The sequence below is a fragment of the Salinarchaeum sp. Harcht-Bsk1 genome (assembly GCF_000403645.1).
Classification (GTDB): domain Archaea; phylum Halobacteriota; class Halobacteria; order Halobacteriales; family Salinarchaeaceae; genus Salinarchaeum.
Genome location: NC_021313.1, coordinates 2,610,829 through 2,726,171, shown reverse-complemented (window position 1 = coordinate 2,726,171; position 115,343 = coordinate 2,610,829). Strand labels below are relative to the sequence as shown.

Sequence of the window (115,343 nt, the reverse complement as noted above, 5' to 3'; positions counted from 1 at the left end):
CGGCGTCGAGGTCGGCGTCGCCGACACCCCGGACCTGCTCCCGACGATCGCGGTGCTCGGCGCGATCGGCGACGGGACGACCGAGATCGTCGACGCCGAGCACGTCCGCTACAAGGAGACCGATCGCGTGAGCGCGATGGCCGAGGAGCTAGAGAAACTCGGAGCGAGCGTGACCGAACTCGAGGACGAACTCCACGTTCACGGCGGCGAGTCCGACCTCGTCGGCGCGACCGTCGACGGCCGCGGTGACCACCGCGTGATCATGTCGCTGGCGATTGCCGGGCTGGTTGCCGATGGGACGACGGAGATCACTGGCGCCGAGCACGTCGACGTCTCCTTCCCGGGCTTCTTCGACGCGATGTACGACCTCGGCGCCGACGTGACGCGGCTATCCGACTGAGAGGATTTCTAACTGAAGGGCTCCTGGCTGAGGGGTTTCTGACTGAGGAGTTCCTGAGTGAAGGGTCCTGAGTGAGAGATGTCGCTCCGCTCGACCGGACCGTACCGGCGACGGTCAGTCGTCCGCGCCGACAGCAGCCCGGCCGAGCGCGGGTGCCTCGTGTAGCTGGTCGATCAGCACCGTCGCCTGCCCGTCGACGACTGGCTCGTTCTCGTGGTAGACGGTCGTCGAGACGCGGTATCGGTTGCCGCCGAGCGCCTCCGTGATCTCACAGGCCGCCGTGACCGTCGCGCCGATCGGCACGGGTGCGCGAAACCCGAGGTCCTGCGAGAGGTAGATGGTGAGACCCGGGAGCCGGGCGAGTGCGGCGCTGATGACGCCTGCGACCAGCGTGCCGTGGACGATCCGCTCGCCGAATCGCGTGCCGATCGCGAACCCGTCGTCGAGGTGGAGCCGGTTGGTGTCGCCGGTAGCGCGGGCAAAGTCCTCCACGTCGCCCTCGCTGATGCGCTTGGTGAACCGGACGGTGTCGCCGACGTCCGGATCGTCGCCCGTCTGGAGGTCGGCGGCCCACTCCTCGTCGTCGTAGGCCATCTCGGGGCGGGTCGCTGGTCGGGAGCGACCTTCCGGGCGACCGAGTGCGATCTGGGGGAGGACGTACGAGAGGTCGGTGACGGTGACGACGCCGACGAGGTCGCCGTCCTCGACGACGGGGAGACGCTTGACGTCCTCCGTCGAGAGCAGGGTTGCAGCGTCCTCGGCGTCCGCAGTTGGCTCGATCGTGATCGGTGGGCTTCCCATGGAGGCAGCGACGGTGGCCGATGTCGGATCGCCGTCGCTCGCGATGTGTCGGAGTACGTCGGAGTGGGTGAGGATTCCCACGACCTCGTCGTCCTCGACGACCACCAGCGAGCCGACGTCGCGCGCTGCCATGCGGTCCGCTGCCTCGTGGAGCGTCCCGTCCGGCCGGATGGTAGCCACGTCCTCGACCATCACGTCGCGCACCGAGACAGTGAGCATATCAACTCCATCGGCAGCCGGTGGCTTACGTGTGGCGACGATTCGCAGCGGGTGGCGGTCCCGGGCGGGCGCCGACGACCGTCAGAAGGTGCCGCCCTGTCGATCGACCAGCGAGAAGCCGCCGGCCTGCTCGTGGACGGTGATGCCGCCGTCGCCGATCTCCATCGGGAAGATGTCGGTGTCGATGTCCTGCTTTCGCATCTTCGAGACCCAGACGTACCGACTGACACCGCTGTCCGTCGGCGTCTGGATGAGGTAGACGTTGCCGTCGGTGAGGAAGTTCTCGAGGTCGAGGTCGGTCTCGGGGAAGACGGCCTCCTGCTCGCTGATCAGGAGGGAGGTGAGGTCGTTGGCCTTGAGGATGTCCGAGAACTTCAGGAGGTAGACCCGGCGCTCGTGTTCGTCCTCGAAGAACAGTTCGAACATCGTCAGCGAGTCGAGGACGAGGCGGTCGTAGCCGCCCTCCTGGACGATCTCCAGCAGCAGTTCGACGGCCCGGGAGAACTCCTGGTCGCGCAGCATCTCCTTCTTGTCGAGCACGGTGATCGAGCCGTCGTCGACGTACTCGCCCCAGCGGTCGAAGCCGATGGACTCGGCGGCGAGACGCAGGTCTTCGGCGTCTTCCTCGAACGTGACGTAGATGCCGTCCTCGTCGGCGTTCTGCACGCCAGTGTAGAGGTACTGCAGGCCGAGGATCGACTTGCCGGTACCGGGATTGCCGGAAACGAGCACGGTCGAGTGCTCCGTGATTCCCCCGTTGAGGATGGAGTCGAGACCGTCGACGCCAATGGAAACGAGATCGGGCATGCTCGTCCGGACGGAGTGGGACACCAAAAAAGGCCCGTCCGGACAGTCGCTGCAGGCGTCGTTTCTGGCTGCGACGGCGTCGCTGGGCGTTCGGCTCCCGGGCGCGAAGAGAAACAACCGTTTCGACGAGCCGTTAGCGACGGCGCTCGGTCAGCGCCTCGACGGTCTGGCGCTTCTCCTCCTCGATGCGTTCCATGAGTCTGGTACCTGCCGACAGCACCGGGAAGTCGACGTCGAGATCGGCGTAGAGGTAATCACTGACAGCCGTCGGGGACTGGAGCCTCGTTCCCGAGGAGGGCGTGCGATCGCGGAGCTGGGCCTGCCGGCGGGCCAACATCGCCGAACAGTCGTCCTGCAGCCCGTTCAGCCGGTCCCACCGCGCCTGGAGGTCCGGGAACGTCCGATCGACGAGTCCCTCGCCCCCGGTGACTTCGAAGCGCTGGGAGAGATCGGTGAGCCGATCCTCGGCGTCTTCGAGGTCGGAGCGTTCGTCGTCGAGTTGATCCGCGAGGACGCGCCTGTCGTGCGCTGCACTCTTTGCGCTGGCGACGAGCGGATTGCGTATCGCGGGCGTGAACTGCGAGCCCTCAACGACGGCGGAAGCGAGTTCCGGACTCAACTCCGTCGACATGTGCTCTTTCATCGACTCGTCGTAGTCGGTATCGAAGTGTGGAACGTCCATCACCGTGTCGCGGTAGGCGTCCCGGACCTGGACGAGGCCGGAGTCTTCCGGCGCCTTCGAGACCAGTGGCCCCATCGGCCGACCACCGTCGGGCCGGGGTGCGACCGGGATGTTCGCCACGCGATCCGCGAACGCGAGGAACGCCTCGTACTCGTCGAGGAGACGCTCCCGCTCGAAGGAGACGGCGCTCCTGGCCCGGCGGACGCAGCTGAGAAACGCGACGGTCCCGAGCGTGAGGGCGCCGAGAACGACGAGGACGGTGAGCATGGAGTTCGCCTCGCAGGCGATCCCGGAGCAGGTGCTCTCGATGGTTGGCGGATCGATCGCGTGTCGAGAGCCACCGACCTGTGACACTGTGCTAGGCATTGTGACGGAGGGCTATAACAGTTGTTGCTGAGTCGGACAACGTGCCAGGCGTTCATTCGGAACCCCGTACATATTGGTACAGGTTAGTGCGCATTTGTGGGAAGCTGGTAGGAATCCGAGGACGAATTCTCCGCTCCAGCATGGTACTGAACTGTCGATCCGTCCCATCGCCCTGCTTCGAAATCCTTTTGCGTCACTTCGACAGAGTCGGGAGTGCGCGCCGCCTTAGCTCAGACTGGGAGAGCACTCGACTGAAGATCGAGCTGTCCCCGGTTCAAATCCGGGAGGCGGCATGGTGAATTTCCTCGGAGATGATTCGCAAGGAAACTACGCCTTACACCGATTTCCCCGCGATTCTCCGATTTTGATTTGAACATGGTTTCACTCGCGCCTCAACGCCTTCGGGCACTTCAGCCTAGATTTGAAACGGAGCGCGCTTAGACCTTAGCGTACAATAGCCGTGAAGACTCGGACTCTCCTCGAATCAATTTCATTGTCCATGCGCTCGCGCGGGAAAATCCACTGATAGGAGCGAGAGGGGTGCTATCATCGATTCCTCTCCCCAGGGCAACAAGAAAGATGGAATCGAATTCATCGCGCTGAGACTAGCACTGAGGAGCGAAGGTCGAATAGAGAAAGGGATACATCGAAGATCTGTGAATCACTCTAATTCCTTGGAACCCTCTTCCATCAGGCGCTTCAGGACCTTTCTCGCCTGTCTTTTTCCAGGCGGGGTCAGGCTGACAGTTGCTGATGGCCCCCTGCCACTTCTATCGAAATACCGGTCACCATCTCCCTGATACATATTACCCATACCTGAGGAAGATACGTTGGAGAGTTCCAGAGCGTCCTTCAGAGATGAAGATTTGACCCTCGACTCATCATAGCACTCATGCCACACGTACAGCAGTATTAGAGATGCTATGCGCTGCCTATCAGTTTTCCGTTCACTAATATTACTGACTTCATCAAGATACAAGACGGGGAAATCACCCCCATCAGGGTCTACATAGACGAATTCCTCCAATCTGGCTTCTGGGACTCGTAATCGTGATGCAATTTCGCCGAGAGGCCCAGACGTATCTGCTACTTCCTCCGCCTGCTCCCCCCCATCATCACCAAACTCTTCCAGAGACATTGAATCACTCTCGGAGTCAGGCATTCCCGAAGCCTCAATACCACCACCCAAACCTTCTAAGGAATCCTGATTCTCCTCAATGAATTGAATGAGGTCAAGGATTTCTTTCTGGTAATCCTCGTCGTCTAAGGCATGGATCTCTACTTCCAAAGGGCCATATTCTAACTTTGCTGTCTTCTCCATGGCTTGGCCACACCGACAACCGCCCCAAACATAAATTCTTCGCAGAGATACACAGAAACGCTTGAGAGAGAAGAATTGACCCTTCAGAGATTGATTCAGATAGGGCATTCTAAACTTCTGAAACGCCATCAACGGCCTCAAGAGGCACTTATAATGGGAAACTCGAAAACAGCCCCATCCGCCGCGCTTTCGAGATTCTTCTCCGAGGATATTGAGAAAACCCCGAATAGAATGCCTTCTTTCAATCCCCGGAGGGAGAAGGCTTAAGTGGCAAGCGCACAACGACCTATTCAAACGCTGGCAATCCCAGTCTAATACCAGGTAACACGAGAACGGAATTGGTCCACGCACCCTTCCACGGAATCACGTGGACCAGTTGTGTCACCCTCTGAACGCCCCCGCCCGCAGGAACTAGGGGTTCCCTCTGGGCGGAAGACTATGAGGGCTTACTCCATCCTTGGAAGTGCCCTATGAAATAGTTTTCCTTCACCTCAGAGTCGCGGGTCTACACGAATGAGTTCGACCAAGGACTCACCTACCGACGATAGCGACCGAACGCCGTGGGATGAACTCTCCACGGCCCGACAACGAGTAGTACTGACCATCGCCCACGTCCACGGGCCTCAGACGTTCAACCGCCCCGACCTCTGCGACGACGTGGCGGGTGCGGACGACGTCGAGGATGTCATCGACGATAAGGACCGGGTCCTCACTTCGCTGGACTACACCCGGCTCCTGAACGACCTGACTGAGGACGGTTACCTCGTGAAGGAATTCCAGGGAGGGACGAACCCCATCATCCTGGACGTCGAGTACGACTCCGACCGCGACACGCGGAACGCGGCACCTTGGGGGAACGCGAGTGCCCTCCACACTCTGGTTGACCAGGTGTGCGAACGCGAGGGCATAACGCGGGACCTCCTCGATGAGGTCGACAACGAGTACGACTTCAACGAGGTCAAGAACAAGGTGAACGGGGTCGTCGGTCGAACGGTCCTCCAGCCCTACGCCGACCCGAGCAAGTACCGCTTCACTAAGGAGGGGTACTCGCTCGTCTTCGAGAAGGTCGAAGCGGCGCGGGACTTGGACGAGTAGACCCCCAAAGGGGCCTCTCCTTCGGGTTGAGGACTCTAACCAAATTATTACAGAGCCTGGGATAGCTATGGAAATTTGAGAGATGAGCCTCATCCACGCAGAACAATTGGATTGAGACAAGCGGCGTTCACTTCATTGAGTTGGACCTCTCGCTTGGAAGGGATGCTTCCCAGTCACGTTTCGGTGGTTCCGAATGAACGAAATCAACCATAGTAATCATCTGCTCTGCAAGCTCTTCATCGCTTGAATCTGGATTGAGTCCGAGTGCGAGTTTTAGCCGGTACATCTTCCCAGCTAATCGAGCGGTACAAGACTCACAAACAACCAATTCTCCTGATTGAAGCAATTCATCGAGTTCCATCGCTATTTTCCGATCATCAATGTCCGATACCTTCAGCGCGATCTCGTCAGTCGATGCTCCACACCAGCCACAATTTCTTGGCATTCGTGCAGTTACAGACGACTCAGGAACATTAAGGAAGTGTTTCAGATGCTTTAAGTCAGTCTGAAGCCGGTACTTTATGAGATATCAGTCCTCGAAGATAGAGGCTCTTAGATGGCATATTTACGGAGTCATCGGAGGTTTTCGGACTGAATTTTCCCCCTCTCTCCCTCATTGCTCTCAGAATTCGCTCTCGGCTGATTCTGACTTCTCGGGGAGGAATCAATAGCCTACTCTCTCGAATCGCTCTGAACCTGCTCAGATTTCCTCTCAGTTGATTCCCTGGACTCCTCGGACATTGGCTGGCCGCCATCGGTCATCAGTTCCGGCTCTGATTCCTCCTCCGGTTCGGGGACGTACTCCTCACCCTCGAACTTGATTCGATTCGCTTCCGGAGGATCATCTATGGTAGTGGGGTAGATTCGGTAATCCTGTCCGGGCCTGATTTCCGCCCACTTGAGGACTCCCTTCTTATGGAGCTGACCGATGGCGTTATCATAGGTACTTTTGCTCCGTCCATCTATCTCCATTGCCACGTTCACGATGGCCTCTTTCGGAGCATATCGATATCGCGCCGAATCGCGATAGGGAGAGGGATTCGACCCCGCTCCTATCTTATGGAATGATTTAGTCCTCCTAGTATACTCATCAAATACTCCATTAGCGAGATTCTGGATATGTTCCGAGGAAGGGTCATAATCTAACTCGAATAGGTCATGGAGAACGTACTCCGGGTCGAATTCTGTAGAGGTGATGTAGACCAAAGCTCGAATCGTATCGTAGGTGATATTGGAGTAGTCCCCCGTCCAACTCTCGAAATCCTCCTCGTCGAATCCATCTGGATGCTTCCGGCGGAACCATCTGTTCCAGTCCCCCTTGTCGAATATCTCGATGGCGTCATTGAGTTGGTTTACTCTGTAACCCTCTCCCTCGATGATGAATCTCCGCCGCTCCCCATCTTGCTCGCAGGAGCGGTAGTAGTAGATGTAGGCGTTTCTGGCGGCATCTTCTGGCTCATCTCCGATATGGAGCATCGCGCCATAGAGCGTCCAGAGAGCTTGAGCATCTATCTTCTTACCCTGAAAGAGATCATCCTCATGGTAGAGGGAATCGAGACTCCCTATCTCCCCGTTCATCAACGCCATGAGGTCATCGAAGGGGAGTCCGGAATCGCAACTCGATTGAAACTCTCGGAGGCTTGCCTCGATACTTGCAATGATTTCCTCGGAGTAATCGGACTCTCTCCCCTCGGCGCTTCTCCGGGCTCGCGTTTCAACTAATTCGTGCTTTAGACTCCGGCTAAGGACGTCTCCGGCCCTCTGCGCGGCAGAATTCTTATCTGAGTCCGGATTTAATTTGCTCATGGAATTCGGGGTCCTCCCATCCCTCGGGTTCCTCCTCAACAGTCGTTCGGGGGTCCTGGTTGGGTACCTGACCTCCGCTCGTTACTCTATACATTTTCCTACCTACTTGTCAGGATCCAGTTCCTCAACCGCAGACTGCATGAATTCATCCCACGTTTCTTTTCGCTTTGCCTTCACGACTCTTGCTTCATCTCGCGTGGATTCAGTCGCGTAGATTACTGGTTTCGGCGATTCACATTCCGGCATAGTAACGGATATGAACGGGATACAGATAACTCTTTATTAGGGATTTTGTGGCGTAGTGGTGAAATCAGGTGATTTAGTGGGATTAGCGTGTCGAATTCGAGCATCCCCGGAATCCCTTTGGTGCCCGATTTTCTATTGTCAGATGCCGGAGTGATCACCTCTCGGCCGAGAATAGAATCCGATCAATCGACGTATCGTGTCCCGTCAAAAGCGAGCAAGCTCGCTCATGCAAGTGCCTGGTTGATGTTGGAGGGGAGTTGTCCCCTCCCCCTCGCCCGTTACTGGGATGGAATCGAAGGTCTCGACTGGATACCGATTCCTCGATTTCCTTCGTCGCTAAATCCATAAGTGCAAGTTCTCGCGCCAGAGCGCCGCAGAGATTGAATCGAGGGAGTCGGTCAGCGCGAATGGCCAGAAATCTCCGAAAGCTCCTCAGAGTGGCGCTTAGTTCCTCTCAGAGCAAAAACGGTTTATCTGCCACTATACCGAAAATCCGACCATGGCCCACGTTATGGCTCGTTGCTTCGAGTGTCGGAGGTCATTCCCGAACGCCAACGAGATGCAACGCCACCATGACCGAGAGCATTCCCTTTCCGGCCAGCAATGAGAGGGGAGGTATGGCCTTGCCCGTACTGTGAGAAGCGTTTTCTTGAGGAGGATGTCGCTCGCGGGCACTCTACTCACGTCCATAATGATAGGGTCCAGAGGGGAGAAATCGAGCCTGAGCAAATCTGGTCGGATGATGAGGCTCCGGGATCCCTCAGCGTCGCAAAATATCGTCTCAATTCTCAGTCTGTCTCTGATTAGCGTCCTCGAAGTACCGAATTCTCCGTTCTCGGGGCCTGTAAAGTCGATATCCCCATAGGAGTTATGGACTGTAAGAGTCAATATCATGACATGGCTGAATCCAGCCAGGCAATCGAACGAATGCGCGAGCGAGGAAAAAGACTCGAGGCAAAGCTAAACTGCCTCAAGCGGGACTACGATATCACTGATCCCGATAAGGTGAACGTCACTCCGGAGCAAATCGAAATCCTGCAAGACGTTCTCGGGGATTTCATCGAATCGCAAGGAAACGCGACGGTGAAGCAGTTCAAGATATGGGTCCGGCAGAATGACGCTCTGAATCCAGATGAGAAGACTGCCGTCGAGTCGGTTCTGGAGGACCTCCTCAAACAAGCCCCGAGCGACTGGAGAATCGAGGGGGAATTCGCTGACTGGATGGAGCGGAGAATCGAGGAGGTCGAGACGACCAATGTCGATATCCCTGCCGGTGGTCGGACCAATTGGGAAGAAGGAACGAGTGATCCCGTTTCCATTCGAGAGGGGGAACCCGAGACATACACGGAGGAGGTTCCTCTCGAAGCCGGTGATGATCCGGAGACGATGACAGTCGAACGGTCGAATCATGGCCCATCGGTGGAGGACATCATGGGATGGGACGAGCAGCTGAACCAGATACAGGCTGAGATGGAGGAGGAGCGAGTCAATCGCCGTCAAGAAGCCCGAAAGCGTCTGCGAAATGAGGGTGATCGAGAGATCGATGAGGAGCAAGTCCCTGTCGGTGGTCGGAGTAACTGGGAGAACCGTCAGAACCAGCGAGAGGAGTCCGATGATGGAGATACCGATATCCCCGCTGGTGGTCGGAGTAACTGGCAAGCCCGACAGGAGAGGAACGACTGATGAAGGAATCGCTACAGGAGGAGATCGAGGAAAACACGGAGCTCCCCGAGGACGCCGATCTCTCCGAGGAGGTCAAGAAATTCGTCCGGAGGGAACGAAACAAGGTCTATAATCCGGGCATCTCGACCGAGGAAGTCGCCACGGAATTCGGTATCAGTATGGAAACAGCCCATGACGCCCTCGATGAATCTCCCCATCTCGATAGCAAGGAGGTAGGGGACCAGCATATCTGGTGGTAACGATGGGAATCAGTAACCGACGCCTCGAATACGAGAAGGCGAAGGAATGGGGCGATGAGATGGACGTCTTCGTGAAAGAGGAGACCGGCAACTGGCAGGATCCCATCATTTCGACCGCCGAAGTAGCCCAGGAGTTCGAGATGGATGAGGAGGAGGTCATCGAACACCTACAGGACTCGGAACGAGTCATGGGGAGAGAGATAGAGGAAGGTGTCTGGGTCTGGTGGTAGGGATGAGTCTGATAAGAGTTACTGAGGAGCAAGAGATTGAGGGGTTTGGGTATCCCTCCTCGCGTGGAAACCCGTCCATCCCTGTATCCCGGACATCAATCCGATGACTGACGAAAACACCTGTGGACGGTCCAAGCGAGGTGGCTCAGGGGAATCTTGTGGATTGCCAGCGGGATGGGGGACAGATCATCCTGGCGAGGGAGCCTGTAAGCTCCACGGAGGGAACGCCGGAGCGCCCGAGGGGAACAATAACGCCGAGACTCACGCTCTGAATGCAGATCCCTACAACTACTACTCCTCTCTTGACCGCGAACAGAAGGAATTCATCCACCGGGTATCCTCCTCTATCGAGGACCGAATTCGAGAGGATACAGGGGGGATCGATTCGCTGGATGAGAAGCTCGCCATGCGGATCGCGATAGAGCTTCACATCGTCTCGAAGGCCAGCGATTACGTGATGAATGTTTCCGGTCTTACCCAAGTCACCTCGGGGGAGGAAGGCTCTCGGGAATACCAAGCCGCTCTCCTAGGGGAAATCAGAAAGCGCGATAGGGCAATTGTCCAGATGCTCCGGGACCTGGGTGTTCTGAATGACTCAGAGAGTAAGAAGGCAGAATTCCTCGATGAGTGGCGATCCTGGGTTGAGGACGGAGATCGCGGAATCCCTCAAGGCTACTGAGCGCGATACTGAGCCATTCCAGTCAGATTTGATGGGATTCCTCTGCCATCGCGAGAGAAATCGCTCTCAGCGCGAATCAAGAGCGAGAGAATCGCATTCAAATCCTAATGAGTTGATGGGAGATGAATATGAGTAAGGTGGTGAACGCGTCCTGGCTACAGTCCTCTCGGACATGTACCCGTTGAGAGGCTTCTATAGCCATCTAGGGAGTCCTCCCACCTCTCACCATCGCCCTGGGGCAAAGCCTTACCAGGGGGAACCTGGGGACGCGTGGAGGTCTCGCGCATATGATTTGGCATGGCATCACCACCAATCGAGAATAGAGAAGCAGATGGTATGTAGATTACGCCAGTTCAGATATTGTCGAGGTAGCCCCGCCGTTGTTCGACCTTCACCTCCTCATCTCGCTTATCGTAGTGCTTGTCCAGAACGTCTTGCCCTACGTTCATCCGGTCAGATACCACCTTCTCGGGAACGTCCTCGGTCAGAAAGTGGGTTATTGAGCCACGCCGGATATCATGGGGAGATACGTTCACCGGGCACTTGCTGTATCCACCATATTCTGCAGCCTCGCAGTCATCGGGATTCCGTCCCTCTGGGCATTCCGCGGCGTAATAGCAAGGCCGAGTCACCATATAGACTGCATCCCGGATACTCGACCGATTCATCCTCCCGTTTCGGCTCGTGAGGAGAGGATTCCGGTCATAATCATCCCTCACTCTATGGCGATGATTATCCCGCCAGTCCTCGATAGTCCTGCATACTTCGGCGTTCAGAGCGACCATTCGCTCCCCTTCTTTCCCGTTCTTGAGAGGAGTCCCGCTCTTTGGCCGATGATAGATTGCCAGCCGTTCGGCGTTCTCATCGTAGTCATCAATATCCAGGGCGTGTAGGGCTCCGAGTCGAATACCAGTATGCCATAGAATCTCCATGATTACGTGGGAGCGGGAGGCATACTCGAATTTCCGCTGGTACTCGATTAGAGACTCAGCTTGCTCGGTACCGAGGATGCTTTCGCTCTGCTCATCGGTCTTATCGAGACTCGGCATTATCGCCTCGAAATTCTCATGGAGATCCTGTTCGACTGCATCGATAGACCCGCACCAGCGAATGAATATCCGAAGGGCATCGAGTTGGCCCTCAAGGGAGATGGGTTTCAAGTCCCCGTCATCTCTCCGCCAGGTTTTGTATCTCTGCAAGTCCCGTCCGGAGAGGGAATTCATATTCTCGATTCCCTCAACCTCCTTGCACCATCGGATGAAGTGTTTCAGCCGATAGTGATAGCCGTCGAGGGTCGATTGCGATACTTCTCGTTTCCTCGCGTCAAGGTACATTTCCTTCGCCTCAACAGGCGAAATGGGTTCGAGATTGTCCTTCATCATGGGTTTCTCCGAAGTGCCCATGAGGAGGCGCGAGAGCTGTCCCCGGTCCCGCGAGCGGAGCGAGTGGGACCACGGCGAGCTTTGCTCGCCGGAGGTTCAAATCCGGGAGGCGGCATTTCTCCACAGACAACGCGGCGAGCGACAGCGAGGAGACCGTCGGTGGAGAAATGCGACACGAACGGATTTGAATCCTGGAAGTCACAGCCCGCGCAGCCGAGCGTAGCGAGGCGAGCAGGAATGTCTTCCAATGGTTCACAATCCGGGAGGCGGCATACTTCTGCGCGAAACCCTCGCTGAGCGAAAAAGTTTCCCGGCAAAGTTGCCGTAGCGGACGCCGACTGCAAGCGAGATACTGGACCCGCGGTCACATAACGTACATCGGTTCAGTGCTTGAAGCGGGGCGATCAGATTGAACCTCGTCACCGACTCAGTCGCTTGGCAGGGACAATCCGAAAGAGACCGCCACCCTCAGCTCCCGTCCCGAGAACGTACACCGCTCCGTCCTCGTCGCGGCCAAAGGAAAGCGCTCGCGTGAGGAGTTCCTCGTTATCGACCTCGACTGCGACGGTCGACCACAGTTCGTCCCCGTCGTTGGGGCACTCAGCGACGAACAACCGTCCCTCTGGGATGAAATCAGCGAAGACGTACCGTCCGTCCAACGCTGGGATCATCGAGCCACGGTAGACAGCACCGCCGATGACAGAGACGCCGCTGACTGGGCCGCCTTCGTGTGGATACTCGATAATGGGATCGAGTAACCGCTCGCCGTCTCGAACGGTATCGGGTGTCTCGTCCGGACACTCGTCTGCCTTGAAGCAGTGCGTCCCCTCTCTGATATTCCAGCCGTAGTTCCCACCGTTCTCGACGAGGTTCACTTCCTCGTAGCTGCTTTGCCCGACGTCGGCGACGTAGAGATCATTGCCATCGAACGACATTCGCCACGGATTCCTGAACCCCCAGGCGTAGTATTCGTCGAGGCCCTGTTGTCCGACGAGCGGGTTGTCGTCTGGCACGACGTACGCCCGTCCCTCCGCACGATCGTCTACGTCGATACGCAAGATGCTCCCCAGGAGGTTCTTGGTCACGGTTTGGCCATTCTGGGAGTGACCGCTATCCCCGACGGAAACGTGGAGGTAGCCATTGGGACCGAAGGCGAGATCGCCACCGTTGTGGAGCGGCCGCGGCTCGGGGATTTCGAGGATCGTTCGTTCCGAGTCGGTCCGCGCTCGCCGTCCGTCGGCGGTCGCCTCGAACTCCGCGAGGACGAACGCGTGGCTGTAGTCTTCCGGCATTCCGTCACGGAGTGGGGCGCTATAGCGGACGAACAGTCGCCGGTTCTCTGAGAAGTCCGGATGCAATGCCACACCGAGCAGCCCTTGTTCGCCCTCGGTTTGGACCGTATCCCGCAGATCGAGGAAGAGGTCGTCCTGCAGACCGTCCGGCCCGTGGAGTAGAATGCGGCCGTCACGCTCCGCGATGTACCGTCGATCGGCATCGGGTGCGAACGCGACGGCCAACGGGGCGTCCAGTCCGGCGACCGTCGTCTGGAGCCCAACCGCCCCGGGCATCTGGGCCGCCACGTCCGATGCTGTATTCGGACCAGCGGAATCGACCAGTGCCTGTACAGCATCTCCGTTGAGTCCCGCCGTGGCAAAGGCGCCAGCAGTCGCCAGGAACCGTCGTCGAGTCGGTGGGGGGACCATGGACGTTGATACAGCATCGAAGCGGAAATACCCCCATTCGAGTAAGACGATCTGAGTTTGACGAGACGCGTGCATCGAAACGATCACGTCTTGAGTCGGTTCGAATCTGGGAGGTTGCACTACTGCTGCGAACTTCGGCAGCGATCGCAACGAGCGTCTGGGATCAGCAGAACAACGACAGAAGCGATCGCACGGCCGATGCGGGATCTTTTCTGACAACCGAACGATGTGCGAGCTGTGAACTACGACCTCGGGCTCGTTCGGACGGACCGGGGACGACGAATCGAACTCGGGCGTGAGGTCCCCGTCTCGGCTGCGGCTGCGTGGACGGTCCTCTCGGAGGTCGCCTACTGGAACGCGTGGGGGCCACCGGTGACCGACGTCGAGTATCCGGACGAGCGAGTCAGCCCGCAGACGAGTGGCCACGTCCGGGTGTTCGGTCTGTTCTGGGTTCCCTTTCGGATCGAGACGGTCGACGGGATGGAGTGGACCTGGTCCGTTCGGGGCATGACCCCGCCGGCCGACGGCCACGGCGTCGAGGATCTGGGCGACGGCCACAGCCGAGTCTTTCTCCAACTGCCGCTGTGGGCGCCGTGGTACCTGCTCGTGTGTGCGGTTGCACTGCGACGTCTCGGGAAGGTTGCCCGCCAGGAAGGGTCACGGCACTGAGCGGAGCGAACGAGGTCGCCCAGAGACGAGGGATTCGGGAGGCAGTCGCTCCTGCTCCGAATTGCAGTACCTTCAGGAGCCTCGCGGTCGTCGGTGCGGCCATGTCGGGAATCGTGTTCTTCCGGACCGAGCGCCGCTCCGAGGTGACCGCGTTCTACACAGACAGACTCGGGTTCGACCGCTGGCTCGAACAGGACGGCGGGTGCACCATCCTCCAGTACGACAATCTCCTCGTCGGATTCTGCGACTCGGACTCGACGGACACCGAGGGGATCGTCACGGTGGTTCTCGAGGACGAAGCGGCGGTCGACGACCTCTACCGCGAACTCTCCGATATCGCACACGACCCGCCCGAAGCGAACGACGAGTTCGAGATCTACCAGTTCTTCGCGGACGATCCCGACGGGAGAACGGTCGAGGTACAGACGTTTCGCAACCCGGCGCCGCCGACGAATTCGACGCGTTGAAACCGGCTTCGAGACCGGCTACGAGTCAGGTGATCCGGCGTTCCCCCTGGGGCGCATGGAGGATGCATACGAACAGGACACAGCGGTCGCTATCTCCGTGCGCTTGCCGTGCTAGATATCTGTCGAAAGTCGACTCCAGGTCGATCTAGACGGCATCAGTCTGTAGCCCATAACGCGCTGCCGTAGCGAGAACCTTCCGCCGACCCGAAATTGGCTATCAGACTTATACGGCTATACCTGATAGTTACTAGAGTATGGTCGCCTCCTTCGGCAGGAATACTACTTTCTCGAGTCCACCTGGTGACGAGGAGCCGATTTCTATTCTCCACGTCGACGACAACGTCGACTTCGGCGAGATGGCTGCCACGTTCATCGAACGGAATCACGACCGGTTCGACGTCGAAGTGGCAGCCAGTGCTACCGAAGGACTCGAGCGACTCGCTGAAGCGGACGTCGATTGCATCGTCAGCGACTACGAGATGCCCGGCATGAACGGGCTCGAATTTCTAGAAGCCGTGCGCGAAGAGCACCCCGGCCTGCCGTTTATCTTATTTACCGGAAAGGGTAGCGAGGATGTTGCAAGCGAGGCCATCTCGGCAGGCGTCACCGATTACCTCCAGAAGAAGTCCGGCTCCGACCAGTTCACCGTCCTGGCCAACCGTATCGAAAACGCGGTGACCCAGGCCAGAGCGGAACACCGCCTCGAGGAAAGTCAGCGACGCTTCCGGACGCTGCTCAGCAACGTCCCGGGAATGGCCTATCGCTGTCGAAACGAACGGGGCTGGCCGATGCGTTTCGTCAGCGACGGCTGTGCGGAACTCACGGGGTACGAGCGGTCGGACCTCGTCGACGGCGAGGTCAGTTACGGCCGAGACGTCGTGCATCCCGACGACCGCGATCGAGTCTGGGAATCCGTCCAGGACGCAGTAGCGGCGAGAGAGCCGTTCCGCGTCGAATATCGCATCCGGACTGCTGACGGCGCGGAGAAGTGGGTCTGGGAGCAGGGCCAGGGCGTGTTCGAAGACGGCGAACCCGTCGCTGTCGAGGGATTCATCACGGACGTCACGGACCGGAAGGAGTCGCAGGAACGACTCGAGTACCAGTCCTCGCTGCTGGAAGCACAGATGGAGACGACGATCGACGGGCTACTCATCGTCGACGAGGACCGGACTGTCGTCTCCTACAACGACCGGTTCGCCGAAATGTGGGAGATCCCTGAAGAACTGGTCGGCGCAGAATCGGAGGGAGCGTTGCTGGACTGGGCCGTCGAGAACAAGGTTGCGGAGCCGGAGGCGTTTCGAGATCATGTCGAGAAACTCTACGAAGGCACCGAGGAGACGAGTCGCGACGAAGTCCGGCTCACGGACGGCCGGGTCTTCGACCGCTATTCGGCGCCGGTCATCGGCGACGACGGCACCAACTACGGGCGCCTCTGGGTGTTCCGCGATATCACAGAGCGCAAAGAGCACGAGCAGGAACTCGAACGAAAAGAATTCCTGTTCGGTCGGGTCCAGGAAATCGCCGACGTCGGCGTCTGGGAGTTAGATCCAGAGACGGACGACCTCACCTGGTCCGACGGAATCCGTCACATCCACGGGGTCCCTGACGACTACGAACCGAACCTGGAGGACGCAATCGACTTCTATCACCCCGACGACCGCGACGACATCGCCAGTGCGGTCACCCGGGCAATCGAGGACGGAGAGGAGTACGACCTCGAATTGCGTATCGTCCGCCCCGACGGTACTGTCCGGGACATTCGTGCACGGGGCGAAGTGAGCACGGACGAACACGGGGAGACGGACCTCGTTCGGGGGGTCTTCCAGGATATCACCGAACAAAAGGAACGCGAGCGGAAACTCCAGATCTACGAGTACGCGTGCAGGTCCGCACTGAGCGGCATCGCGATCGCGAACTTCGATGGCGAGTTACGATCGGTCAATCCCGCCTTCTGTGAGATGTGGGGATACGAGGAGAAAGCGGACGTCGTCGGGCGATCGGTCACTGACTTCTGGGACGAGTGCAATGCCGCTACGAGCGTCGTCGACGCGGTCAAAGAGACGGGGAGCTGGGAAGGTGAGCTCAAAGCAGTTCGCGACGACGGAACCACCTTCGACGCCTACAGCTCGGCGAGCTACGTGACCAACGACGAGGGAGAATCGATCGCGCTCATGTCGTCGTTCGTCGATGTCACCGACCGAAAGCGACGCGAACGGGAACTCGAAGAGGAGCGCGAGAAATACGCGACGCTGGTGGAACAGAGCCACGACGGCGTCTTGATCATCCAGAACGCGGAGTTCGTCTTCGTCAACTCCCGGCTGGCGGCCATTACGGGCTACAAAGAAGCGGAACTCCGGGGGATGACGTTTGCCGATATTATCGCGCCGGAGGAGCGACGACGCATCCAGGAGCGGTACGAGCGACGACTGGATGGGGATGCTGACTCGCCGCCGTCGCGGTATACCCTGACTTTCGAGACCAAGGAGGGACGCGAGCGAGTCGCCGAAGTCAGTGCCGCTCGCATCCAGTACGAGGGCGCGCCGGCCGATCTCGCGTCGGTCCGGGACGTAACCGATCGAGAGCAGTACGAAGACAGGTTGGAACGGCTCAACGAGAAGTTGCAGGTGCTGAATCGGGTCGTTCGCCACGACATCCGCAACGACATGGCGATCATGCTCGGATGGGGCGAACAACTCGAAGCCCACGTCGACGACGCGGGAGCGGAGCACCTGGAGAAGATCCTCACGAGCGGCGAACATATCGTCGAGCTAACAGAGATTGCCCGTGACTACGTCGAGACGCTGACGAGCGAGGAGGAGGTCGACCTCAAGCCGACGCGATTACAGCAAGTACTCGCGAACGAAATCGCCCTCCGTCGGGAGGCGCACCCGGATGCAGAGATCAGCGTCGACGCACCGGTTCCGGACGTCGCTGTTCGGGCGAACGAGATGCTCTCCTCGGTGTTCCGGAACCTCTTGAACAACGCCGTTCAGCACAACGACGAGGACACCCCGATGGTCGAGATCGGTGCCGAAGAACGGGAAGACGACGTGTCCGTGGCGATCGCCGATAACGGACCGGGGATTCCTGAAGCCCAACGCGAGCGGATATTCGGGAGAGGTGAGATGAGTCTCGAAAGCAGCGGTACCGGCATCGGGCTCTATCTGGTCCAGACGCTCGTCGACCAGTACGGTGGTGATGTCAGGGTCGAAGACAACGAACCGGAAGGTGCAGTTTTCACTGTAACGCTTCCGAAAGTGGACTGACGTGGGTGGCACACTCGTCGACACTGGTTCCACTCGAGAGACCGACTGGGGAGTCTCGGATGGATCTGGTCGCTCGTCGAGAGGATATCCCAACGGGACGCTGCGTCGGCCGCTATTGAACTGGCTCTGTAGTCTGCTTCGGTGACGATTCCGACGGGCGAACGCTCGAGGTGCAGACGTTTTGGCATCCGACCTCGTCCTCGGCGGTCACTGAAAGAACGCCTACAGATCCCGCGAGGTAGCATGGCCGCCTGCGAAGAAGCACGACCGAAGGGTCGGATCCTACTACAGACCTTGGTATTGTGCGGGCAAAACATTTCCGCGTATTCTCGTCGAGAGGGAGCCGTCTGCGTAGCTTTAGGCACCAGCTACCTCCTCTTAAATATGATCACACGTAGAGGCCGACAGCCTCGTGGCGTTGGCCTCGTCGCCACGGCCGAAGTGGCCGGTCGCCCCTGTGAGCCGGTACGTGAACGCCAGGGAGACCGGGAGACCGTCGAGGACGTGATTGGCGGAGACCGTCTTCCCAGTACGGCGCCGTTCGAACTCTGGAGGGCCGCGCGATGGTGACGCTCACTCGCCGTCGACTGCTGATTCAGGGGACGTCGATTGCGGGAGGAGTGGCTCTGGCAGGGTGCATGGGCGACGACGGTGGCTCCGGAGACGGCGGTGCTGGCGGTGACAGCGGGAGTGACGGCGACGACGCGGGTGCAGCGGGGCATCCCTTCGATGTGCAGGCGTTCGAATTCACGAGGCGCCGCGCACGCCATTTCGATGACTACACCCCGCAGCCAGACGCCACGTACCGAGCGCGTGACACCGTCTGGATATACGTCGAAGTATCCAACGTGACGCCGGTGGCGTCAGGGCCCGAACTGGATTCGTCCTGGGAGTTCGTCTCCCCGAGCGGCGAGGTCGTCCTCTCGACGGAACAGCCGTTGAGGTTTCAGGCAGGAACCCTCGGCGAGCTACCAAACGAGGGGTTCGTCACCCAGGGGATCGACCTGACGGCAGCCGACCTTCCGACGTCTGGCGAGTATACGGTGCGAATGACGCTCACCGAACGGGAAAGGGACGACGTCGTCGAAGCGTCCAACACGGTGTCGATCCACATGTTCGAATTCGAAACCGTCGCGTTCACCGATGGCGAGCCCGCCGGCGACGGCTACGATCCGAAGCCGGGTCGAACCTACGCTCGGGGCGAAGACGTGTGGGTGTACACCCAGGTCGGGTACGCGCCAACCGACGACAGTGGACGTGCAGTGCTGCGGTACCAGTTCGACGTCGAGGCTCCGGACGGCGAAACCTGGAACGTGGATGACGCGGTCGAGGAATGGGAGCGCGTGCAGGAGGACGATCTGCTGATCTACGCGAGGGCATTCGTCACGTCGACGGACGACCCTGCCGGCGAGTATACGATGACGATCACGGTATCGGACGTCAATGGTGGAGCCCGCATCGAAACGACGGAGACCTTCGGCCTCGAGTGAGGAGTTCCACCCAGGAAGGGTCCCAGTGGCTCCAGGTCAAACGTCGGACGGTGAGGACCGCTGTGAAGGGAGCACAGGAGGCACCGCCGTCGCTATCTGCAGTCGACTTCCCCGTCGCGGACGTTTCCTGTTCAGGAGCCGCTCTGCCCGGAATTCGCGGCCAGAGAACTCTCCACCGTCGATGCGCCCTGGGACCGTGACGTGATCGAACTCGCGGAACAGTGAAGCGACAGAGCAAACTGAGATCCAGGCGGGTGGCGATCTCTGAACGGGCAATCGGCGAAGCAGTGAGCCAGCGAACGAGTCGATCGAACCCCGGAAGACCGCACTCCGGTAGCCAGCCGCCGCAGTACCTGGGAGACCACGCCATAGATAAGGTCGTGTGTTCCGAAGGGACACGCATGAGTAGCAACCGCATGGACGCCCTTGAAATCGCAGACTTCCTCGACACCCAGCACACCGGCGTCCTCGCAATGGGACGAGACGACGTCGGGTACGGAATCCCGCTCTCGTTTGCCTACGACGAGGACGGTCCATACGTCTACTTCCGACTGGCCTACGCGGACGGGGGACAGAAACGGGAGTTCGTCGAGGCAGCCGATTCGGTGGCGTTCGTGGTGCACGACGATACCGAGGAGGGGTGGAAGAGCGTCGTGGCCGAGGGGCCGATCGAGACGCAGTCGGAGACGACGTTCGACGCCCAGCTTATCGAGGCCACGAAGCAACTCGACATTCCGTACTTCTCCGTTCACGACCGACCTGCCGAGGGCCTCGAGTTCGTCATCGCTCGGATCGACGTCGCGGACCTGACAGGCGTGATCGAGGTCGGTTCGGATCGCTAACCGACGAAGACCGCCTTGAACGTCGGACCTCGTCGCGGTGCTCTGCGGCAGCCACGATCGTCGAAGGAGGCTGCAGCCGATGCAGTGCCGGACGCTCGAAGCGGTGTAGATCGGTGCGTCGAGTCGGTCTGGCCACGAGCGAGCGGGGATCTGACCGCGACTGGCATCGACAGGAACCCTCGCTATCACCCGGGAAAGATGGGCTTTACCCGGACCGCTTTCTCCGCTTCGCTATGGACACCACACCGCTCGGAGCAACCGGCGAGTCGGTCAGCGAACTGTGCCTCGGGCCGATGTACTTCGGCAGCAAGGTCGATCGGGAGACCTCTTTCGCGTTGCTCGACCGCTACTACGAGGCGGGCGGGCGCTTCCTCGACACTGCCAACATCTACGCGACGTGGGTCGACGGCTACGACGAGCCCGAGAGCGAACCGCTCGTCGGCGAGTGGCTCGCCGACCGGGGCGTGCGGGAGGAAATGACGATCGCGACGAAGCTTGGCTTCGGCTACCAGGACGTGCCGACGAGCCTCGATCCCGAACTCATTCACCAGGAGGTCGACCGCAGTCTGGAGCGCCTCGGCATCGACACGATCGATCTACTCTACGCCCACGTCGACGACCCCGACACGCCACAGATCGACGTGATGGAAGCCTTCGGCGAGGCCGTCGACGAAGGCAACGTCCGGCATCTCGGCGCGAGCAACGTCCCGGCCTGGCGCGTCGCGCGAGCGAACCGCATCGCCGCCGAACAGGGCCTTCCCCGGTTCGAGTGCGTCCAGCCTCGCTTCTCGTATCTGATCCCCGACCGGGACGCCGCTTTCGGCGGACAGCTGCCGACGACGGACGAACTCGTCGACTACTGCACACAGCACGACCTGACGCTCCTGCCGTACTCCCCGACGCTGCAGGGGTGTTACGGTCGCGACGACCGACCGATTCCCGACGGCTACGTCCGGTCGGAGAACCGCCAGAAGCTACGCGTGCTCGAGGACATCGCCGAGGAGAAGGGAGTGAATGGCAACACGGTCGCACTCGCCTGGCTGCTCGACCGAGACCAGCCGACCGTGCCTGTCCTCGGCGTCAGCACGCTCGACCAACTCGAGCAGAACCTCGCGGCCGCCGATCTCACCTTCACCGACGCCGAGCGCCACCGTCTGAACGAAATCGAGTCCTACGGCTTCGGCGAGTGGGACCAGCGGGGGTAAGGGCCGGTCGCTGCACCGTTCGCGGTGACGTCGGTCACTGCCCCTCGACGCGTGACTTCACGCCCCGGAGCATGCCGCGGGTCATCACGAACGTAACCGGATCGAGAACGACCTGACTGAGGAGACGAATCAACCGGTTCTCGGGCAGGCTGATTCGCGCCCTGACGAGAAGTCGCGTCCGGTCCTCGACGGACTCGAGTACGAATGCCCAGACCCACCACGGCGGCTGGTCGGGGCTCCGGAGCACGAGCGACCGATTGGGATCGATCGACGCCACCTCGAGTTTCGTCTCGGGGTACCGGTCTTCTCGAGCCAGTCGGACCGTGTCACCGACCGCGATATCCTGGTACTCGGGGACGATTTCGTCGGCGTTCTGGATGCCGAATCCGAGCGCGTTCTCCGCCCACGTGTAGCTGTAGAACCCACCGCGTTCCTGCCCGATCTGGACCAGCCAGGGCCAGACGTCCTCCGGGGGCGCATCGATGCCGATTGCCATCGTCGATTCCCCGTCTGGATCGGGGAGCACGTCGTCGCCTGGGAGGGGGCGGGCGCGTTCCGCTGCGTCCGACCCCCAGTTCATCATCCAGGGGCGGATTCCGAACCAGTAGATCGCCCCGAGGACGACAATAGCCACGAGCGTCCGGATGCGGCGTCCGGGGGTGGGCGACCGTTCCTCCCCCGTTGCAGGAGCGGTGCTTCGACGAGGTGGAGACGGGGGTACGAGTGGACTCATCTCGTCCAAAGAGACGGTTCGAAAACTGATAAAGCAGACTCCTGTCTAGCCGGGGAAGTTGCCGAGCAGGTGCGAGGATGCGACGATCGGGACGGAAGCAAGGCCGGTGGCAAAAATGGCGGTGGAAGGGACGCGTTTCGCGGCGTTCACTGCGGCGCACTGACCACCAGTCATCGGCAAAACCGCCGCCGAAACACAGGTATTACAGACCGATTCGCCAAGCAGGCCCAATCGATGATCGCCGAATCTGGCATCGCGTTCGCACTCGTCGCCGCAGTGGCCTGGGGGCTCGTTCTCTTCGGAAGCAAACGGTACTTCTCGCAGTTTCGCTCCGTGACCTTTCTCTCCGTCGCGTTCGCGTTCGCGGCGCTCTGGTACGCACCCGTGAGCGCTGCTGCGGCGCTGTCGGGCAGTGGGTCGGCGACGCTGTCGACGGAGGTCGTTGCTGTCGTGGTGGGAACGATCGGGCTGCTCACGCTGGCGCAGTACCTCATGTTCAAGGGAATCGAACTGGGCGAGGTCTCCTACGTCTCGCCGATTACGAGGGTCGCGCCCGTGTTCGTCGTCCCACTGGAGGTCGCACTGCTCGGCGAGCACCTGACGCCGCTCCAGCTCGCTGGCGTCGTCGTCGCGACCGGGGCCGTCTACGTCGCGAACTACGAGGGCGGGGACCTCCTCCTTCCGCTTCGGCGAGCCGTCACGTACACGCCCGGCCAGCTAGCGCTGGGCAGTGCACTCGTTCTCGCGGCGCTCAGCGTCTCCCAGCGCTACATGCTGCAGGAACTCGGCGTCGCTTCGACCGTCTGGATCGGCATCAAACTTGCCGGCGCGGCGGTGTTGCTCGCACCGCTCGGCTGGGTTCGCGCCGAGCGAACGGCGATCGTCGCTGCGTTGCCGCAGTTCGTCGTCCTCGGCGGCGTGCTGGCGCTCGCCGAGCACTTCATCGGGCGATCCTTCGCGACCCTCTCCGCCAGCGTCGCCGCACCGATCATCAGCGTGCAATCCATCGTCGCGGTCCTGCTCGGCGGCCTGGTGCTCCGGGAGGCGAACCTCGGCATTCGCCTCGTCGCCGCAGTGACCGCAATCGGTGGGATCACGCTGGTCGCGCTTCCCTGAGCGACGCCGTAGGACCTTCCGGAACGCCCCACAACCGTGGTCCCAGCCCTTCGAACAGCGGTACTCAGTCGACTGACTCGCCGACTGCGCCAGTCGCGTCGATCCGCTCCGGTGCCACCGACTCGTACTGCACGATCGCTTCGAAGTGCTCGATCGGGAACCGATCCCTGCTGGTGATGCCCCGAGCGTCAGGATCACGAAGCTCCCGGTCGACGAACCGTCGCGCGACGAGGGCCATCCGACCGTCGCCGTCGTCGAGCGCGCGGTCGGCTTCTTCGAGCAACAGCGCGGCGGTGAAGACCTCGAACACGTAGTGGGCGAGTCGCTTCGCCGAGAGCTGTGCGTACGCCTCGTCCTCGCTCGCCACCGTCGCGAGCGCCTCGGCGAGGTCGTGGTACTCCGCCTCGACGGTCGCGGCGGCGTCGGCGAGTTCGTCGCTGGACACGGCGTTCAGCCGTCGCTGCATCACGTCGAACAAGGGCTCGTGGGCGTCTTCGCGGTCGAGCGCCCGGAGGACGTCCAGCGAGAGGACGTTCTCGGTGCCCTCCCAGATCGGTAACACCTGGGCGTCGCGGAGCAGTCGGTGGGTGACGAAGTCGTTCACGTAGCCGTTGCCGCCCTGGATCTCCATCGCGTAGGAGGCGGTGTCGATCGCCATCCTCGCGGTGCGGAGCTTTGCGATCGGCGTGAGGAGCCTGAGCAGGCGGTACGCGTGCTGGGCATCGTCCGTGTCACCCTCGCCAGCGCGTTCGGCGCGCTCGCGCTCGGAGAGCAGTCGGCCAGCCTCATGCGTGAACGCCGTCGTCGCCTCGTAGTCCACGGCCATGTCCACGAGATCCTCGCGCATGAGCGGGTACTCGTCGATCGGCTGACCGAACGCCTCGCGATCGGCGGCCCGGATCTTGCTCTCCAGCAGCGATCGGCCCATGACCCCGCAGGCGGCTGCGGCGTTGGAGAGCCGTTCGAGGTTGAGCATCTCCGCCATCTGCTTGAACCCGTTCTCCTCCTCGCCGACGAGGAAGGCCGCGGTGTCGTCGAACTCGACCTCCCCGGTGGGCACCGCGATCGTTCCGAGTTTGTCCTTGAGTCGGCGGTACAGCTGGTCGTTGAGCGCCTCGGGCGGTGGTGCGCCGTCGAAATCGTTCCGGGCACCCTTCGTCAACACGTCGCCCTGCCAGGAAGTGCCACCCGGTCCGCCACCAGCATCAGCGTCCTGATCGGCGTCGATATGGGCTGCCGGGTCGCCGACCGGATCGCCGTGCGGGACGAGGAACATCGAGAGGCCGGCGGTCCCCTCCGGTGCGTCCTCCGTTCGTGCGAGTGCAAGCGTCCCCTCGGCGTCGATGTTCGAGCAGAACCACTTCTCGCCGGCGAGCCGCCAGCAATCCACCTCCTCGTCGTCGCTCGCGGTCGTCTCGATGGCGCCGACGTCGCTGCCGCCCTGCTCCTCGGTGAGGAACATCGCACCCTCGATCAGGTCGTCGTAGTCCCTGCTGACCAGCGCGTCGTAGTACGGCTCGAGTTCGCCGTCGTCGAACTTCTCGAGGACGAGCGCGGCGCCAGCAGTCATCGCGACGGGGCAGCCGAAGCCGCCGCCCTCGGCGTAGGACAGCAGCTGGAGCATCCCGAGGTAGTGCGAGATCGGCATCGGCTCGTCCCGGCCTGGCGGCGCCTCGAACGCGTCGGCGACGATACCGGCCTCGTAGACCGCCTGCTCGTTCTCGAACTGCTCGGCCGGGTACCGAACGAAGTTCTGGACCTCGCCGAACCGGTCGTAGGTATCGAGCTCGGGACCGTGGTCGTCGATGTAATCGGCGTTGTCGGCGACCGTGTGCCCGATCAGGTGGCCGAACTCGGAGAGGCGTGGCTCGGCCCACTCGTATTCGCCTGCGTCGTAGACCCGCCGGAGTTCGCGCTGGAGCGTCCGGTCGTACGTCCAGTAGTTCATGTGCCGGCCGCGGTCGAACTGGCCGTAGTCGAATCCCTCGTCCATGCTAGATTCCTGGGTTACTGTTCCAAAGATGATTATGGTCAACCACTCGCGTGGACGACGGCTCGCAAATCGGGCCGTCCCGCTCGACGCCGACCACCCGATGCCGGCTGGATGACGGCGACCGTCCGATGCCGGCTGGCCGACGGCGACCATCCACCGGCGAACGTACCAGGTGGTTCCAGCTGGCGGCCAGCTACCCCGTCACTGCCGCACGTTTATCGAACGTGGCGTGGTAAACTCCCCCATGGCGAAGGTCCACCGGACGAACGAACTCGCGGCCGCACTGGCGAACGACGACGTGGCGCTCGGCCTCCTCGACAACACGTACAGTCCGACGATCGTCGAGCTGTGTGGCGACCTCGGTCTCGATTTCGTCTGGCTCGACCTCGAACACGGCGGCCCTGATCCGTGGGACGGGCCGACGATAACGAACCTCCTCCGGGCGGCCGAGAGGACTGGTATCGAGCCCCTCGTCCGGCTCCCCGACACCGATCCGACGCTCGTCCGGAAGGCACTGGACCTCGGCGTCAGGAGCCTGTTTCTCCCCCGCGTCGACACTGCGGACGAGGTCCGCGAGGCGGTGAGATCCGCCAGATTTCGCTACCAGGACGGGGCCGGCGATCGTGGGCTGGCGGGACCGCGGGCCAGTCGCTGGGGACTCGCCGAGGACTACGTCGCCGCCGAGGACGACGAGACGCTCGTCGGCGTGACCATCGAGACGCGGGAAGCCGTCGAGAACCTCGAGGAAATCCTCGACGTCCCAGAGCTGGGTTTCGTCTTCGTCGGCCCGTTCGACCTCTCCGTCTCGCTGGGACACCCAGGCGAGCGAGAGCAACCGGACGTACAGGAAGCCGTCGAATCGATTCGCAGTAGGGCGATTTCCGCCGGCGTTCCAGTCGGCGGGCTCGGCTTCGGGATGGAGGACGTCAACGAGAAGGCCGCCGACGGCTACCAGCTGCTGCATCTCGGTAGCACGACCGGCGTCCTGCAGACGGCCGTCGGCGACTGGCTCGACGCCTTCGAGGGGTAATCGGGCGGAGGAGGGGAGGAAGAGGAAGCAGGGAGGAAGAAGCAGGGAGGAGGAAGAGGAAGAAGAGGAAGCAGGGAGGAACAGGCGTCCCTGCGCTGTGTACTATCCCCGCCGGAACAGCTGCCCCACGCTCCCCGAGAGCATTCGTGCCGGTCGCCGGAACAGCCCGGTGCCCCACAGCGCCACCGCGATTGCTCCGACGCTGTTGAAGGTGAGATCCTTCACGATGTCACTGACGCCGTACTGGGCGAGGACTTCGGCGCCAAACAGTCCTGCGCCGATGCCACTCGCGAACTCCAGAATCTCCCACAGAACGCCGACTGCGAGTACGAAGAGAACGATGAACGCGCCCCGAAACCGCGGCGAGAACGATACCTTGTCGGTGTGGAGTTCGATGCCGCGCGCAATGACGTAGCCAACGCCCGCAACGAGGGTCGACGACAGTGCGTGCGTAACCGTGTCGTACCAATCGGTCGTCTGGTATGGGCCGAGTGCCCCGACGGCGTGAAGCGTCGCCGCAAGCGAGATTAGGAGTGCCAGACCGGCGTGCATCGGGTAGCCGTACCGACGGCGAGCCACCACCGGTAGCAGCGTAAGAGCCAGGGGGACGGCGCTGTTGACGAAGAGCGTCGCCTGGACGGTCACGATCGAGTACCCGACGATGGCGACGAGTACGAGTTGGAGCGCCCTGATCGCCCACCGATACTTCGGTGCCTCCGTCACACCATCGGACGGATCGGCCTCCTCGACGACGTCGCTTGGATCGGACTCCTCGGCGGCGTCGGGATCGGACTCGTCGACGTCGCTTGGATCGGACTCGTCTGACGTCGCCGGGTCGGCGGTGTCCTCGGTCTGCCGGTCGGGCACCTCGGGGACGACGCCGACCGTCGGATCGATCCCGTCGTCGAGGTCTGACCCGTCGGCGTCGCCTCCCCCATCCTCCTGCGATCGCACGCGCCGGAAGGGAATCCCAAGTGGGGTCCGTGACAGTGGCGAGTCGCCACCGGTTTCCCGGAAGTAAACGCCGAAGACCACGCCCGCGACCGCACCGACGACCGTCGCGGTCACCAGACTGATATTCAACGCGCGCTGGCCGCCGATGAACTCCGTCCCCAGAAACAGGTCCGCCGCGAACTCGCCCATCGCCCAGATGCCGGCGAAGGCCATCGTCGTGATCACGACGAAGAGGACCGCGAACCGCGGGGCCATCTCGAGTGACGTGAAGGCGTCCAGCAAGAGGACGACCAGTAACGCGAGGCCGGCCAGCGTGACGAAGGGCGTCGCCTGCAGGAACGTGCCGGTGGCCCGGACGACGATCGGAATCGTCACCAGCGCCACGAGCTCCCCCGGGAGCGTCGTCGTGACGTCTCGCGCGAGCAACGGCGACAGGAGGACGACGCCGAGGACGAGGCCGACGAAGACGAGCCAGAGCCACTCCCTGGCTGCGAACAACGTCGCCGAGGCGAGGACCAGCACGACAGTGGAGAGCCACGCGACTGCGGCGTTGACCGACCTGTCGGCGAGAATTGCCCGAAAGTCGACCATATGATACGTACGGGACGAAGGCGGAAAAAGTTGCCACAGGCACCACCTCGACGCCCCCGAGCATCGCTCACTCGGCGACGATCCAACGGAGCGGGGTCGAGCGAGCGACCTCGTCGTACCTTCCCGATCGCCCCTGTACACGACGGTCGGGGAACCTGCCAAGGTCGCCCGGCGGACCTACCGGCGACCGCGTTCCGAGGAGTCGGCACGGGCTTCGAGTGTTCGGCCCGGCAATCCGGGTAAGCGGCGACAAACAGAGTAGCCTGACGAGGGACGTATACCGACCGATCAGCGGTCAATCCGTTCGGACGACCGTTCACCACTTCCATCGCACCACGACGATTCCACCGGGATACCGCTCGATTCAGACCGACCGCGGCACCCCACGCGGAGACGCCCCACAGTACCAATGGACGCGTTCGCCACGAACGACGGCGACAGGCTGCTCTGGATCGCAGTCGGAGTCGTGGTGGCGTTCCTGATCGTCCTCGCCCTGTTCCGGTTCATCGGCACGTTCGTCGCTGCCGTCTTTCTCTACTACGCGACGCGGCCGATCCACCGGCGCATCGACGAGCGCGTCGCCCGTCCCAATCTCGCCGTCGCACTCGCCCTGTTCGTCGTCCTGGTCCCGATGGCACTCGTCGTCGGCTACGCGCTGTTCCTCATCGCAGAGGAGCTCGCGGGCCTCGTCTCGGGGGGTGCATTCAGTTCGCTCGAGCCGTACCTGCAGCCCTACCTTCGCCTCGCGAGGCGCGGGGAGTTCCGGGCCCTCGGTGAAGCGATATCGCAGTCTGGTGGGAGCGGGACGTCGGCCAGTGGAAGGTTGCAAACGCTGGGGGACAGCATCTTCGACGTCGCGTCGCTCGTGTTCGGCGTGATTGCGAAGGTCTTCCTCTTGAGCGCCTTCCTGTTCTACCTGTTGCGAGACGGATCCGACGTCAGGGACTGGTTCTACGAGAGCGTCGACCACGACGAGCGCATCGTCGCATTCACGCAGGCCGTCGACGAGGACCTCGAGATCGTCTTCTTCAACAACTTCGTGCTAGTCGTCCTCACCTCGATCGAGGCGGCGGTGTTCTACTACGCGATGAACCTCCTCGTCCCTGGCGACCCGATCGTCGAGACGCCGGTGTTGCTGGGCGCACTGATCGGGATCGGGACGATCATCCCGGTCGTCGGGATGAAGATCGTCTACCTGCCATACGCAGCCGTCTTATTCGTCCAGGCAGCGACGACCGACACCCCTCTCTGGCACCCGCTCGTGTTCCTCGGCGTCTCGGCGATCGTCATCGACACCATTCCCGACGTCTTCATCCGAACCTACCTCTCCGCACGAAGCTCGATCCACATGGGATTGATCCTTCTCGGGTACGTCCTCGGGTCGATGGCATTCGGCTGGTACGGGCTCTTCCTCGGACCGATCGTCGTCGTGATCTTCTATCACTTCGCGCATACTACGTTTCCGTGGCTCGCAACGGCCTACCTCGAGGGCGACAGCCACTGGTGAGCCGCGACGCAGTAGTGGCAGTCGTAGACGACGCGACGCAGTAGCGGCAGTCGTAGACGACGCGACGCAGTAGCGGCAGTCGTGGAATCGCCAACGGCGGTGGATTGCTGCACCGGTGGCGTGACGCAACTGCGGGATCGCTGACTCGATAGCGGTCGTCTGCCAGTGGCGCACGCCTCGATCCGTGCAGGTGTCGTCGATGCAACGTTTATTCCAGTACATACGGCCGCAACGAACATTTAGGAGCGTCGCGGCCGTCGCTCAGACTCGCCATGGCGGACTACGCCCTCCACGAGCCTGACTACTCCGGAACGACGACCCAGGACTGGGACGCTCCGCAGGAATCCGACTTCGACACCGACGACCTCGGCGACATCGCCGACCACTTCCTGCTCTCGGCGTCGGGGTTCCCGCCCGAGAACTTCACCGACCTCAAGCTTCCCGTGGTCGATCCCGACGGGAAGCTGAACGAGAACGCGCTCCAGAGCGCCCACGGTGGGGCCCACAGCGTCGACGAGATCGACGGAATCGACGACGAGACCGCCGCGGATACCAAAGACGCGATCGAGGACCTGGCCCGGGACGGCTTCCACGAAGACCTCGGATCCTAACGGTGGCCGTCGTCGACGGCGGCAATGCCGCCATCGATCGCCGCCAGCACCGCATCGAGGTGCTCCTCCCGCGATTCGGAGTTGAACAGCTCGTGACCGCCGTCGTAGGCGATTCGGTTCGCCTCTGGCACCGTCCGCTCGATCGTCGGAGCGTCGACGATCGGATCGTCAGGCGTGTAGAACACGGCGTCGCGGTCGTCGTACGGCGGCATCGCTCGCTGGGCCCGGCGCGCCTCGCGGAGGAACGTCGGCGCGGCAAAGGACGGGAGGTCGGCCATTCGCTCGTCGGTGGTGTACTCGCCGAGGTCCTCGCGATCCGAACTCGCGGGGAGGATCGGCCACGGGACGGGGAGCAGGGACAGCCAGCGGACGATCGGATTCTGGAGGTCCTCGTGAAATCCCCACCAGGGGCTGAGGTAGGTGCGGGAAAGCAGTGACTCGTCGGCAGGAATGTACCGCGTGATCAGTCCGCCCGTGCTATGGCTGAGCAGGCGGTAGGTCTCGAGGTCCGCGAGGTGGGCCTCGACCGGGTCGAGGTACTGGCGCTCGAAGTCGCTGATCGTCCGCGGGATCTCGAAGACGTCCAGCGAGTAGCCGGCGTCGATCAGGTGCTCACAGAGCCACTGGACGCCCTCGTGTTCGGGGCGGTTGCCCCAGCCGAGGACGAACACGAGGCGCTCGTCACCGTCGCCGTACTGGACCCGGCGCATACACGGAGGTCGACGGAACGGGAAATAAAGGTCGGGGCGGCTTCGGGCGCGAGCCCGTGGCGATCGGCGCGGGTACGGAGCCGTCGGTGGAACGCTACTCCTCGGCGGCGTACTCCTTCTCGAAGCCGCGGAACTCGGTGCGGTGGGCTTCCTCGTCTGCGAGGATCGTCACCGCGAGGTCCTCGGTGACGGGGTCGTCGGCGTCTTCGGCGGCGTCGATCAGATCGCGGTACGTGTCGATGGCGTCTTCCTCGGCGTCGAGGACGCCGCGGATGACCGAGAGGACGTCCGTCGAATCGTCCGGCGGCTGGAGGGTCTCCTGGTGAGCGACGAAATCGGCCGAACTCGGCGGGCGGGCGTCGAGTTGCTTGAGCCGCTGGCCGAGTTGCTGGGCGTGGCCCAGTTCTTCTTGAATGTCGGCCTGCAGACTCTCCTTGATCTCCTCGGCCCGCACGCCGTCGAGGACGATCGCGTTCGTCTGGTAGTTCATTACGGTCTCCATCTCGTCGCCGTACGCCTTGCGGAGGAGCTCCACGACGCGGTCTGAGGACATGCGTCCAGCAGTACGGTCGCGGTGGTAATGGAAGTTGGGCCGAACGACGACGCTTCAGGATCGGCGACGCCCGTCCGGATCCGGAAAACGCGGGTGTGTCGCCAGCGAGCGAAGCCAGGCTGCTCGCCGTGGCGAGATCAGTGGTAGGACTGCTCGCCGGCCTCGATCGGCACCTCGAGCCAGTTCTCGGTGGGCGGCAGCGGACACTCGTAGTGGTCGGAGTACGCGCAGGTCGGGTTGTACGCCTCGTTGAAGTCGAGGACCCAGCGGCCGCTCTCGAGCAGGTGCTCGTCCGGTTCCAGATCCAGGTACCGGCCTGCGCCGTACGTCGCTTCGCCACTCGTCTCGTCGCGAAACGGGACCCAGAGCCGGTCCTGATCGGGATCGCTCTTGTAGGCCTGGAGCGTCACGTCCTCGCCGTCGACGGCGAACCGGAACTCGCCCCACTCGAGGTAGCGCTGCTCCCCGCCCGTGCTCGTGCCGACCACGACCTCGTCGGGGTCGTCGTATTCGTGGAGTTCGAGTTCGTAGCGTAGCGACTCCTCCGGCGGATAGTAGGATAGTCCGTCGAAGCCCTCGCGTTCCGGCGCGGGGATGGGAGAGTGTGGGTTCGAACCGAAGTACTCGTCCTTCGCGGCACGCTCGGATCGAAGCTCGGCTTTCCAGTCAGTGGCCATAGCTGGGACTACGGGATGGACGAATACAGTCGCTTCGCTGCCAGCCAAGCGTCGGGAATCGATCCATCTTGCCCCGAAGATTACGGGCGTGGACGCCGTTCACCACGACGAGGATGCGCGAACTGGGAAGACTGCGATCGAGTGCCGTGAACGTTGCCGTTCGACGACGGGCCGAGCGCCCGTGATCGTCGAACTCGTTGGGATGCTCGCGGGGCTCGCACTCCTGTTGCTCGGCGCCGATCGCACCGTGCGAGAGGCCGGCGAGCTGGCGTTGTACTACGGCGTCTCCGGATTCTTCGTCGGCGTGACGGTTATCTCGATCGGCACCTCCATCCCGGAGATGACGACGTCGCTGTACGGGGCCTACTACGGTGCGGGCGACCTCGTCGTCGGCAACGTCGTCGGCTCCGAGACGGCGCAGATCACGCTCGCGATCGGCATCGTCGCGATGATCTCGCCGATCGTCGCGGAGCGGCGCAACGTGGTGCTCTACGGCGGCGCGATGGTGCTCGCGATGATCATCATGATCCTCACGCTCGAGGACGGCATCACCCGATCCGAAGGGTTCCTGATGATGCTGGCGTACGCGATCTTCGTTCACGACCTCTACTCGAACGAGGGCGGCAAGGAGATTACCGAGGAGGTCATCGGAGAACAGCGACCGCCCTCGAAGACGGTGCCGTGGATCGTCGCCGGCCTCGGCCTCGTCGTCGCTGGCGGGTACCTGCTGGTGACGAACGCCGCCGACCTCGCGCGGACGCTCGGCGTTCCGGCCTACCTGTTGGGGCTGCTGATCGGCCTGGGGACGACCACGCCGGAGATCGCCGTTGCTGGCGTGGCCGCGAAGCGCGGTGATGGCGGCATCTCGGTCGGGTCCCTCCTGGGGAGCAACATTACCGACCCAGTCTTCTCGCTCGGAATCGGCGCACTGGTCGCGGACGTCACCGTCACCGATCCGGCCGCAGTGTACCTGTCGGCCGGCTACATGCTGGGAGTCTCGGGGCTGGTGCTCGGCCTGCTCTACTGGAGACGGGGGATCACTCGGCGGACAGCGGTCCTCTGCATGCTCGCCTACCTGCCGGCCTTCGTATTCCTCTGAAAGCCTGCCTTACCCGAGCGCGTGCCCCAGACCGCCCGCGCGTGAGACCGACAGGCAGCGACTGGTGAAACCGATCGGGCGCGTAGCAGCCGGTATGGAACGATCGAGACGAGAGCCGGCTGGTACCGACGTCGCGATCCCGGTCGACGGCGTCGAACTCGAGGGTGCGCTGGCGCTACCTACGGACGGGACCGGCGTTGTCGTGTTCGCGCACGGCAGTGGGTCGAGTCGGTTCAGTCCGCGGAACAACCAGGTTGCGGACGTGATCCGCGACCGCGGGCTCGGGACCCTGCTGTTCGACCTCCTCACGGAGCAGGAGGATCGTTCGCGGGAGAACCGCTTCGACATTCCGTTGCTGACCGATCGGCTCGTCGCGGTCGCGGAGTGGCTGTGGAACCGACCGGACGCGGCCGACGCGACCGTCGGATTCTTCGGGTCGAGTACGGGCGCGGCTGCGGCGCTCCGAGCGGCAGCGCGATTCGGCGACGACGTGGACGCGGTGGTCTCCCGCGGCGGTCGCGTCGACCTCGCGAGCGACGTCCTCGGCGAGGTCCGGGCCCCGACGCTGTTCGTCGTCGGCGGTGCCGACTCGATGGTGCTGCGGGCGAACCGCGAGGCGCTGGAACGACTCGACTGCGAGAAGTCACTCCACGTGGTCGAGGGAGCGGGGCACCTCTTCGAGGCGCCCGAGGAACTGGCGGAGGTCGCCGACGTCTCCGCGTCCTGGTTCGCGCAGCACCTGCAGTGAGGCGAGTCCGGTCCGTCCGAGGCACACCGCCGCAGTGGCCGTGACCGGATGCAGCGATGGACGGGTCGACAAACCCCGGCTTACCGATCGTACAGTGACACGAGCGGTGAATCTGCCCGCCGGCGCAGGCGTTCGAATTCGTCGCCGTCACAGGGTATCGTCGGGCAACTGGGACAGACGCTCGGCTTACTATACCTATCGAAAATATAACAATCCACACTGCGAGTGTACTGCGCCACGCCCTCCACGGAGCCGGAGTGCTCCGGGATGCACGATCAGATGACACCACACAACGACTCCCCGACCGACGAACCACGCGACGCGGAATCGACAGATGGTGGGAAGTTCACGCGCCGACAGACGCTGGCGATCGGCGGAGCGGCGATCGGCGCGTCGGCGATGGGCGCCGGGTCGGTGTTTGCACAGGACGACGGCGGGAACGAGACGGCCACCGGCAACGAGACCGACCAGGGTGACGATGCACCCCCTGGGGGTGGTGGCAGCACGTTCAGATTTACAATCACGAATCTGACGGGCGGGCAGGCGTTCACGCCGCCAGCGGTCGCGACGCACTCGCCGAGCACCGAGTTGTTCTCCGTCGGCGAGCCCGCGAACGAGGTCGTCCAGGAACTCGCCGAGAACGGGAACCTCGAACCGCTCGCGGTGGCCGTCCAGGAGGACACCGATATCTCCGGGGTCGGCCTGGGCGAGGCACCGCTGGTGCCAAGCGACGATCCTGGCGACACCGGCCACCCCTACTACGTGACGTTGGAGGTAGACGCCGATCAGGATGCGACCCACATGACGTTCATCAGCATGCTGATCGCGACGAACGACGGGTTCGTCGGCCTCGACACCGTCGAACTCCCGACAGAGGTCAACGGGTCGAAGACGCTCTACCCGGGCTCCTACGACGCTGGCACCGAGGAGAACACGGAAACGTGGGACGACCTCGTCCCAGCCGGCCGGGAGCTGATCGGTGGGCAGACGCCCACAGGCGGGACGACAGAGACCGACGAGGAACTCGCCGAGGACGGCGTGATCCATCCCCATCCGGGGACCATGGGCGAGGGCGACCTCGATCCGGAGGTCTACGGCTGGGAGGACCCAGCTGCTGTCGTCCACGTCGAGAAGATCGACGGTCCGGACGACGTCCAACTCGACGACGGGGAAGGTGACGGCAACGTCACCGACGGCGACGGCAACGCCACGGACGGGGACGGTAACGTGACCGATGGTGAGGGCAACGTCACCGACGGCGACGGCAACGTGACCGACGGCGACGGAAACGTCACTGGCGACGGTGGGAACGCGACGGACGGCGCTGGGAACGCGACGGACGGGAACGCCACCGACGGCAATGCGACGAACGGCGGGAACGATACCACAGGATAACGACCGATAGGGACCACCGCCGTCTCCCTACTGCAGGTATTTTTCCGATCGCGCGGTCCGTTCGTTTGGTTCGGTCGACGCGAGCGTCGCCCCTTGGTTCCCATTCCACCAGACGCGACGGTGCGCACTCGCAGGCACCACTCAGCGCACGGACGGGACGAATTACGACGATGTGGACGAGTCGTCCCGCAGGGACGGATCGCCGGGCAGGACGGATCGCAACCTCGAAAACGGTCGAGCACGACCGGTCCGACGATGCCAGATGCGACGCTCGCCGACCTGCTCGACCGCAACGATCGCCACGTCGAATCGCTCCAGGCCGGGTACTTCGACGACGTAGAGGACGGCCAGTCGCCAGCCGTCGTCTCGATGTGCTGCTCGGACTCGCGAGTCTCCCAGGAAGCGATGTGGGACGTCGAGGAGCCAGGGTGGCTGTTCACGCCGAGCACGATCGGCAACCAGGTCTGGGATCGCGTCGACGGCGAACTGGTCCTCGACGGGAGCTTCTGCTACCCGATGGCGTTCACCGACACCGAGGTCGCGGTCGTGGTGGGCCACACCGGCTGCGGTGCGGTGACTGCCGCGCTCGAAGCGGTGCAGGGCGCCGGCGACGCGACGGACGAGGACGCCGATTCGACCCCGGCTGGCGTCGCGAAGTGGGTCGACCTCCTCGCACCCGTCGTGGAGGATGGCCTCGACGACGACCGCGTCGATCCCGACGCCGACGCGTCGCTCGTCGATCAGCTCGTCGAGTACAACGTCGATCGGCAGGTCGCGTTCCTGCAGGAGAACGAGGACGTGCCGGATTCCGTCGACGTCTACGGCTTCGTCTACGACTTCCAGCGAGTGTACGGCGACGCTCCCGGACGGGCGTATCTCGTCAACGCGAACGGCGAAACGGATCGACAGGTTCTGCAATCGCAGGTCGACGAGCAGTACGCCGACCACGTCCAGCGTCTGTTGTAAGCCGGAAGCCGACTGCTGTGGCTCGAACAACGAGCCCGGGGCTCGGAACGCGAGTACAGTAGCTCGAAGCGCACCGACCGTCGAGCGTAGAACGAGATGCGAGACCCGAAAGTGCCGCTCCAGACGTCTGCCGCTCGACCGTGTCGCTGGTTGCCAGGGTTGGAGGACTGGGCGGTTCCGGCGCGGGGCGCAGAGCGGGTCCGACGGAGGCTACAGACGACCGGGGTCGGAGAGTGGGGCGACAGAGACCCCGGCCGTCGTGACGGAGACGCAGGAACGGGAACCTGCGTCGGTCGAACCGGGCGTGCCAGAGCAGAACTGGCCGACTTCGCCTCGATCCCATGGACGAGACACGCCCAATTCGCGGTAGGAACGGCCTGTGATATGAGTGCTCTCACGAAATTGCTACCCGAAGCAGACCGACTTGCAGTAGACGATTTCCAGGTACGTACCACTTGCCTCACTCCGGGGACGCTTTACACCCGGTGGCGGTCGAGGCGTCGATCCGGCTCTCATCGCAAACCGTCGTCCTCAGGCACCGAGAGGAGAGGTTCGGCAGCCTGTGGAGCCGCTACTTCACTGCTGGGAATCTGCCCCTTCCCGGAGAATCGCTCATATTGCCCTGGAGCCCGTACGCACGAGCAGCCATGGCACCTCGATCGCAACAGTGGGCGCCCAGTCGGCGGTCCCTGCTGGCGTCGACCGCACTCGTGCTCGCCGGCTGCGTCGACGGTGACGACGGCGGAGACGGGAGTGACGGCGGAGGCGGGAGCGACGACGGCAACGGACAGCGCGCCGACGACGCGTCGGAGGACACCGACGGCAGCACGGACGACAGGAATCCCGCACGCGGCGAACTCCAGCAGCGTGGCGACCTCTCGTTGACCAGTCCAGCGTTCGAGGACGGCGGGGAGATCCCCGCGAAGTACGGCCTGGATGGCGAGAACGTGAATCCGCCACTCGAGATCGAGAACGTTCCGAACGACGCTGGGTCGCTCGCGCTCGTGGTGGACGACCCCGACGCCGTCGAGCCGACCGGACAGGTCTGGCTGCACTGGATCGTCTGGAACGTCGCTCCCGAACGCCGGGCAATCCCCGAAGATTGGACGCCGGAGGACGCCGAGGAAGGCCGAAACGATTCGGGCGAAATAGGCTACAGCGGCCCGAGTCCGCCCGATCGAGCCCATCGCTATCGGTTCAAACTGTTTGCTCTCGACGCGACGCTGGACCTCCCGGTAGCGACCGACGCGACGGCGCTCGGGGAGGCGATGGCGGGCCACGTGCTGGCCCAGACGCAACTCGACGGGACCTTCCCGGTGTGAGTGAGAGTGCTCGAGAGAGTGCTTGGGGAGGGACCGTGGCGAGACTTGTATCCGGCAGTCGTGCGCCAGTCGCAACGCGGGTCTAGAAACGCGATACCGTATCACGCCCAATGGAAGCACCCGGTTACTCGGTTACGGCATCGAGTGACGACGGCTAACTCCAGCGAGAAGCTGGGTACCAGTGACGGCCAACGAGTGGGGGAGTGGCTGTGAACGTCCCACAAATCGGCCGGAAGGTCTTTTTATACGCCCGGTAAGCTTTGGCCAATGCGGTCGAAAGAAGACGTTACGCTGGCCGCCTCCCTCCGCCACGCCCCGGTCAGAACTGGACTGGTCGCCGTCGTGCCCGTCGTGCTCGGCATCGTCCAGTTACTCAACGGACTCTTCACGAACCTCTCAGTGCTCGTCGGCGTCGCTTTCGCGGCAATGATGATCGCCTCGGCGGTCGTCTTTACCCGCCACCACCTCGCTCAACTTCGGCTCGAAGTGCTCGAGACGCGGGTGCACACCCAGTCCGCTGATTGAAAGACGCGGGCCGTCGGTCCAGCCACCGATGGAGCACTGCCAGATCCTGCCGTCCGCTTTTGAGGACCGAACATCGTCTGCCGTTGCGAACTCGTAGCGAAACGTCAGCGTCTGTGCCGGATCGATGCCTGACGACGGAACCGAACTGAAGTCTCCAGAGGGAGCCCGGTCGCGGCCAGGCGAGGCGATGATCGACGAGGCGGGCACTCAGACCCGCGTCGTCATCCCGGCAGCCTGCGCCTCGCGGTTCGCGTAGGCGTTGTACGCGGAGATGAGCGCGACGGCTGCACCTGCAGCGACGTTGCTCAGCAGGAGCGCGTTGCTCTCGAAATCCATGACGTACGGCGCGGCGATGGTCCAGAGGCCCAGGAGGACGACGAGGGATAGTGCCCCGACGGCCGCAAACATCCCGCCGGCGAGCTGGTAGTACGTGAAGCCGGCGACGAGGAAGATCCCCAGCCCGATCGCGACGTTGTTCCACGTCGCCATGGTTGTCGTGTCGTAGACGAACGGCGAGGCAGCGATCCACAGACCGATCAGGGAGGCGATGCCGCTCACCCACTTCATTGCGCCCGTGTCGAACATCGGGCTCGCTCGTTCGCGTTCAGTGTCGGTGGTGGATTCGCTCATGCTCGTATCCCGGCGTGTGCTACGATCTCCCACCGCATGAAGGGAGCGACGGTTCAGGCGAATAACGTTGCGTTACTGGCGATAGGGACATCCCGGCTGCGTGGACGCAGTCAGCCGATCCGAGCCGGTCCCGGGGGAACAGTCCCAGCGGTGGCCAGTGCGCTCACTCGACCGCGGTCGCCCCATCGCTGCTCCGCCATTCGACGGCGTCGTTGTCGACCCCCGCGTGGACCGCGACGCAGGCGGCGAGCAAGAGCCACATCCCGACCGTCGGCGGGAGAATCACGCTGAAAATTGCGTTTCCAGCGTCGACGACGGACGCGCCGAGGGAGTCCGGCAAGATCGTAGCCAGCAACTCCAGGCTCTCGGGGCCGGCAAGGACGAAGGTGAAGATCGTTCCAGCGACGAGGAGCTTCCGAGGCCGGCCAGCATCGAGCGTGACGACGAGCACGACGACCGGGAAGTAGAGAAACGAGAAGTACAGCGGCTGGAGCGGCATAATCAACAGGGTGCCGACCAGCGTCGCGAGGATCGCCGTCAGCCGACGCGATTCCGTCGAGACGTCACGATAGCAGTACGCGACCGGCGGCAGGACGAGTGCGATCGCGAGCGGCGTCACGATCGGCGAGGACCCGCCGAACGTCGCGGCCAGCATTCGACGGGCGGTCGTATGGTTGCGATCGGGATCCGGCGACCCTTCGAACGTCTCGCCCTCGAAGCGGCCCACGAGGACCTCCGTCAGGTACTCGATCGTCAGGTCGGGCCCGAAGACCAACGCGCCGAGGAGCAGTCCGCCGAGCCCCGTCGCGATCGCAGCGACGAGGGCGCGATATCGCCTCGTCCTGAGCAGCCAGAGCCCCAGGACTGCCGGAAACAGCTTGACGAGCGCGGCGAGGGCGAACGCGACGCCGGCCCAGGTCGAGCGATCCGGCGGTCCGTCCGCTGACCCCGTGCGAACGGCGAACCGCTCGCGATCCAGCCAGTCGAGACCGAGTGCGATCGCGAGCGCCAGCCAGAGGTTCACCTGCCCCATCACGAGCTGGGACGCCGACCACGCCGAGAGCAGGGCGAACCCACCCACGAGCAGTCGGTCGGTGCGGGGGAGTGCGATCCCGCGCCGGCTGATCGCTCGCAAGAGCACCAGGGCGATGCCGAGCCCAGCGACCAGGTTCAGGACTGTCTGGAACGCGTAGGCGGCTGCCTCGCTCCCGAGCAGCGCGTGTGGGAGGAAGAGCACGACGACGATCGGCGGGTAGATGTAGTGATAATCGGGGAGCCCGGGCGGCGTCGTCGCGTAGAGGTCGCCACCCTCCAGCATCGCGGTCGCGGCGTGGAAGTAGACATCCGTGGCGAGGGAGAGTTGCTCGGGCTGGGTGAGCGCGAGTCCCCCACCGGAGTTGATTCCCGCGAGTATCCCCAGGACCAGCAGGGCGCGAGTCGAACGTCGAAACGCGTCCCGGGCAACAGTCACGGTCTGCTGTTCGTACGGCGGGGCGAAAGCGTTGCGGAGACGACTCCTCGACTGGGTGCGTGGGGCGCCATCGGTCACCAGGACACGGGAGGACAGGCCAGAACGCGCCGGACGGTTCGGCGATCCCGCCGGTTTTTATCCACGGGTTCCGAACGAAGGGACATGGCCGACGTGCTGGACAACAAGCGGGCCGCGACCCGTTTTCGGATCCTCGTCGAGATCGCCGAGCGCCAGCCGGCGGTCAGTCAGGGCGAGATCGCGGAGGCCGTCGGCGTCACCAGTCAGGCAGTCAGCGAGTACATCCGCGAACTGGTCGACGACGGTCTCGTCGAGATGGAGGGCCGCTCGCGCTACCGCGTGACGAAGGAGGGCGTCGACCTCCTCCTGCGAGACGCGACGGAGGTCCGCCGATTCGTCGACCACGTCACCGAAGACGTCCTCGGGAGCGTCCAGGAGGACGCCGCCATCGCGACCGACGACCTCGAGGAGGGCGAGACGGTGACGCTCTCGATGCGGGACGGGCTCTTCCACGCCTCGCCCGGGGAATCCGGCGAGGCCACGGGGATCACGACGACCGCCGCGGAGGCGGGCCAGGACGTGGGCGTGACCGGATTCGAGGGTGTCGTCGATCTGGAGCCGGGGAGCGTCACCGTCCTCCAGATCCCGCCGATCCGCTCCGGTGGCAGCCGCGTCGTCGACGACGAAGCGGTCGCGGCGGCAGTCGACGAGGCGGAACTCGTCGTCGCCGCTGGCGTCGAGGCGGTCGTCGCACTCCGTGACGCCGACGCAGAGCCCGCGGTGTCCTTCGCCGGCGGCGAGGTCGCCGCCGAGGCGGCGGGACGGGGACTCGACGTGCTCGTCGCGGCGACGACCGACGCCGTCGGACGAGTCACCGACGCGCTCCGGGACGCCGACGTCACCTACGAAGTCTCAGAAGCCCGGTGAACGGACCCTCGACAGGAGCCCGGACGAATCCACCTGCCATCGGGCGGAAACGTTTTGAGCACGGGCGTTCGATCCCAGTTTAATGACGTGGGGTTGTGGCATCGAAGGCTGTGCCGAGGTCTTCGACTCCGTCGAGGACGTGGTGGTCCACCAGACCAACGAGCACGAGCGCCACGAGTGCAAGGTCTGTGGCACCGTCGTTCCCGACGGGTACCTCGCCATCAAGCACGCCTTCGAGGAGCACACCCGCGCCGAGTACGTCCGCGCCTACGGCGCCAGCGCCGAGGAGGTCCGCGAGCGCGAGCAGATCCAGGACGAGGTCGAGGCGAAGGCGGACCTCCAGACGATCGTCGACCAGATCGACGAGGCGAAGATCTGAGGCACTCGCCCGCGGAGTCCGATCCCCGACTCAGTCCTCGCGTTTTCCGCCGACGCCAGTTGCCCCGCTCTCCCGTCGTGGCCGTCGACGAGTCAGCCCGCGAGCGTCGCCTGAGGAGCGACGTCGCCAGTCACCCGTCCGTCCTGGAACGCAGCAGGTGTCGCTCCAGAATGAGCGCAACCGCACAGAGTCCGAGCAGCAGGATCGTCGCGTCCTTGGAGTGGAGGTTCCAGGCCACGCCCACGTTCTCGGTGCTGAGCGGGAAGACGATCGGGATCCCTTTCGGCGTCGTCGCGTCGATGGCGAGCTGTGAGACGTAGCCGATCCCCACCGAACCCGCGACGTCACGGCCCCAGTAGCTCGCGATAGCGACGGCGATCCCCAGCGCGAGCGCGGAGTGGGTCATCCCCCGGTGCCCCAGCGGTGCGCCGTCTGGACCGGGGAAGAGGAGGTCGACATCCGCGAGAACCGCGCCGAGTGCGCCGACCGTCGGGCGGCTGAACGTGGCGGCGCCGAGGACGTACCCGACGAGGGCGTGGGTTCCGATCGCCATCGCGAGCCACGCGTGGTAGCTGCCGAAGAACTCCAGCGCCATGTACGGACGAACCGATCTGGCAGTAAAAAGGATTCTCGCCGTTCCCCGGTGCGAATCGAGGGGCCCACCACGTCGACGCGCGCTTGCGTGGGTGAGCAGAGCGTCAGCGAGGCGATCCTCGTCGGAGCTTGCTCCGACGCTGTCCTCGCGAGCGCAGCGAGCGAGGGCTCGTCGATCTTCGATCGACGATGTCGCGAGCCCCGAGCGGGCGAGCGGCCGAGCCAGCTAGCGCGGAGGGACGACCGAGCGCCAGCGAGGGAGGAGGCTGGGGAAGTTCGAGGATGTGGTTGCAAAAACGATGCACCCGCAACGAGGGAGCGCAGCGGCCGAGGAGCGCCTTTTTTTTTTTTTTGGAGATTTGGTCGAGGCGGGTTTCCGCTGCGAGCGAGAGCGCGTGAGGAAACCCGCCTCGACCAACGGTTTTAGAAAAGTGCCTGCTCCTCCTCTTTCAGAATCCGCGCGGGGCCGCCGACCTCCCAGACGGCGGTCTGGACGCCGCAGTCGGCGACTGCTTCCTCGACCTCGTCGACGTGTTCCTCCGTGGTGTTGACGTAGACGGAGGCGCCTGTGTCAGTCGAGAAGTAGACGGGGATGTCGTCCTCCTCTCGGAGTTCGCGGACGGCGGCGAAGATCTGCAGGGTCTTCGGCGACCAGTAGACCCAACCCTCGGGGCCGGTCATCGTCGTCGCGGCCAGCGAGAGGGAGTCGTGCTCGGCGAGTTCGAAGACGCGATCGAAGTCGTCCTTCCGGAGCGCGTCGCGGCACTCGGCGATCTGCTCGTGGATGTGGGCCATCCGCGCCTGGAACATGTGGCTCTCGACGGCCTCCTCGTGGGCGTCGTCGGTGTCCTTGTAGGAGGGAACCAGGCCGACGACGATCTTGTGATCCTCGGCGATTTCCGAATCGATCCGGTGGGAGCGACAGTCCTGGTCGTTGAGGCCGGCGCGGAGGTGGGAGTAGCCGCCAGTGACGGAGCGGGCGGCAGACGCCGAACCGCGGCGGGCGATGGCGGAGAGTTCACCCAGCGTGGCGTCGAGTTCGGCGGCCTCCGCGAGCGCCGTGGCGATCGCGGCGAAGCCAGAGGACGACGACCCGAGGCCGACGTTCGTCGGGAAGCTGTTCTCGCTCTCCATCCGGACGCCGTAGACTGCGTGCGGAGCGTCGGATCGCTCGCGCACCTCCTCGACGATCCGATCGAGGCGATCGCGTGCGCTGCCCTCGACCTCCTCCCCGTCGATGAGGTAGGTGTTGTCCTCGTTGTCCATCGAGAACTCCACCGTCGTCTTGGAGTGGCTCGGCGCGGTACAGACGCTGATCGAGTCGTGGTACGGGAGACGCTGCTGGGCGTCGCGCATCCCGTGGTACTTGACGATGCCCTGGATCGGGTGGGCGATGGCCGTGGCTTTCATGCCTTCAAGGCCGTCGGAATCGCGCTTAAAGCTGGTGGCTCGGGAAGCGCACACCATACCGTCCCCCGTCGGCGCCCGGTGCGATCGCGGCGTCGGGCCCTCGCAATCCGGTCCGGGAGACGATAGCCTGCACGCAGATGACCCCGCCTGGAAAGGAAGAGAATCCTACTCCGCGAGCAGGTCGTCGACGATCGATCGCTGGGCGCGCTGGAGGTGCTCGGCGACGGTCGAGTCGTCCAGATCGAGCGCGTCGGCGATTTCGGCAGTGGTCGTCTTCCGGGGAACCTCGAAGTAGCCGCGCTCGTGCGCCGCTCGCAATACAGTCTCCTGGCGCTCCGTCAGCGCGTCGAGCGGCGCACTGGCACCGTCGTAGGCGCCGAGCCGTTCGATCGTCGGCGTCGAGCCGGCGCGCTCGTACTCCCGGACCCGATCCGCGAGATCGGCGCGATCGCCCACGAGCGAGATCGCGAGACGGCCGTCCGCGATCGCGTGTTCGGTCGGTGCGACCCCGTGCTCGGCTGGCGAGTCGACCGCTGACGCGTCGGCGGCGGGGAGGAGTTTGCCGATCGAGGTCGCGGGCCCGTCGGCCGGCTCTCGGAGCCGTTCCCACCACGCGACGTAGGGGAGTGCTTGGAGTTCGTCGGCGGGGAGCGGCTCCTCGGTGACGACGTGGAGGATGCAGCCACCGCCCGAGCAGACCAGTTCCGAGAAGTCACGGAGCCCCGCCGACGTGCAACGCTCGTAGAGCGTTTCCATCCCGAGTTCCCCGAGCCGATCGAGCGGGATCGAGACGACGGCTTCGCTGAGGTCTGGCTCGTCGTCGAGTGGGCGGCCGGCGGTCGCTGGCGAGCGTTGGTGATTCGGTCGGTGCTCGGCTGCGGATCGGTGCTCGTCGTCGGATTGGTCCCCGTCCCCGGATTGGTTCCCGTCTGCGGATCGGTGCTCGTCCCCGGATCGACGCTCGTCTTCGGATCGGTGCTCGTTCTCCGATCGCGTTACGTTGCTCACGGTGTCACGGTCCACACGAGAGTCCCTCGGATTGGTGCCCAGTATACGGGGGACGTTTTTAAATAGTGGGGCGGGGCTGCTCGTCTGGGTGTCCGACGCCAGTCACCCGCCGCATTTCGACACGGTATGAACCATCCCAGCCAGTTGGGCGAAGCCGCTGGGGAGCGAGGACGCCACGGAACGAACGCAATGGCGATCGACACGGCAGACGCGACGACTGGCATCGACCCCTCGACCGTCGAACTACCTGACGCCCTTGGCGAACGGTTCCAGCGCGCGTTCGACCTCGACCGGCAGCCGACGAGCTACGGTGGGTGGGCGAGAGCGATCGCGGAGACCTTCGAGGCGGAGCGAGATCGATCCATCTCGACCGACGACCTCTGTGACACCGAGGCGTCGCCGCACACCGCGACGCTCGACGGCGAGACGACCCACTACGTCTGCGTGCAGGACCCGATCGTGGTCGGGCTGCTCGCCGACGACCCCGTGACCGTCGAGAGCACGCCCCCGACGAGCGACGAGACGGTGACGATCGAGTTCGACGGCGACGGAGTGACCGCCGTCGAGCCCGAGGGTTCACTCCTTTCGTTCGGCATTGCTGCAGACGTGCAGGCGCCACCGGAGATCACTCCCGAAGCGATGTACGGCCTCGTGTGTCCGTACGGCCACGCGTTCCCGGACGACGCGAGCTACGACGAGTGGGCTGGGGAGACCGACGCCGTCACCGACGTCCTCTCGGTGTCCGCCGGCGTCTCGGCGATGGCTGCGCTGGTCGAGGCCGCCGGAATGGAGGGATTCAAGTAACCACCGAGACGCTCACACCTGGCGGACGGCGGCCATTCCACACGCGCGGATCGACCGCGGCAACGCAGGACGCGTGCCGTCACAGCTATGCCACTCCGCCGAGCAAGCCGGACGTATGGACATTCTCGTCGACCAGCTCGGGTACGGCCCCGACGAAGCGAAACGCGTGATCCTGCAAGGGAACGCCGACGACGATCCCGGGGCGGTTCGGGTCGAAGACGCCCAGACTGGCGAGGTCGTCACGACCGCCGAGCCCGAGTACGCCGGGCACGTTCACGACTGGAAGGACTGGGAGTACTGGACGGCCGACGTCTCCGCAGTCGACGCCGAGGGCGAGTACGTCGTCAGCGTGACTCACCCGGAACGCACCGACGACATCGTCGCGCGATCCCGCCCGTTCGAGGTCGGCGACGATCTGTTCGTCCAGCGCGCGCTCTCCGACGTCGTCCGGTACTTCCGCGTCGAGCGGTGCACCGGCATCTACGACCGCTACGACCGCGAGGCGACGTTCGTCGGCGACCGCGAGGACCGCGTCGACGTCAGCGGTGGCTGGTACGACGCCTCGGGCGACGTCAGCAAGTACCTCTCCCACCTCAGCTACGCGAACTTCATGAACCCCCAGCAGATTCCACTCGTCGTCTGGAGTCTTCTGGACGCCCGCGACCGCCTCTCGACGGCGACGAACACCGGCCGGCTCGGCGGCGACGTCGACGAACGGGACGCGATCGGCTTCGACGCGCTGGAGGAGGCCTGCTTCGGCGCGGACTTCCTCGTACGCGCACAGGACGAAGCGGGCTACTTCTACATGACCGTTTTCGACACCTGGACCTCCGATCCCGAGGAGCGGGACGTCTGCGCTTACGAGGGAATGGAGGGAACCAAGACCGAGGACTACGAGGCGGGCTACCGGCAGGGCGGCGGCGTCGCGATCGCGGCGCTCGCCCGCGCCAGCCGGCTCGGTCACGCCGGCGAGTTTGGCCCGGAGACGTACTACGAATCGGCAGTCACGGGCTTCGACCATCTCGAAGCGAACAACGAGGCCTACCTCGACGACGGCGTCGAGAACGTCATCGACGACTACTGCGCACTGCTCGCCGCTACGGAACTCGCGGGGGCAGCGGCGGAACGCGGCGAGGCCGAGGCTGCCGACAGGTTCGCAGCCGCTGCCGCCGAGCGAGCGCGATCGCTCCTCGATCGCCAGACCGACGACGGCTGGTTCCACGCCGACGACGGCGATCGGCCCTTCTTCCACGCGTCCGACGAGGGGCTCCCGATCGTCGCGCTCGTCCGCTACCTCGACGTCGTGGTGGACGAGCAGCCGGGCGAGGCCCCGGCCGATGACGACCTCGCCGAGGAGATAGCCGACGCAATCACCCGCTACTGGGAGTGGGAGCTCGAACTCACCGACGACGTCGTCAACCCGTTCGGCTACGCCCGGCAGTACGCCCAGGCCGTCGACGAGGACGAACCCGCCGCGCGCTTCTTCTTCCCGCACGAGAACGAGTCTGGCTACTGGTGGCAGGGAGAGAACGCGCGACTCGCGTCGCTCGCCGCCGCCGCCCACTCGAGCCTCGCGGTCCTCGACGGCCCGGAGCTGACGGAATCGCTACCCGCGTTCGCCCGCGACCAGCTTTCCTGGATCCTCGGGCGGAACCCCTACGACACCTGCATGCTGGAGGGCATCGGGAACGACCCCGTCCCGTTCGTCCCCGGGGCCCCGAACACCGCCGGCGGCATCGTCAACGGGATCACCGCGGGCTTCGACGACGAGACCGATATCGCGTTCCGGCCGCCGGCCTACGCCGACGACCAGACAAACAACTGGCGCTGGACCGAGCAGTGGCTGCCACACGCCGCCTGGTTCCTCGTCGCGGGCAGCTGGGAGGCGGCGACGGAACCGGCGAACTGAGACCGCTCAGTCGCCGGGAATCGGTCGGGACGCACAGGACTGGCAGAGGCGGAAGACTCGTGACTCGATCACCTCGCCACAGTCGCGACACCGCCCGCGATCCGCCGCGGCGCCCTCGGCGAGCGCTTCGAACGGGCGGCCGCGTTCGCCGTCGTCGGTTTCGTGGACGTGCGACCGTGGCGGGCCTGGCTCGTGGTCGAGTCGGCGCGCGACACAGGTGAGGCTCACTGCGAGGACCAGAGCTGCGAGGGCAGGGACCAGCACGACATGTGCCGATTGTCGCCCGATCGCTGATAACGCTTCGTGGAAGGTAGTTTCCAGATTCTAAGGGTCCTTGGTTCGCTAGAACTGCGTCACTCCAGTGGATCAGGGCGTACGGAATACGTGCCGGGGTCAGACGCGAATCTCGAAGCGAGCCCCGCCGTCGTCGGCCGCCGTCGCCGACACGTCCCAGCCGTGTGCGTCCGCAATCTCCTCGACGATCGCCAGCCCGAAGCCCGTGCCATCCGGGTTCGTCGTCATGCCAGCCTCGAAGACGTCGGTGCGGTCGGCCGCCGGGATACCGGGGCCGTCGTCCTCCACGTAGAACCCGGCGTCGCCGTCGAGCGATCCGACCGTGATCGTGACGTCCTCACCGCCATGTTCGATCGCGTTCCGGAACAGGTTCTCGAGGAGCTGGCGCAACCGTTCGGGATCGGCCCGGATCGTCGGGTCGTCGGCGCTGACGAGCGTCGCCGCCGGGCCGTCGACGGTTCCCCAGCAGTCCTCGGCGAACGAGCCGATTGAAACGGACTCGATCTCGTCGAGGTCCTGGCCCTGGCGAGCGAGCGTCAGCAGGTCGTCGATGAGCGCCTCCATCCGCTCCAGCGCGTCGTCGATCGCGTCGAGGTGCTCGGCAGTCTCGGGGTGACCCCCGTCGCCCGAGTACCCGTCGTGCTCCAGCGACTCGACGGCGAGGTCCAGTCGCCCGTCGGCGACGTTGAGCGGGTTCCGGAGGTCGTGCGCGACGACGCTCGCGAACCGATCCAGCCGTTCCTTCTCGCGTTCGAGCGCGCGGCGAGACTCCTCGGCAGCGGTCACGTCCTCGATCGTGAGCATCGACCCGGCGGGGGCGTCCCCGGTGCCCATCTGGGTGCGGGTGATCCGGTAGTGAGCGATCCCGTCCTCGCGACGGATCGTCAGGATATCGTTCTCGCCAGCGATCACCTCCTGGACGGATGGCACGACCTCGCGGAGTGGGGTGCCGATCCCGCTGGCGAGGTCGGGAAAGAGATCGGCGGCCGCTCGATTGTACTCGCGGACGACGCCGTCGACGTCCAGCACGATCACCGGATCCTCGCTACTCCCCGCTATCTGGACCGCGCGGAACTCCTCGAAGTAGAGGTAGAGCACCCCGACCGCGAAGGCAGCGACGCCGAGTGGCTCGTAGGTCATGTCTAGCAGGCGCGGCGACAGGCGCCCGAGCACGTCGACCGCAAGCGGCAGGCCAGTGAGTCCGACGAGCAACGTCAGGGGCCGAGTGTCCTCGCCGACGGCGAGGAACCGCTCGAGGAGCATGAAGTAGCCGACCGTGGCGAGCGCGTAGGCCAGCCCCATCGCAACCCAGTGCAACGTCCCGTGGTGGATGGCGAGGTGCGTGAACGGCATCGAGGCCATCGTCGTCGAGAAGTAGAGGCCGTGCAGCGGATTCGAGAATTTGAGTGCGATCACACCGACGTACACTCCCACCGCGATCCAGCGAAAGTAGGGGTTCCGGTGGAGCGTTCGGCCAGTGTACGCCGAGCAGAAATACAGCCAGGCGCCGGTCGCAGCGAATCCGACAGCGAGTCCGGCCACGTAGAAGCCCGTCTGTAGCTCCCGCGTCGGCGCGACGAGAAAACCGACGTGGACCATCGCCCAGCCGCCACACAACACCAGCAGCGAGATCAGGCCCCGCCGCGTGTCGGCGTCGGAAATCGACGCGGCCTTCGGGATGCTTACCAGGCAGACCACGCCAGCGAGACCGAAGGCGACGACGTAGGCGAGAAAGGCGACGAAAGAGCCATCCAGACCCAGAAACTCCATACGAAAGTGACGGACGTTGTCCCCTTGAAGCTGCTGCCCAGTTCGTACGACAGGAGCGAGATCGAAGGGCCCACCTGCGGCAGAGAGACGGCTCCGGAACGCTCGTTACGTGCTGATAGCAGTCCAGAACTGCCACGACGACGGCTGCGGTAGGACGAGGTTACTCGTCCGTGTCCAGCCACTCCGCCGCCCAGTCCTCGATGGTGGCGAACATCGGCGCCAGCGACTGGCCCTTATCGGTCAGCGAGTAGTAGGTCGCCACGGGCGCGTCCTCCTCGAGGCGTCGCGTGACGAAATCCATCTCCTCGAGGTCGTCGAGCACGCGCGAGAGGGTGCGCGAGCTAGCGCCCGTTGATCGTTTCAGTACGTTGAATCGTTTCTCCGATTCCAGCAGGTCGTTCAGCACGATCAGTCGCCACTTCGAGCCGATCTGCTCGAAGGGTTCGACGAGGGAACACGGCCCCTGCTCGGTCGTCGTATCGGTTCGGGCTGCGGATTCGGCGGCGTCACCAGTCGTACCAGATGGCATCGATGGAACCTGGTGACGACTATGTCGCCGAGCGCATATATAGGTTCGCTCGCGAACCTGGTAGTGTAATGCAACCACTGTTGCACGGGACCGCCACCGCATCGCCGACGTCCGACGAGAGTGAACAGAATCGGGACGCCGCCAGGGTCGAGGTGACCGCCTGATGGTCTTCGAATCGGGACTCGAGGGCGACCTGCTGCTCCTCGCCCGGCTCCTGTTCGGCGCCGTACTCGCCTTCCAGGGAATGAACCACTTCCTGAACGCCGACCAGATGGCGGGATACGCCGGAATGAAGGGCGTCCCGCTCCCCGGCGTCGCAGTCGTCGGTACCGGACTGATCTTGCTCGGCGGGGGCCTGGGGATCGTCCTTGGCGTCTTCCCGACGATAGCAGCCGGCGCACTCGCAGTGTTCTTCCTCGTCACGACGCCGCTGATGCACGACTTCTGGGCCGTCGACGACGAGCAGGCCCAGGACGAGATGATTCAGTTCCTGAAGAACGCCGAGCTGTTCGGCGCGTCCGTCCTCTTCCTCGCGATCAGCGGGACCGAGTGGGCCTACTCGCTAGGGATCGGGCTGTAACCCGAACCGAGCCCGATACGACCGGCTGGATGCCCGAATCGACGCGTGCGGTCGGGCAGCGATGACCGACGCGCGAGGCGATCGGACGCGTCCCTACGCAACGAAACCATCCGGGACTGTTCGTCGCGTCCGAATCCACACCGGGCCGGACCGCGGGGATCGGCGACGGGACTGGGTTCCGTCGCCCGTCCGAACAGCCGACGACGCCAATTCCGGGCCGTGGGGCTCGTTGTGGTCCGAAACGGACCGGTCACGACTCACTCGCCGCCGTCTCGGACCCGGACTTCTCGGCGACGTTGGCACCGTACTCGCGTAGCAACTCGCAGGTCCGCTCGTCCTGTGGGCACGCGATCGCGTAGGTACGTGCGTTCTCGGCGTCGCCGGGATCGAGGTGATAGGCGACGCTCCCGTCGAGATCGTACTGGTCGAACCAGTCGAAGTACCGCTCGTAGTGCTCGTTCCTGACGGTGAGCGCGTCGGATCGCTCCGTGCCGGACGCGACGCCGTAGCCCCACTCGCCGTTGTAGGCGGGCTTGCCGAGGCGGTCGTGGGCGTCGGCGACGTGCCCGCGAATCCATCGCTCCGTTTCCTCGGGCGCGGCGTCCGGGTGTCCGCCGATCGCGTCGAGGTACGTGTGGAAGCTACACGCGTCGATGCCGGGGACGTCGTTGGTCTCGAGGTAGTCCATCCCGCCGCCGACCGGTAGCCAGTCGCTATCGCCCTCCGAAGCCCAGCTCGGGGGCGAAGCTTACGTCCCGAGACCACCCGATCCGACCAGTTGGTCGGGCGCTAGTTCCGAGACGAACGACGACAGTTCCTCGTACCACTCGAGACAGGCCGAACGGTTCTTCGGAAGCGCCTGCCCCTCGTTGATCAGCTCCCAGAGCAGGATCGACGGATCGTTCCGGTACTCGACGCCCGTAACGGTGTTCGTCCGCGTAAGGACCTGCTCGACGTACTCTTTGTAGAGCCGCTTGGCCTCGGCGTTTGTGTAGAACCGGTCGCGGTACTCGGCGAACTCACTCGTCATGGTCGGCCGACCCGGGGCGAGCGAGCCACCCTCCGGGATCGGGTCGCCAGTCGCCCACTGGACGTACTGGGCGATACCGTTCCCCTGGATCCGCCAGTGGTTCGCCAGCCACAGGATCCACCGCATGCCGTACTGCTTCGAGCGAGCGATCGCCCGATCGAGCAGCTCGAACGCCGCCTCATTCAACTCGCCGGGACGCGGTTGCAGGACGTACGGCTCGACGCGATCGGCGACGGGACCGCGCCCCGCACAGCCACAGTGCGTTCGCACGACGTCGACCCCGACGGAGTCCGCATCGGACAGCACCTCGGCGGCGACGGACTCGTTCTCGGTGAAGTAAAACGAGCTGTACTGTGCGCCGTTGAAGTACCACGGTGCGCCGTCGAGGTGGAACTGAGTGTCCGACACCGAGACGAACTCCTGTGGCCCGTCGTCGGCAGTAACGTCGTCGAGATCGGATGGGGCGGCGTCCGATCCGCTGGCACCGTCCTCGAGGCACCCGGCGAGCGTGCCGGCCGCCGTCAACGAACCCGCACGAAGCAGCTCACGCCGATGCCAGCCGTTCGCCATTGGGACTGGATTGCACGGTCCCGAGGTAAACGTCACGGCCGCCCCGGACCGACCATCACGGCGTCCGCCCCTCGCTCGGTTCCGAATCCATTTGACCGAGGATCCCGGATCGCCGTCCAGATGACCCTCCTCGACGAGCTCTCTGGGTTCGAGTTCGAGGAGGTCATGGTCGAGGTCTTTCGCCATCAGAGCTACAGCGACGTCGAGCAGGCGGAATTGATCGCCGACGAGGGCCGGGACGTGACGATGGTGGACGACCGCGACGTGGCTGCGGGCGAGGAACCGACCGCGGTCGTCGTCGAGTGCAAACACACCGACGTCGTCAGCCGCCCCGTCGTCCAGAAGACCCACTCCGCGGTCCACACGTACGACTACGACGGGCCGATCCGGGCGATGATCGCGACCACCGGCCGGTTTACGGCGCCCGCCCGGGAGTACGCGGAGCACGTGGCGGTCGATCCCGACGACGTCGACTTCGAATTGCTCGACGGCGCGGCCCTCCGCGAGCTGAGCGAGGAGATCCCAATCGACCTCTACAACGGCAAGATCGAGATCGTCTGCGACGAGGCGATCGCACCGCCGACCGATCGCGAGACGCTCGAGGGCTATCTGGAAGCAGCGGCCGCGGACGTACACAATCTCGACGAGTGGACGGTCGGCGCGACGCTGACCGCCGTCCGGTTCGAGCCAGTGCTCGTCGCCGAGACGGTCGTCGACGCGAACTTCGAGACCGACGTCGGCGTGATTCACGAAGTCGAGGAGTGCGAGCGATCGATCCTCGACGGACACGCCGTCGAGCCAGCGCGGCACAGTGACTCGGTCGCCGAGTTCGTGGAGACAGCGGAACCATCCCGAATCGCTCTCGACGACCACGCACTCGACGGCACCTTCGACCGTACCGACATCGAGCGCTTCGAGCACGACGAGCGGAGCTACCGCGAGTGGCTGGTCGCGGACCTCGCGGACCGCCACGAGACCACCGTCAGCTACACTGGAGACAACGGGATCGAGTACGAGCGGACCTGCAGGCCCGGCGACGCCGACGTCGACGTCGAGACGCTGGACCCAGTCTACCTGCCCCACGTCGCCGTCGCCACCTCGCTCGGAGAGTACGAGTACGAACTGGAGCTGTACGCCGCGGGCGGCAAGATGCTCGTCCGAGACGCCGAGTTCGAACGCTGCGTGCACTGCGAGGCGGGGCGAAAGGACGCCGGTCCCGGGGCGAGCGTCGACCAACGGGAGGCCCGGAGCCTCACCTACTGTGCGAACTGCGGCGCGATCGCCTGTCCCGATCACACGGAGACGGAGCGACTCGTCGGCGAACCGGTCTGTACCGGTTGTGCTGTCACGGGCCGCTTCGCCGGCGCGACGCGGTACTTCTACGACGTGACGAATCGCGAGACGTTCGCCGACGCGTACGCCGAGATGCCGCTCCACAGGAAGGTTCGCGAGAACGAGGCGCTGGTGGCGGTGCTGGCGCTGGTCACCTTCCTGCTCTGCGTGAGTGCGATCGGGATCCTCTGAGTCTGTCGATCGCACCGCGTTCGTCGGACTGGCGACCGGTCAGCACGAACGGACGACGAGTATCCTGATCGATATCCATCCAGGCGTGCAGTGCCACGACGTACCCAACGAGCCTCGACGCCAGCGACGATCTCGCCGTCCGGGACGAGGCTACGGCCATGCCGGTGCGGCGGGTCCCGTAATTAGCGATTCCACATATGAAGAATCCACCTGCAGATGCCGAATATTCCAGAAGTATTCACCCGCACTCAAGTGAAAGACCAAGTCAATAAGCCCTTAGAACAGGCAAAACTGCCAGTACACTTTTAGTGATCCATATACCTTGAACTACCATGATAGACTATGATGCGTGCCATTCACTCACAATCGAACGTGGCGGCCGCCCTCGCACGGTCGACGACGAACCACTGCTGCGCGAGGGAGGTGCCCGGCGATGAGTCTATTCGAGAAGATCGGACTCGGTGGCGGCGATTCCGAAGCGGAAAGCGACGCGGAGTCCAGCCGGGAAGTCGAGGACACCGGGCCGAACTTCATGCCCGAGAAGCAACGGGAACTCTACGTGAAAGCCTACGAGAACAAACTCGACCTGAGCGACAGCGGCACGTGTAGCGAGTGCGGCACGACCCTCAAGCCCGTCAAGGCCGACGAGTTGCTGGCCTCTTGCAAGAACGAGGACTGCGAGAACCACCTGAACGAGACGGAGATCAACGGCGCGAAGCGCTTCTACGATCGGAACGGGCACCCCGACGACCTCGACGGCGGGAAGGCCGCCGCGACCGACGGTGGCGACGGCGAACGCAACGCACTCGACGGCCTCAGAAACGCGATGGACGAGGAGTAGGTTACGGGACCGATACGAGCGCGACCGATCGATCGGTGCACGTACAGCGAACGAACGACTGGCTCGCGTCTCGGTGATTGCGGTACCTGAATCGTCGCGGTTTCGGCTACGGGGACGCCGTGGTGGCCTCCCGCAGTACATCCTGGAACAGACCGACCGTCGAGCAGCGGCGTTCGACTGCCTGTGCCACCGGGGTCGGGCCTCCGGTGACGCCGTCGATGGGGAAACCGTTTTGCCCCGCTACGGATTGGCACGAAGTAACACGTGTCACGAGGAGCCACCGACGACGGTATCAGCCTGCTCCAGGCAGTGACGATCGAGGTCGGGTTAATCGTCGGTGGTGCGCTGTTCAGCCTGACCGGGATCGCTGCCGGCATCGCCGGCCCGAGCGTCGTGCTCGCGTTCGCGGTCGCGTTCGCGATCGCCATCCTCGGTCTCGTGCCGACGGCGATGCTCGGTGCGACGTTCCCGACGACGGGCGGCAACTACCGCTACCCCGCCGCGCTCGTCTCACGCCCGCTGGCCTTCCTCTCGGCGTGGGGGCTGGGCATCAGCATGCTCACCGGCGGCCTGCCGCTGTACGCGCTGACGGCCGGCCAGTACCTCGACGCGGTGATGCCAGTCAGTCCGGTCGTCGTGGGATTTGCGGTCCTGACGCTATTCTTCCTCGTGAATCTGGTCGGCCTGAAGCCCGCGGCGACGCTGCAGGTCGCGCTGTTCGTCGGCCTGGTGGCGGCGATGGGGACGTTCGTCGCCTTCGGTGCGCCGACGGTGACCACCGGTAATCTCACACCGGCGTTCCCGAACGGCGCCATCGGTGCGGTCACCGCCGCTGGCGTCCTCTACTTCGTCTGTCTGGGCGCGAACTTCGTCGTCGACATCGGCGGCGAGATCCGCGACGCGACGGTGACGATCCCGCAGTCCTTCGCCGTCAGTGTCCCGATCGTCCTGTTGCTCTACGTCAGCATCGGCCTCGTCGCGGTCGGGAGCGTCGGCGCCGACGCGATGGCGGGGGAGACCCTCGCGGTGCCGGCCGAGACCTTCCTCTCGGGCCCGTTCCTGACACTGTTCGTCGTGGGCGGCGCGCTGTTCGCGATCGCGACGAGCGTCAATGCCGTGTACATGATCGCCCCGAAGTACCTCGAAGTGCTGGCCGAGGACGGACTGATGCCCACTGCCGTCTCGGCAACCAACGACCGCTACGACACCCCGCACTGGGCACTGACAGTCGTCTACGTCCTCTCGACTGCGGCGCTCGTCTCGCCACTCCCGATCGGCGACCTCGGCGCCCTCCTGGGGCTCGGCGGTGCGTTTCTCATCGTGCCCGTCATGCTCGCGGCGATCGTCGCCATCCGAACCCGTCCCGGAACCACGGATACCATCCCGCTCCCGGGCGGCGCGATCGCAGGAATGGCCGTCCTCGCCGTACCGCTCAACATCCTCTTGCTCGTCCTGCTGGCCAGCCAGTCGCCGCTGATCTTCGCCGCGTGGCTCGCCAGCCAGGCCGTCGGCGGGGCTTACTACCTCCTCTGGACGCGAACGACCGACCGAGCGACGAACGCACCCACACTCGACACATGACACGACCCAACGCAACTGGCGTCGTCGGCGCCGGCCTGATGGGCCGGGACATCGCTGGGCTGCTCGCCAACGGCGGGTTCCCGGTCACCCTCGTTGACGTCGACCCCGACGCACTCGCACTGGCCCGTGACTACCACGAGACGGAACTCGTCGACGCGCTCGCCGACGCGGGATTCGACCCCGATGGCGCCCGAGACACCGGTGACGACGAAGCCACCGGCGGAGCCCGAGACACCGGTGACGACGAAGCCACCGACGATAGCGTCGACGCGGGAGCAGGCCTCCTCGGCCACATCGAGTACGACACCGACCTCGCCGCACTCGGCGACTGCGAGTTCGTCGTGGAAGCCGTCCCCGAACGACTCGAACTGAAGCGAGACCTGCTGGCCGACCTCGAAACGGTCCTCGGTGACGACGCCGTGATTGGAACCAATACCTCCTCGCTCACGCCCGGCGAGATAGCGGCGGACGCCGCGGCGCCCGAACGCGTCGTGCTCTTTCACTTCGCCAACCCGGCGCTGGAACGCGATATCGTGGAAATCTCGGGCGACGACGCGACGGACCACGCGCTCTCGACGGCTACGGACGTCGCCGAGGCCATCGGCCGGACCCCGATCCTGCTCGACGCGGAGTACCGCGCGAACTGCCTGTCCCGGCTCTCGGCGAGCATCAAGTGCGCCGGCACCTGGGAACTGCTCGAGGCAGAGGCCGCGGCGATCGACCGCGGTGCGGCGGCGATCGGGTTCGACCGCGGCCCGATCGAGTTCGTCGACCTCATCGGCGTCGACGTGCACCTCGCGACCGTCGACAACCTCGGCGAGGCGTACGGCGATCGGTACGCGCCGCCGCCGGCGATCCGCGAGCGGATGGAGGCGATGGTCCAGGCGGGCGACTGTGGGAAGAAATCGGGGCGAGGGTTCTTCGAGTGGGACGGCGACGCGTGCCGGCTCCCCGAGGTCGACGAGCCACACGACGTGACGCCCGTCGTTGGAGCGCTCGTCAACGAGGCTCACCGGCTCGTCGAGGACGGCGTCGGCGACGAGGACACGATCGACGAGGTGCTGAGGCGGGGCTCCGGGGGCGAGATCGGGCCGTTCGACGTCGAGTCGATGCTCGGCCGCGAGTTCCTCCGCGAGGCGCTGGAAGAACGCTACGCCGAGACCGGCGCGGCGGTGTACGACCCGATCTTCTGAGGCGATCCGTCCGGCCGGCTGCTCCTCCATCGCGCCGTGATCAGGAGGTGCGGCTACTCCACCAGCACCGGCGGCGCGGCGTAGGGATCGACCTGCACGTCGAGCAGCGTCGGCACGTCCGCATCGAGCGACTCCTCGATGGCCGGCCCGACCCGGTCTGGATCGGTGATCCGCTCGCCAGCACAGCCGAAACCGCGGGCGACCTGCGCGTAGTCGACGCCGGCGTGGAAGTCCGTCGACTGGTCGACGTTGTACGTCCCGAGCTGGCTCATCTTCGAGGAGCCAAGCGACTCGTTGTTCGTCACGACGACGGTGATCGGGAGCTCCTCCCGGGCCGCAGTTTCGAGATCCGAGATGTGGTACCCGATGCCGCCGTCGCCGGAGAGCGCGACGACCGGTCGGTCCGGCAGCGCGGCCTGGACGCCCAGCGCCTGCGGAAGGCAGACGTTGATTCCGTCGCTCCCTCTCGCCTGCAGGTAGCCCAGCCCCGGCCGCTCGGTTTCGTAGAATGCGCCCGAGAAGAAACCCGGGAAACTCGTCGCGCTCACCAGCACCGCGTCCGCAGGCAAGCGTTCGTTCAGTTCGCCCACGACGCGCTGGGGTTTGATCGGCGTGGCGTCGCTCGTCAGATCGTCTGCGTGCTCCTCTCGCCACGCCCGGCGATCCTCGGCGAGGTCGTCGATCCGGTCGGTACGATCGGCATCCTCGTCCGTCGCACTGGTCGCCGCTCCCTCGGCGGCAGCTGTCAGCGCGGTTAGCGTCGCCCGGAGATCGGCACGGATTCCGACCATCGGCTCGTAGTTCCGGCCGAGCCACTCGGGGTCGAGATCGACGTGCACCACCGGCACGTCCTCGGGCACGAGCGTCCACCCGACCGACGTGAGTTCGCCGAAGCGGGTCCCGAGGCCGAGAACGAGATCTGCATCCTCGACGGCGTCGTTGGCTACCTGGCAGAAGCCCCAGCGTCCGACGACGCCGAGCGCGTACGGCGCGGTTTCGGCGACCGCACCCTTGCCGTTCATCGACGTGACGACCGAGACGTTCGCCGTCTCGGCGAAGTCGGCCAGCGCGTCGCTCGCACCGGCACGCAGGACGCCCTCCCCGGCGACGACGACCGGCCGCTCGGCGTCGGCGAGCAGTTCGACCACGTCGGCCACCGCCTCGTCGTCGGGTTCTGGCCGGGTCCGTGGATAGTCGGCCGCCACGTCGCCACGGGGGTTTCGATCCGTCTCCTCGGCCATCACGTCCTCGGGGAGGTTGACGTGGGCCGGTTCGGGAACGCCGGTCGTCGCCGCTCGCAGGGCCTGTTCGACGTGCTCGACGGCCCGCTCCGGCGTTTCGGCGTCCGCCGTCGTGCCGACGAACGGTTCGAGGATCGCCTCGTTGTCGCCGTCCTGTATGACGCCGTTGCCCCGCGTCGTGCGGTCGTTGCCACCGGTGAGCGCGAGCACGGGAGAGGAGGCACCGCTGGCCTCGCAGAGCCCGACGCCCATGTACGCCGCGCCAGGGCCGCTAACGCCGTCGACGACGCCGACCGTCCGGGCAGCACGGGCGTACCCGTCGGCCATGAGGGCGGCGCTCGCCTCGCTCCGCGCCAAGATATGTCGCAAGTCCGATGCGGCAAGACTCGCGTAGTAGGGATCCATCTGCTCGCAGGGGAACCCGAACACCGTCTCGATACCTGCCTGCTCGAATATCGCCGCGATTGCATCCGTCGTTCGCACCATTAGCACCGATCACCGTGGTGCGTGGGACCACAATGCATGTCAGAACGCTGCGCAGGCGGGGACAAAAACGCTCCCCCGGTCGGCGGGCGGACGCCGACCGGCGCCCGACGATCGTCGACCGACGCCTCGCAGGACCTCACTCCGCCGTGACGGCGTCCCCGAACTCGTACTCGACGCCGGTCAGCTCCTCGGAAACCGGCCACAGCCGACGCGCCAGGGCTTCGTCGTAGGACCGGTCGCTCGACGCCTGCACTTCGGGGGCGCCTCGCAGGTTGGCGATGCCGCCCGGGCCGACGTACTCGCCGCCGGTCAGCTCCGGGCTCGTCGCGGCGTAGAGCATCGGGAGCGCACCTCGCCGGGCGGACTGTGCGAAGAGCGCGTTCGCCGCCTGCATCCCCCAGAGTCGGAGTCGGGAGCCGCGGAGCTCCGGACCGCGTCGCTGGAGGTTGGTGTCGGCGTACCCCGGGTGGCAGGCGAGACTGGCGACGTCCGACCCGGCCGCGTCGAGCCGCCGGTCGAGTTCGTACGCGAAGAGCACGTTCGCGAGCTTGCTCTGGGCATACGCCGTCCACTCGCCGTACTCGTCCTCGAACTGCAGGTCGTCGAACTGAATCTCGCCGTTGGCGTGCAAGCCGCTGCTCTGGGTAACGACCCGGGTCTCCCCTTCAGTCGCGCGGAGCCGGTCGAGGAGCCCGCCGGTCAGTGCGAAGTGGCCGAGGTGGTTCACGCCGAACTGGTACTCGAACCCGTCGGCCGTCTCACGGCGCGGGATCGCCATGATCCCGGCGTTGTTGCACAGCACGTGCAGCTCGGTGTGGTCCGCTTCGAACCGCTCGACGAAGGACTGGACGGACTCGAGGTCGGCGAGATCGAGCCGTTCGACCGCGAGGCGGTCCGCGGGGACCGCGTCGGCGAGGTCGTCCCGGGCGCGTTCGCCGCGCTCGAGACTGCGACACGCCATCACGACGTCGGCGCCCTTCCTGGCGAACGCTCTCGTGGCGTGGTAGCCGAGCCCACTGTTCGCGCCGGTGACCACCACGGTGCGGCCGGACTGGTCGGGAACGTCGTCGAGCGACCACCCGTTCGCATCGAGCAACGGTAGCGCCATACGCACTCCTCGGGCGCTCGGCCCTTATGCGTTCGAGTGGACGCTGGTCGGGACACCGCTCTCAAGACGGGGAGTCGGTGTGGTGAGAGGCAAAAAAGGCCGGTGGGCAGATACCGGTACGTTCTGCGGAACTGCCCTCACACTCCGAGGGATTCACCTTTGCTCAGCACAGAAGCAGGTAGAACCAGTAGGGAAGCGTGACGATCCCTTGCTGCACGTCCTCGATCGACGCTCGCCCAGCAGTGTCACCCGTGAGCAGGATTCCGATCGGGGCCTCGTACTCGCTGCGGAATTCCCCAATCGCCGAGCGTGTCACCTCCCGGTCACCCGACCGATACGCCAGCCCCACCGGCACCGGCGTCCCGTCGACCTCGAAGACGAAGTCGACCTCACCCTCGCGTCCCTCCCAGTACTGCACCGACGGCGCCTCGTCGCGGCCCTGGATCGCCTCGATCCCGTAGGCGAAGCGCATCGTGTGGTCGAACGCCGTCACCCGGGCGAGATCCGTCTCGAGGTCGAAATCCGCAAGGACCGACCCCGCCGACCCGCCAGTGAGCGCGACCACGAGACCCGGATCACGGAGGAACAATCGCACGGAGCGCGGCCGTGCGTTGTCGTACTCGTTCACGCCCGTCAACAGATACAACGTCTCCAGCGCCGGCAGGTAGCTGTCGACGATCGTCCGCCGATCGACGTCGAACAGGTCCACCAGATCCTGGTACTTCAGCGACTCACCGCCGCGGTTCCGAGCGGCGAGCGCACAGAGGCGCTCCAGATCGCCGATCGTCTGGATCGACTCGAAGCCTGGGACCTCCTGGTAGAGCGCGTCGCGGACGTTCTCCCGGAGCATCGCGTAGTCGGCCGATTCGAGATCGCTCGCCGATTCCACGACGCCGTCCTGGGCGTAGCTGACGATGCCGCCCATCGCGAGGTAATCGACGAGCTGGGACTGGATCCGGCGCTCCTCGCCCTCGACTTGCTCGTACTTGCGCCGGAGCTCCGCGACGAACGGCTCGACGTCGCCGGTACGCAGCACTTCGGGCAGGCTGTGCTCGCCCTCGCGGAGCGACGTCGGGCTCACGCGCGTGTCGCCCTCTTCGAGATCAGGATACAGCGAGAAGACGTAGTCCCGGAACTTCTCGGGCAGGATCGGCTGGACGCCGTACTCGCTCTCGTCGATCCCCACGCGGTCGAGTTCTCGGTCTACCTGGACACCCGCACTCGCCGTGACCGCGACGTGTCGTCTCGGTGCGTCTTCGATCAGTTTGGCGACCGGCGTTCCCCAGCCCTCGATCGTCGTCTTGTTCGGGTGTTCGATCAGGTGCACGTCGTCGAGCAAGAGGAAGTGGGGTCGCTCCTCGTCGACAGCGGAGAGGACCCGGTTCTCGTAATAGCGGACCGCCCGGCGGAGCTGCTCGTCGGACTGGAGCTGGAAGAGCGGGTCGGCGTCGAAGGGCAGATAGCAGAACTGCTCGGGGGCGTCGCCTTGCTGGATTCGGTGCTGGACGAACTGCTTGAGCAGCGTCGTCTTCCCTGCTCCACGCCGTCCGGTGAGTCCGAGAATCGGCTGGTCCTCGAACTGACTACCCTCGTCGTCCGGGCGAGCGAGGTGGTAGAAGTCACTGCGCTGGCGTGCTGGGAGCGAGAACGCGTCCGCACCTCGCTCCCACCACGGGTTGTGTTCGTCGAGCGCCCGCACGAGCGAGTCGGCTGGGTCGACCGCCATCGGAGTACTGACGGATCAACGGGCGCCTCCCCAATGATTGTTTCGTCACGAATAGCGACACGCGAACGGCGTTTCTCACGGTAGATGCCGTACGTAGCGGCCGATTTTCGGGAGAGCGCCCGATAAAGAACACTTCAATGTATTTGTCTTTCTTATTACCACCTGCATGATGCACTATTACGGAGCCTTTTTCCCCACTTGCGCCAAAGTAGTGGCCGTACAAGACTCAAAAGCCGCACTATAATGTAGTTAATTAGACTCGGTCGGGGTCCCACTGTCGGAGAGGACCCGGGAGCAGGACGGGCGGTGCGATTACGGAGGAACTCATGGACACCACACACGCCGACATCGAGAGCGGAGAGCGACACGATATCGAGGTCGAACTCGTCAGCAGGCGGTCGATCGAAACCGAGCACGGGACGGTCAATCGGCTGCTCGTCACGGACCGTACGGCGACGCAGTTCTCGGTGCTCGTCGCGGAGGACAGCGAGCCGCTGCTGGATCTGAAGACAGGGGCGACACACCGGATCGCCGGGCTGCTGGGCGCAGACCCCCTCCCGGCGCTGCCGGAATCCGAGCAGGACTGTCCGGACTGCGGGGCGGTGCTCCGTCCGGGACGCCCTTTCGACGCAGTCGGACCGGCGGTCACACGTGCTGCGAGCGAGCTCGGGCTCGAGGAGGCCTTCGGCGTCGTCGACGCGAACGCGATCGTCCGTCGGGTCCGGGCGAACGAAGATCGCATCGACGACTGGCAGCCGATGCACACCGAGGAGCGGCTCGACCCGCCAGTGTACGTCTGCAGGGGCTGCCACCGACAGCTCACGAGGGCGGACGTCCGGCAGGCGCCAGGTCTCGAGAGCCACCCGGACGACGGCCAGTTCGGAGACAGCAACCACTGTGAAGCGAATCACAGTCACGCCGCACCGGAGACCGTCGGACTCGCCACCGGTGGCGCGAAAGACGTCACCAACTTCCGGGAGAACATCGCCAACGGCTACACGCCCAAACCCGGAGCGATCACGGACGAGGGACTGTTCTACGACTACCACTTCGAGACAGGTGAACGATCGAGCACCGACGCCCTGTTCGCGCCGCGATACGCCGCCGCGAGGAGCGACCACCCCATCACCGGCGAAACCGAGACGTTCCTCTCCGTCGGACTGGACTCGACGCTCTCCGTCGACGAGTTCGAACGCCCCCGCCTGGACCTGATCGCCGTCCTCGACGTCTCCGGCTCGATGAACAGCCCCTTCGACGAGTACTACTACGACCAGCAGGGCCGGCAACGAGAGACGCAGGCCGACGACGTCACGAAGCTCGATGCCGCCACGCAATCGCTCTGTGCGCTGACCACCCAGCTTCGGCCCTCCGACAGGCTGGGCATCGTCCTGTTCAACCAGCAGGCACACGTCGCCAAGCCGCTGCGAGACGTAGATTCGACCGACATGCCGGCGATCCGCCGCCACATCCGGAACGTATCGGCCGGCGGTGGCACGAATCTCGCCGACGGATTCGAAGCCGCGCGGAGCATGTTCGGTTCCCGGAACGGCCCCAACGTCGAGCAACGCGTCGTCTTCATGACGGACATGATGCCCAACACCGGCACCACCGACGAGAAGACACTCCAGCGGCGATTCGCCGACGCTGCCGTCGAGGGAATCCACACGACGTTCGTCGGGATGGGGCTCGACGAGAACGCCGACCTCGTAAAGACGCTCTCGGGCATCCGCGGCGCGAACCACTACTTCGTCCACTCCGCGGCCGAGTTCGAGCGCCGTCTGGGCGAGGAGTTCGATTACATGGTCACGCCGCTCGTGTACGACCTCTCGCTCGAGCTCGACGGCGACGGCTGTGAAGTCGCGGCCGTCCACCGCTCGCCTTCCGCGGAGGCGACGACCGGACAGCTGATCGACGTCGGGACGCTGTTCCCCTCCGCGAAGACCGACGGCGAGGCTCGAGGTGGGATCGTCCTCGTCCGGCTGGACCAGATGGATCCCGATGCCGACGTCGAGCTCGTCGCTACCTGGAGCGAACGCGACGGCGGGACCCACACGGAGCGTCGGAGCGTCGAGCTTCCCTCGGACTCGGTGTCCTTCGGTCACGATGGCGTCCGCAAGGCCGTCGCGCTAACCCGGTACGCCAGCGCGCTCCGCTCGTGGGCTCGAGACGTTCACGAAGGTGAACCGCCCGAAGCAGGTGTCGACGACTGGCAGCTGGAGAAGTTTCTCGGACGCCACGAGGAGATGTCGGTGCCACTCGTCGTCCCGGGCGAGCACGCAGACCGATTCCAGCAGCTTCGGGAGTACCTCGAGCAGGAGATGGTCGCCGTGGGCGACGAGGACCTCCAGCGCGAGATCGATCTCCTCGAGACGCTCGCTACGCACCCCGTCAGAATCAACGGCGAGGTGACCGAAGGATGACGGTCTTCGCGTTCGACCGCGACTGGACGGTCGACGTCAACGCACACCCCAGCAAGGATTCGGTTCCCCTCGAGTGGGTCCGGCTGCTCGCCGACGATCCGGACCACTCGGTCTACGCGATCGGGAACCGGATGCTCGAGGAGGAAGCAGGTATCCCCGGCGTCGTCGACGTCGTCCACAGGCACCCCGACGACTCCGAGCGCTGGCTCGGTGAGCCAACGGGCAACGGCCATCCCGAGAAACTGCCGACGCGGAAGGAACGCCTCTCGCTGATCGCCGACCTCCACCCAGCGGCCGAGAAGCTCGTGGTCGTCGACGATCTCGACCTGAGCTACGTCGAGGGGTGGACCCACTACTACCCCTGGGACTTCGTCCGCGCAGTGAACGCCGGGAACTGCCAGTCCGATCTTCCGGTGAGGGTGAACCCATGAAGGAAGCAGAGCTCGCCTACGGCAGTCGGATCTTCGTCCGGAGTCCCTCGGAACTGACCACCTTCCTCGAGCGACATCCGAACACCCCTGCGTTCGAAATCGAGTACGAGACGACCACGCCGAAGCCGGCGCTGGTAGCCGATATCGATCCGATCGACTCGACGCTGGATCGACCGGCCGCGGCCCCGGCTGTCGAGTGCTCCCCGGTCGACGGCCGTCGCGACTCGTTCACCGTCCGCATCGACGAGATCCACACCGTGGCTCTCGCCGATCCGCCTGCCCAGCAGTACGTGGCCGATGCCGAGACGATCGCCGAGGAAGCGCGGGGATTCCGCCGATTATCGACGAGCGATCCCCACGAGATCGACGTTGTCGACCTCCTGGCCCTCCTCGAGCAAGCAGCGCCAGGTAGCCGCGGACGGAAACGGATACTCGAAGCGCTCGAGGGGATCGCCTCGGAGCGCCCCAAGGACTGCGCTCCCGCCGTCCCAGTCATTCGTGAGATCCTCGGCGACGACGATACGACCGCCACGGCTGCCGCGCTGGCCGTGCTCCGACCGATCGGTGAGGAGCTGCCCGAAGAGATCGCTCCCGCCTTCGAAGCAGTGGGGTCGTACCTCGACGCGGAGGATCCGGGCGCTCGCTACGAAGCGACGCGGTGTATCGTCGCGATCGGCGAGGAATACCCGGCCGACATCGAACCCGCTGCCGAGGAGCTCGCGGCGATCTTCGAAAGAGGCGGTCGCAGTCGACGGTACGCCGTGTGGGGGTTGCGACTGATTGCCGGCGAGTCACCGAAAGCAGTCGAGCCGTTCGCACCGTCGCTACTCACGGCGGCGACGAACAGGGAGCTCTCGGATGAAATCCGGTTGAACGCGACGGCTGCACTCGGACGCGTGGTACACGAGTCGCCATCAGTTGGGGTCGACCACGTCGACGAGATTGCGACGCTCCTTGACGAGGACGCACAGCGACTCCGAAACAACGGCGTCGCACTCCTCGGCGATATCGCACTCATCCACACCGACGCCGTTCGCCCGTACGTCGACCAGCTGGTACCGCTGCTCATCGTCGACGAACGGTACGCACGGATCAACGCCAGCTGCGTGGTGGCACGGATCGCGGAGGACTACCCGGCGTCGGTCGAGCAATTGGTCGGCGAGTTCGTCGAGTTGCTCGACGACGATGATCCAACAGTCCGGGAGAACGCCTGCTGGGCACTGGGACACGTGCAGGCGGACACGGCAGCATCGTCCCTGCAACGCGTTGCAGGCAACGACGAGGAAGCCGACGTCCGTACCAGGGCGATGTGGGCACTCTCGGAGATCGAGGACTGCTGATGGCAGCCACCAAACCCATAGACGAACGGCGAAAGCATTGGGACGAACGCTGGAACCGCGTCGGTCCCTGATCAGCAACAGACACCCGAATCACAGATTTCCCCCAGTACAATGAGAATCGGATTGCTCTCCGACGTGCACGCGAACCTGCCGGCCCTCGAGGCTGTCCTCGACGACATGCCGGACGTGGACTCGATCGTCTGCGCCGGCGACGTGGTCGGATACAACCCGTGGCCTGCTGACTGCGTCGAGCGAATCAGGGACGTCGCTGCCGTCACCGTCCAAGGGAATCACGACAGGATGGTCGAGACACCCGTTCGGTACGCAGCGAACCAGATGGCCCACGCGGGCCTGCAGTACGCCCTCGATACGCTTTCGGAAGCACAACTCGAGTGGTTGCGCGAACTGCCAGCCTCCACGACGTTCGGGAACGGCGACTACCTGCTCGTTCACTCCCATCCCGAGCACCGCGGCAACTACGTCTACCCTGAGGACTTCGCCGAGCTGCGACCGTACCTCGAGGACTACGACGGCGTCGTCCTCGGCCACACGCACGTCCAGGGGAAGGCCCACGTCGACGGTCGCCTCGTCGTGAACCCCGGGAGCGTCGGGCAGCCTCGCGACGGCAACTCGAACGCCGCGTACGCCGTCCTGGACACCGAGGAAAACGACGCTGAACTGCATCGAGTGCACTACGACGTCGACCGAGTTCACCACGAGATCGCCGTCGAGGGATTACCAGCCGAATCGGGCGACCGATTGTTCCTCGGGAAGTGACGGGTGAGAGTCCGACCGAGAGAAAACACGACCGAAGATGATCCAGATAGTACCCGGCGATCTCGACGTGGCCGAGGAACGAATGGACGAAGCGGAGCTCCTTGAAGCGGTCCGCGATGAGCGAGGCGAGGAGTTCGTCCAGGAGCACCGACAGCAGATCCTCCTCGATGCCAGCAGGATGGGCATCGTCTGAAAGCGATGCGATCGATCGAGAGATCGGGCAACCGCTCACACCGCTTCGCGAACGTGCTGATCCCTGTCGCTGCGGCGCGCGACCTCACTCCGCGCTCGACAGGATTTCGAGGTCCCGTTCCACCGGCGCCTCGACCTTCGGACTCCGGCAATCCACCCGCAGTTGCTCGCGCTGCCACGCCTGCCCGCCCTTGCCTTGCCACACGCCGTACAGCGTCACTTTCGGGAGCTCCAGCACTCCGAAGAGGACCGTGAGGACGTAGAGGGCATTACAGATGTCGTCCCACGACGCCTCCGCCATCTCGGGGAGCGATCGCGGGACCTCCACGCGTTGGGCCAGCACCCTGTGTGACCGTGCTCGCTCGATGAAGTCACGGTCGTTACTGAATAGCAGGACCTCTTTCCGGTTGTCGTCCTGGTAGGCGTCGTACCCCTGGACGATATCCTCATCGCCTCGATCCGTCGTGACTTCGTCCGCGTAGCGGTGATCGCGGAGCAGCCGGTAGTAGTTCTCACCGAGGCGGCCCTCCCGTCGAGAGCCGGCGGGTTGGTTCCAGAGCGCACTGAACTCGCTGCCGAAGGCCGATTCGATCCGGCCAGTGTCAGATCGCTTGTGATCCCAATCGAGCTCGTCGCGGACACCCGTGGCGAGCGCGAACCCGTTAACCGTCGCCTCCGGCCCAGGGTACAGTTCGAGCACGTCAGCGATCCGCCACGGGAGAAGGTTCGTGTCGAACCCGGCGACGACCGGCTTGTGCCCCGCCGTCAGATCGGGGCTGCCGTACCGGTCGAGGAACGCCTCGATGTCGTCGCTGTTCGCAGGGTCGACCAACCCACCGGCCATGAGCCCGTTACAGTACGACCGGGGATCCGGGAGTTCGTCAGAGACGCCGGACCCGTACTCCCGTTCTACAGCGTGTCTCGCGTTGGCGTAATCGTCGTGATCAGCTGGAAAGTGGACCGTCGAACTCCCTGGATCGCCGAGTTCGATACGCAGTAGCTCCCCGACTTCGTCTGCCGGATGGCGAACTGCGATCTCGTCTTCTCCGGCATCGAACAATGCGTTCAGGAGGATCGTGAGTGGTCCGCGTTCGAGTTCCATCAGTATCCCTCCGTGAGATCGTAGAGTTGCGTCGCGGTGCGCGGAATCTCCGGGTACAGTCGCCCGAAGTAATTCTCCGTCGAAGAGATGTACAGGTAGTACACGTGATCGGCACCGTACCGCATCCCGGCCGCGAACGCGATCGCCGACATGAATTTCCGGCCTGGTGTGATGTCGACAGCGACCGCATCATCGTCCCCGGCTGCCTTCACGACTGATTGGACGTGTTCCTGAATCTCGCCGAACGCTATCTCGTCGTCGATTTCCGTTCTGAACACGGACGGAGAATCGCCACCGTAGGCTTCGACAGTCCGCTCCGCGAACGTCAGTGCCTCCTCGACTTCCGCCTCGATCGCGGGGAGAGAAAGTGCGTGGATCTCGTCGGGCACGAACCCGTTGTCACAGGCCGCTGTCAGGCTATTGACCACCGCCTCCACGTTCGTACTCGCGGTAGTCACCCACGTTCGAGTCATACGGTACGCGTTCACGCCAACCGACATTAACCATGGTGGCGGTTGGCAACAGAGAAACCTCGTTCGAAGCCTGGTTCGGCGTGACCGATCGACTTGGAGACGCCGCAGTTTGGGCAGAACGTTATTGGGACCATCACCCGTTTGTAATATAAATGAACGATCGGGAAGGGCCGACCGAGAGCTACGATGGAAGCGTCACGGTCCGGATCCTCGACGACGACACCGGGAAACGAGTCGAACGGTGTTCGTCTTACGTCGAGGCGATCGACATCGCGAAAGAACACCGATTCACGGACGCAGTGACCAAGATCGTAGACAAAGACGGTGACACGGTATTTTCCTCGACAGCCATGGACATCGACACGTGGGAGTCGATCTGGAAACAGGAGAAACTCCGCCAGGGCGTCGACGTCGAAGACTACGACTGTCCCTACGACAACGTCTCCTGTTTCGCCGAGGACCTCTGCGTCGAGTGCAAGATGGACAAAGTCCAGGACGACGTTCGCCAACTGGAGTGAACGTAGTTCAGTGCGGTCTTTCAGCCCCTGAAATAACACGGCCGAATGTCGAGGTGTCGGAGCGGGCGGAGGAACCCTCGCCACAATCCCCAAGTAGGTCGCCAGCGACTCACTGTCCATCCAATGGTTGGGGGATGCATCTGCTATAGTCCGTCCTACACTGCCCTTCGAGATCACGCCTTCAACTGGCTCGATACGAACACTGCAGAATCACCAGAGAGCGCAGTATTTCTCGAATCCAACGCCCACCAGCGCGACGCGATCGCTACCGCGTGGCGCGAGGAGCACGATGCACTTCGCCTGACCGTCACCGGAATCGCCGATTTCGCGCTCACGATTCACGAGCGACTGTACGGCCCGTATCCCGGAATCGAAACGCTCGAACGACGCCGCACGATCGAGCAAGCGCTCCACCGACTCGACGAGAACGACGTGCTTCGCGACGCCGGCCAGCACACGCCGTCGATTTCTGAGCTGTTGCGGGAGCTCGAAGCCGACGGCGTCCGAGACATCGCAACCCTCGAAGATCGACTCGATTCGAGTACCTGTACCCAGCACCAGCAAACGGTTCTCACCGAGGTGTTCGAAGGGTATCTGGAGCTTCGCGGACGCATCGCGCACCCAGAGTCGAAGACACAAAACGAGAAACTCGCCGCCGTCGCAGAGACCGACCAGTCTTTGAGGACTGTGCTGCCGCATCTCGATGCGATCGTCATCTCTAATCTCGAGGACCCGTCAGCGACCGAGCTCGCTGTCATCGAGCGGCTTGCGGAGGACTTCCCCGTCCGCGTCCTCATGCCGACCGTCACGCCGGAAGCACCGACGGCCGGTATCAGCACGGCCGTAGCTGACACGATCGCTGCGCTACGCGGCATGGGGTTCGAGGAGGAACGCGTCGAAGCAGCCGATCCGCTCCCGCTTCGAGACGTCACGACACGCCTGTACCAGCCAGTCGAGACGCCTGACGCCCCGCCCGCGGAGCTGTCCTGGCACGAAGCGCCGACACCGGATCGAGAAATCCGTCACGTCGCCCGGCGCATCCGCGAGGAACTCGCAACCACCGATCGGCAGCCAGACGACTTGCTCGTACTCGCTCCCGGGTTGCTCTCCTACCGGGATGGGATCGCGGACGTGTTCGACGCGTACGGCATCGATCACGCGTACAAGGTCAGCATCCTGCTCGAACGAACGTACGCCGGCCGCGCCGTCCTGGACGCCATCGAGTGCTGTGAGTACCCGCGCAGCGACCGCATCGCAGAACTGGCAACCAACCCGCTCGTCGACATCCCAGGGACGGACGCGGTCGAACTCGCGGACGTCCAGCGCCGCCTGTACACGACCGCGATCGACGCGTATGTCGACGAACTCGACGCGTCCGCTTCCGGCATCGATGCCTTCCTCGACCGCGTCGCCGCTGTTCGGGAGGCGGAGGCCGATGCTGTTGTCCCGGCAGTCCGCGAGTTGCTCGGGCATATCGGGCTCGAAAGTACGGTGGAGACGCTCGATGAGAATGCTGATTTCAACGCCGGGTACGAGGCCAGAGCCGTGCGTCGCGTCGACGCAATCCTGGAGTCCGTCCAGACCGTTTGCGAGGAATTCGATCCCGATGACCCGCTCGGCGAAGTCGGGACAGCACTCGAAGGTGTCCGCGTTCCGTCGCCAACCCAGGTGACTGCCGGGAACGTCGAAATCATCGGACTCCAGGACGCGCCGGGCGCGGATTTCGAGGAACTGTATGTGCTCGGTGCGACGGCACAGCACCTCTCCGGTAGCGAAACGCGCCCACGGTTCTTCCAAACTCTGGGCGAGCAACTCGGCGTGTTCGAACGCCATGCGCAACGAGACGTGGACCGGTACCGGTTCGGGACGCTCATCGGGAACGCACAGCGCGTCCACATCACGACACCAGAAACGACGATCGACGACGATCCGTTACTCGTCTCACCGTTCGTCGACGAACTCGCCCGCGTCACCGGCTTGGAACCGACTGGAACCCTTCACGACGAGCCACGCGCATCGAGAGAAGACCTGCAACGCGACATGGCCGGCGCACCTCCGGCAGCGCTAGAACCAGCCCTCGCAGCAGCTCGAGAGAACGGGCACGTCACCGACGCGTTCGTTGCAACTGCGACGCGCGGCGCGGAATGCGGCGCGCACCGCGGCGTCCAGGAACTCACCGCCCACGACGGGCAACTCACAACGGGATCGATAGAATCGCTGGACGGGAAGCTGACGCGCGCGCCGTACAGTTACAGTCGCCTCACGAAGTACGCCAAGTGCGGGTTCAAATACCTCCTCAGCACCGGGTGGGGTCTCGACGAGGAGGACGACATCGAACCAGGCATCGACCCGTTGACGCTCGGCTCGGTCGTCCACGAAACCGTCGAAACATTCTACCGCGACCTCCAAACCGAACCCGGCGACCCCGTCGACCTGACCGACCACGACCAGCATGATCTCGAGCAAGGCCTCCTCGCCGCGGCACGAGACGCCGTCGACGATGAAGACGTCTCGCTGCACGACGTGTTCGGCGAGAAAACCCTGCACGCACTGTTCAGCGGCCTGGCCTCCCCGACCGAAAACGAGTACTACTCCCCGCCGGGCAACGACAGCACCGACGACCCTTCCGGCACGTTCGCGCAGTTCCTCGACACGGAACTCGACTTCGCCGAAGACGGGCACCGACCCAGCTACTTCGAAGCAGAACTCGGCGACGACGACGGCGTGCAACTCCCGGACGGCCGCACCGTTCCAGTCGGCGGGATCGTCGACCGCGTCGACACCACGCCCGACGGACTCACCGTCTTCGACTACAAAGCATCCAGCGTCAACGGGGCACGACGACGAGAAAACCAGGCGCGCGACGGGATCGACTTCCAACTCCCAATCTACTCACTCGCCGCCCCGGAACTCGTCGACACCGACCTCACCCCGTCCGACGTCGCCGCACGGTACTACGTCATCAACGACAACCCGCAGGTCAAACCGCGGCGCAGCCTCGCCGACCGGTTCGACGACATCGACTACGACGCGTTCATCACCGACGTGATCCCGGACCGACTCGACGCGGTCACAGGAGCGATCGAGAATGGCGCGTTCCACCCGGCTGTCGTCGGTGAACGCACTGCACAGTGCTCCTACTGCGAGTTCAGCGACATTTGCGACGTTCGACACCACCGCCGATACGACGTGGTCGATCACGTCACCGACACCGGGCACCACGCGTACGTTCCCGCGGGCGCCGGCGCAGGGGACGTGCTGGACGAACTTCCTGGGGGTGACACCGATGCGTGAAGACGCTTCAGCGGACGAAGCGGACGTGTCACTCACCGACGAGCAGCAAGACGCGCTGAAACTCGACCGGAACATCGCAATCACGGCCGGCGCCGGCACCGGCAAAACAACGACGCTCAAAGAAAGGTACCGGGAGATCCTGGCATCCAACCCGGACATCGGGCCGCAAAACGTCCCGACGCTCACGTTCACGACCGACGCGACCAGCGAACTCCGCGACGAGATCCGGGACGTGATCGACGAGGAACTCGCCGACGCCACCGGCGACGAGTACGACCGGTGGCGGACCGCGAAAGACGATCTCGAAGACGCGTACATCCACACGATCCACGCGTTCTGCAGCCGCATCCTCCGCGAGTTCGCCGTCGAAGCCGACGTCCACCCCGAATTCGAAACGCTCGACGAAGGCGACGCAGACGACCTGCTGAGCGAGACCGTCACGGCCGTGCTCGACCAGTACGGCGTCGAAAACGGCCCGCCAGCGCCGGCCGGACGCCTCGCCCCACGCGACCAGAACGAGCAAACCCACACTGCGGAATGGCCGTGGGACACGCACGACGAGCTCGCCACGCTCACCCAACTGTACTCCCGATCGACACTGCACTCGGCGCTCACCAGCCTGTTCAGCGAACGCCCGGACAGCACCGAGTGGGCCGACCGGTGGGCCGACAGCACCGCCGAAGCATATCAAGCGTACTGCGCGGAGTTCATCGACGTCTCCATCCCGGTCACCGAGGCCGACCAGCTCATGGACAACCAAGACGCGCAAACCGCCATCGAAGAGATACGCCGCATCGCTGCGGAGGATCTCGACGTCCCGGCCGACGACAACGGGAGGGAACTCCTCGAGGACCTCGCCGGCATCCTCACCGAGACTCGCGCGCACACCGACGACGGAACCGCAGCCGACCGGCAACGATTCTTCCTCACCCTCGCCAACGGCGTCACGAGCAACGCCGGCACCCTGTACTCGAGATCCCACTACTACGCAGGCACCAAAGGGAACTGGCACGGGAACGGCCACGAAACCGAGCAAGACGCGCTTCAAGACGCGCTCGACAAACTCACCGCGCTCGTCGAACCCGAAGATCGGAATCTCGATCACGACCCCGCCGTCGAACGGAACGCTGCCAGGCAAGCCATCGCACTCGCCCGCGTCTTCCAGGTCACCCGCGCCGAGTACGAACGCCGGAAACGACGCCGCACCGCACTGGACTACTCCGACCTCATCACCGGCGCCATCGACTTCCTCGAAACCAACGACGACGCGCGCCGCACACTCCGTGAGGAGTTCGAGTACATCATGGTCGACGAAGTCCAGGACACCGACCCGCGGCAATGGCAGCTCATCAAACTGTTAAGCGGCGACGACCCTGACCGATTCGACGGGCAGAACGTGTTCCTCGTCGGCGACGAAAAACAGAGCATCTACCGGTTCCGCGATGCCGACGTCACGCAGTTCCGCGACGCCCGCACCACGCTCATCGACGACAACCCGGCCGGCGTCGACGGAGACCTCGAACTCACCGGGAACTTCCGCACCGTCGCACCCACCCTCGACACGATCAACGACCTGTTCGAGGAACTCCTCCAACCCGCCGGTCGGGAAGACGACAGCACCCACGAACCGTACGAAGCCGAGCCGCAACGCCTCACCGCCGAACGCCCGGACGGCCCCGACGTCGACGGCACCGTCGAGTACCTGGTCGTCCCCGACGACGAAGACGCAGACGCCGCGCTCGGCCTCGAGGACACGTGGTTCACGGACGACGAGTACCTCTCCCGCGCCGAACGCGAAGCCACGGCCGTCACCGCGCACCTCACGAACCTCTTCGCCGGCGACACCGAGGTGTACGGCCCGGACGCTGAGGAATACGTCACCGCGCAACCCGAGCACGTCGCACTCCTGTTCCGATCATCCCGCCGCCTCGACGCGTTCGAACGCGCACTCGACGCCGAGAACATCCCGTACACGAACCTCGCCGGCAGCGGCTTCTACGACACGCCGGAAGTCCGCCCACTCATCAACCTGCTCCGCGTGCTCGAAGACCCGCACGCCGACATCCCGCTGTACGGCGTCCTGCGCTCCCCGCTGTTCGGCTTCACCGACAACGAACTCGCCAACGCATACACCGCCGACACGGCACTGTGGAACGCTCTCGAAACCGCGACGCCCGAACTGCAAGCCGCCCGCGAGCAGATCCGCGAGTGGCGCACCGACGCCGGCACCGGCCCGGACCCGGCCGTCGGACAGTGGAGCGCCCTCATCTCCCGCGTCATCGACGACACCGCGTATCTCGTCAGCATCGGTGCCGACGACCGCCCGCAGCAAGCCGTCGCCAACGTCGAAAAATTCCGCCAACAACTCCGCAACTGGGAGGAAGGCAACGCCCGATCCGTCACCGCGCTCCTCAACCGAATCCAACGCGCCCGCGACGGCACCGACGACCCGAGCGAAGCAACCATCCCCGGCGACATCGACGGCGTCCAGCTCCGCACCATTCATTCCGCGAAAGGCCTCGAATTCCCGATCGTGATCGTTCCCGAGATCACCCGCGGATTCAACCACCAATCACGCATCACCAAAGCTCACTTCGAACGCATCAACGACGAGCCCCTCCTCGGATTGAAAGCACCGAGCATCGACACCGTGTTCGACGATACGAACTCCGCGATGTACACGCACGTCCGCGAACACTACCGCGACCGCGAACGCGCCGAGCAACGCCGCCTCCTCTACGTCGCCGCCACACGCGCCCGCGACCACCTCGTCCTCACCGGCACGCACAGCATCGACGACGATACGGAATCTGGATTATCCGACGCCGGCGACTGGGCCGACGCCAGTTCCTGGCAAGATTGGGTCCAACCCACGATGCTCGACATCCCGGACCTCGTCCCGCAACTCTCCCAGCACGACGCAATCACCGCCGACCTCGACGAAGGGCAGTACACGATCCGCCGCCCACCAGAACCCGGCGACTGGACCCCACCAGGCGGAGACGACGCCGTCCCAACCGACATCGAACTCCCCGAACCCGCCCGGCAACCCGCGAAACAACGCCTCTCAGCCTCCCAATTTCGCGACCAACTCGCAGACACCCAATCCCGCCCAGATCTCCTCCAGGAAGATGGCGGGGACGGAACCGGACCCGAGCACATCGACGCCGACCCCGCCATCAACAGTGCCACGCTCGGCACGATCGTCCACAAACTCTGCGAACTCACCCCGCCACGCGAGGACTGGCCAACCATCATTCGCCGCAGCGTCGACGATCCCGACGCACTCACCGAAACCGACATCAGCCTCATCGAGCGTCACGCTGACGCCGGACTCACCGCACTCGACGAGCTCGAAGCTATGCACGAGATCCGCTCTCGTCACGCCGAACTCACCGTCACGCTGGACCTGGACGCCGCCAAAGTCGTTGGCGACATCGATCACCTCTCCGTCACTGACACAGGTTACCTCGTCGCCGACTACAAAACAAGCGACCTCGACGGCGAATCCATCGCGAGCTACACCGAGCACTATCTACCACAGCTCCTCGCCTACGCCGGCGCACTCTTCCAGAACGATCCAGACGCCGAGCACGTCACCATCGCCCTCATCTTCACCGACACCGGCGACGTCCCTCACCGGACGGTAACACGGATAGACGTCGACGAACTGCTCGACTGGGCGAGCACGGAACTGTAACTACCACCGTGACCGCGTGAATATCAAAGTCGGTGCGGGGTGCGCGACAGTTCGCCGTCTTCGATAGTAATCGTGTCCACGCTCGGCTCGAGGTCAGCAGTCAACCGCTCCGTCGCCCCGTTACAAAACGCCGTGCACTGCCTGAACGTCGCCGCAGCTTCCTTGTGAATGTGACCGAGCGCCACGGCGTCGATCGAAATCGTACTTTCCGGCGTGAATGCCAGCGCACGTAGCGGGAAGTTTCGAGAGTCCGACGATCTCCTCACCGGGACGGTAGTCAATATGCGCGACGCCGAAGAACGGGAGCAGATGATGCTCGCAGAGACTGTAGATGGGGATCTCCGTCTTGACGACGAGTTCGTCGGCATCGGCCTCGAAGGTTCGAAGGTCGGGTTTGGCGGTTTCGCGCGTTCCCTCGGTCAGTGTCGCAAGTATTTCGGGACCCCGCCGTTCAAACGTCTCGGTTAGCGGGGCCTCGTTGGGTTCCTCCCCGATTGCCTCGAGCAGGAGTCTCGTCCCCCGCCGAGCCTTCTCGAGGTCGATTTCGCTGTCCTCCACTGGAACGGCCGTCGTCTCCTCGTAGTGAAACTGATTGTCTGTCATCCATGTCCCCGGTGCATCGTTCCACAGGTCGACGGTGATCGAGGTGATGGATATCGCGGAGCGGACGTCGTGGTACAAGCAGCGGCGAGCGCAAGCGTACGCGTTCCCGTTGGAGGCGTTAGAGCAGGGCGATGCGATCGGTGCAGCGGGCGAGTCACCTGCTGGGTCGGACGGACCGTCGACGGGGGTTGGCGACGGTGAGGAGCAACAGGGACTGGGTACCGTCGGTGAACCGGCGGTGGAGAGCGGTCAGGATGGTGTCAAACAGCTTGGGAGCGGGAGGAGGTATGGCCGCCCGATGAGGATGGTGGCGAGAAAGGCAGAGGGGGATTCGTTCAAGGGGTAAGCGGCGCCGGGAGTGACGTGGCGTAGACTGCGTGTCTCACCGGCTGTGGTTAGAATGGTTCCGTGGGTGTGCCTCAGCTTTTTTGTTCTGCCGCTGAATTGAGGGGATCATGTCATCAGGGGTCAGTGAAGAATCTGAATTTCTCTCCGGGTTTCGTGAAAGACGTCTTCGTTCTTACCAGAGTACGCCCGAGGATATCAACGCTCATTACAGCGACGAAGGGCAGATTCAGGCGGACTATCATAGACGGTTCGCGTTTGAACTGATCCAGAACGCCGACGATGCGATGTCGGACAGTGAAGGAACGAGGAAGGTCAGGTTCGAGTTGGACGGGGAGACGTTACTCGTCGCGAATACTGGGCGTCAGATCGATGAAGACGATGTGAAGGCCCTCTGCACGATGAGTTATACGACGAAAGAGGCGAGTAGCGACGCCGAACAGGAAGCTCCTATCGGTCACAAGGGTCGCGGATTCAGCTCCGTTCTCGATCTGACGAACCGACCGCAGGTGTTCTCGACTGGCGTTTCGTTTGAGTTCGATCGCGGTGATGCCCGAGACGCGATTCTCGACGCGGTTGAGGAACATGATGAGTGGTCGGAACCTGATATCGACGGCATTCCGCTGATGCGGCTTCCATTCCCGCCAGACGAGACGCCGCCTCGTGTCCAGGAATTACTGGAGCAGGAGTACAACACTGTATTTCGATTCGAGTTGAAGAGTTCCAGTATCCGGGAGGATACGATCACTGCTATTTCAGAACTCGATGAACACACCGCGGTGTTTCTCCAGAACCTCGAGGAGCTAGAACTCAGTCTCGACGGATCGACTGAAGAATGGCGAATCCAACGAGATGTGAAGCGAACCGAGAGCGTGCAAAGCGATCTGGAGTTCGTGACCGTCGAACATGAAGCCGAAACTCAGGAGTCGGCCAGTACGACATTCGCGTTGTTTTCGCGGCTGCGAATCCCGATCGGCAACAATACGGGTGGCATCGATGCGAATACTTGGGGGGAAGTCGATCACACGCGGATTGGTGTCGCACTTCGTGTTACTCGTGAATCCGATGGCATCCATCTAAAGCGGTTGCGTGAACGACCGTTTCTCCACGTATTCCTCCCAACTGAAGAGCGATGCCCGATACCGGTGCTTGCCAATGGGGCATTCTACACGAAGATTTCCAGAACCAGTGTCGACGTGACTGCCGGCGCAGAGAACTATAACGGATTCCTCGTTGAGCAAATCGCCGATTTACTGGCGACAGATGTCGTGGGGTACGCGAAGGAAACCGCCACCAGTGCCGGGGAAATCCTGGGGTGGCTCGATTTCACTCACCTTACTGAAGAATCTCGGAATGATGACGACTCACTGGAAGGGCGGTTTATCAACGCCGTGAAAACTGCGTTCGCCGATGTGGCATTTCTGCCGGCGTTTTCGGATGCAGATGGAGACGCTTCGTTACGTTCGATCCGGGAGGCAGTCATTCCCTATTACGCCGAGACCCGGCCGGATATCGCCGGGTACGTTGCGCGGATCCACGGTGCGACCCGATTGGAAGTCAGTGAAGTCGATAGCCAGGGGTATTTTCTCCAGACGAAATTGTTGACCCCAAGCCACGCACGGGTTTTGGATTCACTCGGTGCAGATACTCTTTCGGCTCGGGATATCCCTCTCGTGTTAGGGGCTGTGTCGGACTCGCGTTCTCCGCTGAACAAGTATCCGGAGCCTGTTGATGAATTGGCTGTCGACCCAATCCTGCAAGTGTTGATCTGGGTGTTCGAGACAATTAGCGATCAGGATGACGTGTTGAGCGAGTTCAAAGCTGCGTGCCAGGGTGCGTCGGTGTTCCCGGTTGGTCGACCAACTGAGGCGGGCATCGTCAGGCATGTTGCGCGTGACAGCGGCGGGGTTCGCGAGTTGTTCTTCCCGCCGCAGAACGATATTCCGGATGTTGATCTCCCGGGAATTGAATTCCTGAGTCCACCATTGTACCGTCCGAAGGCAAACGTTGATTCACGGACTCAAAGTAATCTCGTTACGGAGTTGAAACCCGCGTTAGAGTCGATATGGGGTGTCAATGAGTTCGAATTCGAAGAGGTTGCTCGAGCAGCATTGTTCCCTGTCCTGCCGAGTCCGCAGCAACTCGATGCTGATGACACGCCGCTTCGGAAGCGCAGTATTCTGGAACTCGTGTGGCGGCTTGCCGGCGAATCAGTAGATGCGGCTGCTCCATTACCGCATATCGAGCGAACCCAGACACTGCATCGGCTTTGTCTCCTCCCGGTGCCGACGAGAGACGGGGACTGGGAGCCTGCCTGTCGCGTGTACTTCGGATCGGATTGGCAGCCGGATGCGAGCGCGGCCACGCAGGTCGAACCGTTATTCGACGCGGCCGGCATCGAAGATGCTCACTACCTGGCGCCTCCCGACACATTCCCGGGGATCGAACACCCTGCAGACGTGGTGGATGAACCTGATATTGGGGAGGAGTCTGAGTTTGACGAGTGGCGGAATTTCTTCCAGTGGTTGGGGGTATCTCCGCATCTCCGGTTGAAGCCGTTTTTCGATCCGCAGACTCGACGTCGCCTGCGATCGACGATTGGTATTGAACGACCGGACGCCCGCTCGGAATTGGACGCGTTAGATGAGGACCTGTGGACGGAATACCAGCACCATCTCACGGAGTGCTTGGATCAGGCTGGTGGGCAGCGCGGGGAGTACGACTCGATCTACCAGATGCAAAGCATCGAATTCTTGAGTCAGTTCCTTGAGGCGGCAGGAAATGTTGAGAACACGGTGGAAGGAGAATCGGTATCCTCTAGCGTCGGCGAGCAACTTCTCAAGCACATTGGTGCGTGGTGGCGAGAGAGCTTCCAGAAATACCGGAATCCAGTGCTCGCCACACACGACGTACAATCATTTGGACGACGGAACCAGAATTGCCCTGCGGAGAGCGAAAAGCGTCGCGTTGGACTCAACTTGTGGCTGTGGCAACTGAAGAACGCTCGCTGGTGCCCGACGGAGCACGGTGTCCGACGGCCTGATGAAGCGTGGTTACCGACCGAGAGCGTCCACTCCCGGTTTCAGCTGAGCGGTAATTCGCTGTTGCCTGTGATTCCGAGTAACGTGGCAGAGCAAACGCGGGATGCAGCAGGGTTCTTCGACGCAGTCGGCGTTCGTCGGGAATTATCTCAGTCTACATTCCGGCCGCGCGATGCGCGGACGATCGTCGGGACGATTGCGAACACGTTCACCGATGCCGATGGGAATCTGACAGCCACCGCTGCGGTTGGGGACTCGCTTCGCCAGATCAAATCGGCGTACCGCTACACAAGTGAACTGCTGCCAGCCCTTCCTGATCAACAGCGAGACATCAAGGACGAAGACTGGCAAACGAGTCAGACAGGGCTGGAGGATGTCGGCGTCCTGTGCCGGTATCCCGATGGGGAGTTCGAGATCATTCGAGCGCAAGATGCGTACTTCGTTAGCGCCCCGGACGTTCTTGAGCAGATCCCGATCCCCAGCCTGCCGGTATTTGTGCTTCAGGAGACAGAAGCCGTCGGATTCGGGGTGCACTTCGGGATGCGTGATCTGGAGAGAGCTGCGGATTCGACACCACGGTTCCTCGATGAACGCCCCGCGGTGCGGGAACAGCTCATCCAGGAACTGAAACGAGCTGCACCGTACATCCTCTGCCGACTCGAAGCTGAGCGCCAGTCCCAGGAATTGATCACACGTGACCTAAACGGCTTGAGAGCATTCTGCACCGATTTGGAGATCGTCGACTCGATCGAGGTGGATTACGAGTTCCCAGGCGAGAACGTGGCGCCCGTGACTTCGAATCCCCCGTACTATCTTGACCGTCGTGATCGTGCTCGATCGGAACCCGCGATACCGATCGTCAGGGCTGCAGAAAACGACGACGAACAGTATCGATATTTAGCGCGGGCACTCTGTGGAGCGTTGAATGTCACGCAATTCGAAGGCGTCGTGACGATGCTCACCGCCACGGATGACAGTGACCGTCGAGATTATCTGCGTCTGGCCGGAGCACCGTCATCGATCGATGAGATCGAAAGCAAGCGACAAGCACTCCGTGAGGACACAGCGGAGCCCCTCGAGGCACCGATAGTGAATCCGAGCGACTACACCGATGAGGACGTGGAGTACAAGCCAGACAATTCCCCAGACCCGGCAAGAGAACCGATCAAAGACCGGACGCCTCAGCGGCAGGAACGCCCGATCTACGAACCAGGGGAATTGGCGATTGCCGGTGATCGAGAGACAATCATTGTTGAACCTGCCGAGGAGAACGGAGATGAGGACGACTATTCAGACACCAGGGAATCTCAAGGGGGCGGTAGCAACCCGGACATGAAATATCGCACTGTAGTCGACAAATTAGGGATGCAGATCACGATGGAGTATGAACGGGCGCGGCTCCGGGAAGAATTCGACTTCGAGAGCCGTGACACATCGCCCGAGGAGTACGTGTTCAAGGTCCATACAGAGCAGGCGATACAAGATGCTCGTAGGAGTGACTCTAATGCGGCACCCGTGATCAAGAAGCTGGTCGAAGAGGTCGGACTCCCGCTTCCCTACCCGGGATTCGACATCCTCACAGTGAATCCAGATACGGGGAAGGCTGATCGGTTAATCGAGTTGAAGTCCTCCGGGCACGATACGCGAACACCAGGGATCTCGTGGAACGAGTGGAAAACTGCCCGAACCAAAGACGTGAGCGACCGATTCTACCTATACATCGTTGGAAACCTGCGGAAGGACATCCGCTCCGACCCATATGTACGTGCTATTCGTAACCCGTTTGAATTACTCCGCCCCGAAACGGAGGAACACTCAGAGACGAAGCGAGAGGTGAAAGTCGACATCACGAACTTCCGGAAGCGAGGAGAAATCCAAGAAACGCCGCTCGCCGATGTGACCGAGACTGACTAGGGTTTACCCTCTAACCATGGCACTCCAGGCATTGAAACCCCTGGCCACGGATCAATAGGGCTAAGATATCCTGGGAGAGGGCTACGCGTTTCCCCAATTGAATAAACCAGTGTTGAAAGGCGCAGATGGGCGTCGAGGGCCAAGTGTACGAGCGTGATGATGCTGAGTGGTGAAGGTGGTATCCAAACAGTTAATCTTGGAAGACATCGGCAAGAGAGTTTTTGATAGACGGGTTTGATGGGCAAGTCATGTCGACTGCCGTGCTTCGGCCTCGCGGAGAGGGGATGCTCCGTGCGTGGGGAGAGATGATTGCGGAAGAACCAGCGGGGCCAGGCTACTCGTTCACCCCCAACCGGCAGCAGGTATTCCAGAATCGCCTGGAAGCATTTCTCGAAAACCCGTGTGAGGAAACACTTGAGGAGTTCTGGAGTGCCGACGCGGTCGATTCAGCGGACAATCCAGGCCAGGCAATCCTGCTGGCGGGGTTTGAAGACTATCAGGACTTCGCGTCATTCTTGGAAACGCTCGCGGCTGCCTCTGAGTACGATGCTGCCTGGGAGGACACGCTGACGTGGAAATGGGCGCTCTGGGAACTCTACTCCCGTAGTAATACAGATGAACCAGGGATTCTGACACGAGAAGCCTGTGAAGCGCTACGGTGGTTCGGAGTGGAGTGCAGTGGTGATTTCGCCGAACGGATGGACGTGTTGGAGGCGTTTCGAGAGACGTATTTCGACGTTGTTGGGCACGCGACGAAGGGAACAGAGCATGAAGCATCCGTCCGAGCGGAGATGGAACAGCTCTTCCATGCTTTTGCGACGTTAGATAGTGGTGATCTCTCAGCACAGCTGAAGGGCCCGTACAGCGAGTTTTACCGGGGACTGTACGGTGGCTCTGCAATGGACAGAGGGCGGCCTGACCCAGTTGAACTGGTCGACATCGGGCCGTTGGCGTATGCGTACGCCCATGGGAAGGTTAACGATGCGTACGACGAGCCCGACGTGTCCGGGTTCTTCGGCGGGTACTGGGAAAACTGGAAACGCGAATACTGTGACTACGTCGAGGAAACGATTCGTGACGAGTTTACGCTCGATGATCTCGAAGCAGAGGAGATTGAGCCGTTATTCAAGGCTTTGACCGACCGAGAAGCGACGAATCTCAATGCATCGGTGATCGAGTACCTCATGGGCGGGCAGTGGGGGCAGTACGTCTGGAACGATGTAGAGGAATACTTTACTTCGAATCCAGAAGAGGCCAGCGCCGTTCTCTCAGAGTTCTTCGACAGTTCGAAACCAGACGTCACACGGCTTCGACTCTTCCGCGAACATACGATCCACATCAAGGAAGAAGAGGGGCGTAGCCCCGGGTCGATCGAACGGATGGCGACGTCGCTCATGATGGTCTGTGAACCCGATGAGCAAATCGGACTCCCACCATCGAAGACAGCCGAGTTCGTTGAAGCGAAGACTACGTTAGATGACTACGAGTCCGGTTTTCGTCCGCGTCAGTACCGGTCGGTAGTGAACGCGCTGCGAACGTTCCGCGATGAAATCCAGAGTGCCGTCGAAGAGCTCGGTGGAGATCAATCCGTTTCGATGTTGGACGTCCACAATGTGATCTGGATGTACGAAGACAACGGCGAACCCTCGAACGACGAACTCCCGGCGTCCTATCGCGAGTGAAATACTATAGTACACATCTTCGGCGTAGACACAAAGGAGGATAGCACGGAGATCACGTCGACACCGCTTCGGTCGATCAGCCGAAATGTGACAAGGAGAAACGCTCCCGTGAGTGAGTTAGACCGGCATCTCGTCTAATCCGTCTGCCGGGTCGTGGAACAGCCGATCTAAGTCGGTCAGCTTCTCGACAGTGTCTTCGACGATCGTATTAGCGTTCTGGTCGGTGTCGACTTCCCAGCCGAAGTAGAGACGCTTCCAGTAATCCGAGCCGTGCTTGTTCTGTAGTACGTCTTTCACGTCGTCGGGGCCAGTGTACTTCTGGATATCTCGATTGGGGTGGTTGAGTCTGTTCCAGAACGTGCGGAGAGTCATCTCGTTCTCGGCGATGATGTCGGCAAGGCGATCCTGATTTGCTTGCACGAACGCGGCGCCGTCGTCGCTGACTGCGTGGACGTGGTGGGCGACGAAGAGTTCGTTGCGTGAATCGGCTTCGCCGTCATCCTCATCCCGGCCAAGCTCCGTTCTGACTTTCTCCCGCTGATGATGCGTAGACTCAGACTCATCTAGCTCATCTGCTATTTCCTTGAGATCCTGAGTGTTACTAGCTGACCCGCTTCCATGTTCATTGTTGGAACTCCGATTAGAGGAATGACGTTTCCGGCGGATGCGCCGTAACTGCGCCTTCACTTGATCTCGGCTGGGGTGTATTTACTGTCATGGTTCATAATGGTAGCAGAGTGCTAAAGTGCTTGCCCATATTTCACCAGAATCGCCAGTCTGCGTCGTGATCGATTCGTCAGTTCGCTGCGAAGATTTCGCGATCATGGTCGACCACGACGACCGAAACCGCACGAAAGTGAAAGGACGAGAGTGCTCCGACAGGGATTCGAACCCGAGGTGAGACGGTCGACCTCGCGACGCTCGGTCGCTGCGACTCGCGAGCTTCGAATCCCTTCTGGAGCATCCGCTCCTCACGTACGTTCGTCGCAGGATGCTCCGACAGGGATTCGAACCCTGGTCATTGCCGTGAGAGGGCAATATGATTGGCCGGACTACACCATCGGAGCGTGCACTTCCGGGTAACCGAGAGTGCAGTTTAACAGTTGCGTTTCCACCCGCCCGCGGCACGGCGTGACGTACGACGCCTACTCGGCGTCGTCGAACGGCGAACTCGCTGCTTCCGGTTCGTGGCCGGCGAGCGCGATGATGTTCTCGCGGCCGACCTGGATCTTCTTGATGCGGCCATCCTCCTCCATCTCGGAGAGGAGCATGCTGACCTTCGACTTCGACCAGTCGGTCTCCTCGACGATCGCCGTCTGTTTCATCCGACCGCCACCGTCCTCCAGGAGCTGCTGCACCCGGCGGTCGTCGGAGATCGGTTCCTCGGGGACGGCTGCGGGATCGGCAGTCGCCGAAGGGGCAGCGTCCTCCGCGCCCTCCTCGACGGTGTCGGCCTCGGTGGGCGTCGCCGGAGCCTCGGCTGCAGCCGACGCGGTCGATTCCTCGCGTCGCGGGATGCCGCCGTACCGGGTGATCGCGAGCAGCGTGACGAGCAAGAGCCCGATCACGCCGCCGCCGAGGAGCCACAGCATGCTGGCGCCGTCGTCGCCGCTCCCGCTGGCAACGGGCTGGGGAATCTGGAAGACGGCGCGTGGATGCCGATCGGCGAACTGGTGCTCGCCGGTCCACGTAACCGAGCGACTGTCGGCAAGCGTGGCGTTCGATGGCGAACCGTCGGGATGGACCGAGGTGAACTCGACGCCCTCGCCAGCGACGAAAATCAGCGATTGGGTCTCGCCGAGATAGAGACCGCCTTCGAACACGTCGCCGACGACGACCTCCTCGCCGCTCACGCGACCGAAGTTCGTCCACTCGAAGGCCAACTCGACGTACCCCTCCTCCTGCGTCGGCGTCTGGGCGATCCCGGCGTCGCGGGAGACGTTCCTCGCAGTCATCGGCCGACCGGTCAACTCGCTCGCGTGAGCCGTCAGGGAGGCGGACCGGTTCTGGAACTCCCGATAGAGGTCGGTCTCTTCCGTCCGAAACCGATCGGCGTACCGTTCGAACGCGGAGCGCTCGTCGTCGGTCTCGATCGGCCGTTCGTAGCGGAACACCCAGCGAGCGTCGCCGTCGCTTCGCACCCGGACCCGGAACGTCGATCGCTCGAACTGCTGCTGGGCGGTCGCGAGGAACTGGTCGCGCTGTTGTGGCAGCCAACGCAGCGGGGCGAGGAGCGTGCTGGTGCCCACAGCCTGCTCTTCCTGGGAGATCGCAGTGTGCGTCGAACCGATCGATTCGACAGCGCCACCGACGCCGGAATCCGCGTCGACGATCCCGGCGGCAGCGGGCACCGTGGCGCCGACCAGTCCGACCGAGAGGATCGCGAGTACCAGGATCCACTCGGGCCGGTCCATGCTGACTAGAGTGTCATGTGGGGTGCTGATAGGCTTTGCGACGACGACGATATCTCCAGCGACGATCCCCGACCGGGGCTGGCGATTCGACCAGGGATCCAGGAGCGCTCAGCGACCGAATCCCGTCGCTGGCCGTCGATCGGGCGTCCGGATCGGTACGGAGACCGGCAGACACAAACCCCACAGGGACGAACGAGGATCGTGATCAGCAACGTCGCCGCCGAGGTCCAGGCGTTCACGAGCAACGCGTTTCTCGTGGAGGGGGAGCGGCGCGTCCTCGTCGACACGGGCGCCGGGTTCGACGTTGTGTCGGTGATCGATGCCCACGGCGGCGACCTCGACGCGGTGGTGCTCACCCACACGCATCCCGACCACATTGGCAACGCTGCCGACCTGCGGAACGCGTACGACGTCCCTATCTACGGATACGATACGAACCACGACGCCGTCGACGAACCGCTCGCAGACGGCGACGTCCTCCAGCTCGGCGACCACGAGTACGAGGTGCTCCACACGCCCGGTCACGCCGAGGACCACTGCTGTTTCTACGCAGACGCGACGGGCGTGCTCTTCGCGGGCGACCTCGTCTTCCAGAACGGCGGCTACGGCCGGACGGACCTCCCCGGCGCCGATCGTCGGACGCTGCTGGAGTCGATCGAGTCCGTCCTCGACGTCATCGACGAGGATCTCCGCGAACTCCACACCGGTCACGGCCCGAGCGTCACGGAGGACGCATTCCAGCACGTCGAACTTGCAGCCCGGTCGGCGCGGGCGCGCTGAACGCCGCTCAATCCTGCTGCAGGCCTGTCCTGCCGAAGGAGACGTTTCAGTTCGATTCTGGAAGATCCTCGGGCCGGCGGAGGCCGTAGTACCCCGGCTCGTCGTCGCTCCGGGGATCCGCGACGACGAGGTCCTCCGCGTTCGTCATGATCCAGGGAATCGCCCAGTCCAGCAGGACGTCCTCGGTCTCGGGCTCCAGCCCCGCGTCCGGATCGAGGTCCTGGAGCAGTCGTGCGATCTCGTAGACGGTATAGCACTGGTCCGGTTCGAGGAGCTCCGCGGGCTCGTAGAAGTCACAGGGGTACAGTCCGTCGAAGGCCGACTTCGGTTCGGGCATGGCGACGGCTAGGGCGAGGTGCCCGGTAAACCGACCGATCCGGACCGACCTCGGAGGCGTGCGGATCCGATCCGACCTTGTTGTCGATTCTCACTTCGGTTGAGACGACGGGCTCCAAGAGGGTCGAAATGGAAAGAAGTCGTGGGATCGAACCGCACGAGCCGGCGGGGAGGTCGTTACTCGAACAGCGAGACGGCGTCGTCGTACTGGCTCGCGACGTTGTCCCAGTCGACGACCTCGAAGAAGTTGTCGACGAAGTCGCCGCGGGCCGGACCGTAGTCGTGGTAGTAGGAGTGCTCCCAGACGTCCAGGGCGAGGACGGGGTGGGAGCCCCAGAGCGCGCCCTGGTCGTGCTTGTCGACGACGAGGTTGCGCAGCTGCTTGGCGACGGGATCGTATACGAGGAGGGCCCAGCCGCCGGCGGCGGAAGCCGCGGCCTCGAACTCGCCCTTCCAGGCCTCGTAAGAGCCGAAGTCCTCCTCGATGCGCTCGCGGAGGTCGCCGTCGGGTTCGCCGCCGCCGTTGGGGTCCATGTTCTCCCAGAACAGCGTGTGGAGGTAGTGGCCACAGCCGTTGTGGGTGACGTTGCGGATCGCGGCCGCGGAGCTACCGAAGTCACCCTCCGAGCGGTTCTCGGTGAGGGTCTCCTCGGCGCTGTCGAGGCCGTTCACGTAGCCCTGGTGGTGGGTGTCGTGATGCCAGGTGACGACCTGCTCGGAGATGTGTGGTTCGAGCGCGTCGTAGTCATACGGCAGTGGCGGCAGTTCGGGGTTGGATCGTTCGGGCATGGAAACGTAGCCTCCAAATCTAACGTCTTTCGGAGTGGTGTTAAAGGTTTAGATGCCCCGAACGAAACGCCGCCGTCGAAGGACTCCGTTACTCCCGCGGACCCGGTACTGGGCTGGGCGTGCGACCGCATTCGAGGGATGGCTACAAGGCCGTCGCCGACGACGATTCGGCCATGACAGTCGTGGCATTCCTCTCGGTCGCACCGGTGAGGGAAGGGAGCATGGCCGCCGACGTGGCCGACGCCGTCGACGCGCTGGAAGCCTTCGACGTCGAGTACGAGACCACGCCGATGGGAACCGTCGTCGAGACCGACGACGTCGGCGAACTGATGGACGCGGTCGAGGCAGCCCACCGCGCGGTCGACGCCGACCGGGTGAGCACGTTCCTGAAGATCGACGACAAGCGCACGGCCACGAGCTCCGCCGCGGACAAGGTCGAGCGCGTCGAAGCGCACCTCGGCCGGGAAGCTCGTTCCGGCAGCGAGTAGGATCCGATCGGTCGGGGCTGCCTGGCAGACCCCATCGTGGATCACCGCGGCACTAACACTCACGTCACTGGACGTTGGATCCCCGCGCATGGACTTTGGCTACCACAACGCGTCCTTCGAGTACGCAGACGATCCCGAGAGCCGATCGCTCGTCGACTCGCTCGTCGACCGCGCGCAACTCGTCGAAGACGCCGGCTTTACCTGGTTCTCGCTGATGGACCACTTCTGGCAGCTCCAGTGGAGCGGCCACCTCGACGAGGACTTCGTGGAGTGTTACTCGGGGCTCTCCGCGCTCGCGACCGCCACCGACGACATCGACCTCAGCGCGCTCGTCACCTGCATCCACTACCGCAACCCGGCGTACCTCGCGAAGGTCGTCGCTTCGCTCGACCAGCTCTCGGAAGGTCGCGCGATCCTCGGCATCGGTGCGGGCTGGTACGAGGACGAGTACGACGCGATCGGCGTCCCCTTCGAGGACCCGGCAAAGCGCATCCGCGAGCTTCGCGACGTCATCAAGCTCTGCCAGACCGCCTGGGACGAGGACTCGCCGGTCAACTACGAGGGCCAGTACCACGACCTCGACGACCTGATCCTGGAGCCCAAGCCCGACGACGTACCGATCCTCGTCGGCGGTGGCGGCGAACAGCTCACCCTGCGCGTGACCGCCGAGTACGCCGACATGTGGAACATCCCCGGTTCCGACCCCGAGACCTACGAACACAAGCTCGGCGTCCTCAAAGAGCACTGTGAAAACGCCGGCCGGGATTACGACGAGATCACCAAGACCGCGACGATCACGACGATGATCCGGGACACGACCGAGGAGGCCCACGAGGCCTACGAGGACCACCTCGAAGCGTCGAAGGCCGGCCCGGCCGACCGCGACGAGTTCCGCGGACTCGTCGGCACGCCCGAAGAGGTCGCGGAAGGCGTCGAGACCTACCAGGATCTTGGCATCGACAGCTTCCAGATCCAGGTGCCCAAGAACGAGCGCGAGACGACGGTCCGGTTCATCGACGAGGTCGCGCCGCAGTTCTGAACGGGAACTGTCGTACCGTCGCGGGACAGAGATCGTCGGCTGCCGCGGCGAGGGGCCGATATCGTCGGCTGCCGCGGCGACGGCTCGTACACACACACACGCAACCCTTTATTCGATCACCGGCCCAGCCACGAGTATGGAGAGTCTCAATCGGACGGCCCTCGAACTCGTCGACGAGGCACTCGAGTTCGCAGGGGAGCTGGACATCGGCGCCCACGAACTCGACAACGAGGCGACGGTGCTGGACTTCGGCGTCGAGTTCTCGGGCGGCATCGAGGCAGGCCTGCTGCTCGCGGAGATTCAATCGGCCGGGCTCGCGACGGTCCAGTCCCACGTCGACGAGGTCGGTGGCGCGCCGATCCCCCACGTCGAACTGACGAGCGACCAGCCCGGACTCGCGCTGCTGGGGGCCCAGAAGACGGGCTGGGAGGTATCCGTCGACGACTACGAGGCCCTGGGCAGCGGTCCCGCACGCGCGCTCGTTGCCGAGGAGACGATCTTCGACCGCCTGGGGTACACCGACGTCTTCGAGTTCGCCGTGCTCGCCCTCGAGAGCGACGAACTCCCCACGGAGGCCGTCGCCGAGCACGTCGCTGATCTCGCGGACGTCGAGCCTGGCGCGGTCTTCCTCCCGACGTACCCGACGGCCAGCCTCGTGGGGAGCGTGACCGTCGCGGCCCGCGCTCCGGAGCTGGCGGCCTTCCGACTCGCCGAACTGGGATACGATCCGACGAAACTCGTCTCCGTCAGCGGCGCCGCACCTGTCGCCCCGATCGCCGGCGACGAGGAGACCGCACTCGCACGGACGAACGACGCGCTCGCCTACGGCGGGCAGGTCCACCTCGTCGTCGAGGAGGACTTCGATCGCTTCGAAGAACTCCCCTCCACCGCCGGCGAGGAGTACGGCCAGCCGTTCTACGAGATCTTCGAAGCCGCGGACTGGGACTTCTACGACCTCCCAGCGGACGTGTTCGCGCCCGCGCAGGTCACCGTCGACGTCGTCGGCGGGCCGACGTACGCCCTCGGCGAACGGGACGAGGACCTGCTCGTCGAGAGTTTCGAACTGTAACCTCGAGGACCACCGCCCCGATTCGAGCAGAGCCACCGATGCGCTTCAAGACCGTTCCCCCCGCACCGCCCGAGAACGTGCCCGCAGCGGAGGCGCTGCGGACCGTCCGCGACGCGCTCCCGCTGGTCCCCCGGAGCCAGGACGACTGCTGTGGGCGACTGGTCGATCGGGTGGCGTGGATCGAGGAGCGCGACGTCGCGACGGAGTGGATCGGCTTTCTGCGCGCGCTCGGCCTCGCCGAGCGAAGCGACGCGGGATACAGCCGCGTGCGTGACGACGTCGACACCGACGCGCTCGCGACTCGATTTCGGGCCAACGTCGTCGGAGTGGGGGCAACGATCGACGCCCTCGAAGCCCAGGAGGAGCCCCAGACCGCCGGGGAGGTCTTCGAGGCGATCGAATCGACCGTCCCCGAGTGGGAACGCCGGCGGAGCGACACGTGGCACGAGGAGTGGAACGATCACACCGAACGGTTGCTCGCGTGGGCGACGGCACTGGAGATCGCAACGGCCGTCGACGACGGCTATCGACTGAGCGCATCGGGAGGTTGAAACTTCGGTTGGGCGTAGCGCCTCGGTGGAGGCCCTCCACCGATGCGGACCGCCACGAGACGCGTCGCCGGCATCGTCGTCACGGAGTTCGAACGCTCGATCAGGTCCTACGCCCTGCTCGTACTCTCGGTCCTGTTCGTCTGCTTCGCCGGCGGCCTGGCTGCGATCCAGTGGGTGCCGATCATGTTTCGGGACAGCCACGTCCCGACCAGTACGCTCGCGATGCTCAACAGGATGCGCCAGCCCACGGTGCTGCTCGTACCTGCGATCGGGATCGCGCTCGGCTACGGTGCGATCGTCGGCGCCGTCGAGCGGGGCAGTATCAAACTCGTGCTCGGCTTGCCCGTCGGTCGGGGCAGCGTCGTGCTCGGGACCGTCCTCGGTCGGACGGCCGTCGTCTCGACGGCGATCCTCGTCGGTTACGGCGTCGTCGGACTGATCGCACTCGGCTTCTACGCAACCTTCGACGCAGCGGCCTTTCTGGCGTACACGCTCCTCACGATCTGCTACGGCACGACCTACGTCTCGATCGCCGTCGGCTTCTCTGCGTTCGCCCGCTCCCGTAGCCGGGCGCTGTTCGGCGCCATCGTCCTCTACGCGATCTTTCTCGCGTTCTGAAACGTCGTGCTCGTCGGCCTGCAGTACGCGACGGTCGGTGGAGAGGTGCCGGAGAACGGGCTGCCGACCTGGATCCAGTTCGTCGGGATCCTGAACCCGGCGAACGCATTCACCCTGGCAGCCCGCGGCCTCGTTCCCGAATACGCGGCCATCACGACGCTGCCGGAGTCCGACGCCGCCCTCCTCCAGCACTGGGTCGGCCTCCTCGTGCTCCTCGCCTGGATCGTGATCCCACTCGCCGTCGGGACGGCTCGATTTCGACGTGCGGACCTCTGAGACGACCAGGAGAACGTGCGAGCAGTACCCGTAGCAATCCTTTTGCCAGCGGCCCGAGTTCCTCCGAGTATGACCCTCGATGGGGACGATCCCCGCTCCGAGCCCGTCGAGTACGAGCCCGTGAGCGTCAAGGACGTCCTCGTGGAGATGAAGGACACCTCGGAGCTACTGATCGACCTCGCGTACTCCGCGGTGCTCCACAACAGCGACGCCATCGCCGAGGAGGTGTTGCGACTCGAAGAGCAGATGGACGTGCTCGAGATCCGCGCGCGGATGAGCATCATGATGGCGGCGCGAAACCCCAGCGAGACCGAGGTCCTGGCGCCCGTGCTCGGCGTGGTCGGTGGCGCGGAGAAGATCAGCGACGCGGCGGGCGACGTCGCGAAGATCGTTCTCGGAGACATGGGACTCCCGGACGCGATGCGCGCAGCGCTTCCGGAGGCCTTCGAACCCCTCGAGCGCGCGACGGTCACGTCCGACTCGCCCTACGCAAGTCGCACGCTCGGCGAGATCGACCTCGAGAGCGAGACCGGCGTCCGCGTGATCGGGATCCGCCGCGGCGAGGACTGGTTCCTGAACCCGGGGCCGAACACCGGACTGGCTGCCGACGACGTCGCCTTGATCAGGGGCCCGGACCACGCCATCGACGACGTCTACGAGACGATCGCCGACGAGGGCTACGAGTCCCACGCCGAACCCGAACCCGCGATCGACGACCTCGATCGGGCGGTCGACTCGATCGTCCACATGAAGAACCTCTCCGAACTCGCCGTCGACCTGGCCTACGGCTCGGTGCTGTTCGACGACGCTGCGCTCGCCGAGGAGGTGCGAAACCTCGAGGTCGAGGTGGACGCCCTCCAGTCACGCTTCGAGGCGTGGACGCTGGGCGCTGCCGCCGAGGCCGAGGATCCAGTTACCCTGCGAGGGCTCATCCGACTCGGGTTCGCCACGGAGACGATCAGCGACGCCGCACTCGAGATCAGCGAGGGCGTCCTTCGCGACATCGACGTCCATCCGGTCGTGGAACTGGCCGTCCGCGAGAGCGACGAGGTGCTCACCCGCATCGAGGTCGAGGCGGGGAGTGCGCTGGCTGGCGAGGAACTCAGGGAAGGCGTGCCCGCGGTCGGTCCGAGCACGACGGTTATCGCGATCCGGCGACCGGAAGTCGGCTGGGTGCTCGTCGGCCAGTCCCACGAGGTCCTCCAGGCCGGCGACGTGTTGATCGCGAAAGGGACGCGGACGGCGGCCGACTCGTTCAAGACGCTCGCAAGGGCCGAGTGAACGTCGGGGCAGGCAATTCCTTCTTCCCCGTCACGTGCCGGCCTAGAGTACCACGATCGCAACCACAGAGAGGATCAGGACGCCCAGGATGTCACAGACGTTGGTCACCACAGGCACCGTCACGTCGTCCGGGTCGTACCCACGTCGATAGGAAACGTACGTGGCGGCGATACCGAGGCTGACCGCGATCGCCGCCAGCGAGAGACCGGAGACGAGCGAGATCGTCAACAGATCCGACAGCGCCATCGGCGACCCGAGGAGGTGTCCGAGCCCGTAGGCGACGATCGCGAGGACGGTGAACACCGTCGCGGCGAGCCCCATGATGGCGAGGATTCCCGCACGGAGCTGTGGCTCGCGGGGGTCGAACGAGATCGTACCGAGGTGGAGCTGCGTGGAGAGCCGTGCTGCCATGATCGCGCCGAGGTTCCCGCCCATCCCGATCATCACCGGGACGAGCACGAGCAGCGTCGGATTGCCGAGGTACGTCGATTGGAGCGACTCGAGGACCAGTCCCGATCCGAGTTCCAGCACGGAGAGGACGAGGAGGAGTGGGGCCATCGTCCGGACGATGTGTCCGACCGACCAGGTGTCGACGCGATTCGGCGACGGGTCGCTCACGGGCACACCCCCATCAGGTCACCACCCCGACGGCGGTCATCGAAACGAGGAGAAAGACGACGCCGAAGACATCACCAAGGGTCGTCACGATCGGCCCGATGAGGTTGTCGGGGTCCACCCCGCGCCGGTAGCCTGCGAAGACCAGCGCGAGGAGCCCCACGATCAGCACGGTCGCGGTGGCGAGGGCGGCGAGCACGAGCACGCCGACGAGTTCGAACAGCGGTGCCGGCGATCGGCCAGGCTGCACGGAGAGTATCGTCCACGACGCGAGAGCGATGAACGCCGACATCGTGAGCCCGTTGATCACGGCGGCTGCGACCGCGTTCACGAGGCGCCGCTGCCACAGTAGCCTGGGTTCGACGATCCCCTGGTGGAGCCCGCTCGCGATTCGTGCTCCGAGCGCCCCGTAGACGTTTCCGCGCGTGGCGAGGAAGGCCGGCAACGCGAGCAGCAGGCCGGGGTAGGACTCGAACCCCTCGACCATCGCTGGCGTCCCGAGCACGAAGCCGGCGAAGATACCGCCGGCGAGGCTAGCAAGCAGCACTGGCAACGACTCGCGGTAGATTGTCCAGACCGACCCGCGAGCGTCCATGTCTCTCGACAGATGGCCTGCCACAGTAAAACCAGGTGGCTCGCCCAGCGCGGGCGAGGTGATTCCGAAGAAATGACGCGAGCGTTGATCGGCACTCTCGAAACGAACTGGCTCGCGCGCACCTGGCTCGGGCCGAAACATCGCATATACCCTTTCCGAACGAACCACGCCTGTGTTCCCTGTGAACAGGAGGCAATAAACGGTCGTTAATACCGATTCCGCTATTCCATACTATAGCCGTCTGTAGGCCTCTATTCCCCGAAATTGGGGGATCCAACGAGCTCGGAGATCCTCCCAGTAGTATGCATCAAAGCACAACGTCGCACAACGTCCGTTCTGTTTGTACGCTAGAAAGCCTCTGCTTATACACCCCGCCCGGGTATATTTCACCAATGATAAAGCAATGAATAACCATTGCATTTATGCACTGTTTGACCAACACTCGGGTATGGCGCAGAAAGCCAACCGCGTGCAGGACTTAACTAACCGACGACGGATTCTCCAGGGGCTCGGCGCCCTGGGCGTAACGAGTATCGCAGGCTGTTTCGGAAGCGGTGATGGCGGCGGTGGCGGTGGCGGCGACGGCGTGAATCCCGTCCGTGACCGCGTTACCGTCGACCCCGAAGACATCGTCGAGGGCGGAACGTTTAGCACTGCCATTCCCGGCGGCGTCGACACGTTCGACGAACCGTACAGCAGCTCCGCCTACGCGACCAACATGCAGGGAGTGCTTTACGAGGGCCTCATCACTACGGGTGCAGACGGCACGATGTATCCCTGGCTCGCCTCCTCGTACTCTCAGGAGGAAGTGAACGACGTCAGGGCGGCCGACTACGAACCCTACATGGTCGAGGCAGAGTACGGCGACGAGGGTGCCCCGCAGCTAGACGGGCAGATCGTCGTCGAGCATCCCGACAACACGGGCGACGGGACGGACATGTTCCTGACCGTCAACGAGGCGCCCGACGCCGTCGCGGACGGTACGTACGGGATGCGATACCGCTTCGAACTGGAGGAGGGCGTCGAGTTCCACAACGGCGAAGAGATGACGGCCGACAACGTCGTCGCCTCCTACGAGCGCACCCAGGGTTCGGCCCTCTCCGGGCAGGTCTACGACGCGCTGCTGGACGTGCAGGCCGACGGTGACTACGCCGTCGACTTCTACACCCAGGAGCCGGACGCCGGGTTCCTCCGCAACACGATCATCATTTCGATCTGGCCAACCGAGGTCACGGACCTTCCACCGCAGGCACACGACCCACGCCAGGGCAACGAGCCGATGGGGACTGGTCCGTTCGTGTTCGAGGAGTTCGAGCCCGACCAGTACTTCCGCGCGACGAAGAACGAGAACTACTGGTTCGACACGGACAAGAAGGACTGGTTCGAGGGGCCCGACGACTTCCCCAACGGTCCTGTCGTCGACGAAGTCGACATCAGCATCGTGCCCGATCCCGCGTCACGGACCGCCGCACTACGAAACGGCGAGGTCGACCTGACGTTCGGACTCAACACGTCGAACCTCACCGAGTTCGACAACTCCGAGAACTACCGGACGGCGTACACCAAGGGCGCCGGCTTCAACTTCTTCCAGTTCCCCGTCACCGTCGAACCCTTCACGGACGCGCGCGTCCGCCGGGCGATCAACCACCTGATCCCCCGACAGCAGATCTCGGACAACATCTTCAACGGCTGGGAGCTCCCTGCGTGGGTGCCGATGCCCCCGCTCGCAGCCGGCATGGGGACGACCGACTACGACGGGATGGTGGAGGACCTCAAGAGCTACAACGAGTACGATCAGGAGGAAGCGGCCAGTCTCGTCGAGGAAGCCGTCGAGGAGAACGGCTGGGAGACGCCCATCGAGGTCACGATCAACACGAACGCGAACGACGACAACCGCGTTGCGATGTGTGAGGTCGTCGTCGAGGCGCTGAACCAGTCGGATCACTTCAACGCGAGCCTGGACACGTACGCCGACCTCATCACGATGATCGGCGCGTTCTACCAGCCGTCCTACGCGGAAGAGGGGAACATTGCCGTCGTCGGCCTCTCCGGTGGCTTCAGTCCGCACGGCTACGCGAAGGCCGTCCACCATCCCGACAACTACCTCCAGTGCTGTAACTTCCAGAACATCGACGACGACGACCTCAACAGCCTGCTCCAGGAGGCTCGGTACGGAATGGAGGCCGTCCAGGACGAGGAGGTCCGACAGGAGCGGTACGAGGAAGTCTGGGAGCGTGTCCTGGAACTCAACGCCAACTCCTACGGAACCCACGGTGCGACCGTCGGCGTCCACCCGACCGAGGGCATCTACGGCTTCAACACCTACCCGAGCACGCAGAGCGTCGTTCCCTACGCTCTGTACACGCCAGCAGACGAACAGATCACGTACATCGACCGGTGAGCTGAAAGCGACACCCCCATAGCTACCGATCGTTTTCATCGCCACAATGCAGCTCTCATACGCCACATGAGTGGGCTACGTCGGTTCGTACTGAAGCGACTGCTACTGACCATCCCGATACTCTGGGGAGTCTCCGTCATTACGTTCGCCCTCGTCTACCTGACCCCCGGTGATCCGGTCGACCTGATGACGAGCCTGAATCCGAACATAAGTCCGGCCCAAGAGGCCGCACTTCGCGAGCGCTACGGCCTCAACGATCCGGTCTACGAGCGGTACTTCGACTGGATGATTAACGCGCTCCAGGGCGACTTCGGACGAGTCTACCAGACCAACCGCGACGTGTCGGACCTGGTCGTCGAACGGATCCCACCGACCGCTGCCCTCGGCCTCTTCGGCTGGGCCTTCGGTCTGATCATCGCGATCCCGACGGGGATCTACGCTGCGGTGAAGAAGGACGAGCTCGCTGACGACGTCAGCCGGTTCGTCGCACTCTTCGGGATCTCCATTCCGAACTTCTGGCTCGGGCTCATGCTGATCCTGATCGGCGCCCTGTGGCTGGGCTGGTGGCCTGTGCTTGCACCTCGGGAGCCACTCTACCACCCGAAAATGCTCTGGTACCTCGTCCTGCCCGGGCTCACGATCGGAACGGCGTCGTCAGCCGTACTGATGCGCATCATGCGGTCCTCGATGTCCGAGGAGTTGAACAAGGAGTACGTCACGGCCGCACGAGCCAAGGGGCTCCCGGAGCGGACAGTGATTCTGAAGCACGTCCTTCGAAACTCGCTGATCTCCGTCGCGACCGTAGCGGCGTTCCTGACGGCCAACATCCTCGCGGGGTCCGTCGTCGTCGAACAGGTATTCAACTGGCCGGGCCTCGGGAGAGAACTCGTAGAGGCTGCGTTGGACCGTGAGGTCAATCTCATCATGGCGATCACCCTCTTCGTTGGGTTCGTGATCATCGTCATGAACCTCATCGCAGACATCGTGTACGCCATCCTCGACCCGCGGATCAGATACGACTAGAGATATGGAACGTGGACGCATCACGATTTCCGGGTTCGATCCGGAGCGCGTGACTGAACGGGAAGCACTGTCGGACTGGACCGACGAATCCAGCTCTGAAACGAAGAGTCGATGGTGGCGCGCGTGGCGACGATTCCGTCGGAATCGCTCCGCGATGCTCGGACTGCTGATCGTCGCTCTCATGGCAGCGATTGCGTTCTTCTCGATGCCGGTGAAGGTGTTCGGCGTGACGGTCCAGCCGTTCCACCTGGCGCCACACCGGCCGGACAAGATCCTCTACCTGACCAATCCCGACGTGAGCATCTACCAGCAGCCCAACTTCGAGTATCCGATGGGAACCGACCAGAACGGGCGCGACATGCTCTCGCGCGTGATGGTTGGTGCACGATACAGCATCTCCATTGGCTTCATCGTCGTCGCGATCACTGGCACGATCGGGCTGATCTACGGCGCGATTGCCGGGTACTACGGAGGATGGGTAGACGAACTCCTCATGCGGTTCGTCGACACGATCTTCGCGTTCCCCGGACTCGTACTCGCACTCGTCATCGTGACGATGCTCGGGAAGGGATACTGGGAACTCGTCCTGGCCTTCTCGGCGTTCGGGTGGGCCAGTTACGCCCGTCTCATCCGGGGAGAGATTCTCAAGGTCAAACAGGAGGAGTACGTCACCGCAGCCAAGGCGCTCGGTGCACGCGACGCCTCCGTCATCTTCAGGCACATCGTTCCGAACGCGATCGCACCCCTGATCGTCCAGGCGTCGCTGTCGATCGGAACCGTCGTGATCGGCGTCGCCGCGCTCGGGTTCCTCGGACTGGGCTTCCCACCCGGAACGCCAGAGTGGGGAACGATGCTCGACTCGACTCGCCAGACGCTGATCCAGGGCCCCGGCGGCTCTATTCCGTGGTGGGCCACGGTCTATCCCGGCGGCGCAATCTTCCTGTTCGTCATGGCGATGAACATGATCGGCGACGGGATCAACGACGCACTCGATGCCCAGGAAGTCAGCACCGTCGGCCAGGGAGGTGGTGGATAGATGGCACTGCTCGAGATCTCCGACCTGACGGTCGAGTTCTACACCGAGGAGGGCGTCGTCACCGCCGTCGACGAACTCTCCTACCACGTCGAACGCGGCGAAACGTTCGGCGTCGTCGGAGAGAGCGGAGCGGGCAAGTCCGTCAGCTCCCTCTCGCTGATGCAGCTTATCGACGATCCAGGCCGCATCGTCGGTGGCTCGATCCGCTTCGACAATCCCGACACGACCGAACGGCTCGAAGGCGAGTATCCCGAGCGCGTCATCGACGTCGACGAACTCCGCACAGAGTACGACCTGTCGGAGGTCGTGCGGGATCTCGCCCAGACCGGGGCAGACGGCGCTGACCTGACGGGGAACGACGCCCACGAGGGAATGTCGCCGACGGATGTCCCGGCGAGCGAGTACGACTTCCACGACGTTCTGGAGCGGGGCCACGCCGTCGACCTCGGACTCATCGACGAGCACGACTTCATCGTCCACGACGGCAGCGACAGCTACGTGGAGTTGATGCGTGCGCCCGAACCGGCGGTCCGGTCGATCCGCGGTCGCGAGATCGCGATGATCTTCCAGGACGCCCAGACGGCGCTCAATCCGGTCTACCCCGTCGGCGAGCAGGTCGCGGAGCCGATCCGTCACCACCTCGATTACTCCGAGTCAGAGGCGAAGGAGCGAGCGATCCAGCTCCTCGACGAGGTCGGGATCCCCGACGCAGAGGCGCGATACTCGGACTACCCACACGAGTTCTCCGGCGGAATGCAACAGCGCGCAGTCATCGCGATGGCGCTGTCCTGTGACCCCGACCTCTTGATCGCCGACGAGCCGACGACTGCGCTAGACGTAACCATCGAGGCACAGATCCTCGAACAGATTCAGGATCTTGCTGCGGAGTTCGACACCGCCGTCCAGTTCATCACGCACGACCTGGGCGTCATCGCAGAGATCTGCGATCGCGTGATGGTGATGTACGGCGGCAAGCCCGTCGAGAAGGCGTCCGTCGAAGAGCTCTACTACGATCCCAAACACCCCTACACGGTCGGACTGATGAGTTCGATCCCGCGGGTCGGCGACCAGAGCGAGCGGCTCCAGACGATTCCCGGCACGATGCCGGACCTCGTCGAGTTGCCGCCCGGGTGTAGCTTCCACCCGCGCTGTCCGTTCGCAGAAGAGGCCTGTACCAGGAAGGAACCAGCACTCGTCGACCCCTCGACTGGCGAGGAGGTCGACGAGATGGCCGACCGTGGCGCGGCGTGTCTCGAGTACACCGGCGACCTCGAGGGCGGTCTCGACTACGAGGTGAAGGTCGAGGACGCCGACGTCGACCTGGAGAACCAGGCCGCGGTCGACGCACAGGGAGGTGATAGCGATGTCTAGAGCGAACGAGGAGCCGATCCTCCGCGCGGAGAATCTCACCAAGCACTTCGACACGAGCGAGGGATTCATCGACGACCTCCTCGGTCGGTCGCAGATGGTCAAGGCCGTCGACGGCGTCGACCTCGAACTCTACGAGGGCGAAACGCTCGGCGTCGTCGGCGAGAGTGGCTGTGGGAAGACGACGCTCGGACGGACGCTGCTCCGCTTGCTCGAACCAACCGACGGATCCGTGACCTACCGCCAGCGCGTCGACGACGCGACGGCTGGCGACGGCACGCGATCGACCGAGCGAGAGGAGATCGACCTGATGGATCTGTCGAGCCGGAAGCTCCGGAGCCTCCGGACGGACCTGCAGTACATTTTCCAGGATCCGTTCTCGAGTCTGAACCCACGACTCACCGTCGGAGACATCATCGGTGAGCCGCTGGACATCCACGACATCGCGAGCGGCCAGGAGCGCAACGACCGGATCAAGGTGCTCCTGGACACCGTCGGGCTCAACCCGAGCCACGTCAACCGGTATCCACACGAGTTCTCCGGTGGGCAGCGCCAGCGCATCGGGATCGCGCGAGCGCTGGCGGTCGACCCGGAGATCATCGTCTGTGACGAGCCGGTGAGCGCTCTGGACGTCAGCGTACAGGCGCAGATCCTGAACCTGCTCGAGGACCTCCAGGAGGAGTTCGGGCTCTCCTACGTCTTCATCGCCCACGACCTCAGCGTCGTCGAGCACATCTCCGACCGCATCGCGGTGATGTACCTCGGCGAGTTCGCGGAGGTCGGAACGACCGAGGAGATCTTCGAACCACCGTACCACCCCTACGCCGAAGCGCTTCTCTCGGCGATTCCCGAGCCCGACCCTGGCTGGGAGGGCGATCGCATCCTCCTGCCCGGGACCGTGCCGTCGCCGATCAACCCACCCAGCGGCTGCCGGTTCCACTCCCGGTGTCCGCGGGTGATCCAGCCCGAGAGCGTGGACCTGGAACAGGCGGACTGGCGGTCGCTGATGGACTTCAAGGTCCGGCTCCGGGAAGCCGAAGGCCTCGAATCGGTCACGGCAATCGAGGGCGCCGAGGAGACGTCCGCCGTCGATACCTCCTCCGAGATCACGGCCGAGGGACACGTCGATCCGGAGACCGCGTCGCGCGCCGAACTCGACACGCTCGTTCGCGACGAGTTCGAACTGCCGGCGACGCTCGCCGACAGCCGCGCGGAATCCGTCCTCTCGGACACGATCGGTGCGCTCCACGAGGGCGACGTTCGGGGCGCGAGCGAGCACATCGACGAGGAACTCCCCTCACCCTGCGAGACGACCACTCCCGAGCAGATCCACGTCGGCGGCACCCACCAGATCGCGTGTCTCCGTTACGACGACACCCACGAGGGAACGCGGCCGGTCTGGGAGGGCCAGAGTCCGGGCGACGCGACGGCGGACGATTAGGCCGCGGACGAGTACACTTCACTCGGAACGCTTTAGCGACTCACACGCCAACGCAGAGACAGATGCGACGGATCTACGACTCGAGCGCGCTCCATCGGGACGACGCGGAGACGCACGCTCCGCGTGAGCGCAACCGGGAGGCCAGGCCACAGGCGATGCGGTCGGTACCGAGCGGCTTCTTGAGCAAGCTCTTCGTCCCCTACTGGCTGCGTTATCGGGCTGTTTCGGTCGACGTCTCGACCCCCGATCGCACCTTCGAGCAGGGACAGCGCGTCCCGTTCACCATCCGGATGCGCAACGAGTTACCGATCCCGATCACACTGCCGATCGAATCGCCCCTTCCGTGGACGTGGGCCGTCGACGGCCACCCCGAAGCCTCCCACGTCCAGCGAACGACCGTCCCGGACGAACGTCGCGGCTACCACTTCGATCGAGGCGAGGCAAAGGAGTTCACGCGACACTGGTCCGGTTCGTTCCGTATCGCCAGGAGGGAGTGGGAGCCGGCGGCTGCCGGCGAGCACGCCATCAGCGTCGCGGTGAACGTCGCAAATCCAGCAGACGTCGGCCTCGAGGCAACGACGACTATCCGGATAGACGAAGACTGATGGGGCGTCTTTGCTGTGACGTTCGCGGGCGTCCGTTGCAGTGACACCTACTACCTCATGCACCGACCGGGCCGCTAGCGGAGCGTGCCGCCGGGCGTATCGATCCCGTCCGCGGCGTGGGCCGGGAGCTCCAGGATCCGCGCCTCGCAATCCTCACACGCCATGGTCACGACATCGAACGATCGGCAACACGACTGGACGACCGACTCGTTACCCACGACCGAACCGCCACACGCCGGGCACGCTTGGCGGAAGGACCGGAGCGATTCGAGGAGGTTCAGTCGCTGTTCCAGCGGAACGTCGAGCCAGTCGGCGTCGCTCGCGAGAAGTGCTTCGTGAGCGGCAACGTCCGCGAGCAACGCCGCCTCGGACGGCCACTGCCGGATGCGGGCGTCGATTTTGATCGCCGGATAGTCTCGATCGACGTGTTCGAGCTCGGCTGGTTCGACCTCGAACAACGTCGCGAGCCCGTCGTCGAGGTCGTCGACGGCGAGCCCTTCGAGGTGACGAGCGACTCGTTCGGTGAACGCATCGGTCAAGACGGGGTCATCGGACGGCCCTGGCTCGATGACGCCGTTGTCCTGCAGGAACGTCTCCGGATCTACCTCGTTGGCCCTCTGTTCCTCGAGCTTCTGTATGGCCTCAAACTCCGGTTCGTCGCCGTCGGAGGCGTCGTCGGCGCCGGCACCAGTCCCCGTTTCGTCCCCACGCACCCCAGTTCCTCCGCTCTCGGCGGGGTGACTCTCGGCGTGATCGAACCGAGCGAGCACTGAATCGGGCAGGTACCGCTTCGTCAACTCTGGCGTCCCTGGGACGAGGTAGCCACGGAAGTAAATCACGAGCACTGACACCGCGAACACCGCCGCCGCCAGCGGGGGCGCAATCACCGCGGCGAGCAGGCTCGCTGCACCCGCCAGCACGAGGTTGACCACTGTACATGGGAGGCATCGGTTCGAACCGGTGTACTCGGGGCGTCGGAGACCGGCAAATACCGAGGACTCGCTGGACATACGCGATGCTGGCACCGGAGCACCAAAAAACGCCCGCGGCTTCCGGAATCTGCCCGTGCTGTGACCGGCCGAATCGGGCTCAGTCGTACCGCTCGGCGAGCCACGCTTCCCAGGGCTGCTTCCCCACCGCGCGGTCGGGGGTCGTCGCAGCGCCGGCCCGGAACGCAGCGGCTGTCTTTCCCGGGAGCGGCAGGCGGACGATCGGCCGCCTGTACCCGCGGGCCGAGCGGTACGCCTCTGCGAGTTCGCGGCCGGTTCGGACCTCAGAACCGCCAAGTTCCGCGGCGTAGCCGACCGGATCCTCGTCGGCGTGCTCGGAAATCGCGACCGCGACCTCGGCAGCGGCGATGGGCTGGACCCGAAATCGCGTGACCCACGGCCAGATCGGGAGCCGTGCGACCATGCCGAGCAGTTCGTCGACGAACTCGTGAAACTGCGTCGCACGGACGATCGTCCAGGGGACGTCGCCCTCACGGATCGCCTGCTCGGCGGCGAGTTTGTGTTCGTAGTAGCTGAAGGAGGTCATCTCGTCGACGCCCACGATCGAGGGGTAGACGAGGTGGGAGACGTCCGCCGCCTCGGCTGCAGCGACCAGCCGCCCGGTTCCCCGAGCGTCGACCGCCTCGGAATCGCCCGTCGCGTTGCTCGCCGCGTGGACGATCACGTCCGCGGCTGCCACTGCCCCCTCGATCCCCTCGCCCGTGCCCAGGTCGAGTTCGACCCACTCGAGTTCGGAATCGCTACCGCGGCCAATCGGATCGTCCCCACCGGAATCGGTCGGGGGTGACCGACTCGCAGCGATCACGTCGTGGCCGGCCTCGCGGAGTCGCGGCAGTAGCTCCGAGCCGAGGGTCCCGGTCGCGCCGGTCAGGAGCGTTCGCGTCACTCCTCTGGTGCCGCATCCAGGACCGTCCCCACGCCCTTGCTACTTCCCTCGCGGAAGACGAAGCGCTGGCCTTCCTGGACGAGGTACGGCTGGAACTTGAAGCGGAGGCGGGCGCGACCGGTGTCACCGGGCAGGAGCGGGCCGTCCTCCGGGTAGATCGCCGCCGCCTCGCTCAGGGTCTCGAGGTGGACCACGGGCTCGTAGCCGGCGTCGATGCGCGTCGGGTGGTTGAGCACCATCACCTCGGCTTCGAACTCGCGGGTCGGCGTCGGCTCGGCGTCGCGAGGCAGGAGCGCCATCCCGCGGTCGATCTCCCGCTCCTCGACGCCCTTGAGCGCGATGCCGACGATCCGGCCCGCCCGGGCCCTGTCGACGCGGTGGTAGTGCATCTCGATCGAACGGACCTCGACTTCACGGAAGGAACCGTCGGGCATCGGCCCCAGCAAGAGTTCGTCGCCGGACTCGACGGTGCCGGAGGTGATCGTTCCCGACGCGACCGCACCGACGCCCGTGACCGAGTAGGTCCGGTCCACGTACATCCGGAAGGGGTCGGCGGCCGCACCGCCGCCGGTCTTCGGGAGGTGCTCGAACAGTTCGTCGAGGACGGTGATGCCCTCCATCGTCACCGCGCTCGTGCCGACGATCGGGACGACGGTCTCGTCGATCTCCTCGATCGCGGCCTCGACGCCGTGTCGCCGTACGAGCAGCGGCGTGCGGTCGGCGTCGCGCAGGAGGCGCTCGATCTCCCGTTCGGCCTCCTCGAGGCGCTCCTCGGAGACGAGGTCGGTCTTCGTGATCGCGACCATCGTCGGGAGGTCCGTCGCGAGCAGGACGCCGAGGTGCTCGCGGGTCGTCCGGGTCGGGCCGTCGTCGGCCGCAACCGTCAACAGCCCGTAGTCGAGCTTCTGGCCGACGAGGCCGCGGATCGTCGTCCGCAGCCAGGGCTCGTGGCCGACGGTGTCGACGAAGGAGACGAGCCGGTCGGCCTCCTCGACGATCCGCGCCCGGTCCGTCTTTCGATCGGGGTTGTCCATCCGCACCGGGCCGTCGTCGTCGAAGCCGTAGACGCCGTAGGAGAGGTCCGCGGAGAGGCCGCGCTCGACCTCGTGGGGCTGGACGTCGAGGTAGGAGCGAGTGCCGCCCTCGCCGTCGTCGGCCTGCCCGGTCAGCAGCGTGCCGACGAGCGTGGACTTGCCGTGGTCGACGTGGCCGGCGGTGCCGACGACGATGTGCTCGTCGTCCGTCTCGAGAATCGCGCCCTCGCGGACCGTTGCGAGCCCCACGAGGCCGCGATCCGCGTCGACGTCCCCGGAGCTGACGTGACCGCGGCGGGGATCCGGCACCTCCGCAGCGTCCATCGATCCGTCGAGTTCGGGGCTAGTCTCTTCGACGGGGACGCCCCAGGTCTGGACCTCGTCGATGTGGCACTCGGCCTCCTCGGCGAGCAGGCTGAGGACGTCCATCGTCTCGGAGAAGACGTCGGGGGCGACGCCGGCGATGCCGCCGTCATCAGTGACGCCGAGGACGTAGGTCGCCTCGCCGTCGCCGGAGAGCACCCGGTGGCGGAGTTGTGCCGCCAGGCTCTCCCTGCGCCCCTCCGAGAGGTGGGTGTCCTTCGAGAGGCGCTCCTTGAACTCCACGCTGCCCCCTTCGCGTTCGCCGCGATCGAGCGCCTGCTCGAGCGCGGCCCGCGGCGGGCTCATGTGATCCAGCGTTGGGAATCGGGCGACAAAACTCTCCCGGTCGGTATGCGTGTGCATGGCACGATTGGAGCATATCGAGGCGTACCAGCGACTCGGGAGCGCTCTAGATCCCTCTGGTAGGACGTCGATACCGTCAGGCCGCCCGGTCTAGCGTCTCGTAGGCCTCGTTGACGCGCTTGAACGCGTCCGTCGAGCCGCCACGGTCCGGATGCGTCTCTTTGACCTTCTCGCGGTAGGCGTCCCGGATCGTTTCGGCGTCCGCGTCCGACCGCACACCGAGCACGCCGCGGGCTCGATCGGGCGACATGCCGGCGTTCGACGGCTGCGCGCCTGGCCGCCGTCCCGACGCCTCACTACCACGATGGCCGGGGCCGGGCGCCCAGGGTTCCGCCCTGTCCCGTCCGCGCTCAGCAGCCGTTCGCTCGCGCGCTCGCCGGCGCTCCTCGCGCCAGTAGGTACCACCGCTGCCGTCCGGGTCGTTCTGGGGCCCGAAGCCCGTCGCAGCAGCCCGACGGCGACGGCGGTCTCGTCGGGTGCCAGCCGACCGGCGGCGCCCACCCTGCCGCCGTGCCCGCTGGCGCAACCGCTCGGTCAGCCGTCCGGTCGCGTGGTACCAGAACAGGTACGCGACCGCGGCCAGCGGAATCGCGAGCAGCAGGATCGGCCAGCCGACGACGGCCGCCGTCAGGGCGAGCATCGCCGCCATGACGGCGAAGAGGCCGGCCAGCCAGCCGAGGACCACCGAGTGCACGGGGGATTATTGGGCGTCGATCGCCGTAAGCCCCTCGCCGGGGAATGAGGGCGGAGCGACGGCGGTCCGCCGCGAGTGCCGGCCTGGGATTCAAACCACCACAGGTCGTAGTTTGGGGCCATGAGCGTCTCCGGCCTCTGTGAGATCTGCGAACAGGCACCGGCAGTGGACAGGTGCGAGCGCTGTGGCGCCGTTGTCTGCCGCGAACACCTCGCAGAACGGCTCGGATTCTGTACGCGATGCGCCGCCGAGGTGCAGGGTGGCGATCCCACGCCCGGCGAGGGTGGAGATACGTTCCAGTTCTGAGAGCGAGGCAGCGAGAGTTAGCGAGGACCAGAGACGACGAGAGCTAGAGAAATCGAGAGAGAGAGAGCAGGAGAGGGAGAGAGCGGCTGCCACCTGCTCGACGGCAGCGCGTAGCGGGTTACCGGTGCCGATTGAGTCGACGCTTCAGAGACCGGGCGGCGCTGGCGGCGGCTTCCTCGAAGCGATCCGCCGGGACGTTCGCGTCTTCATACGCGAAGATGATCCCCCGCGTGGAGTTGACGAGACCGACGCCCTCGTAGGGGCCTGCCGAGGCGGTGCCGTACTCGACGGCGGCCTCGGCGTCACCTCCCTGGGCGCCAACGCCAGGGACGAGGAACGGGAGTTCGGGGACGCGGTCGCGCACTTCCTCGAGTTCCTCGGGGGCCGTCGCACCGACGACGAGACCGACGTTGCCGTCGTCCCACTCCGCTGCGAGGTCCGCGACGCGCTCGTAGACCTGGTCGCCGTCCTCGAGTTCCAGTGACTGGAGGTCCTCGCCACCGGGGTTCGAGGTCCGGCAGAGGACGAACGTCGCCGCCTCGCGATGGGAGAGGAACGGCTGGAGGGAGTCCTCGCCCATATAGGGGTTGGCCGTGATCGCGTCCGCGGAATCCAACAGCTTCGCGTACTGGCGAGCGGTGTTCCCGATGTCGGCTCGCTTCGCGTCGAGGACGACCGGCACGCCCTTTCCCTCGGCGTAGGCCAGCGTCTCCTCGAGTGCTCGCCACCCGTCGGGATCCTCGTAGAAGGCGGCGTTTGGCTTGAACGCGGCCGCGTGCTCGGCCGTCGCGTCGATGATCCGCCGGTTGAACGCCCAGCGCGGCAGGTCGTGGTCCTGTACGGCGGGCGGCAGCCGGTCGAGGTCGGGATCGAGGCCGACGCAGAGGAGGCTGTCCGCCGCGGCCACGCGATCGGCCAGGCGATCGAAGCAGTTCATACCTGCACGTGTGGCGGGCCGGTCTTTACTCGTTTGTATCGGCATCGGCCGCGTCTCCGGAGGTGACTCGCTCGGCCACGGCCGCTTCGAGGACGTCGACTGCACGCTTGACCTGCGCACCGTACGCCAGCCGAACGGCGAGGCCGCCGGTTCGCCACTCCGGATCGACCTCGAGGTCGGCTGCGACTGCCGCGTCCCGTGCATCGGGCCTCGTGGCGTCGAGTACCAGCGTCGCCCCCGTCTCGTGGACGAACACCCGGGCGAACAGTTCGCCGGCGTCGCCTGGCGTCGGCTCTCGTCGAGGATCCCTGTCGCCCTCGAGCAATCGAACGTCGTAGGCGCGCTCGCCGTCGGGCGTACCCTCCACCGTCCGGTCGGCGTTCGCGACCGCGAGCGGCGCCAGCAAGCCGCTCCGGCGGCCGTCGATCTCCGAAGCCAGCAGCTCGCCGATGCGATAGCCGTCGGTGAGCCGCTCCTGCACCATACCCGCATTCCGCGGTCGCCACACTTGGGCGACGCGGTCGGGCACGATCGACCGAACACTTCGGGTCGCCCGATCGTACAGCGTGGATCGATCGACCGTTCACTCGTCGGCCGCCAACTCGGACCGTGCCCGCTCGGCGACGTCGGTCACCGGCTCGCCTTGTCGGCGCGCGTAGACCACCGCGGCGGCCTCGATGGTCACGCCGAGGTCGGACTGGAGCTGGTTGATCCCCGCCACTGCCTCGCGCTTCTCGTGCCCGGCGTCGGTCAGGACGTCGAGGACGCGCTCGAAGGCCGAGCGATCGCGCAGCAGGTCCTCCCCGGGCGAGAACTCCTCGGGAATACTCGTCTCGCCGACGTCGAAGGTCGGCGCGACGGCGTCGTCGCTCCGATCGATCAGCCCCTCTCCATCGGCGACGTCGAGCAGGCGCTTCGCCTGTGCCGGCGAGTACCAGCGACGGTCCATCGCGATCGCCGCGACGAACTCGCTCTCCCCAAGTTCCTCCACGCCCCGTTGCCGGAACGGTGCCGCCACGGTCCGCCGCAGATCCATCGGCCGACAGTCGCCGCGAGGAGGTATTGAAACTGGCGATGCTGGCAGTCGCGATGGCCATGGGGGGTACTGGATCGGACCGAAAATCGGCGGAAGCAGCGGAGGCTCGCGGCTATCCGGCGTCAGCAACCCTCGGGCGTCATCGGCCGTTGGCGTCAGCAGCCGTTGGGCGTCAGGAAGTGCCGGTAGTCAGCGACCGTCAGTGGTCAGCGACCGAAGGATGCTCCCGTAGGCCGGTCGGCTGACGGCGACGCCGAGCAGGACGCCGAGGATCGTGATGATCGCGAAGCCGCGGAGCTGCCCGAGGTCGAGGATCGCCAGCGGACTCATCGCCACGATCGTCGTCGCTGCCGCCGCGCCGATGACCCAGAACGCCTTGCGGAAGCGGCTCTGGAACACCCGCGTGGAGCTGACGTCGTCTTCCGCTTGTACCTCGTCGGCGATGATGATGAGGTCGTCCACACCCGTCCCGATCACGGCGATGAATCCGGCGACGTGTGACAGTTGGAGCGGCCAGCCGATCGCCGCGGCGAACCCGAGCAGGATGACGACCTCGGAGAGTGCCGTCGCCGCCATCGGTACCGCGACGCGAGGATCGCCGTACCTCGCGAACACCGTGAGCACGACGGCGATCACCGCGATCACGCCAGTGAGCAGCGAGTTCTGTCGGAAGTCCTCCGCCAGCGCCGGGCTGATGAGCACCTGGGTGGAGTCGTCGAAGTCGAGGGTGGTCGGGAGCGCACCGGAGCGCATGTTGATGAGCAGGTCCTGGGCAGTGGCAACGTCGGGCGCGTAGACGACGAAGGATCGACTCTGGCGAAAGTCGCCGGTCTGGAAGCCGCGTGCCAGGTCCCCACCGAGCGGCGAGGAGTACACCGTCTCGTTGTCGACGACGGTGAGGATACAGTAGCTGCTATCCGGAATGTCCTCGGTCGGACAGCGCACCGTCCCCTGGCTGTTGGCGGCGAAGCCGCTGTCTTGCATGAACGCGGTCATGTCGTCGGCAGCGGACTGGGTGACGGTGACCGGAACGAAGGGATTCTCACCGCTGCTGTCGACGGTGCCGGCGTCGAAGTCCTCCTGGGTCAGCAGCGTCTCGCGCTGGGCGCCGCTGCCGTTGGGATTGGGGTAGTGGGCGACGATTTCGACCTTCCCCTGGGGGGCGACGAGCTGCTCCAGGTCCTCGATCGATTGGCCCGGTGCCCTAATTATAATGCGATCGCGTGGCTGATTCCGCGTCTGGGCTCCTCTAACTTCGCCGCCTGTGAATACGGATTCGCTTAGGCGACTGCCGAGCACGTCGACCATCAGGTCCAGGGTGTACTCCGAGACGCCGTGGCGTACGTCGCCGTCGGAGACCTCGAGGCCCGCGTTCCGGAGGCCGTCGATCACCGCCTGACGAGAGACGTCTGCCCTTACCTCGACGGCGTCGTCCGGGAAGCCCTCGTTGTTGCCGTAGTCGACCGACGTGACGACGTCCTCGGTCGAGGCGTTCGTCGCGTCCGCCACCGACTCCTTTACCACGATGCGGTTCTCCGCAGTCACATCGACGCCGGTGACGAGATACCCGTTCGGCGGCGCGGAGATCCGCGCCCCGCCCGCGAGGTCGATCCCGAACTGGATGTTCGAGATGCCAGCAGTCGCGTTACCACCGCCATCGCCCTCTGCGGCAGCGCCGGCGATCGGCGCCCCCGGAAAGAAGAGGAAGAACGCCGAGGCCAGCAGGAGGACGACGAGCAGCAGAACCCGCCAGTTCTCGCGGGCTGCGCCGAGGACGCTCATCGCTTGACCCCCTCGAACTTGTACCAGCGGAGCAGCGTGACGTTGAGCATGTACGTGTTCATGATGTCGGCGGCCAATCCAACGAAGAGGATCGTACCGATCGCGGTCAGCAAATCAATGCCGAAGAGGTACGCGACGATCGCCATCGTCGCCATCGCGGCCATCGACGTGACGGTCATCGTGACACCAGTTTTCATCGAGCGGTGCACGTCGTCGTAGAAGTCCCCGCCGGTGCCGCGTCTGAGCACGTGGTTGTTGAGCAGGATGTCGGAGTCGACGGAGTACCCGATCAACATCAGGAGTGCGGCGACGGTGCCGAGGCTCAGTTCGTAGCCGACGATCCCCATCAGCGCGAGGGGGATCATGATGTCGGAGAACGCCGAGATGACGATGGCGACGCTCGGCACGAAGACCCGGAACAGCGCGAAAGCGATGACGCTCATGCCGACGAACGCCGCGATGATCCCGATGAGGGCAAGTCGTTGCGTGTTCTCGGCGAACGTTGCGTCGACGGAGCTCACACCCTGGACGACGGCGTCGTTCCCGGACGGCGGCTCCAGTCTGTCGTTCGCCTGATCCTGCACCGACGGCCCGTTCTCCCCCGCGTCCGGGCCGAAGGTGACGATATACCGATTCGACTGGCCCTGAACAGTCTGGATGTCCTCCGGCTGGGTGTCGAAGGCAGTCCGGACGTCGTCGGCACTCCCCGTCGTGTCGATGACGAGTTCGGTCCCACCAGTGAACTCGATGCCAAGCGGTGCGGGGGCACCGATGAGCATGACGTTCGCACCGACGACGACGAGGGCGAGCGCGAGGAGCGCCAGCGGTACAGCCGCGAGCTGGCGGTTGGTGTACCGGTCGAAATCCGGTTCCGGTACGTCGAAACTACGCATGCCAGTGCCTCCAATCGGTTCCCGAATAAGCCTTGTTATACCGCTTCGGGTGCCGGTACTGCACGGCGACGACGCGATCGGGCGATGCCGCCGCGACGAAGGACGTGGCTACCGACAGGTGAGCGCGCACAGCGGGCGCACGGGTGCGACCGCGATTGATGAGGGCGACGGACTCGAACGCGCAACGAGTCGATCGACCCCGATCGCGACACGCCGGTTCGGCCTGACTCACAGAGATCGACTCCATTCGCCGCCGTCGACCCTGGCCGCTAAACCTCTCGCGTACGTAGGAACGGGTATGACCGAGCGCGACGGAACGGCCCGAGCGATCACGGTGTCCTACCCGGCGGACCTCAGCAAGTGGGGCCGTAGCATCGTCGAAGGAACGCCGTTCCGGGCGTACCTCCGACGCGTCTACGACACGGCTGCCGTCGGTGACGAGTGGTCAGAGTTCGTCGGCGTCGGGTGCTGTGGTGACAGCCTGGACGTGCCGCTACGCGTCGAGGCCGTCGAGGGTGGCGAGGCGATCGACGACGAGACGGCGGTTCGCTTCCGGGAGCGGGAGGCCTGTGGACTCGCCGGGGGCTGGTCGGTCCAGAGCGAAACAGGGCCCTGATGGTGCCGACGATCCGGGGCGCTCAGACGTCCGGCGGGAGTTCCTGGGGCTCCGAGCGCTCGTCGAGCACCCACTCCAGTTCGGCGATCGCCCGGAGGAGTTCGACCTCGAGCTCGTCGGCGGTCGGGGAGGATGGCGGGTCGTTGTCGTCGTACCGGGCCTCGAGGTCCTCGAGTCGGCGACGGATGTCGTCCTCTGCTCGCATACCTATCTCGTCGGGAGCGCCGGCACTTTAGTGGTGCCGGTCGCGTACGGGACTGGACGATCGTGGGGACCGTCGGGGGAAACGGACCGCGTCTACACTGGATCGTCAACGATTCAGTAGTTGCGGCATCGACGGTATTTAAGCCGCCCGTGACCAACGAGTCTGCTATGAAGTTCGTCATCGTCGGTTACGGACGCGTCGGTGCCCGCACCGCACGCATTCTGCGCTCGGAGGGCCACGAGGTACTCCTCGTCGAGAACGACCAGGAGAAGGTCAAGCGCGCGCAGACGGAAGGGTTCGAGGTCCACGAGGGCGACGGGACGACCGAGGACGCCTTCGAGGGGATCGACCTCGAGACCGTCGACGCGCTCGGCGGACTCACGGGCGATCTCAACAGCAACTTCGCGGCCTGCATGATCGGCAAGCACCACGGCTGCCGGACCGTCCTCCGCATCGACGAGGACTACCGCGAGGAGATCTACGAGAAGTACGCGGACGACGTCGACGAGGTCATCTATCCCGAACGACTCGGCGCTGCGGGTGCGAAGACGGCACTGCTCGGCGGAACGTTCAACGTCATCGCGGATCTCACCGAGAACCTCCAGCTCAGCGTCTTCGAGATCGGTCGCGACGCGCCCGCGGTCGGCAAGCGAGTCAGCGAGGTGGATCTCCCGCCGTCGGCCCGGATCTACGCCCACGGGCGCTCCCACGATTCGTTGACGATTCCCCTCCCCGGAACGCAGATCGACTCCGGCGACCGCGTCGCCGTCATCGTCGAGACCGAGAGCGTCCCGGGCGTGCGCGAGGCACTCCTCGGAGCGGCCTGACCGGTTCCAACAGCTATCCCCGCCGCGCATCCGATCCATAGTAGCCGAACCGTCCTAGTCGCATCCTTCCAGCCGAACCGATCCAGCCGATCCCGTCGTCCGATCACACGCCACCAATAGCGGATTCGCTGTCCAGCGTACAGCGTCGAAATCGAGTTCGACGGCGGGGAGCCGCCGTCGGGAGCGGTCGAACGGGAGCGAACGGGAGAGAGCGGTGCGGGCGCGCGCTGGTGAGGATGGGGAGTGGGCAGTAGTGCGCGCCCGGTCTGGTCGGATGGGAGTGTGGCTATTAAATCCGCGTCAGACGAGCGCGTGACTGCGTCGGGGTCGACGGCCGTCTGGGCTGCCGAGACCACGGATCGAGCGGCGCCGCCGCATCGATTCCTCCCAGACCGGTCGCGAACGGCCGGACTCGAATCCAACCCGAGATTCAAACGCTTGCGAGCCGTCGATCGGGTATGGAGGTCGTCAACCCGGCGACCGGCGATCGCATCGACACGTACGACGAGCACTCCCGCGAGGAGGTCGAAACAGCCCTCCAGCGTGCGGACGACGCGTTCGAAGACTGGCGCGGGCAACCCCTCCGCGAACGCGAGCAGTTGCTCGCGAACGCGGGCGAGGTGCTCCGCGAGAACGAGGACCGCTACGCGGAGTTGATGACGAGGGAGATGGGCAAGCCGATCTCGCAGGCCCGTTCTGAGGTCCAGAAGTGTGCGTGGGTCTGCGACCACTACGCCGAGCACGCTGGCGAGTACCTCGCGGACGAGCACCACCCGAGCCCGCCCGGTACGACGGTGAAGACGAGCTACGAGCCCCTCGGGCCGGTGCTGGCGGTGATGCCCTGGAACTTCCCGTTCTGGCAGGTGTTTCGATTCGCGGCGCCGTACCTGACAGCCGGCGACGTCGGACTCCTCAAGCACGCCTCGAACGTCCCCGGGTGCGCGATGGCCATCCAGGAAGTCTTCGCCGAGGCGGGCTATCCCGACGGCGTCTTCCAGTCGCTGTTGGTCTCCTCGGACCTCGTCGAGGACGTGCTCGAAGACGATCGCGTGAAAGCAGCTACCCTGACGGGGAGCGGGCCGGCCGGGCGCGCAGTCGCCGAAACGGCGGGCGCCGAGTGCAAGAAGACGGTGCTCGAACTCGGCGGGAGCGATCCTTTCGTCGTCCTCGACGACGCAGCCCTCGACGACGCCGCCGAAACCGGGGCCTGGGCGCGCAACCTCAACGGCGGCCAGTCCTGCATCGCCGCCAAGCGGTTCGTCGTCCACGACGCCGTCTACGACGAGTTTCTCGATCGGTTCGTCGCCGAAATCGAGTCATACGCGGTTGGCGATCCGATGGACGAGGCGACCGACGTCGGCCCACAGTCGAGCGAGGGGCAACTCGAGACGCTCCACGAGCAGGTCCAGGCCAGCGTCGACGCCGGGGCGACCGTCGTCACCGGCGGCGAACCGCTCGATCGGGAAGGTGCGTACTACCCACCGACGGTCCTGACCGACGTCCCCGAAGGCTGCCCGGCCGATTCCGAAGAGGTGTTCGGGCCCGTCGCCGCGGTCTATCGCGTCGAGAGCGACGGTGCGGCCATCGAGAAAGCCAACGACACCGAGTTCGGCCTCGGCGCGAGCGTCTGGACCGAGGACCGCGAGCGGGGCGAGCGGATCGCGGAGCGGATCGACGCTGGCTGTACCTACGTCAACCAGCTCGTGAAATCCGACCCGCGCGTTCCCTTCGGCGGGGTCGGCGTGTCCGGCTACGGCCGCGAACTCTCCGAGGCGGGCATCCAGGAGTTCACCAACCGCAAGACCGTCTGGATCGAGTGATCGCCGGATGCTGGCGACCAGCCCAGCAGCGGGGAGAATCAATCCGACCCCTGCGAGGTGGGGGTGCTCGATCCCACCGTGAGATATCGAGTACTCGATCGAGTTCGAGGCGGGAGGTTCTTGGTCCCGGCAGGGCTCTCTCCGGGCATGAACGTGGTCGTCGAGGTCGCTGGCGAGGACGCCCGCGAGGTCACGCTCCCGGCCGACGCGACGTACGACGACCTGCTCGAGGCCGTCGACCGCTCCAAGCACGAGGCGACCGC

105 protein-coding genes, 2 tRNA genes and 1 pseudogene (2 of these 108 only partly in view) are annotated in these 115,343 nt (G+C 64.3%); 61 read left to right on the top strand and 47 right to left on the bottom strand.

The genetic code is table 11. The annotated features are described in order from the left end of the window. A protein-coding gene (gene aroA, locus L593_RS12540) for a 3-phosphoshikimate 1-carboxyvinyltransferase (protein WP_020447340.1) crosses the window boundary here: on the top strand, positions 1 to 400 show its end. 896 nt of this gene lie to the left of the window's left edge; the window shows 400 of its 1,296 coding nt (coding positions 897-1,296); its start codon lies off the left edge, out of view; its stop codon occupies positions 398 to 400. Positions 401 to 514: 114 nt separating this feature from the next. Here the strand turns inward: aroA and L593_RS12535 are convergent, their stop codons facing one another. The 3 genes from L593_RS12535 to L593_RS12525 all read right to left on the bottom strand — a co-directional run bounded on the left by L593_RS12535 (position 515) and on the right by L593_RS12525 (position 3,263). Further along, on the bottom strand, positions 515 to 1,420 hold the full coding sequence (locus L593_RS12535; RefSeq protein ID WP_020447339.1) for a CBS domain-containing protein: 906 nt from the start codon (positions 1,418 to 1,420) through the stop codon (positions 515 to 517). A gap of 81 nt (positions 1,421 to 1,501) precedes the next feature. Next, a complete protein-coding gene (locus L593_RS12530) occupies positions 1,502 to 2,227 on the bottom strand; it encodes an ATPase domain-containing protein (RefSeq protein ID WP_020447338.1) in 726 nt (241 codons plus the stop codon). Between the two features lie 133 nt (positions 2,228 to 2,360). Further along, complete coding sequence (locus L593_RS12525; RefSeq protein ID WP_020447337.1) at positions 2,361 to 3,263, bottom strand: hypothetical protein; 903 nt, start codon at positions 3,261 to 3,263, stop codon at positions 2,361 to 2,363. Positions 3,264 to 3,494: 231 nt separating this feature from the next. Here L593_RS12525 and L593_RS12520 point away from each other — a divergent pair. Beyond that, positions 3,495 to 3,568: transfer RNA gene (locus L593_RS12520), tRNA-Phe, on the top strand. A gap of 368 nt (positions 3,569 to 3,936) precedes the next feature. Here L593_RS12520 and L593_RS15415 read toward each other — a convergent pair. After that, positions 3,937 to 4,596, bottom strand: a complete 660-nt coding sequence (locus L593_RS15415; protein ID WP_081638713.1) for a hypothetical protein — start codon at positions 4,594 to 4,596, stop codon at positions 3,937 to 3,939. A 513-nt stretch (positions 4,597 to 5,109) separates the two neighbouring features. Here L593_RS15415 and L593_RS12515 point away from each other — a divergent pair. Continuing rightward, entirely contained in the window at positions 5,110 to 5,691 is a 582-nt protein-coding gene (locus L593_RS12515) for a hypothetical protein (protein WP_020447336.1), read from the top strand. Positions 5,692 to 5,818: 127 nt separating this feature from the next. Here L593_RS12515 and L593_RS15705 read toward each other — a convergent pair whose 3' ends face one another. Next, positions 5,819 to 6,136 (bottom strand): hypothetical protein, encoded by a 318-nt coding sequence (locus tag L593_RS15705; protein ID WP_144060761.1) that lies wholly within the window; start codon positions 6,134 to 6,136, stop codon positions 5,819 to 5,821. A 227-nt stretch (positions 6,137 to 6,363) separates the two neighbouring features. After that, positions 6,364 to 7,497, bottom strand: a complete 1,134-nt coding sequence (locus L593_RS12510) for a hypothetical protein (protein ID WP_144060760.1) — start codon at positions 7,495 to 7,497, stop codon at positions 6,364 to 6,366. 1,143 nt (positions 7,498 to 8,640) lie between these two features. Here L593_RS12510 and L593_RS15700 point away from each other — a divergent pair. From L593_RS15700 to L593_RS16325, 4 genes are all read left to right on the top strand, one after another. Then, positions 8,641 to 9,426: a hypothetical protein gene (locus L593_RS15700; RefSeq protein WP_144060759.1), complete on the top strand. Its 786-nt coding sequence runs from the start codon at positions 8,641 to 8,643 to the stop codon at positions 9,424 to 9,426. Then, positions 9,426 to 9,665 (top strand): hypothetical protein, encoded by a 240-nt coding sequence (locus L593_RS15695; RefSeq protein WP_020447333.1) that lies wholly within the window; start codon positions 9,426 to 9,428, stop codon positions 9,663 to 9,665. Before L593_RS15700 ends, L593_RS15695 begins: the two co-directional genes overlap by 1 nt. Positions 9,666 to 9,667: 2 nt before the next feature. Beyond that, positions 9,668 to 9,895: a hypothetical protein gene (locus tag L593_RS12495; RefSeq protein ID WP_020447332.1), complete on the top strand. Its 228-nt coding sequence runs from the start codon at positions 9,668 to 9,670 to the stop codon at positions 9,893 to 9,895. Between the two features lie 103 nt (positions 9,896 to 9,998). Continuing rightward, positions 9,999 to 10,574 (top strand): hypothetical protein, encoded by a 576-nt coding sequence (locus L593_RS16325; RefSeq protein ID WP_236608588.1) that lies wholly within the window; start codon positions 9,999 to 10,001, stop codon positions 10,572 to 10,574. 353 nt (positions 10,575 to 10,927) lie between these two features. Here the strand turns inward: L593_RS16325 and L593_RS12485 are convergent, their stop codons facing one another. Together L593_RS12485 and L593_RS12480 are read right to left on the bottom strand one after the other, a co-directional pair. Further along, positions 10,928 to 11,956 carry a tyrosine-type recombinase/integrase gene (locus tag L593_RS12485; protein WP_020447330.1) on the bottom strand — a complete coding sequence of 343 codons (1,029 nt, stop codon included), beginning with the start codon at positions 11,954 to 11,956 and terminating at the stop codon, positions 10,928 to 10,930. A gap of 419 nt (positions 11,957 to 12,375) precedes the next feature. Continuing rightward, a complete protein-coding gene (locus tag L593_RS12480; protein ID WP_020447329.1) occupies positions 12,376 to 13,524 on the bottom strand; it encodes a sorbosone dehydrogenase family protein in 1,149 nt (382 codons plus the stop codon). 372 nt (positions 13,525 to 13,896) lie between these two features. Here L593_RS12480 and L593_RS12475 point away from each other — a divergent pair, with 372 nt between their 5' ends. The 6 genes from L593_RS12475 (at position 13,897) to L593_RS12445 (ending at position 21,598) form a co-directional block, all read left to right on the top strand. Next, entirely contained in the window at positions 13,897 to 14,328 is a 432-nt protein-coding gene (locus L593_RS12475) for an SRPBCC family protein (protein WP_020447328.1), read from the top strand. A 101-nt stretch (positions 14,329 to 14,429) separates the two neighbouring features. After that, positions 14,430 to 14,795 (top strand): glyoxalase/bleomycin resistance protein/dioxygenase, encoded by a 366-nt coding sequence (locus L593_RS12470; protein ID WP_020447327.1) that lies wholly within the window; start codon positions 14,430 to 14,432, stop codon positions 14,793 to 14,795. Positions 14,796 to 15,049: 254 nt separating this feature from the next. Next, the gene (locus L593_RS15410) at positions 15,050 to 18,061 is read left to right on the top strand and encodes a PAS domain S-box protein (protein ID WP_020447326.1); all 3,012 of its coding nucleotides are present in this window, start codon (positions 15,050 to 15,052) and stop codon (positions 18,059 to 18,061) included. Between the two features lie 638 nt (positions 18,062 to 18,699). Then, entirely contained in the window at positions 18,700 to 19,551 is an 852-nt protein-coding gene (locus L593_RS12455; protein WP_020447325.1) for a hypothetical protein, read from the top strand. Positions 19,552 to 19,952: 401 nt separating this feature from the next. Then, positions 19,953 to 20,393 (top strand): pyridoxamine 5'-phosphate oxidase family protein, encoded by a 441-nt coding sequence (locus L593_RS12450; protein WP_081638712.1) that lies wholly within the window; start codon positions 19,953 to 19,955, stop codon positions 20,391 to 20,393. Between the two features lie 233 nt (positions 20,394 to 20,626). Next, a complete protein-coding gene (locus tag L593_RS12445; RefSeq protein WP_020447323.1) occupies positions 20,627 to 21,598 on the top strand; it encodes an aldo/keto reductase in 972 nt (323 codons plus the stop codon). Positions 21,599 to 21,632: 34 nt separating this feature from the next. Here L593_RS12445 and L593_RS12440 read toward each other — a convergent pair whose 3' ends face one another. Then, the gene (locus L593_RS12440) at positions 21,633 to 22,232 is read right to left on the bottom strand and encodes a hypothetical protein (RefSeq protein ID WP_020447322.1); all 600 of its coding nucleotides are present in this window, start codon (positions 22,230 to 22,232) and stop codon (positions 21,633 to 21,635) included. Positions 22,233 to 22,565: 333 nt separating this feature from the next. On the opposite strand from L593_RS12440, the gene L593_RS12435 reads away from it, so the two are divergent. After that, positions 22,566 to 23,447 carry a DMT family transporter gene (locus tag L593_RS12435; RefSeq protein ID WP_020447321.1) on the top strand — a complete coding sequence of 294 codons (882 nt, stop codon included), beginning with the start codon at positions 22,566 to 22,568 and terminating at the stop codon, positions 23,445 to 23,447. A 64-nt stretch (positions 23,448 to 23,511) separates the two neighbouring features. On the opposite strand, the gene L593_RS12430 is transcribed toward L593_RS12435, so the two are convergent. Then, the gene (locus L593_RS12430; RefSeq protein ID WP_020447320.1) at positions 23,512 to 25,440 is read right to left on the bottom strand and encodes an acyl-CoA dehydrogenase family protein; all 1,929 of its coding nucleotides are present in this window, start codon (positions 25,438 to 25,440) and stop codon (positions 23,512 to 23,514) included. 244 nt (positions 25,441 to 25,684) lie between these two features. Here L593_RS12430 and L593_RS12425 point away from each other — a divergent pair, with 244 nt between their 5' ends. Next, entirely contained in the window at positions 25,685 to 26,470 is a 786-nt protein-coding gene (locus tag L593_RS12425; RefSeq protein WP_020447319.1) for an HpcH/HpaI aldolase/citrate lyase family protein, read from the top strand. 102 nt (positions 26,471 to 26,572) lie between these two features. On the opposite strand, the gene L593_RS16100 is transcribed toward L593_RS12425, so the two are convergent. Further along, on the bottom strand, positions 26,573 to 28,015 hold the full coding sequence (locus L593_RS16100) for a hypothetical protein (RefSeq protein WP_020447318.1): 1,443 nt from the start codon (positions 28,013 to 28,015) through the stop codon (positions 26,573 to 26,575). Between the two features lie 409 nt (positions 28,016 to 28,424). On the opposite strand from L593_RS16100, the gene L593_RS12415 reads away from it, so the two are divergent. Together L593_RS12415 and L593_RS12410 are read left to right on the top strand one after the other, a co-directional pair. Next, positions 28,425 to 29,522, top strand: coding sequence for an AI-2E family transporter (locus tag L593_RS12415; RefSeq protein WP_020447317.1), 1,098 nt, complete (start codon positions 28,425 to 28,427; stop codon positions 29,520 to 29,522). Positions 29,523 to 29,794: 272 nt separating this feature from the next. Then, the gene (locus L593_RS12410; RefSeq protein ID WP_020447316.1) at positions 29,795 to 30,133 is read left to right on the top strand and encodes a hypothetical protein; all 339 of its coding nucleotides are present in this window, start codon (positions 29,795 to 29,797) and stop codon (positions 30,131 to 30,133) included. On the opposite strand, the gene L593_RS12405 is transcribed toward L593_RS12410, so the two are convergent. The 3 genes from L593_RS12405 to L593_RS12395 form a co-directional block, all read right to left on the bottom strand. Beyond that, on the bottom strand, positions 30,130 to 30,843 hold the full coding sequence (locus L593_RS12405; protein ID WP_020447315.1) for a hypothetical protein: 714 nt from the start codon (positions 30,841 to 30,843) through the stop codon (positions 30,130 to 30,132). The two genes, L593_RS12410 and L593_RS12405, sit on opposite strands and share 4 nt — an antisense overlap. 94 nt (positions 30,844 to 30,937) lie before the next feature. Next, positions 30,938 to 31,396: a ferritin-like domain-containing protein gene (locus L593_RS12400; RefSeq protein WP_020447314.1), complete on the bottom strand. Its 459-nt coding sequence runs from the start codon at positions 31,394 to 31,396 to the stop codon at positions 30,938 to 30,940. 137 nt (positions 31,397 to 31,533) lie between these two features. Continuing rightward, the gene (locus L593_RS12395) at positions 31,534 to 32,073 is read right to left on the bottom strand and encodes a DUF1684 domain-containing protein (protein WP_020447313.1); all 540 of its coding nucleotides are present in this window, start codon (positions 32,071 to 32,073) and stop codon (positions 31,534 to 31,536) included. 202 nt (positions 32,074 to 32,275) lie between these two features. Between L593_RS12395 and L593_RS12390 the strand changes: the two genes are divergently transcribed. The 6 genes from L593_RS12390 to L593_RS12365 all read left to right on the top strand — a co-directional run bounded on the left by L593_RS12390 (position 32,276) and on the right by L593_RS12365 (position 38,128). Further along, entirely contained in the window at positions 32,276 to 33,172 is an 897-nt protein-coding gene (locus tag L593_RS12390) for a sodium:calcium antiporter (protein WP_187292657.1), read from the top strand. 94 nt (positions 33,173 to 33,266) lie between these two features. Then, on the top strand, positions 33,267 to 33,920 hold the full coding sequence (locus tag L593_RS12385) for a dienelactone hydrolase family protein (protein WP_020447311.1): 654 nt from the start codon (positions 33,267 to 33,269) through the stop codon (positions 33,918 to 33,920). Between the two features lie 279 nt (positions 33,921 to 34,199). Beyond that, entirely contained in the window at positions 34,200 to 35,315 is a 1,116-nt protein-coding gene (locus tag L593_RS12380; protein ID WP_187292623.1) for a spondin domain-containing protein, read from the top strand. Positions 35,316 to 35,570: 255 nt separating this feature from the next. Further along, positions 35,571 to 36,281: a carbonic anhydrase gene (locus tag L593_RS12375; protein ID WP_020447309.1), complete on the top strand. Its 711-nt coding sequence runs from the start codon at positions 35,571 to 35,573 to the stop codon at positions 36,279 to 36,281. 647 nt (positions 36,282 to 36,928) lie between these two features. Next, a complete protein-coding gene (locus L593_RS12370) occupies positions 36,929 to 37,603 on the top strand; it encodes a YbhB/YbcL family Raf kinase inhibitor-like protein (RefSeq protein ID WP_081638711.1) in 675 nt (224 codons plus the stop codon). A 267-nt stretch (positions 37,604 to 37,870) separates the two neighbouring features. After that, positions 37,871 to 38,128, top strand: a complete 258-nt coding sequence (locus L593_RS12365; RefSeq protein ID WP_020447307.1) for a hypothetical protein — start codon at positions 37,871 to 37,873, stop codon at positions 38,126 to 38,128. 207 nt (positions 38,129 to 38,335) lie between these two features. Here L593_RS12365 and L593_RS12360 read toward each other — a convergent pair whose 3' ends face one another. Next, a complete protein-coding gene (locus tag L593_RS12360) occupies positions 38,336 to 38,758 on the bottom strand; it encodes an SPW repeat protein (RefSeq protein WP_020447306.1) in 423 nt (140 codons plus the stop codon). A 163-nt stretch (positions 38,759 to 38,921) separates the two neighbouring features. Then, positions 38,922 to 40,229, bottom strand: a complete 1,308-nt coding sequence (locus L593_RS12355; protein WP_020447305.1) for a glycosyltransferase family 87 protein — start codon at positions 40,227 to 40,229, stop codon at positions 38,922 to 38,924. Between the two features lie 162 nt (positions 40,230 to 40,391). On the opposite strand from L593_RS12355, the gene L593_RS12350 reads away from it, so the two are divergent. Together L593_RS12350 and L593_RS12345 are read left to right on the top strand one after the other, a co-directional pair. After that, the gene (locus L593_RS12350; RefSeq protein WP_020447304.1) at positions 40,392 to 41,174 is read left to right on the top strand and encodes a winged helix-turn-helix transcriptional regulator; all 783 of its coding nucleotides are present in this window, start codon (positions 40,392 to 40,394) and stop codon (positions 41,172 to 41,174) included. A gap of 82 nt (positions 41,175 to 41,256) precedes the next feature. Continuing rightward, on the top strand, positions 41,257 to 41,553 hold the full coding sequence (locus tag L593_RS12345; protein ID WP_020447303.1) for a hypothetical protein: 297 nt from the start codon (positions 41,257 to 41,259) through the stop codon (positions 41,551 to 41,553). A gap of 130 nt (positions 41,554 to 41,683) precedes the next feature. Here the strand turns inward: L593_RS12345 and L593_RS12340 are convergent, their stop codons facing one another. The 3 genes from L593_RS12340 to L593_RS12330 form a co-directional block, all read right to left on the bottom strand. Then, a complete protein-coding gene (locus tag L593_RS12340; protein WP_020447302.1) occupies positions 41,684 to 42,148 on the bottom strand; it encodes a metal-dependent hydrolase in 465 nt (154 codons plus the stop codon). Positions 42,149 to 42,570: 422 nt separating this feature from the next. Then, entirely contained in the window at positions 42,571 to 43,557 is a 987-nt protein-coding gene (mvaD, locus tag L593_RS12335) for a phosphomevalonate decarboxylase MvaD (protein ID WP_020447301.1), read from the bottom strand. Between the two features lie 165 nt (positions 43,558 to 43,722). Continuing rightward, complete coding sequence (locus L593_RS12330) at positions 43,723 to 44,580, bottom strand: helix-turn-helix domain-containing protein (protein ID WP_020447300.1); 858 nt, start codon at positions 44,578 to 44,580, stop codon at positions 43,723 to 43,725. 174 nt (positions 44,581 to 44,754) lie between these two features. On the opposite strand from L593_RS12330, the gene merB reads away from it, so the two are divergent. Together merB and L593_RS12320 are read left to right on the top strand one after the other, a co-directional pair. Further along, a complete protein-coding gene (gene merB, locus L593_RS12325; RefSeq protein WP_020447299.1) occupies positions 44,755 to 45,369 on the top strand; it encodes an alkylmercury lyase in 615 nt (204 codons plus the stop codon). A gap of 115 nt (positions 45,370 to 45,484) precedes the next feature. Next, positions 45,485 to 47,278, top strand: coding sequence for a glycoside hydrolase family 9 protein (locus L593_RS12320; protein WP_020447298.1), 1,794 nt, complete (start codon positions 45,485 to 45,487; stop codon positions 47,276 to 47,278). 6 nt (positions 47,279 to 47,284) lie between these two features. On the opposite strand, the gene L593_RS12315 is transcribed toward L593_RS12320, so the two are convergent. The 3 genes from L593_RS12315 to L593_RS12305 all read right to left on the bottom strand — a co-directional run bounded on the left by L593_RS12315 (position 47,285) and on the right by L593_RS12305 (position 49,871). Further along, a complete protein-coding gene (locus L593_RS12315) occupies positions 47,285 to 47,542 on the bottom strand; it encodes a hypothetical protein (protein ID WP_020447297.1) in 258 nt (85 codons plus the stop codon). A 129-nt stretch (positions 47,543 to 47,671) separates the two neighbouring features. Next, positions 47,672 to 49,342: an ATP-binding protein gene (locus L593_RS12310; RefSeq protein ID WP_020447296.1), complete on the bottom strand. Its 1,671-nt coding sequence runs from the start codon at positions 49,340 to 49,342 to the stop codon at positions 47,672 to 47,674. 160 nt (positions 49,343 to 49,502) lie between these two features. After that, complete coding sequence (locus L593_RS12305) at positions 49,503 to 49,871, bottom strand: helix-turn-helix domain-containing protein (RefSeq protein ID WP_020447295.1); 369 nt, start codon at positions 49,869 to 49,871, stop codon at positions 49,503 to 49,505. Between the two features lie 163 nt (positions 49,872 to 50,034). Between L593_RS12305 and L593_RS12300 the strand changes: the two genes are divergently transcribed. Next, a complete protein-coding gene (locus L593_RS12300; RefSeq protein WP_020447294.1) occupies positions 50,035 to 50,451 on the top strand; it encodes a DoxX family membrane protein in 417 nt (138 codons plus the stop codon). 250 nt (positions 50,452 to 50,701) lie between these two features. Here L593_RS12300 and L593_RS12295 read toward each other — a convergent pair whose 3' ends face one another. Both L593_RS12295 and L593_RS12290 read right to left on the bottom strand, forming a co-directional pair. Next, entirely contained in the window at positions 50,702 to 51,139 is a 438-nt protein-coding gene (locus tag L593_RS12295) for a hypothetical protein (RefSeq protein WP_049894131.1), read from the bottom strand. Between the two features lie 60 nt (positions 51,140 to 51,199). Beyond that, entirely contained in the window at positions 51,200 to 52,051 is an 852-nt protein-coding gene (locus L593_RS12290; protein WP_049894129.1) for a hypothetical protein, read from the bottom strand. Positions 52,052 to 52,171: 120 nt separating this feature from the next. Here L593_RS12290 and L593_RS12285 point away from each other — a divergent pair, with 120 nt between their 5' ends. The 4 genes from L593_RS12285 (at position 52,172) to L593_RS12270 (ending at position 57,190) form a co-directional block, all read left to right on the top strand. Further along, positions 52,172 to 53,575: a restriction endonuclease gene (locus L593_RS12285; RefSeq protein ID WP_020447293.1), complete on the top strand. Its 1,404-nt coding sequence runs from the start codon at positions 52,172 to 52,174 to the stop codon at positions 53,573 to 53,575. 433 nt (positions 53,576 to 54,008) lie between these two features. Further along, entirely contained in the window at positions 54,009 to 54,416 is a 408-nt protein-coding gene (locus tag L593_RS12280) for a hypothetical protein (RefSeq protein ID WP_020447292.1), read from the top strand. A gap of 264 nt (positions 54,417 to 54,680) precedes the next feature. Next, a complete protein-coding gene (locus L593_RS12275; protein WP_020447291.1) occupies positions 54,681 to 55,997 on the top strand; it encodes an APC family permease in 1,317 nt (438 codons plus the stop codon). Then, the gene (locus L593_RS12270) at positions 55,994 to 57,190 is read left to right on the top strand and encodes a 3-hydroxyacyl-CoA dehydrogenase (RefSeq protein WP_020447290.1); all 1,197 of its coding nucleotides are present in this window, start codon (positions 55,994 to 55,996) and stop codon (positions 57,188 to 57,190) included. The genes L593_RS12275 and L593_RS12270 overlap by 4 nt, the downstream gene beginning before the upstream one ends. A 53-nt stretch (positions 57,191 to 57,243) precedes the next feature. Here the strand turns inward: L593_RS12270 and L593_RS12265 are convergent, their stop codons facing one another. The 3 genes from L593_RS12265 to L593_RS12255 form a co-directional block, all read right to left on the bottom strand. Beyond that, positions 57,244 to 58,917: a thiamine pyrophosphate-binding protein gene (locus L593_RS12265; protein ID WP_020447289.1), complete on the bottom strand. Its 1,674-nt coding sequence runs from the start codon at positions 58,915 to 58,917 to the stop codon at positions 57,244 to 57,246. 136 nt (positions 58,918 to 59,053) lie between these two features. Beyond that, on the bottom strand, positions 59,054 to 60,025 hold the full coding sequence (locus L593_RS12260; RefSeq protein ID WP_020447288.1) for an oxidoreductase: 972 nt from the start codon (positions 60,023 to 60,025) through the stop codon (positions 59,054 to 59,056). A gap of 163 nt (positions 60,026 to 60,188) precedes the next feature. After that, positions 60,189 to 61,751, bottom strand: a complete 1,563-nt coding sequence (locus L593_RS12255) for an ATP-binding protein (RefSeq protein WP_020447287.1) — start codon at positions 61,749 to 61,751, stop codon at positions 60,189 to 60,191. A gap of 326 nt (positions 61,752 to 62,077) precedes the next feature. On the opposite strand from L593_RS12255, the gene L593_RS12250 reads away from it, so the two are divergent. The 5 genes from L593_RS12250 (at position 62,078) to L593_RS16095 (ending at position 66,912) form a co-directional block, all read left to right on the top strand. Beyond that, positions 62,078 to 64,171, top strand: coding sequence for a VWA domain-containing protein (locus L593_RS12250; protein ID WP_020447286.1), 2,094 nt, complete (start codon positions 62,078 to 62,080; stop codon positions 64,169 to 64,171). Then, entirely contained in the window at positions 64,168 to 64,602 is a 435-nt protein-coding gene (locus tag L593_RS12245; protein WP_049894127.1) for a hypothetical protein, read from the top strand. Before L593_RS12250 ends, L593_RS12245 begins: the two co-directional genes overlap by 4 nt. After that, positions 64,599 to 65,942, top strand: coding sequence for a HEAT repeat domain-containing protein (locus tag L593_RS12240; protein WP_049894125.1), 1,344 nt, complete (start codon positions 64,599 to 64,601; stop codon positions 65,940 to 65,942). Before L593_RS12245 ends, L593_RS12240 begins: the two co-directional genes overlap by 4 nt. A 111-nt stretch (positions 65,943 to 66,053) precedes the next feature. Next, positions 66,054 to 66,719: a metallophosphoesterase gene (locus L593_RS12235; protein ID WP_020447285.1), complete on the top strand. Its 666-nt coding sequence runs from the start codon at positions 66,054 to 66,056 to the stop codon at positions 66,717 to 66,719. Positions 66,720 to 66,756: 37 nt separating this feature from the next. Beyond that, positions 66,757 to 66,912, top strand: coding sequence for a hypothetical protein (locus L593_RS16095; RefSeq protein ID WP_187292622.1), 156 nt, complete (start codon positions 66,757 to 66,759; stop codon positions 66,910 to 66,912). 84 nt (positions 66,913 to 66,996) lie between these two features. Here the strand turns inward: L593_RS16095 and L593_RS12230 are convergent, their stop codons facing one another. Then, entirely contained in the window at positions 66,997 to 68,013 is a 1,017-nt protein-coding gene (locus L593_RS12230) for a hypothetical protein (RefSeq protein ID WP_020447284.1), read from the bottom strand. Further along, on the bottom strand, positions 68,013 to 68,486 hold the full coding sequence (locus L593_RS12225; protein ID WP_049894480.1) for a CRISPR-associated ring nuclease: 474 nt from the start codon (positions 68,484 to 68,486) through the stop codon (positions 68,013 to 68,015). Before L593_RS12225 ends, L593_RS12230 begins: the two co-directional genes overlap by 1 nt. Positions 68,487 to 68,638: 152 nt before the next feature. Between L593_RS12225 and L593_RS12220 the strand changes: the two genes are divergently transcribed. The 3 genes from L593_RS12220 to L593_RS12210 all read left to right on the top strand — a co-directional run bounded on the left by L593_RS12220 (position 68,639) and on the right by L593_RS12210 (position 75,998). After that, the gene (locus L593_RS12220) at positions 68,639 to 69,004 is read left to right on the top strand and encodes a hypothetical protein (protein ID WP_020447282.1); all 366 of its coding nucleotides are present in this window, start codon (positions 68,639 to 68,641) and stop codon (positions 69,002 to 69,004) included. Between the two features lie 123 nt (positions 69,005 to 69,127). After that, positions 69,128 to 72,298, top strand: a complete 3,171-nt coding sequence (locus L593_RS12215) for a PD-(D/E)XK nuclease family protein (protein WP_020447281.1) — start codon at positions 69,128 to 69,130, stop codon at positions 72,296 to 72,298. After that, positions 72,291 to 75,998, top strand: coding sequence for an exodeoxyribonuclease V subunit beta (locus L593_RS12210; RefSeq protein WP_020447280.1), 3,708 nt, complete (start codon positions 72,291 to 72,293; stop codon positions 75,996 to 75,998). Before L593_RS12215 ends, L593_RS12210 begins: the two co-directional genes overlap by 8 nt. Before the next feature lie 120 nt (positions 75,999 to 76,118). Here L593_RS12210 and L593_RS12205 read toward each other — a convergent pair whose 3' ends face one another. Then, complete coding sequence (locus L593_RS12205; RefSeq protein ID WP_201764627.1) at positions 76,119 to 76,679, bottom strand: GTP cyclohydrolase I; 561 nt, start codon at positions 76,677 to 76,679, stop codon at positions 76,119 to 76,121. On the opposite strand from L593_RS12205, the gene L593_RS12200 reads away from it, so the two are divergent. The 3 genes from L593_RS12200 to L593_RS12190 all read left to right on the top strand — a co-directional run bounded on the left by L593_RS12200 (position 76,648) and on the right by L593_RS12190 (position 83,583). Next, on the top strand, positions 76,648 to 76,947 hold the full coding sequence (locus L593_RS12200) for a hypothetical protein (protein WP_187292621.1): 300 nt from the start codon (positions 76,648 to 76,650) through the stop codon (positions 76,945 to 76,947). The genes L593_RS12205 and L593_RS12200 overlap by 32 nt on opposite strands. A gap of 109 nt (positions 76,948 to 77,056) precedes the next feature. Continuing rightward, complete coding sequence (locus L593_RS12195) at positions 77,057 to 81,901, top strand: sacsin N-terminal ATP-binding-like domain-containing protein (protein ID WP_049894123.1); 4,845 nt, start codon at positions 77,057 to 77,059, stop codon at positions 81,899 to 81,901. Between the two features lie 248 nt (positions 81,902 to 82,149). Continuing rightward, positions 82,150 to 83,583, top strand: coding sequence for a hypothetical protein (locus L593_RS12190; RefSeq protein ID WP_049894122.1), 1,434 nt, complete (start codon positions 82,150 to 82,152; stop codon positions 83,581 to 83,583). Positions 83,584 to 83,700: 117 nt separating this feature from the next. On the opposite strand, the gene L593_RS15690 is transcribed toward L593_RS12190, so the two are convergent. The 3 genes from L593_RS15690 to L593_RS12175 form a co-directional block, all read right to left on the bottom strand. Further along, entirely contained in the window at positions 83,701 to 84,270 is a 570-nt protein-coding gene (locus tag L593_RS15690) for a hypothetical protein (protein ID WP_144060758.1), read from the bottom strand. Between the two features lie 305 nt (positions 84,271 to 84,575). Beyond that, a tRNA-Glu gene (locus L593_RS12180) sits at positions 84,576 to 84,650 on the bottom strand. A 78-nt stretch (positions 84,651 to 84,728) separates the two neighbouring features. Beyond that, positions 84,729 to 85,997, bottom strand: coding sequence for a hypothetical protein (locus L593_RS12175; protein WP_020447274.1), 1,269 nt, complete (start codon positions 85,995 to 85,997; stop codon positions 84,729 to 84,731). Between the two features lie 201 nt (positions 85,998 to 86,198). Between L593_RS12175 and L593_RS12170 the strand changes: the two genes are divergently transcribed. Continuing rightward, complete coding sequence (locus L593_RS12170) at positions 86,199 to 86,777, top strand: MBL fold metallo-hydrolase (protein WP_020447273.1); 579 nt, start codon at positions 86,199 to 86,201, stop codon at positions 86,775 to 86,777. A 46-nt stretch (positions 86,778 to 86,823) separates the two neighbouring features. On the opposite strand, the gene L593_RS12165 is transcribed toward L593_RS12170, so the two are convergent. Together L593_RS12165 and sod are read right to left on the bottom strand one after the other, a co-directional pair. Then, positions 86,824 to 87,114 (bottom strand): DUF5827 family protein, encoded by a 291-nt coding sequence (locus tag L593_RS12165; protein ID WP_020447272.1) that lies wholly within the window; start codon positions 87,112 to 87,114, stop codon positions 86,824 to 86,826. 176 nt (positions 87,115 to 87,290) lie between these two features. After that, on the bottom strand, positions 87,291 to 87,902 hold the full coding sequence (gene sod / locus L593_RS12160) for a superoxide dismutase (RefSeq protein WP_020447271.1): 612 nt from the start codon (positions 87,900 to 87,902) through the stop codon (positions 87,291 to 87,293). A 173-nt stretch (positions 87,903 to 88,075) separates the two neighbouring features. Here sod and L593_RS12155 point away from each other — a divergent pair, with 173 nt between their 5' ends. From L593_RS12155 to L593_RS12130, 6 genes and pseudogenes are all read left to right on the top strand, one after another. After that, complete coding sequence (locus tag L593_RS12155) at positions 88,076 to 88,390, top strand: MTH1187 family thiamine-binding protein (protein ID WP_049894479.1); 315 nt, start codon at positions 88,076 to 88,078, stop codon at positions 88,388 to 88,390. An 88-nt stretch (positions 88,391 to 88,478) separates the two neighbouring features. Continuing rightward, entirely contained in the window at positions 88,479 to 89,429 is a 951-nt protein-coding gene (locus tag L593_RS12150) for a TIGR03560 family F420-dependent LLM class oxidoreductase (protein ID WP_020447269.1), read from the top strand. Between the two features lie 136 nt (positions 89,430 to 89,565). Further along, positions 89,566 to 90,498 carry a methenyltetrahydromethanopterin cyclohydrolase gene (gene mch / locus L593_RS12145; RefSeq protein WP_020447268.1) on the top strand — a complete coding sequence of 311 codons (933 nt, stop codon included), beginning with the start codon at positions 89,566 to 89,568 and terminating at the stop codon, positions 90,496 to 90,498. A gap of 38 nt (positions 90,499 to 90,536) precedes the next feature. Then, positions 90,537 to 91,049, top strand: a complete 513-nt coding sequence (locus L593_RS12140) for a hypothetical protein (protein WP_020447267.1) — start codon at positions 90,537 to 90,539, stop codon at positions 91,047 to 91,049. Positions 91,050 to 91,091: 42 nt separating this feature from the next. Further along, positions 91,092 to 91,943 (top strand): annotated as a pseudogene (locus L593_RS12135) (ABC transporter permease subunit). A 69-nt stretch (positions 91,944 to 92,012) separates the two neighbouring features. Further along, positions 92,013 to 93,224: a potassium channel family protein gene (locus L593_RS12130; protein WP_020447264.1), complete on the top strand. Its 1,212-nt coding sequence runs from the start codon at positions 92,013 to 92,015 to the stop codon at positions 93,222 to 93,224. Between the two features lie 42 nt (positions 93,225 to 93,266). On the opposite strand, the gene L593_RS12125 is transcribed toward L593_RS12130, so the two are convergent. Next, positions 93,267 to 93,848 carry a magnesium transporter gene (locus L593_RS12125; RefSeq protein WP_020447263.1) on the bottom strand — a complete coding sequence of 194 codons (582 nt, stop codon included), beginning with the start codon at positions 93,846 to 93,848 and terminating at the stop codon, positions 93,267 to 93,269. A 7-nt stretch (positions 93,849 to 93,855) separates the two neighbouring features. Next, a complete protein-coding gene (locus tag L593_RS12120; RefSeq protein ID WP_020447262.1) occupies positions 93,856 to 94,434 on the bottom strand; it encodes a magnesium transporter in 579 nt (192 codons plus the stop codon). Positions 94,435 to 94,882: 448 nt separating this feature from the next. Between L593_RS12120 and L593_RS12115 the strand changes: the two genes are divergently transcribed. The 6 genes from L593_RS12115 (at position 94,883) to L593_RS12090 (ending at position 102,308) form a co-directional block, all read left to right on the top strand. Further along, a complete protein-coding gene (locus tag L593_RS12115; protein ID WP_020447261.1) occupies positions 94,883 to 96,835 on the top strand; it encodes an ABC transporter substrate-binding protein in 1,953 nt (650 codons plus the stop codon). Positions 96,836 to 96,901: 66 nt separating this feature from the next. Continuing rightward, a complete protein-coding gene (locus tag L593_RS12110) occupies positions 96,902 to 97,858 on the top strand; it encodes an ABC transporter permease (protein WP_020447260.1) in 957 nt (318 codons plus the stop codon). A gap of 4 nt (positions 97,859 to 97,862) precedes the next feature. Further along, positions 97,863 to 98,894 (top strand): ABC transporter permease, encoded by a 1,032-nt coding sequence (locus L593_RS12105; protein WP_020447259.1) that lies wholly within the window; start codon positions 97,863 to 97,865, stop codon positions 98,892 to 98,894. Next, a complete protein-coding gene (locus L593_RS12100; RefSeq protein ID WP_020447258.1) occupies positions 98,895 to 100,265 on the top strand; it encodes an ABC transporter ATP-binding protein in 1,371 nt (456 codons plus the stop codon). It abuts the gene before it with no gap. Beyond that, positions 100,258 to 101,703 carry an ABC transporter ATP-binding protein gene (locus L593_RS12095; RefSeq protein ID WP_020447257.1) on the top strand — a complete coding sequence of 482 codons (1,446 nt, stop codon included), beginning with the start codon at positions 100,258 to 100,260 and terminating at the stop codon, positions 101,701 to 101,703. The genes L593_RS12100 and L593_RS12095 overlap by 8 nt, the downstream gene beginning before the upstream one ends. 62 nt (positions 101,704 to 101,765) lie before the next feature. Next, the gene (locus L593_RS12090; protein WP_020447256.1) at positions 101,766 to 102,308 is read left to right on the top strand and encodes a hypothetical protein; all 543 of its coding nucleotides are present in this window, start codon (positions 101,766 to 101,768) and stop codon (positions 102,306 to 102,308) included. Between the two features lie 74 nt (positions 102,309 to 102,382). On the opposite strand, the gene L593_RS12085 is transcribed toward L593_RS12090, so the two are convergent. The 4 genes from L593_RS12085 to L593_RS12070 all read right to left on the bottom strand — a co-directional run bounded on the left by L593_RS12085 (position 102,383) and on the right by L593_RS12070 (position 106,658). Continuing rightward, positions 102,383 to 103,240 carry a hypothetical protein gene (locus L593_RS12085; RefSeq protein WP_020447255.1) on the bottom strand — a complete coding sequence of 286 codons (858 nt, stop codon included), beginning with the start codon at positions 103,238 to 103,240 and terminating at the stop codon, positions 102,383 to 102,385. Between the two features lie 157 nt (positions 103,241 to 103,397). Then, positions 103,398 to 104,204, bottom strand: coding sequence for an SDR family oxidoreductase (locus tag L593_RS12080; protein WP_020447254.1), 807 nt, complete (start codon positions 104,202 to 104,204; stop codon positions 103,398 to 103,400). Next, positions 104,201 to 105,907, bottom strand: coding sequence for a GTPBP1 family GTP-binding protein (locus L593_RS12075; RefSeq protein WP_020447253.1), 1,707 nt, complete (start codon positions 105,905 to 105,907; stop codon positions 104,201 to 104,203). The genes L593_RS12080 and L593_RS12075 overlap by 4 nt, the downstream gene beginning before the upstream one ends. Before the next feature lie 133 nt (positions 105,908 to 106,040). After that, entirely contained in the window at positions 106,041 to 106,658 is a 618-nt protein-coding gene (locus L593_RS12070; RefSeq protein WP_020447252.1) for a J domain-containing protein, read from the bottom strand. Between the two features lie 120 nt (positions 106,659 to 106,778). Between L593_RS12070 and L593_RS12065 the strand changes: the two genes are divergently transcribed. Then, positions 106,779 to 106,964, top strand: coding sequence for a hypothetical protein (locus tag L593_RS12065; protein WP_020447251.1), 186 nt, complete (start codon positions 106,779 to 106,781; stop codon positions 106,962 to 106,964). 118 nt (positions 106,965 to 107,082) lie between these two features. Here the strand turns inward: L593_RS12065 and pyrF are convergent, their stop codons facing one another. The 5 genes from pyrF to secF form a co-directional block, all read right to left on the bottom strand. Beyond that, on the bottom strand, positions 107,083 to 107,901 hold the full coding sequence (gene pyrF, locus L593_RS12060) for an orotidine-5'-phosphate decarboxylase (protein ID WP_020447250.1): 819 nt from the start codon (positions 107,899 to 107,901) through the stop codon (positions 107,083 to 107,085). A 25-nt stretch (positions 107,902 to 107,926) separates the two neighbouring features. Continuing rightward, a complete protein-coding gene (locus L593_RS12055) occupies positions 107,927 to 108,385 on the bottom strand; it encodes a hypothetical protein (protein ID WP_020447249.1) in 459 nt (152 codons plus the stop codon). 99 nt (positions 108,386 to 108,484) lie between these two features. Next, on the bottom strand, positions 108,485 to 108,937 hold the full coding sequence (locus L593_RS12050; RefSeq protein WP_020447248.1) for a DUF2240 family protein: 453 nt from the start codon (positions 108,935 to 108,937) through the stop codon (positions 108,485 to 108,487). A 189-nt stretch (positions 108,938 to 109,126) separates the two neighbouring features. Next, positions 109,127 to 110,719 (bottom strand): preprotein translocase subunit SecD, encoded by a 1,593-nt coding sequence (locus L593_RS12045; RefSeq protein WP_020447247.1) that lies wholly within the window; start codon positions 110,717 to 110,719, stop codon positions 109,127 to 109,129. Then, positions 110,716 to 111,612 (bottom strand): protein translocase subunit SecF, encoded by an 897-nt coding sequence (gene secF / locus L593_RS12040; RefSeq protein ID WP_020447246.1) that lies wholly within the window; start codon positions 111,610 to 111,612, stop codon positions 110,716 to 110,718. The genes L593_RS12045 and secF overlap by 4 nt, the downstream gene beginning before the upstream one ends. 298 nt (positions 111,613 to 111,910) lie before the next feature. Between secF and L593_RS12035 the strand changes: the two genes are divergently transcribed. Next, the gene (locus L593_RS12035) at positions 111,911 to 112,228 is read left to right on the top strand and encodes a hypothetical protein (protein ID WP_020447245.1); all 318 of its coding nucleotides are present in this window, start codon (positions 111,911 to 111,913) and stop codon (positions 112,226 to 112,228) included. Positions 112,229 to 112,250: 22 nt separating this feature from the next. On the opposite strand, the gene L593_RS12030 is transcribed toward L593_RS12035, so the two are convergent. Then, positions 112,251 to 112,433, bottom strand: a complete 183-nt coding sequence (locus tag L593_RS12030; protein WP_020447244.1) for a hypothetical protein — start codon at positions 112,431 to 112,433, stop codon at positions 112,251 to 112,253. A 167-nt stretch (positions 112,434 to 112,600) separates the two neighbouring features. Between L593_RS12030 and L593_RS12025 the strand changes: the two genes are divergently transcribed. From L593_RS12025 to L593_RS12015, 3 genes are all read left to right on the top strand, one after another. After that, positions 112,601 to 113,260 carry a TrkA family potassium uptake protein gene (locus L593_RS12025; protein ID WP_020447243.1) on the top strand — a complete coding sequence of 220 codons (660 nt, stop codon included), beginning with the start codon at positions 112,601 to 112,603 and terminating at the stop codon, positions 113,258 to 113,260. Between the two features lie 458 nt (positions 113,261 to 113,718). Continuing rightward, a complete protein-coding gene (locus L593_RS12020; RefSeq protein ID WP_020447242.1) occupies positions 113,719 to 115,080 on the top strand; it encodes an NAD-dependent succinate-semialdehyde dehydrogenase in 1,362 nt (453 codons plus the stop codon). 147 nt (positions 115,081 to 115,227) lie between these two features. Further along, positions 115,228 to 115,343, top strand: partial view of a ubiquitin-like small modifier protein 2 gene (locus tag L593_RS12015; RefSeq protein WP_020447241.1) — the 5' portion only. The gene runs 85 nt beyond the window's last position; the window shows 116 of its 201 coding nt (coding positions 1-116); it begins with the start codon at positions 115,228 to 115,230; its stop codon lies off the right edge, out of view.

Coding starts and splice junctions, on each gene's coding strand:
- L593_RS12535 (WP_020447339.1), bottom strand. CDS start 1,420: ATGCTCACTGTCTCGGTGCGCGACGTGATGGTCGAGGACGTGGCTACC.
- L593_RS12530 (WP_020447338.1), bottom strand. CDS start 2,227: ATGCCCGATCTCGTTTCCATTGGCGTCGACGGTCTCGACTCCATCCTC.
- L593_RS15415 (WP_081638713.1), bottom strand. CDS start 4,596: ATGGAGAAGACAGCAAAGTTAGAATATGGCCCTTTGGAAGTAGAGATC.
- L593_RS12515 (WP_020447336.1), top strand. CDS start 5,110: ATGAGTTCGACCAAGGACTCACCTACCGACGATAGCGACCGAACGCCG.
- L593_RS15705 (WP_144060761.1), bottom strand. CDS start 6,136: ATGCCAAGAAATTGTGGCTGGTGTGGAGCATCGACTGACGAGATCGCG.
- L593_RS12510 (WP_144060760.1), bottom strand. CDS start 7,497: ATGAGCAAATTAAATCCGGACTCAGATAAGAATTCTGCCGCGCAGAGG.
- L593_RS15700 (WP_144060759.1), top strand. CDS start 8,641: ATGGCTGAATCCAGCCAGGCAATCGAACGAATGCGCGAGCGAGGAAAA.
- L593_RS15695 (WP_020447333.1), top strand. CDS start 9,426: ATGAAGGAATCGCTACAGGAGGAGATCGAGGAAAACACGGAGCTCCCC.
- L593_RS12495 (WP_020447332.1), top strand. CDS start 9,668: ATGGGAATCAGTAACCGACGCCTCGAATACGAGAAGGCGAAGGAATGG.
- L593_RS16325 (WP_236608588.1), top strand. CDS start 9,999: ATGACTGACGAAAACACCTGTGGACGGTCCAAGCGAGGTGGCTCAGGG.
- L593_RS12485 (WP_020447330.1), bottom strand. CDS start 11,956: ATGATGAAGGACAATCTCGAACCCATTTCGCCTGTTGAGGCGAAGGAA.
- L593_RS12480 (WP_020447329.1), bottom strand. CDS start 13,524: ATGCCCGGGGCGGTTGGGCTCCAGACGACGGTCGCCGGACTGGACGCC.
- L593_RS12470 (WP_020447327.1), top strand. CDS start 14,430: ATGTCGGGAATCGTGTTCTTCCGGACCGAGCGCCGCTCCGAGGTGACC.
- L593_RS15410 (WP_020447326.1), top strand. CDS start 15,050: ATGGTCGCCTCCTTCGGCAGGAATACTACTTTCTCGAGTCCACCTGGT.
- L593_RS12455 (WP_020447325.1), top strand. CDS start 18,700: ATGGGCGACGACGGTGGCTCCGGAGACGGCGGTGCTGGCGGTGACAGC.
- L593_RS12450 (WP_081638712.1), top strand. CDS start 19,953: ATGAGTAGCAACCGCATGGACGCCCTTGAAATCGCAGACTTCCTCGAC.
- L593_RS12445 (WP_020447323.1), top strand. CDS start 20,627: ATGGACACCACACCGCTCGGAGCAACCGGCGAGTCGGTCAGCGAACTG.
- L593_RS12435 (WP_020447321.1), top strand. CDS start 22,566: ATGATCGCCGAATCTGGCATCGCGTTCGCACTCGTCGCCGCAGTGGCC.
- L593_RS12430 (WP_020447320.1), bottom strand. CDS start 25,440: ATGGACGAGGGATTCGACTACGGCCAGTTCGACCGCGGCCGGCACATG.
- L593_RS12425 (WP_020447319.1), top strand. CDS start 25,685: ATGGCGAAGGTCCACCGGACGAACGAACTCGCGGCCGCACTGGCGAAC.
- L593_RS16100 (WP_020447318.1), bottom strand. CDS start 28,015: ATGGTCGACTTTCGGGCAATTCTCGCCGACAGGTCGGTCAACGCCGCA.
- L593_RS12415 (WP_020447317.1), top strand. CDS start 28,425: ATGGACGCGTTCGCCACGAACGACGGCGACAGGCTGCTCTGGATCGCA.
- L593_RS12410 (WP_020447316.1), top strand. CDS start 29,795: ATGGCGGACTACGCCCTCCACGAGCCTGACTACTCCGGAACGACGACC.
- L593_RS12405 (WP_020447315.1), bottom strand. CDS start 30,843: ATGCGCCGGGTCCAGTACGGCGACGGTGACGAGCGCCTCGTGTTCGTC.
- L593_RS12400 (WP_020447314.1), bottom strand. CDS start 31,396: ATGTCCTCAGACCGCGTCGTGGAGCTCCTCCGCAAGGCGTACGGCGAC.
- L593_RS12395 (WP_020447313.1), bottom strand. CDS start 32,073: ATGGCCACTGACTGGAAAGCCGAGCTTCGATCCGAGCGTGCCGCGAAG.
- L593_RS12390 (WP_187292657.1), top strand. CDS start 32,276: ATGCTCGCGGGGCTCGCACTCCTGTTGCTCGGCGCCGATCGCACCGTG.
- L593_RS12385 (WP_020447311.1), top strand. CDS start 33,267: ATGGAACGATCGAGACGAGAGCCGGCTGGTACCGACGTCGCGATCCCG.
- L593_RS12380 (WP_187292623.1), top strand. CDS start 34,200: ATGACACCACACAACGACTCCCCGACCGACGAACCACGCGACGCGGAA.
- L593_RS12375 (WP_020447309.1), top strand. CDS start 35,571: ATGCCAGATGCGACGCTCGCCGACCTGCTCGACCGCAACGATCGCCAC.
- L593_RS12370 (WP_081638711.1), top strand. CDS start 36,929: ATGGCACCTCGATCGCAACAGTGGGCGCCCAGTCGGCGGTCCCTGCTG.
- L593_RS12365 (WP_020447307.1), top strand. CDS start 37,871: ATGCGGTCGAAAGAAGACGTTACGCTGGCCGCCTCCCTCCGCCACGCC.
- L593_RS12360 (WP_020447306.1), bottom strand. CDS start 38,758: ATGAGCGAATCCACCACCGACACTGAACGCGAACGAGCGAGCCCGATG.
- L593_RS12350 (WP_020447304.1), top strand. CDS start 40,392: ATGGCCGACGTGCTGGACAACAAGCGGGCCGCGACCCGTTTTCGGATC.
- L593_RS12345 (WP_020447303.1), top strand. CDS start 41,257: ATGACGTGGGGTTGTGGCATCGAAGGCTGTGCCGAGGTCTTCGACTCC.
- L593_RS12340 (WP_020447302.1), bottom strand. CDS start 42,148: ATGGCGCTGGAGTTCTTCGGCAGCTACCACGCGTGGCTCGCGATGGCG.
- mvaD (WP_020447301.1), bottom strand. CDS start 43,557: ATGAAAGCCACGGCCATCGCCCACCCGATCCAGGGCATCGTCAAGTAC.
- merB (WP_020447299.1), top strand. CDS start 44,755: ATGGCGATCGACACGGCAGACGCGACGACTGGCATCGACCCCTCGACC.
- L593_RS12320 (WP_020447298.1), top strand. CDS start 45,485: ATGGACATTCTCGTCGACCAGCTCGGGTACGGCCCCGACGAAGCGAAA.
- L593_RS12310 (WP_020447296.1), bottom strand. CDS start 49,342: ATGGAGTTTCTGGGTCTGGATGGCTCTTTCGTCGCCTTTCTCGCCTAC.
- L593_RS12305 (WP_020447295.1), bottom strand. CDS start 49,871: ATGCCATCTGGTACGACTGGTGACGCCGCCGAATCCGCAGCCCGAACC.
- L593_RS12300 (WP_020447294.1), top strand. CDS start 50,035: ATGGTCTTCGAATCGGGACTCGAGGGCGACCTGCTGCTCCTCGCCCGG.
- L593_RS12295 (WP_049894131.1), bottom strand. CDS start 51,139: ATGGACTACCTCGAGACCAACGACGTCCCCGGCATCGACGCGTGTAGC.
- L593_RS12290 (WP_049894129.1), bottom strand. CDS start 52,051: ATGGCGAACGGCTGGCATCGGCGTGAGCTGCTTCGTGCGGGTTCGTTG.
- L593_RS12285 (WP_020447293.1), top strand. CDS start 52,172: ATGACCCTCCTCGACGAGCTCTCTGGGTTCGAGTTCGAGGAGGTCATG.
- L593_RS12280 (WP_020447292.1), top strand. CDS start 54,009: ATGAGTCTATTCGAGAAGATCGGACTCGGTGGCGGCGATTCCGAAGCG.
- L593_RS12270 (WP_020447290.1), top strand. CDS start 55,994: ATGACACGACCCAACGCAACTGGCGTCGTCGGCGCCGGCCTGATGGGC.
- L593_RS12265 (WP_020447289.1), bottom strand. CDS start 58,917: ATGGTGCGAACGACGGATGCAATCGCGGCGATATTCGAGCAGGCAGGT.
- L593_RS12260 (WP_020447288.1), bottom strand. CDS start 60,025: ATGGCGCTACCGTTGCTCGATGCGAACGGGTGGTCGCTCGACGACGTT.
- L593_RS12255 (WP_020447287.1), bottom strand. CDS start 61,751: ATGGCGGTCGACCCAGCCGACTCGCTCGTGCGGGCGCTCGACGAACAC.
- L593_RS12250 (WP_020447286.1), top strand. CDS start 62,078: ATGGACACCACACACGCCGACATCGAGAGCGGAGAGCGACACGATATC.
- L593_RS12245 (WP_049894127.1), top strand. CDS start 64,168: ATGACGGTCTTCGCGTTCGACCGCGACTGGACGGTCGACGTCAACGCA.
- L593_RS12240 (WP_049894125.1), top strand. CDS start 64,599: ATGAAGGAAGCAGAGCTCGCCTACGGCAGTCGGATCTTCGTCCGGAGT.
- L593_RS12235 (WP_020447285.1), top strand. CDS start 66,054: ATGAGAATCGGATTGCTCTCCGACGTGCACGCGAACCTGCCGGCCCTC.
- L593_RS16095 (WP_187292622.1), top strand. CDS start 66,757: ATGATCCAGATAGTACCCGGCGATCTCGACGTGGCCGAGGAACGAATG.
- L593_RS12230 (WP_020447284.1), bottom strand. CDS start 68,013: ATGGAACTCGAACGCGGACCACTCACGATCCTCCTGAACGCATTGTTC.
- L593_RS12225 (WP_049894480.1), bottom strand. CDS start 68,486: ATGACTCGAACGTGGGTGACTACCGCGAGTACGAACGTGGAGGCGGTG.
- L593_RS12220 (WP_020447282.1), top strand. CDS start 68,639: ATGAACGATCGGGAAGGGCCGACCGAGAGCTACGATGGAAGCGTCACG.
- L593_RS12215 (WP_020447281.1), top strand. CDS start 69,128: ATGGTTGGGGGATGCATCTGCTATAGTCCGTCCTACACTGCCCTTCGA.
- L593_RS12210 (WP_020447280.1), top strand. CDS start 72,291: ATGCGTGAAGACGCTTCAGCGGACGAAGCGGACGTGTCACTCACCGAC.
- L593_RS12200 (WP_187292621.1), top strand. CDS start 76,648: ATGGATATCGCGGAGCGGACGTCGTGGTACAAGCAGCGGCGAGCGCAA.
- L593_RS12195 (WP_049894123.1), top strand. CDS start 77,057: ATGTCATCAGGGGTCAGTGAAGAATCTGAATTTCTCTCCGGGTTTCGT.
- L593_RS12190 (WP_049894122.1), top strand. CDS start 82,150: ATGTCGACTGCCGTGCTTCGGCCTCGCGGAGAGGGGATGCTCCGTGCG.
- L593_RS12175 (WP_020447274.1), bottom strand. CDS start 85,997: ATGGACCGGCCCGAGTGGATCCTGGTACTCGCGATCCTCTCGGTCGGA.
- L593_RS12165 (WP_020447272.1), bottom strand. CDS start 87,114: ATGCCCGAACCGAAGTCGGCCTTCGACGGACTGTACCCCTGTGACTTC.
- sod (WP_020447271.1), bottom strand. CDS start 87,902: ATGCCCGAACGATCCAACCCCGAACTGCCGCCACTGCCGTATGACTAC.
- L593_RS12155 (WP_049894479.1), top strand. CDS start 88,076: ATGACAGTCGTGGCATTCCTCTCGGTCGCACCGGTGAGGGAAGGGAGC.
- L593_RS12150 (WP_020447269.1), top strand. CDS start 88,479: ATGGACTTTGGCTACCACAACGCGTCCTTCGAGTACGCAGACGATCCC.
- mch (WP_020447268.1), top strand. CDS start 89,566: ATGGAGAGTCTCAATCGGACGGCCCTCGAACTCGTCGACGAGGCACTC.
- L593_RS12140 (WP_020447267.1), top strand. CDS start 90,537: ATGCGCTTCAAGACCGTTCCCCCCGCACCGCCCGAGAACGTGCCCGCA.
- L593_RS12130 (WP_020447264.1), top strand. CDS start 92,013: ATGACCCTCGATGGGGACGATCCCCGCTCCGAGCCCGTCGAGTACGAG.
- L593_RS12120 (WP_020447262.1), bottom strand. CDS start 94,434: ATGGACGCTCGCGGGTCGGTCTGGACAATCTACCGCGAGTCGTTGCCA.
- L593_RS12115 (WP_020447261.1), top strand. CDS start 94,883: ATGGCGCAGAAAGCCAACCGCGTGCAGGACTTAACTAACCGACGACGG.
- L593_RS12110 (WP_020447260.1), top strand. CDS start 96,902: ATGAGTGGGCTACGTCGGTTCGTACTGAAGCGACTGCTACTGACCATC.
- L593_RS12105 (WP_020447259.1), top strand. CDS start 97,863: ATGGAACGTGGACGCATCACGATTTCCGGGTTCGATCCGGAGCGCGTG.
- L593_RS12100 (WP_020447258.1), top strand. CDS start 98,895: ATGGCACTGCTCGAGATCTCCGACCTGACGGTCGAGTTCTACACCGAG.
- L593_RS12095 (WP_020447257.1), top strand. CDS start 100,258: ATGTCTAGAGCGAACGAGGAGCCGATCCTCCGCGCGGAGAATCTCACC.
- L593_RS12090 (WP_020447256.1), top strand. CDS start 101,766: ATGCGACGGATCTACGACTCGAGCGCGCTCCATCGGGACGACGCGGAG.
- L593_RS12075 (WP_020447253.1), bottom strand. CDS start 105,907: ATGAGCCCGCCGCGGGCCGCGCTCGAGCAGGCGCTCGATCGCGGCGAA.
- L593_RS12065 (WP_020447251.1), top strand. CDS start 106,779: ATGAGCGTCTCCGGCCTCTGTGAGATCTGCGAACAGGCACCGGCAGTG.
- pyrF (WP_020447250.1), bottom strand. CDS start 107,901: ATGAACTGCTTCGATCGCCTGGCCGATCGCGTGGCCGCGGCGGACAGC.
- L593_RS12055 (WP_020447249.1), bottom strand. CDS start 108,385: ATGGTGCAGGAGCGGCTCACCGACGGCTATCGCATCGGCGAGCTGCTG.
- L593_RS12050 (WP_020447248.1), bottom strand. CDS start 108,937: ATGGATCTGCGGCGGACCGTGGCGGCACCGTTCCGGCAACGGGGCGTG.
- L593_RS12045 (WP_020447247.1), bottom strand. CDS start 110,719: ATGAGCGTCCTCGGCGCAGCCCGCGAGAACTGGCGGGTTCTGCTGCTC.
- secF (WP_020447246.1), bottom strand. CDS start 111,612: ATGCGTAGTTTCGACGTACCGGAACCGGATTTCGACCGGTACACCAAC.
- L593_RS12035 (WP_020447245.1), top strand. CDS start 111,911: ATGACCGAGCGCGACGGAACGGCCCGAGCGATCACGGTGTCCTACCCG.
- L593_RS12030 (WP_020447244.1), bottom strand. CDS start 112,433: ATGCGAGCAGAGGACGACATCCGTCGCCGACTCGAGGACCTCGAGGCC.
- L593_RS12025 (WP_020447243.1), top strand. CDS start 112,601: ATGAAGTTCGTCATCGTCGGTTACGGACGCGTCGGTGCCCGCACCGCA.
- L593_RS12020 (WP_020447242.1), top strand. CDS start 113,719: ATGGAGGTCGTCAACCCGGCGACCGGCGATCGCATCGACACGTACGAC.